Origin of the sequence: Candidatus Pelagibacter sp. RS39 (genome assembly GCF_002101315.1) — a bacterium.
Classification (GTDB): domain Bacteria; phylum Pseudomonadota; class Alphaproteobacteria; order Pelagibacterales; family Pelagibacteraceae; genus Pelagibacter.
The window spans coordinates 170,304-285,646 of the sequence record NZ_CP020777.1 but is presented as its reverse complement, the minus strand read 5'-3'; the positions used below and the strand labels follow the sequence as shown (position 1 = coordinate 285,646).

117 protein-coding genes, 5 tRNA genes and 2 rRNA genes (2 of these 124 cut by a window edge) are annotated in these 115,343 nt (G+C 27.9%); 43 read left to right on the top strand and 81 right to left on the bottom strand.

The annotated features are described in order from the left end of the window. Positions 1 to 1,044 carry the 5' portion of a hypothetical protein gene (locus tag B5L73_RS01540; RefSeq protein WP_085147103.1) on the bottom strand. 330 nt of this gene lie to the left of the window's left edge, so the window shows 1,044 of its 1,374 coding nt (coding positions 1-1,044); the start codon lies at positions 1,042 to 1,044; its stop codon lies off the left edge, out of view. Beyond that, complete coding sequence (locus tag B5L73_RS01535) at positions 1,041 to 1,757, bottom strand: class I SAM-dependent methyltransferase (protein WP_085147101.1); 717 nt, start codon at positions 1,755 to 1,757, stop codon at positions 1,041 to 1,043. Before B5L73_RS01535 ends, B5L73_RS01540 begins: the two co-directional genes overlap by 4 nt. Positions 1,758 to 1,785: 28 nt before the next feature. Between B5L73_RS01535 and B5L73_RS01530 the strand changes: the two genes are divergently transcribed. Genes B5L73_RS01530 through B5L73_RS01520 form a run of 3 tightly spaced genes read left to right on the top strand, consistent with a single transcriptional unit; the run spans position 1,786 to position 4,304 of the window. Further along, positions 1,786 to 2,946, top strand: a complete 1,161-nt coding sequence (locus B5L73_RS01530) for an N-acetyl sugar amidotransferase (RefSeq protein ID WP_085147099.1) — start codon at positions 1,786 to 1,788, stop codon at positions 2,944 to 2,946. Between the two features lie 3 nt (positions 2,947 to 2,949). Continuing rightward, positions 2,950 to 3,570: an imidazole glycerol phosphate synthase subunit HisH gene (gene hisH / locus B5L73_RS01525; protein WP_198150119.1), complete on the top strand. Its 621-nt coding sequence runs from the start codon at positions 2,950 to 2,952 to the stop codon at positions 3,568 to 3,570. After that, entirely contained in the window at positions 3,570 to 4,304 is a 735-nt protein-coding gene (locus B5L73_RS01520; RefSeq protein WP_085147095.1) for a HisA/HisF-related TIM barrel protein, read from the top strand. The genes hisH (B5L73_RS01525) and B5L73_RS01520 overlap by 1 nt, the downstream gene beginning before the upstream one ends. Position 4,305: 1 nt before the next feature. Here the strand turns inward: B5L73_RS01520 and pseB are convergent, their stop codons facing one another. From pseB to B5L73_RS01465, 11 genes are read right to left on the bottom strand one after another with little or no spacing between them, the layout of a single operon-like run. After that, complete coding sequence (gene pseB / locus B5L73_RS01515; protein WP_085147093.1) at positions 4,306 to 5,292, bottom strand: UDP-N-acetylglucosamine 4,6-dehydratase (inverting); 987 nt, start codon at positions 5,290 to 5,292, stop codon at positions 4,306 to 4,308. 60 nt (positions 5,293 to 5,352) lie between these two features. Further along, positions 5,353 to 6,222: an aldo/keto reductase gene (locus B5L73_RS01510; RefSeq protein ID WP_085147091.1), complete on the bottom strand. Its 870-nt coding sequence runs from the start codon at positions 6,220 to 6,222 to the stop codon at positions 5,353 to 5,355. Next, positions 6,200 to 6,892 (bottom strand): acylneuraminate cytidylyltransferase family protein, encoded by a 693-nt coding sequence (locus B5L73_RS01505; protein WP_085147089.1) that lies wholly within the window; start codon positions 6,890 to 6,892, stop codon positions 6,200 to 6,202. Before B5L73_RS01505 ends, B5L73_RS01510 begins: the two co-directional genes overlap by 23 nt. Continuing rightward, positions 6,889 to 7,596 carry a WbqC family protein gene (locus B5L73_RS01500; protein ID WP_085147087.1) on the bottom strand — a complete coding sequence of 236 codons (708 nt, stop codon included), beginning with the start codon at positions 7,594 to 7,596 and terminating at the stop codon, positions 6,889 to 6,891. Before B5L73_RS01500 ends, B5L73_RS01505 begins: the two co-directional genes overlap by 4 nt. Before the next feature lie 5 nt (positions 7,597 to 7,601). Then, positions 7,602 to 8,522 carry a glycoside hydrolase family 130 protein gene (locus tag B5L73_RS01495; protein WP_085147085.1) on the bottom strand — a complete coding sequence of 307 codons (921 nt, stop codon included), beginning with the start codon at positions 8,520 to 8,522 and terminating at the stop codon, positions 7,602 to 7,604. Then, positions 8,519 to 9,514: an N-acetylneuraminate synthase family protein gene (locus tag B5L73_RS01490; RefSeq protein WP_085147083.1), complete on the bottom strand. Its 996-nt coding sequence runs from the start codon at positions 9,512 to 9,514 to the stop codon at positions 8,519 to 8,521. Before B5L73_RS01490 ends, B5L73_RS01495 begins: the two co-directional genes overlap by 4 nt. Before the next feature lies 1 nt (position 9,515). Next, the gene (locus B5L73_RS01485; protein ID WP_085147081.1) at positions 9,516 to 10,808 is read right to left on the bottom strand and encodes an aminotransferase class III-fold pyridoxal phosphate-dependent enzyme; all 1,293 of its coding nucleotides are present in this window, start codon (positions 10,806 to 10,808) and stop codon (positions 9,516 to 9,518) included. An 11-nt stretch (positions 10,809 to 10,819) separates the two neighbouring features. Then, complete coding sequence (locus tag B5L73_RS01480; protein ID WP_085147079.1) at positions 10,820 to 11,803, bottom strand: hypothetical protein; 984 nt, start codon at positions 11,801 to 11,803, stop codon at positions 10,820 to 10,822. Continuing rightward, positions 11,803 to 12,966, bottom strand: coding sequence for an aminotransferase class I/II-fold pyridoxal phosphate-dependent enzyme (locus B5L73_RS01475; protein ID WP_085147077.1), 1,164 nt, complete (start codon positions 12,964 to 12,966; stop codon positions 11,803 to 11,805). The genes B5L73_RS01480 and B5L73_RS01475 overlap by 1 nt, the downstream gene beginning before the upstream one ends. A gap of 3 nt (positions 12,967 to 12,969) precedes the next feature. After that, the gene (locus B5L73_RS01470; RefSeq protein WP_085147075.1) at positions 12,970 to 13,641 is read right to left on the bottom strand and encodes an acetyltransferase; all 672 of its coding nucleotides are present in this window, start codon (positions 13,639 to 13,641) and stop codon (positions 12,970 to 12,972) included. Further along, complete coding sequence (locus B5L73_RS01465; RefSeq protein ID WP_085147073.1) at positions 13,628 to 15,412, bottom strand: ABC transporter ATP-binding protein; 1,785 nt, start codon at positions 15,410 to 15,412, stop codon at positions 13,628 to 13,630. The genes B5L73_RS01470 and B5L73_RS01465 overlap by 14 nt, the downstream gene beginning before the upstream one ends. A 92-nt stretch (positions 15,413 to 15,504) precedes the next feature. Here B5L73_RS01465 and B5L73_RS01460 point away from each other — a divergent pair, with 92 nt between their 5' ends. After that, positions 15,505 to 16,674, top strand: a complete 1,170-nt coding sequence (locus B5L73_RS01460) for a hypothetical protein (protein WP_085147071.1) — start codon at positions 15,505 to 15,507, stop codon at positions 16,672 to 16,674. A 3-nt stretch (positions 16,675 to 16,677) separates the two neighbouring features. Here the strand turns inward: B5L73_RS01460 and B5L73_RS01455 are convergent, their stop codons facing one another. From B5L73_RS01455 to B5L73_RS01415, 9 genes are read right to left on the bottom strand one after another with little or no spacing between them, the layout of a single operon-like run. Beyond that, positions 16,678 to 17,523 (bottom strand): N-acetylneuraminate synthase family protein, encoded by an 846-nt coding sequence (locus B5L73_RS01455; protein WP_085147069.1) that lies wholly within the window; start codon positions 17,521 to 17,523, stop codon positions 16,678 to 16,680. 12 nt (positions 17,524 to 17,535) lie between these two features. Further along, positions 17,536 to 18,303, bottom strand: a complete 768-nt coding sequence (gene hisF / locus B5L73_RS01450) for an imidazole glycerol phosphate synthase subunit HisF (RefSeq protein ID WP_085147067.1) — start codon at positions 18,301 to 18,303, stop codon at positions 17,536 to 17,538. Positions 18,304 to 18,306: 3 nt separating this feature from the next. After that, positions 18,307 to 18,921 carry an imidazole glycerol phosphate synthase subunit HisH gene (gene hisH / locus B5L73_RS01445; protein WP_085147065.1) on the bottom strand — a complete coding sequence of 205 codons (615 nt, stop codon included), beginning with the start codon at positions 18,919 to 18,921 and terminating at the stop codon, positions 18,307 to 18,309. Then, positions 18,918 to 20,099 (bottom strand): N-acetyl sugar amidotransferase, encoded by a 1,182-nt coding sequence (locus tag B5L73_RS01440; RefSeq protein WP_085147063.1) that lies wholly within the window; start codon positions 20,097 to 20,099, stop codon positions 18,918 to 18,920. Before B5L73_RS01440 ends, hisH (B5L73_RS01445) begins: the two co-directional genes overlap by 4 nt. A gap of 26 nt (positions 20,100 to 20,125) precedes the next feature. Further along, entirely contained in the window at positions 20,126 to 21,040 is a 915-nt protein-coding gene (locus tag B5L73_RS01435; RefSeq protein WP_085147061.1) for a Gfo/Idh/MocA family oxidoreductase, read from the bottom strand. Continuing rightward, positions 21,040 to 22,203, bottom strand: coding sequence for a radical SAM/SPASM domain-containing protein (locus tag B5L73_RS01430; RefSeq protein ID WP_085147059.1), 1,164 nt, complete (start codon positions 22,201 to 22,203; stop codon positions 21,040 to 21,042). The genes B5L73_RS01435 and B5L73_RS01430 overlap by 1 nt, the downstream gene beginning before the upstream one ends. Continuing rightward, positions 22,200 to 22,973: an SDR family oxidoreductase gene (locus tag B5L73_RS01425; RefSeq protein ID WP_085147057.1), complete on the bottom strand. Its 774-nt coding sequence runs from the start codon at positions 22,971 to 22,973 to the stop codon at positions 22,200 to 22,202. The genes B5L73_RS01430 and B5L73_RS01425 overlap by 4 nt, the downstream gene beginning before the upstream one ends. 3 nt (positions 22,974 to 22,976) lie before the next feature. Continuing rightward, positions 22,977 to 24,308, bottom strand: coding sequence for an aminotransferase class III-fold pyridoxal phosphate-dependent enzyme (locus B5L73_RS01420; RefSeq protein ID WP_085147055.1), 1,332 nt, complete (start codon positions 24,306 to 24,308; stop codon positions 22,977 to 22,979). Next, a complete protein-coding gene (locus B5L73_RS01415; RefSeq protein ID WP_085147054.1) occupies positions 24,301 to 25,107 on the bottom strand; it encodes a cytidylyltransferase domain-containing protein in 807 nt (268 codons plus the stop codon). Before B5L73_RS01415 ends, B5L73_RS01420 begins: the two co-directional genes overlap by 8 nt. A gap of 91 nt (positions 25,108 to 25,198) precedes the next feature. Here B5L73_RS01415 and B5L73_RS01410 point away from each other — a divergent pair, with 91 nt between their 5' ends. Continuing rightward, entirely contained in the window at positions 25,199 to 26,422 is a 1,224-nt protein-coding gene (locus tag B5L73_RS01410) for a hypothetical protein (RefSeq protein WP_085147052.1), read from the top strand. Here the strand turns inward: B5L73_RS01410 and B5L73_RS01405 are convergent. The 11 genes from B5L73_RS01405 to B5L73_RS01355 form a co-directional block, all read right to left on the bottom strand. Further along, positions 26,412 to 27,422, bottom strand: a complete 1,011-nt coding sequence (locus tag B5L73_RS01405; protein WP_085147050.1) for a hypothetical protein — start codon at positions 27,420 to 27,422, stop codon at positions 26,412 to 26,414. The two genes, B5L73_RS01410 and B5L73_RS01405, sit on opposite strands and share 11 nt — an antisense overlap. Further along, a complete protein-coding gene (locus B5L73_RS01400; protein ID WP_157101066.1) occupies positions 27,422 to 29,089 on the bottom strand; it encodes an HAD-IIIC family phosphatase in 1,668 nt (555 codons plus the stop codon). Before B5L73_RS01400 ends, B5L73_RS01405 begins: the two co-directional genes overlap by 1 nt. Beyond that, positions 29,082 to 29,366, bottom strand: a complete 285-nt coding sequence (locus B5L73_RS01395; RefSeq protein WP_085147046.1) for a hypothetical protein — start codon at positions 29,364 to 29,366, stop codon at positions 29,082 to 29,084. Before B5L73_RS01395 ends, B5L73_RS01400 begins: the two co-directional genes overlap by 8 nt. Beyond that, the gene (locus B5L73_RS01390) at positions 29,366 to 30,586 is read right to left on the bottom strand and encodes a MaoC/PaaZ C-terminal domain-containing protein (protein ID WP_085147044.1); all 1,221 of its coding nucleotides are present in this window, start codon (positions 30,584 to 30,586) and stop codon (positions 29,366 to 29,368) included. The genes B5L73_RS01395 and B5L73_RS01390 overlap by 1 nt, the downstream gene beginning before the upstream one ends. Beyond that, positions 30,583 to 31,518 carry a 3-oxoacyl-ACP synthase III family protein gene (locus B5L73_RS01385; protein WP_085147042.1) on the bottom strand — a complete coding sequence of 312 codons (936 nt, stop codon included), beginning with the start codon at positions 31,516 to 31,518 and terminating at the stop codon, positions 30,583 to 30,585. Before B5L73_RS01385 ends, B5L73_RS01390 begins: the two co-directional genes overlap by 4 nt. Beyond that, a complete protein-coding gene (locus B5L73_RS01380) occupies positions 31,511 to 31,744 on the bottom strand; it encodes a hypothetical protein (RefSeq protein ID WP_157101065.1) in 234 nt (77 codons plus the stop codon). Before B5L73_RS01380 ends, B5L73_RS01385 begins: the two co-directional genes overlap by 8 nt. Beyond that, the gene (locus tag B5L73_RS01375) at positions 31,741 to 33,459 is read right to left on the bottom strand and encodes a carbamoyltransferase family protein (protein WP_085147038.1); all 1,719 of its coding nucleotides are present in this window, start codon (positions 33,457 to 33,459) and stop codon (positions 31,741 to 31,743) included. The genes B5L73_RS01380 and B5L73_RS01375 overlap by 4 nt, the downstream gene beginning before the upstream one ends. A gap of 221 nt (positions 33,460 to 33,680) precedes the next feature. Further along, positions 33,681 to 36,433 (bottom strand): 23S ribosomal RNA (locus B5L73_RS01370). Between the two features lie 128 nt (positions 36,434 to 36,561). Next, a tRNA-Ala gene (locus B5L73_RS01365) sits at positions 36,562 to 36,637 on the bottom strand. A gap of 16 nt (positions 36,638 to 36,653) precedes the next feature. Further along, positions 36,654 to 36,730 (bottom strand) — tRNA-Ile (locus B5L73_RS01360). Between the two features lie 100 nt (positions 36,731 to 36,830). Further along, a 16S ribosomal RNA gene (locus tag B5L73_RS01355) occupies positions 36,831 to 38,305 on the bottom strand. Together the 16S and 23S rRNA genes with 2 tRNA genes alongside form the textbook arrangement of a ribosomal RNA operon. 335 nt (positions 38,306 to 38,640) lie before the next feature. On the opposite strand from B5L73_RS01355, the gene B5L73_RS01350 reads away from it, so the two are divergent. Beyond that, positions 38,641 to 39,933: a M23 family metallopeptidase gene (locus tag B5L73_RS01350; RefSeq protein WP_085147037.1), complete on the top strand. Its 1,293-nt coding sequence runs from the start codon at positions 38,641 to 38,643 to the stop codon at positions 39,931 to 39,933. Positions 39,934 to 39,949: 16 nt separating this feature from the next. On the opposite strand, the gene B5L73_RS01345 is transcribed toward B5L73_RS01350, so the two are convergent. The 5 genes from B5L73_RS01345 to B5L73_RS01325 are packed head-to-tail and all read right to left on the bottom strand — an operon-like array spanning position 39,950 to position 44,586. After that, entirely contained in the window at positions 39,950 to 40,351 is a 402-nt protein-coding gene (locus B5L73_RS01345; protein ID WP_085147036.1) for a DUF4167 domain-containing protein, read from the bottom strand. A gap of 5 nt (positions 40,352 to 40,356) precedes the next feature. Next, positions 40,357 to 41,199 (bottom strand): peptide chain release factor N(5)-glutamine methyltransferase, encoded by an 843-nt coding sequence (prmC, locus tag B5L73_RS01340; RefSeq protein ID WP_085147035.1) that lies wholly within the window; start codon positions 41,197 to 41,199, stop codon positions 40,357 to 40,359. Further along, positions 41,199 to 42,272 (bottom strand): peptide chain release factor 1, encoded by a 1,074-nt coding sequence (prfA, locus tag B5L73_RS01335; protein ID WP_085147034.1) that lies wholly within the window; start codon positions 42,270 to 42,272, stop codon positions 41,199 to 41,201. The genes prmC and prfA overlap by 1 nt, the downstream gene beginning before the upstream one ends. Beyond that, positions 42,269 to 43,369 carry a flavodoxin-dependent (E)-4-hydroxy-3-methylbut-2-enyl-diphosphate synthase gene (ispG, locus tag B5L73_RS01330; protein WP_085147033.1) on the bottom strand — a complete coding sequence of 367 codons (1,101 nt, stop codon included), beginning with the start codon at positions 43,367 to 43,369 and terminating at the stop codon, positions 42,269 to 42,271. The genes prfA and ispG overlap by 4 nt, the downstream gene beginning before the upstream one ends. Next, positions 43,366 to 44,586 (bottom strand): aspartate kinase, encoded by a 1,221-nt coding sequence (locus B5L73_RS01325; protein ID WP_085147032.1) that lies wholly within the window; start codon positions 44,584 to 44,586, stop codon positions 43,366 to 43,368. The genes ispG and B5L73_RS01325 overlap by 4 nt, the downstream gene beginning before the upstream one ends. 67 nt (positions 44,587 to 44,653) lie before the next feature. Between B5L73_RS01325 and ubiG the strand changes: the two genes are divergently transcribed. Next, the gene (gene ubiG, locus B5L73_RS01320) at positions 44,654 to 45,382 is read left to right on the top strand and encodes a bifunctional 2-polyprenyl-6-hydroxyphenol methylase/3-demethylubiquinol 3-O-methyltransferase UbiG (RefSeq protein ID WP_085147031.1); all 729 of its coding nucleotides are present in this window, start codon (positions 44,654 to 44,656) and stop codon (positions 45,380 to 45,382) included. Here the strand turns inward: ubiG and B5L73_RS01315 are convergent. Together B5L73_RS01315 and argJ are read right to left on the bottom strand one after the other, a co-directional pair. Next, complete coding sequence (locus B5L73_RS01315) at positions 45,379 to 45,810, bottom strand: DUF1178 family protein (protein ID WP_085147029.1); 432 nt, start codon at positions 45,808 to 45,810, stop codon at positions 45,379 to 45,381. The genes ubiG and B5L73_RS01315 overlap by 4 nt on opposite strands. A gap of 40 nt (positions 45,811 to 45,850) precedes the next feature. Further along, positions 45,851 to 47,152 (bottom strand): bifunctional glutamate N-acetyltransferase/amino-acid acetyltransferase ArgJ, encoded by a 1,302-nt coding sequence (argJ, locus tag B5L73_RS01310; RefSeq protein ID WP_085147027.1) that lies wholly within the window; start codon positions 47,150 to 47,152, stop codon positions 45,851 to 45,853. Between the two features lie 65 nt (positions 47,153 to 47,217). On the opposite strand from argJ, the gene secA reads away from it, so the two are divergent. Next, positions 47,218 to 49,761, top strand: a complete 2,544-nt coding sequence (secA, locus tag B5L73_RS01305; RefSeq protein WP_085147025.1) for a preprotein translocase subunit SecA — start codon at positions 47,218 to 47,220, stop codon at positions 49,759 to 49,761. Here the strand turns inward: secA and B5L73_RS01300 are convergent. Further along, on the bottom strand, positions 49,756 to 50,853 hold the full coding sequence (locus B5L73_RS01300; protein ID WP_085147023.1) for an acetyl-CoA carboxylase carboxyltransferase subunit alpha: 1,098 nt from the start codon (positions 50,851 to 50,853) through the stop codon (positions 49,756 to 49,758). The genes secA and B5L73_RS01300 overlap by 6 nt on opposite strands. A 98-nt stretch (positions 50,854 to 50,951) precedes the next feature. Between B5L73_RS01300 and B5L73_RS01295 the strand changes: the two genes are divergently transcribed. Beyond that, positions 50,952 to 53,108 (top strand): malate synthase G, encoded by a 2,157-nt coding sequence (locus tag B5L73_RS01295; protein ID WP_085147021.1) that lies wholly within the window; start codon positions 50,952 to 50,954, stop codon positions 53,106 to 53,108. Here the strand turns inward: B5L73_RS01295 and recR are convergent. From recR to kdsB, 5 genes are all read right to left on the bottom strand, one after another. Then, positions 53,100 to 53,711: a recombination mediator RecR gene (recR, locus tag B5L73_RS01290; protein WP_085147020.1), complete on the bottom strand. Its 612-nt coding sequence runs from the start codon at positions 53,709 to 53,711 to the stop codon at positions 53,100 to 53,102. The two genes, B5L73_RS01295 and recR, sit on opposite strands and share 9 nt — an antisense overlap. Before the next feature lie 3 nt (positions 53,712 to 53,714). Continuing rightward, entirely contained in the window at positions 53,715 to 54,032 is a 318-nt protein-coding gene (locus tag B5L73_RS01285; protein ID WP_085147017.1) for a YbaB/EbfC family nucleoid-associated protein, read from the bottom strand. Further along, on the bottom strand, positions 54,025 to 55,668 hold the full coding sequence (gene dnaX / locus B5L73_RS01280; protein ID WP_085147014.1) for a DNA polymerase III subunit gamma/tau: 1,644 nt from the start codon (positions 55,666 to 55,668) through the stop codon (positions 54,025 to 54,027). The genes B5L73_RS01285 and dnaX overlap by 8 nt, the downstream gene beginning before the upstream one ends. 134 nt (positions 55,669 to 55,802) lie before the next feature. Next, positions 55,803 to 56,639, bottom strand: a complete 837-nt coding sequence (locus tag B5L73_RS01275; RefSeq protein ID WP_085147012.1) for a prephenate dehydratase domain-containing protein — start codon at positions 56,637 to 56,639, stop codon at positions 55,803 to 55,805. Continuing rightward, complete coding sequence (gene kdsB / locus B5L73_RS01270) at positions 56,639 to 57,373, bottom strand: 3-deoxy-manno-octulosonate cytidylyltransferase (RefSeq protein WP_085147009.1); 735 nt, start codon at positions 57,371 to 57,373, stop codon at positions 56,639 to 56,641. The genes B5L73_RS01275 and kdsB overlap by 1 nt, the downstream gene beginning before the upstream one ends. A gap of 106 nt (positions 57,374 to 57,479) precedes the next feature. On the opposite strand from kdsB, the gene B5L73_RS01265 reads away from it, so the two are divergent. Next, a complete protein-coding gene (locus B5L73_RS01265; protein WP_085147008.1) occupies positions 57,480 to 58,022 on the top strand; it encodes a c-type cytochrome in 543 nt (180 codons plus the stop codon). Here B5L73_RS01265 and argF read toward each other — a convergent pair. Further along, positions 58,014 to 58,943, bottom strand: coding sequence for an ornithine carbamoyltransferase (gene argF / locus B5L73_RS01260; protein ID WP_085147007.1), 930 nt, complete (start codon positions 58,941 to 58,943; stop codon positions 58,014 to 58,016). The two genes, B5L73_RS01265 and argF, sit on opposite strands and share 9 nt — an antisense overlap. A 1-nt stretch (position 58,944) precedes the next feature. Beyond that, positions 58,945 to 60,111, bottom strand: a complete 1,167-nt coding sequence (locus B5L73_RS01255) for an aspartate aminotransferase family protein (protein ID WP_085147006.1) — start codon at positions 60,109 to 60,111, stop codon at positions 58,945 to 58,947. A gap of 166 nt (positions 60,112 to 60,277) precedes the next feature. Between B5L73_RS01255 and B5L73_RS01250 the strand changes: the two genes are divergently transcribed. Beyond that, on the top strand, positions 60,278 to 60,772 hold the full coding sequence (locus B5L73_RS01250; RefSeq protein ID WP_085147005.1) for a GcrA family cell cycle regulator: 495 nt from the start codon (positions 60,278 to 60,280) through the stop codon (positions 60,770 to 60,772). On the opposite strand, the gene B5L73_RS01245 is transcribed toward B5L73_RS01250, so the two are convergent. Then, the gene (locus B5L73_RS01245) at positions 60,773 to 61,756 is read right to left on the bottom strand and encodes a complex I NDUFA9 subunit family protein (RefSeq protein ID WP_085147004.1); all 984 of its coding nucleotides are present in this window, start codon (positions 61,754 to 61,756) and stop codon (positions 60,773 to 60,775) included. It lies immediately after the preceding gene. A 21-nt stretch (positions 61,757 to 61,777) separates the two neighbouring features. Here B5L73_RS01245 and B5L73_RS01240 point away from each other — a divergent pair, with 21 nt between their 5' ends. From B5L73_RS01240 to B5L73_RS01180, 13 genes are all read left to right on the top strand, one after another. Beyond that, the gene (locus B5L73_RS01240; protein ID WP_085147003.1) at positions 61,778 to 62,383 is read left to right on the top strand and encodes a ribonuclease D; all 606 of its coding nucleotides are present in this window, start codon (positions 61,778 to 61,780) and stop codon (positions 62,381 to 62,383) included. Further along, positions 62,371 to 63,354: a KpsF/GutQ family sugar-phosphate isomerase gene (locus B5L73_RS01235; RefSeq protein WP_085146992.1), complete on the top strand. Its 984-nt coding sequence runs from the start codon at positions 62,371 to 62,373 to the stop codon at positions 63,352 to 63,354. Before B5L73_RS01240 ends, B5L73_RS01235 begins: the two co-directional genes overlap by 13 nt. A 5-nt stretch (positions 63,355 to 63,359) precedes the next feature. Then, a complete protein-coding gene (gene lptC / locus B5L73_RS01230) occupies positions 63,360 to 63,962 on the top strand; it encodes an LPS export ABC transporter periplasmic protein LptC (RefSeq protein WP_085146991.1) in 603 nt (200 codons plus the stop codon). Positions 63,963 to 63,964: 2 nt separating this feature from the next. Then, a complete protein-coding gene (locus B5L73_RS01225; RefSeq protein WP_085146990.1) occupies positions 63,965 to 64,741 on the top strand; it encodes an ATP-binding cassette domain-containing protein in 777 nt (258 codons plus the stop codon). Positions 64,742 to 64,750: 9 nt separating this feature from the next. Further along, complete coding sequence (gene aroA, locus B5L73_RS01220) at positions 64,751 to 66,076, top strand: 3-phosphoshikimate 1-carboxyvinyltransferase (protein ID WP_085146989.1); 1,326 nt, start codon at positions 64,751 to 64,753, stop codon at positions 66,074 to 66,076. Between the two features lie 169 nt (positions 66,077 to 66,245). Then, positions 66,246 to 67,967, top strand: a complete 1,722-nt coding sequence (locus tag B5L73_RS01215) for a S1 RNA-binding domain-containing protein (protein ID WP_085146988.1) — start codon at positions 66,246 to 66,248, stop codon at positions 67,965 to 67,967. A gap of 2 nt (positions 67,968 to 67,969) precedes the next feature. Next, positions 67,970 to 68,263 (top strand): HU family DNA-binding protein, encoded by a 294-nt coding sequence (locus B5L73_RS01210; protein ID WP_085146987.1) that lies wholly within the window; start codon positions 67,970 to 67,972, stop codon positions 68,261 to 68,263. Continuing rightward, entirely contained in the window at positions 68,250 to 68,924 is a 675-nt protein-coding gene (gene pyrF, locus B5L73_RS01205; protein ID WP_232309671.1) for an orotidine-5'-phosphate decarboxylase, read from the top strand. Before B5L73_RS01210 ends, pyrF begins: the two co-directional genes overlap by 14 nt. Next, the gene (locus B5L73_RS01200) at positions 68,921 to 69,538 is read left to right on the top strand and encodes a phosphoribosylanthranilate isomerase (RefSeq protein ID WP_085146985.1); all 618 of its coding nucleotides are present in this window, start codon (positions 68,921 to 68,923) and stop codon (positions 69,536 to 69,538) included. Before pyrF ends, B5L73_RS01200 begins: the two co-directional genes overlap by 4 nt. Next, complete coding sequence (locus B5L73_RS01195; protein ID WP_085146983.1) at positions 69,535 to 70,770, top strand: tryptophan synthase subunit beta; 1,236 nt, start codon at positions 69,535 to 69,537, stop codon at positions 70,768 to 70,770. Before B5L73_RS01200 ends, B5L73_RS01195 begins: the two co-directional genes overlap by 4 nt. Then, complete coding sequence (gene trpA / locus B5L73_RS01190; RefSeq protein WP_085146982.1) at positions 70,763 to 71,563, top strand: tryptophan synthase subunit alpha; 801 nt, start codon at positions 70,763 to 70,765, stop codon at positions 71,561 to 71,563. Before B5L73_RS01195 ends, trpA begins: the two co-directional genes overlap by 8 nt. Further along, a complete protein-coding gene (locus B5L73_RS01185) occupies positions 71,560 to 72,492 on the top strand; it encodes an acetyl-CoA carboxylase carboxyltransferase subunit beta (RefSeq protein ID WP_085146981.1) in 933 nt (310 codons plus the stop codon). Before trpA ends, B5L73_RS01185 begins: the two co-directional genes overlap by 4 nt. After that, positions 72,446 to 73,711 (top strand): bifunctional folylpolyglutamate synthase/dihydrofolate synthase, encoded by a 1,266-nt coding sequence (locus tag B5L73_RS01180; RefSeq protein WP_085146980.1) that lies wholly within the window; start codon positions 72,446 to 72,448, stop codon positions 73,709 to 73,711. The genes B5L73_RS01185 and B5L73_RS01180 overlap by 47 nt, the downstream gene beginning before the upstream one ends. On the opposite strand, the gene B5L73_RS01175 is transcribed toward B5L73_RS01180, so the two are convergent. The 15 genes from B5L73_RS01175 to B5L73_RS01105 all read right to left on the bottom strand — a co-directional run bounded on the left by B5L73_RS01175 (position 73,708) and on the right by B5L73_RS01105 (position 85,236). Beyond that, positions 73,708 to 74,025 (bottom strand): thioredoxin family protein, encoded by a 318-nt coding sequence (locus B5L73_RS01175; protein WP_085146979.1) that lies wholly within the window; start codon positions 74,023 to 74,025, stop codon positions 73,708 to 73,710. The two genes, B5L73_RS01180 and B5L73_RS01175, sit on opposite strands and share 4 nt — an antisense overlap. A 34-nt stretch (positions 74,026 to 74,059) precedes the next feature. Continuing rightward, complete coding sequence (locus B5L73_RS01170; protein WP_085146978.1) at positions 74,060 to 75,496, bottom strand: hypothetical protein; 1,437 nt, start codon at positions 75,494 to 75,496, stop codon at positions 74,060 to 74,062. A gap of 6 nt (positions 75,497 to 75,502) precedes the next feature. Next, positions 75,503 to 76,255, bottom strand: coding sequence for a hypothetical protein (locus B5L73_RS01165; protein ID WP_232309670.1), 753 nt, complete (start codon positions 76,253 to 76,255; stop codon positions 75,503 to 75,505). Next, positions 76,227 to 77,324, bottom strand: coding sequence for a DNA recombination protein RmuC (locus B5L73_RS01160; protein ID WP_085146977.1), 1,098 nt, complete (start codon positions 77,322 to 77,324; stop codon positions 76,227 to 76,229). Before B5L73_RS01160 ends, B5L73_RS01165 begins: the two co-directional genes overlap by 29 nt. Positions 77,325 to 77,387: 63 nt before the next feature. Continuing rightward, positions 77,388 to 78,077 (bottom strand): ATP phosphoribosyltransferase, encoded by a 690-nt coding sequence (hisG, locus tag B5L73_RS01155; protein ID WP_085146975.1) that lies wholly within the window; start codon positions 78,075 to 78,077, stop codon positions 77,388 to 77,390. Then, positions 78,071 to 79,129, bottom strand: coding sequence for an ATP phosphoribosyltransferase regulatory subunit (locus B5L73_RS01150; protein ID WP_085146973.1), 1,059 nt, complete (start codon positions 79,127 to 79,129; stop codon positions 78,071 to 78,073). Before B5L73_RS01150 ends, hisG begins: the two co-directional genes overlap by 7 nt. Beyond that, on the bottom strand, positions 79,107 to 80,504 hold the full coding sequence (gene hisS / locus B5L73_RS01145; protein WP_085146971.1) for a histidine--tRNA ligase: 1,398 nt from the start codon (positions 80,502 to 80,504) through the stop codon (positions 79,107 to 79,109). The genes B5L73_RS01150 and hisS overlap by 23 nt, the downstream gene beginning before the upstream one ends. Before the next feature lie 345 nt (positions 80,505 to 80,849). After that, complete coding sequence (locus tag B5L73_RS01140) at positions 80,850 to 81,062, bottom strand: cold-shock protein (protein ID WP_085146969.1); 213 nt, start codon at positions 81,060 to 81,062, stop codon at positions 80,850 to 80,852. A gap of 75 nt (positions 81,063 to 81,137) precedes the next feature. After that, positions 81,138 to 81,212, bottom strand: a tRNA-Phe gene (locus B5L73_RS01135). A gap of 6 nt (positions 81,213 to 81,218) precedes the next feature. Further along, positions 81,219 to 81,434 carry a translation initiation factor IF-1 gene (gene infA, locus B5L73_RS01130; RefSeq protein ID WP_075535637.1) on the bottom strand — a complete coding sequence of 72 codons (216 nt, stop codon included), beginning with the start codon at positions 81,432 to 81,434 and terminating at the stop codon, positions 81,219 to 81,221. Between the two features lie 2 nt (positions 81,435 to 81,436). Next, positions 81,437 to 82,720 carry a histidinol dehydrogenase gene (gene hisD, locus B5L73_RS01125; RefSeq protein WP_085146961.1) on the bottom strand — a complete coding sequence of 428 codons (1,284 nt, stop codon included), beginning with the start codon at positions 82,718 to 82,720 and terminating at the stop codon, positions 81,437 to 81,439. A 2-nt stretch (positions 82,721 to 82,722) separates the two neighbouring features. Then, positions 82,723 to 83,115, bottom strand: a complete 393-nt coding sequence (locus B5L73_RS01120; RefSeq protein WP_085146959.1) for a DUF2948 family protein — start codon at positions 83,113 to 83,115, stop codon at positions 82,723 to 82,725. Continuing rightward, positions 83,112 to 84,374, bottom strand: a complete 1,263-nt coding sequence (gene murA, locus B5L73_RS01115; protein ID WP_085146958.1) for a UDP-N-acetylglucosamine 1-carboxyvinyltransferase — start codon at positions 84,372 to 84,374, stop codon at positions 83,112 to 83,114. Before murA ends, B5L73_RS01120 begins: the two co-directional genes overlap by 4 nt. 3 nt (positions 84,375 to 84,377) lie before the next feature. After that, complete coding sequence (dcd, locus tag B5L73_RS01110; RefSeq protein ID WP_085146956.1) at positions 84,378 to 84,938, bottom strand: dCTP deaminase; 561 nt, start codon at positions 84,936 to 84,938, stop codon at positions 84,378 to 84,380. Between the two features lie 97 nt (positions 84,939 to 85,035). Beyond that, a complete protein-coding gene (locus B5L73_RS01105; RefSeq protein WP_085146954.1) occupies positions 85,036 to 85,236 on the bottom strand; it encodes a hypothetical protein in 201 nt (66 codons plus the stop codon). A gap of 101 nt (positions 85,237 to 85,337) precedes the next feature. Between B5L73_RS01105 and B5L73_RS01100 the strand changes: the two genes are divergently transcribed. Continuing rightward, positions 85,338 to 85,411, top strand: a tRNA-Thr gene (locus tag B5L73_RS01100). Positions 85,412 to 85,422: 11 nt separating this feature from the next. Next, entirely contained in the window at positions 85,423 to 86,661 is a 1,239-nt protein-coding gene (locus B5L73_RS01095) for a hypothetical protein (protein WP_085146952.1), read from the top strand. Position 86,662: 1 nt separating this feature from the next. On the opposite strand, the gene B5L73_RS01090 is transcribed toward B5L73_RS01095, so the two are convergent. After that, complete coding sequence (locus B5L73_RS01090) at positions 86,663 to 87,385, bottom strand: TVP38/TMEM64 family protein (RefSeq protein WP_085146950.1); 723 nt, start codon at positions 87,383 to 87,385, stop codon at positions 86,663 to 86,665. 92 nt (positions 87,386 to 87,477) lie between these two features. On the opposite strand from B5L73_RS01090, the gene rpmH reads away from it, so the two are divergent. From rpmH to B5L73_RS01040, 10 genes are read left to right on the top strand one after another with little or no spacing between them, the layout of a single operon-like run. After that, positions 87,478 to 87,618: a 50S ribosomal protein L34 gene (gene rpmH, locus B5L73_RS01085; protein WP_085146949.1), complete on the top strand. Its 141-nt coding sequence runs from the start codon at positions 87,478 to 87,480 to the stop codon at positions 87,616 to 87,618. Between the two features lie 3 nt (positions 87,619 to 87,621). Continuing rightward, complete coding sequence (gene rnpA, locus B5L73_RS01080; protein ID WP_085146948.1) at positions 87,622 to 87,966, top strand: ribonuclease P protein component; 345 nt, start codon at positions 87,622 to 87,624, stop codon at positions 87,964 to 87,966. Next, entirely contained in the window at positions 87,963 to 88,202 is a 240-nt protein-coding gene (gene yidD, locus B5L73_RS01075; RefSeq protein ID WP_085146946.1) for a membrane protein insertion efficiency factor YidD, read from the top strand. Before rnpA ends, yidD begins: the two co-directional genes overlap by 4 nt. Next, positions 88,202 to 89,881, top strand: coding sequence for a membrane protein insertase YidC (yidC, locus tag B5L73_RS01070; protein WP_085146944.1), 1,680 nt, complete (start codon positions 88,202 to 88,204; stop codon positions 89,879 to 89,881). Before yidD ends, yidC begins: the two co-directional genes overlap by 1 nt. A gap of 29 nt (positions 89,882 to 89,910) precedes the next feature. After that, the gene (gene argB, locus B5L73_RS01065; protein ID WP_085146942.1) at positions 89,911 to 90,759 is read left to right on the top strand and encodes an acetylglutamate kinase; all 849 of its coding nucleotides are present in this window, start codon (positions 89,911 to 89,913) and stop codon (positions 90,757 to 90,759) included. Further along, positions 90,756 to 91,448 (top strand): pyrimidine 5'-nucleotidase, encoded by a 693-nt coding sequence (locus B5L73_RS01060; RefSeq protein ID WP_085146940.1) that lies wholly within the window; start codon positions 90,756 to 90,758, stop codon positions 91,446 to 91,448. Before argB ends, B5L73_RS01060 begins: the two co-directional genes overlap by 4 nt. Beyond that, the gene (locus B5L73_RS01055; RefSeq protein ID WP_157101064.1) at positions 91,449 to 92,279 is read left to right on the top strand and encodes a 2,3,4,5-tetrahydropyridine-2,6-dicarboxylate N-succinyltransferase; all 831 of its coding nucleotides are present in this window, start codon (positions 91,449 to 91,451) and stop codon (positions 92,277 to 92,279) included. 2 nt (positions 92,280 to 92,281) lie between these two features. Further along, positions 92,282 to 93,439: a succinyl-diaminopimelate desuccinylase gene (dapE, locus tag B5L73_RS01050; RefSeq protein WP_085146937.1), complete on the top strand. Its 1,158-nt coding sequence runs from the start codon at positions 92,282 to 92,284 to the stop codon at positions 93,437 to 93,439. After that, positions 93,436 to 94,359, top strand: a complete 924-nt coding sequence (locus B5L73_RS01045) for a histone deacetylase family protein (RefSeq protein ID WP_085146935.1) — start codon at positions 93,436 to 93,438, stop codon at positions 94,357 to 94,359. Before dapE ends, B5L73_RS01045 begins: the two co-directional genes overlap by 4 nt. A 30-nt stretch (positions 94,360 to 94,389) precedes the next feature. After that, on the top strand, positions 94,390 to 94,881 hold the full coding sequence (locus B5L73_RS01040) for an SET domain-containing protein (protein WP_085146933.1): 492 nt from the start codon (positions 94,390 to 94,392) through the stop codon (positions 94,879 to 94,881). On the opposite strand, the gene truA is transcribed toward B5L73_RS01040, so the two are convergent. Genes truA through B5L73_RS01015 form a run of 5 tightly spaced genes read right to left on the bottom strand, consistent with a single transcriptional unit; the run spans position 94,861 to position 99,003 of the window. Then, positions 94,861 to 95,601, bottom strand: a complete 741-nt coding sequence (gene truA / locus B5L73_RS01035) for a tRNA pseudouridine(38-40) synthase TruA (protein WP_085146931.1) — start codon at positions 95,599 to 95,601, stop codon at positions 94,861 to 94,863. The genes B5L73_RS01040 and truA overlap by 21 nt on opposite strands. Then, a complete protein-coding gene (gene fmt / locus B5L73_RS01030; protein WP_085146929.1) occupies positions 95,594 to 96,526 on the bottom strand; it encodes a methionyl-tRNA formyltransferase in 933 nt (310 codons plus the stop codon). Before fmt ends, truA begins: the two co-directional genes overlap by 8 nt. 2 nt (positions 96,527 to 96,528) lie before the next feature. After that, positions 96,529 to 97,053, bottom strand: a complete 525-nt coding sequence (def, locus tag B5L73_RS01025) for a peptide deformylase (protein WP_085146927.1) — start codon at positions 97,051 to 97,053, stop codon at positions 96,529 to 96,531. Positions 97,054 to 97,076: 23 nt separating this feature from the next. Continuing rightward, on the bottom strand, positions 97,077 to 98,849 hold the full coding sequence (locus tag B5L73_RS01020) for a hypothetical protein (protein WP_085146925.1): 1,773 nt from the start codon (positions 98,847 to 98,849) through the stop codon (positions 97,077 to 97,079). Further along, a complete protein-coding gene (locus B5L73_RS01015; RefSeq protein ID WP_085146923.1) occupies positions 98,824 to 99,003 on the bottom strand; it encodes a hypothetical protein in 180 nt (59 codons plus the stop codon). Before B5L73_RS01015 ends, B5L73_RS01020 begins: the two co-directional genes overlap by 26 nt. 57 nt (positions 99,004 to 99,060) lie before the next feature. Between B5L73_RS01015 and B5L73_RS01010 the strand changes: the two genes are divergently transcribed. Together B5L73_RS01010 and aroB are read left to right on the top strand one after the other, a co-directional pair. Continuing rightward, complete coding sequence (locus B5L73_RS01010) at positions 99,061 to 99,573, top strand: shikimate kinase (protein ID WP_085149564.1); 513 nt, start codon at positions 99,061 to 99,063, stop codon at positions 99,571 to 99,573. Continuing rightward, positions 99,560 to 100,666 carry a 3-dehydroquinate synthase gene (gene aroB, locus B5L73_RS01005; protein ID WP_085146921.1) on the top strand — a complete coding sequence of 369 codons (1,107 nt, stop codon included), beginning with the start codon at positions 99,560 to 99,562 and terminating at the stop codon, positions 100,664 to 100,666. The genes B5L73_RS01010 and aroB overlap by 14 nt, the downstream gene beginning before the upstream one ends. On the opposite strand, the gene B5L73_RS01000 is transcribed toward aroB, so the two are convergent. After that, positions 100,655 to 100,915, bottom strand: coding sequence for a BolA/IbaG family iron-sulfur metabolism protein (locus B5L73_RS01000; protein ID WP_085146919.1), 261 nt, complete (start codon positions 100,913 to 100,915; stop codon positions 100,655 to 100,657). The genes aroB and B5L73_RS01000 overlap by 12 nt on opposite strands. A 16-nt stretch (positions 100,916 to 100,931) precedes the next feature. Between B5L73_RS01000 and B5L73_RS00995 the strand changes: the two genes are divergently transcribed. Genes B5L73_RS00995 through B5L73_RS00985 form a run of 3 tightly spaced genes read left to right on the top strand, consistent with a single transcriptional unit; the run spans position 100,932 to position 104,223 of the window. Next, positions 100,932 to 101,453, top strand: coding sequence for a J domain-containing protein (locus B5L73_RS00995; protein ID WP_085146917.1), 522 nt, complete (start codon positions 100,932 to 100,934; stop codon positions 101,451 to 101,453). After that, positions 101,450 to 102,424: a cobaltochelatase subunit CobS gene (gene cobS / locus B5L73_RS00990; protein ID WP_085146915.1), complete on the top strand. Its 975-nt coding sequence runs from the start codon at positions 101,450 to 101,452 to the stop codon at positions 102,422 to 102,424. The genes B5L73_RS00995 and cobS overlap by 4 nt, the downstream gene beginning before the upstream one ends. Further along, positions 102,424 to 104,223 (top strand): cobaltochelatase CobT-related protein, encoded by a 1,800-nt coding sequence (locus B5L73_RS00985; RefSeq protein ID WP_085146913.1) that lies wholly within the window; start codon positions 102,424 to 102,426, stop codon positions 104,221 to 104,223. The genes cobS and B5L73_RS00985 overlap by 1 nt, the downstream gene beginning before the upstream one ends. Here B5L73_RS00985 and B5L73_RS00980 read toward each other — a convergent pair. The 8 genes from B5L73_RS00980 to B5L73_RS00945 form a co-directional block, all read right to left on the bottom strand. Continuing rightward, complete coding sequence (locus B5L73_RS00980) at positions 104,220 to 105,500, bottom strand: ActS/PrrB/RegB family redox-sensitive histidine kinase (protein WP_085146911.1); 1,281 nt, start codon at positions 105,498 to 105,500, stop codon at positions 104,220 to 104,222. The genes B5L73_RS00985 and B5L73_RS00980 overlap by 4 nt on opposite strands. Before the next feature lie 3 nt (positions 105,501 to 105,503). Then, positions 105,504 to 107,561 carry a DNA gyrase subunit B gene (locus B5L73_RS00975; RefSeq protein WP_085146909.1) on the bottom strand — a complete coding sequence of 686 codons (2,058 nt, stop codon included), beginning with the start codon at positions 107,559 to 107,561 and terminating at the stop codon, positions 105,504 to 105,506. A gap of 170 nt (positions 107,562 to 107,731) precedes the next feature. Further along, entirely contained in the window at positions 107,732 to 108,499 is a 768-nt protein-coding gene (locus B5L73_RS00970; RefSeq protein ID WP_085146907.1) for an SDR family NAD(P)-dependent oxidoreductase, read from the bottom strand. A gap of 124 nt (positions 108,500 to 108,623) precedes the next feature. Continuing rightward, positions 108,624 to 108,713: transfer RNA gene (locus B5L73_RS00965), tRNA-Ser, on the bottom strand. A 7-nt stretch (positions 108,714 to 108,720) separates the two neighbouring features. Then, positions 108,721 to 109,236 (bottom strand): dTDP-4-dehydrorhamnose 3,5-epimerase, encoded by a 516-nt coding sequence (gene rfbC / locus B5L73_RS00960; RefSeq protein ID WP_085146906.1) that lies wholly within the window; start codon positions 109,234 to 109,236, stop codon positions 108,721 to 108,723. Positions 109,237 to 109,241: 5 nt separating this feature from the next. After that, positions 109,242 to 110,051 carry a DUF4422 domain-containing protein gene (locus tag B5L73_RS00955; protein ID WP_085146904.1) on the bottom strand — a complete coding sequence of 270 codons (810 nt, stop codon included), beginning with the start codon at positions 110,049 to 110,051 and terminating at the stop codon, positions 109,242 to 109,244. Positions 110,052 to 110,058: 7 nt separating this feature from the next. Then, positions 110,059 to 110,778, bottom strand: coding sequence for a sugar nucleotide-binding protein (locus tag B5L73_RS00950; protein ID WP_085146902.1), 720 nt, complete (start codon positions 110,776 to 110,778; stop codon positions 110,059 to 110,061). Between the two features lie 11 nt (positions 110,779 to 110,789). Beyond that, a complete protein-coding gene (locus B5L73_RS00945) occupies positions 110,790 to 111,644 on the bottom strand; it encodes a hypothetical protein (protein ID WP_085146900.1) in 855 nt (284 codons plus the stop codon). A gap of 64 nt (positions 111,645 to 111,708) precedes the next feature. Here B5L73_RS00945 and B5L73_RS00940 point away from each other — a divergent pair, with 64 nt between their 5' ends. Continuing rightward, positions 111,709 to 112,806 (top strand): glycosyltransferase family 61 protein, encoded by a 1,098-nt coding sequence (locus tag B5L73_RS00940; RefSeq protein ID WP_085146898.1) that lies wholly within the window; start codon positions 111,709 to 111,711, stop codon positions 112,804 to 112,806. Here B5L73_RS00940 and B5L73_RS00935 read toward each other — a convergent pair. Continuing rightward, complete coding sequence (locus B5L73_RS00935; RefSeq protein WP_085146896.1) at positions 112,801 to 114,006, bottom strand: DegT/DnrJ/EryC1/StrS family aminotransferase; 1,206 nt, start codon at positions 114,004 to 114,006, stop codon at positions 112,801 to 112,803. The genes B5L73_RS00940 and B5L73_RS00935 overlap by 6 nt on opposite strands. 36 nt (positions 114,007 to 114,042) lie before the next feature. Here B5L73_RS00935 and B5L73_RS00930 point away from each other — a divergent pair, with 36 nt between their 5' ends. Then, a complete protein-coding gene (locus tag B5L73_RS00930) occupies positions 114,043 to 114,918 on the top strand; it encodes a glycosyltransferase family 2 protein (RefSeq protein ID WP_085146894.1) in 876 nt (291 codons plus the stop codon). Here the strand turns inward: B5L73_RS00930 and B5L73_RS00925 are convergent. Next, positions 114,915 to 115,343 carry the 3' portion of a hypothetical protein gene (locus B5L73_RS00925; RefSeq protein WP_085146892.1) on the bottom strand. The gene runs 363 nt beyond the window's last position, so only the last 429 of its 792 coding nucleotides appear in the window; its start codon lies off the right edge, out of view — the gene reads right to left on this strand; its stop codon occupies positions 114,915 to 114,917. The genes B5L73_RS00930 and B5L73_RS00925 overlap by 4 nt on opposite strands.

Below are 115,343 nucleotides of genomic sequence, written 5' to 3'. Positions count from 1 at the left end.
AATTACCTTATATCCAAAATATAAAGCCTCAATTATTGCGGTGCTACACCTACTTATAATTATAGTATTTTTATTCAAAATTTTAAGCAACTTTTTATTTTGTAATGGATAATCTATAAAAATTATATTTTTAAAATTACTGTATTTTTTTTTAAATTTATTAAAAGTATTAATATCATAATTACTTAAGCTATTTCCACCTTTTACATAAAAACTGGGATGTGCTTTTATAATCACGAAATTATTTTTATTATTTAAGATCTCAATAGAAAATTCTAGCCAGTCTTCAAAGGAAATAAATCCATCATGACCATACATGTATTGGGCCTCTAAAAAAGAATGTGCATAAATTAAATGAGTAGCTTTTTTCAAATTATCAATATCCATGAAATTTTTAAAAGTAGATTTTTTCATCCAAGGAAGTGTTGTTGTATTTTTTAATACTTTTTTAAGTTTTTTCTTGGCTTCTAATATATTTTTTTTTGATACATACCTATTATTTAATGCCATCAAATTTGAATATTGTATTATTTTATTCTTGTATTTCCTAAAATCAAAAACACAAAAACCTTTTGGATAATTATTAGTATATATAATTAACCTTTTTTTTTGGAAACCTTGAAAATATATTCCATTGAGATACATGCCATGATCAATATAAACTGCTTTTGTTTCTTTTGGTATTTTTTGGATATTTTGTAAAATTTTATCTACAACCAAAAGATATTTTAATTTTAAATAATTTAAATAAATTTTGTTATCGTAAAAACTTGAGTGTCTCATTGCGTGAGACAGAACATATCTACCGATCAGAAATTCTTTATATCTTAAATTAATAAATTTTTGGTTATTTATCAAACTTCCATTTAAAACAACCTTCAACAAAAAAAATAAAAAGTCAAAGCTCAAAAAATACTTTTTTGGATAAATTATTGAAGATTTTTTTTTTATCAATCTTTCAGCATGTTTTGATGCTACGGGAATTATGAAATTATATAATCTTTCTATTTTTCTAGTAGAAAAAAATAAAAATTTTCTTTTCACTTTTTTAATCTAATCTCTTTTTTTTTTAACAAAACAAAATACCAGGGCAAATGCACTGGTCCTGAAAAAGTAGTTTTTTGATTAATTTCTGTTTTCATTGTGTAGCTTCCACGTTTTCCTTTGGCCGGCTTAGCTATTTTTTTGTAAGGAAAAAATGGCTGAGATTTATAAATTTTATATTTCGATTTCTTTAAAATATTTCTCAAGTTTGATAATGAGAAAATATTAAAATCTGAATTAACATTATCATCTTTAATATTGCTTTCATGATCTCTAATATGTATTAGAACATCCAGAGGTCCATCATAAAATAAAGAATTTATAGCGATCCAATTTGGCTTTAATCTAAACATATATCTTAATGGAATATCAATTTTTTTAAAACAACATAATGTATGAACACAAGTTATAACATCAATATTTTTATTAATCTTATTTCTATTTTTTAATATATCGTCTACCAAAAATTCTACATTTGGATTTTTATTTATCTTTTTTGCATATTTAATTCTTTCTTTAAGATAGTCTATTCCAACGAACTTAGCTTTTGGAAGTTTTTTTGAATAATATAAAATATTTGCACCAATCCCACATCCAGCGTCAAGTAAATTTAATTGTGGATTAGTTAATACGTTATTTTTTTTTAAAAAATTGTAAAATGAAATTGTACTTTGATAAGTGTTATGGAGTTGCTTAATTTCACTCTTTGCCATATAAATTGATCGATTAATGTCACACTAAATGAAATATTGCAATAGTTGTTTAATTCCTGAAACTGCAGAGACAAACAAGTATGATGACAAAGGGGTTTGCTCTGTTTGTAATCAAGTAGGAACAAAAGAAAAAATCAATTGGACTGAAAGACATAAGCAATTAGATATCATTATTGATGAACATAAAAACAAATATCAATATGATTGTATTGTGCCCTTTTCAGGTGGAAAAGACTCAACTTTTACTCTTTGGTATTTAACTGTTAAAAAAAATCTTAAAACATTAGCTGTAAGATTTGATCATAATTTTTTAAGACCAAACTTAAACAAGAATGTTGAAAAAACATTATCAAAACTTGGAGTAGACTTCTTAAATTACAAATCAAATTTTAAATTAGTGCAAAAAATAATGTTAGAAAGTTTGAAAAGAAGAGGAGATTTTTGTTGGCACTGTCATGTGGGTATTAGTGCATTTCCAATAAATACTGCTATTGAAAAAAAAATACCTTTATTATTTTATGGTGAACCATCCTCAGAATATAGTTCATATTACTCATATGACACTATAGAAATGCTGGATGTTGAAAAATTTAATAGAATTTCAAACCTTGGAATAAATGCAGAAGATATGTTGGAAATGTTAAAAGAAAGCTACCCTAAAGAAAAATTCAATATTAAAGACTTTAAACCTTATATTTTTCCATCACAAAGAGAAATTGTAATGAATAATATTAAGCCTTTATATTTAGGGAATTACATACCGTGGGATGTAAAAGAGCAAGTAAAAATAATTAAACAAGAATTAGATTGGAAAGGTGATAGAGTTGAGGGAATTCCTGAGAATTATGATTATGAAAAAATAGAATGTATTATGCAAGGTTCAAGGGATTTTAGTAAATTTTTAAAAAGAGGATTTGGAAGAACTACACATCTAATGTCGATTGATTTAAGAAATAAAAGAATAGAACGAGATAAAGCAAAAAAATTAGTAAAAAAATATGATGGAAAAAAACCTAAAACTCTTTCTCTATTATTGAAAATTTTAGATATCAGCGAGGATGAATATTATAGAATTATCAAGGGTCATGTAGTTTACCCAAATAAATTCCCTGATAAAATTGAAAGCGACGATAGCAATTTTTTTTTAGAAGATATTGAATATTTTGAAAATAAATTTAAATTAAAGTAGATTTTGAAAATTGGCATTTTAGATTATAAAGCTTGCAATATAGCCTCGGTGTTCCACTCGGTATATAATTTAGGTCATGATCCTGTTATAATTAATAAAAAAAACGATTTTAAAAAAGTAGACAAACTAATTATTCCTGGAGTTGGTGCAGCAAATCATTGCATGAAGTATTTAAAAAATACTGAGATGATTTCTGAATTAACAAAATATAAAAATAAAGGTATGTCAATTTTAGGGATATGTTTAGGTATGCAGATTTTTTCAAAAACATTATTTGAACACGGTAAAACTGATGGACTTGGTTTCATAAATGGAGAAGTTATACCAATCAATAAAAGTAAAAATATATTCAATATTGGTTGGTGTAATATTGCAATGAATAACGAGAATGATAAGATTGATAAGATTGATATTAGAAATAATTCATCATTTTTTTTTTGTCATTCTTACTTTCTTAACTTAAATAAAAAGTTAAATAATGATTTAATATTAGGTGAAGTAAATATTGGTAAAACTATTCCTGCAATTATCATAAAAGATAATATCATTGGTGTACAATTCCACCCAGAAAAAAGTCAAGAAAATGGAGCCTCATTTCTAAATTTTTTTATGAATAAATTCTAATGAATTATCTAAGAATTATACCGTCATTATTGCTTCAAAATAAAAAGTTGGTCAAAGGAAGTAATTTCAAAAACTTTAAGAATGCGGGAAGTCCAAAAACAACAATTCAGGCATTTAACAGTCAAAAATCAGATGAAATTTTCTTGATGGATCTTGATGGATATAATGGAAATAATCAAGATTTTAAAACTTTGAGTCATGTATCAGAGGTATGTAATACACCAATTACATATGGTGGAGGTTTAAATAATTTAGAGAAAATTAAATTATCATTTCAAAATGGTGCAGATAAAGTTTATTTGTCTTCAAATATAATTAGAGATACCAGCTTAATAGAAAGGATTGCAAATATTTATGGAAATCAATCAATTGTTGGAGGAATAAATTTAATAGCAGATGAAAAAAATTGTTTAGTTCATAATTATAAAAATATTGATCCTTTTGAATTTGCTAAAAAGCTTGAGACAAGTGGTATCGGGGAATTAAAAATCACATTTGTAAACTTAGAAGGCTCAAGAAAAGGAATGAATATTAAATTATGTGAAAAATTTTTAAAAATTATGAATATTCCAATTATATTTGAGGGAGGGATTGGAAGTTTAGAAGACATAGAAAACTGTCTAAAAATTGGTGTAAAAAATATTGCTTTGGGAACAATTTTAATTTTTAATGATTATAATATATTCAAAATTAAACAACACCTGCAAAACAAAAACTTTAATGTTAGATCTTAGCTTATTTTTTTTCAAAATTTTCAATTAGTTTTTTTAATTGACTTAGATTAAGAAAATTTTGATTCAAATCACTTCTATAAATAAAATCTTTTCTAAGTGTGTTGTAAGTTTTGTATCTTTTATATAAATTTTTATTAGGTAAAATAAGGTAATATTTTCCTACATCAATAGTCAACTGACTATCTGAATTTGAAATAAGTTCCTCATGAATCTTTTCACCGGGTCTAACTCCAATAAATTTTAATTTTGCTTTATGATTTATAGCTTTTGCCAAATCAATTATTTTAAAACTTGGTATTTTAGGTACTAAAATTTCCTGACCTTTCATATTTTTAAGTGCCCACATTACAGCGTCAACACCCTCCTCTAATGAAATATTAAATCTTGTCATCTTTTTATCTGTGATGGTAATTGCTTTATTTTTTTTATTTAAATTAATAAAATAAGGTATGACTGAACCTCTACTTGCAAACACATTTCCATATCTGACAACAGAAAATATTGTGCCATTTTTTCCCGAAAGATTATTCGAAGATATAAATAATTTATCTGAGCATAATTTAGTTGCACCATAAAGATTTATTGGTGAACATGCTTTATCAGTTGATAACGCAATTACTTTCTTCACTCTCTGATTTATACATGCAGTGATCAGATTTTGGGCTCCTATAACATTTGTTTTTATATATTCAAAGGGATTATATTCAGCTGCAGGAACTTGCTTTAGAGCAGCTGTATGTATTACATAGTCTACACCCTTAAGTGCTTGTTCTAATCTTGATAGATCTCTAACATCGCCTAAAAAATATCTAATACAATTAAATCTTTTTTCGGGGAAAGATTTTTCCATATTATATTGCTTAAACTCATCACGACTAAAAATAATAATTTTTTTTATATTCTTATATTTTGAAAGAATTCTTTTTGTTAAAGCATTTCCTAGAGAGCCAGTGCCTCCTGTGATAAGTATAGTTTTATTATTTAACATGAATTGTACTACTTAATATTAATTTTTTTTAAATTCAAATAAATTTAATATAAAAAATATTTATATCCATTTTCTTGGATCTTTTATATATTTTTTATCAAATTCAGGAAAGTCCACTAATATTTTTTTTTTTGTTTTTATTATTTGTTTGAGTTGATTAAGATTTTCTAGTCCAAGAATATATTTATCAACAAAATTTAAGTCATTAAAAAAATTTAATGCACTCTCTAAACGATTGATCTTTTTTTGATGGTGCCAAGTGTTTAAATATTTTATAAATTTCTTAAATCTTTTATTATTGGTTTTTTTTTTTAATAACAAGCCTTGCAGAAAAAGTGACCTGGCGTGTACTTCTATATTATTTTTCTTGATATTTCTCAATATCTTTTTATCCAGAAAATTTTTATTAATATAATTTATTGGAATTTGTATTATGTCAATTTTAAAATTTGATAGAGTTTTTAATAATATGCTTGGGGTATAAAATGAAACTCCAATTTTATTTATTTTCCCTTTTCTTTTTAAATACTTAAGAAGTTTAAAAATTTTTTTACCATTCCGAGACAACAATTGCTTTTCATCATGTAAAAGAACTGCATATAAAGATCTGCTTTTTAGATTGCCTAAAGAAACATTAATTGTATTAAAAATAAAATTTTCTATTTCTTTTGAATTTTGTGTTTTGACTTTTGGTATTTTGGTAATTATTTTCCACTTATTTTTTTTTATACTCCCAATAATTTTTTCTGCATCTCCGTAACCATTGGCAGTATCTAAATAATTTATTTTATTTTTTTCGCAAAATTTTATGATTTTTTTAATTTCTTTAATATTTACTTTTTTAAAAGAATTCAATTGACTATAATTCAAGCCGAAATTTGCTGATCCAATAATTATTTTATGCTTACTAAATCTTTTTTGACCCAACATATAAAATTTCTGCTAATTGAAAATCTTCAAGAGTATCTATATCAACCGATCTTTTTTTCGGCAATTCATAAGCTATATAATTTTTATCAAAATTTATTTTTTTAGATTTAAAAAAAGAGACAGGTATTCCAACAAAGTTTCCTGTATCATGATACATATCTAAAATATCTTGTGATCTTTTTTTATATGAGTCTTTTATTAATGGTATCAAAAAATCTTTTTTCTTTTTAAAGGCCCAATCAATAGGCACTGAATACTTTGACACTGAAAGAATAATCTTTTTTTTATATCGATTTAATTTTTTTGCGGCTTTAATAAGGTCGGATTTATTTATTAAAGGAGAGCAAGGTGTAATTGACCATATTTCTTCAAAATAAAGATTCATTTTTTCATATTCCCTTACGACATACCTCAGAACTTTTTCGGTTGAAACTTTATCTCCTGCTAGCTTTTTTGGTCTTAAAAAATCCACTTTAAAATTTAAACTTTCCACTATTTTTTTTATTTTTTTTGAGTCAGTAGAAACGTGTATTTTTTCAAATAATTTACTTTTTCTTGCCTCCTCTAAAGGAAAATAAATAATAGGTTTTTTTTGAAATAATCTAATATTTTTATTTTTAATTCTTTTAGATCCTGATCTTGCTGGAATTATTAACAATCTTTTAGTCATAAATTTTTATTAATAAAAAAGTTTTCTCTCAAAATGTCTTTTGATTTCGGTCCCTCATTAAATAAAAGGTCTATTACAGATAGATTGCTTACAAATTTACCATAGAGCTGATTATGTTTTTTACCAGAATATTCAAAAAAACTTAATTCTATATTATTTTTCAAATTAAAATTTTTTTCATTTAAGTAATTTTTTGCTCCTATAGTTGATATGTATTTTTTAGCTTTCTTTAATTTGCATATATCCAATATTAACTGTTCTTTTGATGTCTTTAAATTTAAATTTGATGAAAAAGAAAATTGAAATTTTATTTTTAATACTTTACATAAATGGTCAATCAATTTTATGTTTAAATCCATAAGATTTCTATGATTACTTTCTAACAGTGAAAAGATCTCTTTTGAATAATCATCAAAATACTTTGCTTTTGAGTAATTTTGAAAAATTGACTTAGTCATTTTTTTTTGAAAGGATGAGCTATAATCAATTTTAACATCTTTTATATGTTGATTGAATAAATTTTTTGTTATCACTGGAACTGTTAAAGTTAAAGTCCCATTTGAAGTTTTGATTCTATTTCTCTGTTGCCATGATCTCTTATCAAATTGAACATTATCTAAAAATATAACTTCATCAACAAAATCTATTAATGACATGTAACCACACCATGGTAAAAAAGTTGGTTGGATGATTGCAATAACCATTTTAACTATTCTTTTGATATAGCAATACCAAAACCATATTTTCCATAATTATTTCCATTATAAAACATGAAATATTTTTTATTATGATATATTACATTTGGATATGTTATCATTTCTGAATCCCAACCGGTCTTTGATTTAAAAATACCGACTAAATTATCTTTTCTTTTCCAATTAATACCATTTTTACTTATTGCATATCCAAGCGTATAGGTGCCTACCTTATTTTCTTTACTATACCACATATGAAACATTTTGTTTTTTTTAATAACAGTTGGCCTAGCCACTGCTCGTTCCTTTTTTTTTAATTTAATTGAAACTTTTCCAGTTTGAGTCCATTTAAGTCCATTTTTCGAAGTTGCATATTTAATGTTATAAATAGGATAGTCACTGTTTTTCCATTTTTCACATGATACATACCATACTCTCCATTTTTTTTTTTCTTTTAAAACAAAGGGTGCAGTCATAATTTGAAACGGTTCTTTATTTGTAGACATAAACATTGATGATCTTGAGTATCTTTTAAAAGATTTTCCATTATCACTTGATATCGCTATTCCTCCCATTAAAGAATATCTAGTAGTAGATCTTGGTTTCCAGCCAACATAATATAAATAAATTTTTTTTTTTATCTTAATTACAGATGAGGGTGTTACACCATTATCATCAAAGCAACCAAGCTCTCCTGGTGCCAAGCATGGCTTCTTTGCATGATCAATAATCTTAATATTATTTTTCAATTCAATATCAGTATAAGTTATGAAAGATTTATTCTCTTTATTTCTGCTAGAATAAAATACTCTAAATAAGTCTGATTTAATTCTTATTGGAGTCGGAAGCATACAATATGTTTTTGTCCAAAAAGAATTATTTCTTGGTTTGCATACCCTACCCAATTTTTTCCAATCAAAATTTTTAGTTTTCATTTATTAAACTCTATATTTTGCCACTTAAGAGGAGAATTTTTTTTTACATTTTTTTTGAATTTAAAGCCTAGTAAATAATTAAAATATCTTACATCTATTCCACGCGCATTATTATTGTAAATACAAATGTTCTTTTTTGAAATAATTGAATTTTTTTTTGAATTTACTTTAATAAAAATGCTTTTTCTTCTCGCAGAAACTCTGACCTTTGTATTTATTTCTATACCCTCTTTTCCAATCAGTTTTTCACATTCTCTAATTTTTCTAACATAATCTCTAAACTCATCGGGCTCAGCTGCGTAAAAATGATCTGGTCCCTCATCTTTTTTATCCAAAGTAATATGTTTTTCGATTATTTTAGCTCCTAGTGATACCGCTGAAATAGCCGCTGTATTACCAATTGTATGATCAGATAGTCCAATTGGTAGGTCAAAAATTTTTGATAACTTTACAATGTTGGAAATATTTAAATCATTTGGCAAAGTTGGATAAAGTGAACATGTGTATAATAAACATATTTGATGGTTTCCAATTTTTTTACAAATATCTACTGCCTCTGAGATATCAGACAATTCAGCCATCCCTGTAGAGATAATCATTGGTATTTTGAAAGATGCCGCATAACACAAATCATGAAGTTTTGTAATTTCAGATGATGCTATTTTAAGTATCTTAACATTTGATTTAATCAAACATTTTGTTGAGTCTTTATCAAAAGAAGATGCAAAAAAAATTATCTTTTTCTTATCTGAGTATCTCTTTAATTTTTTTACCCATGTATATTTCAATTCTATAGACTTAAAAACCCTGTATTCTTTTGTATTTTTTCGATAAAGCTGATCTGCTTTAAAAAGTTGAAATTTTACTGCATCTGCACCACACGATTTTGCCATATCAATCAATTTATAAGCTTTGGACAAACTTTGGTTAAAATTAGATCCAATTTCGGCAATTATAAAAGTTTTTTTATTTATAATATCTTTTATTTTCATTTTAATTCAATCTATCAAATGGAGAAAAGCACACTTTATGTTTAAGATATTTTTTTAAACTTTCACCCTCCTCACATTTTTTTATTATTTTGAAAACTTTATCTAAATTAGAAATATACTTATCAATAAATTTTTTATTATGCAAAATCGATAAAAATATAACATTAGATACAAGATAGTTTTTTTTTAACATTTCTTGTATTATCAAAGTTTTATATTCTAAATTTTTATTATCAAAATTGAAAATTGGCAAAGCATCAAGGCCACCAATATTAATTTTCAGATTATTATTATTTGCTATTTGCTGCCAAAGTTTTTTAATATACGAGCCATTTTTTGTTATTATTTTCCAAGATTGAGTTTTTTTCATTTCAGACAAAGAAGCTAAACCAGCAACATAACCAATTCTTTCGGTCCAAAATGTGCTGCTAATAAAAGTTTTTTGTGCTTCTTTCATTATTTCTTTTTTTCCAATTAACGCTGTAATTGCATATCCATTTCCTAAAGCTTTACCAAATACAGCCATGTCAGGATTTACTTTATAAAATTTGTGTAATCCACCAAGTGTTTGTCTAAATCCAGATGTACATTCATCAAAAATTAATATAATATTTTTTTTATCACAAAGCTTTCTTACTTTATTAAGGAAATTATTTTTTGGTTCTTGGTCTCTTCTTACTTCCATCATAATAGTTCCAACTTTATATTTGTTAACTATTTTTTTTAATTGTTCAAAATCATTATATAAAAATGGATATATTGTATCTTTGAGTGATTTAGAGACACCATGCGGATTTAGACCCTTAAGAATATGTTTATCTAAATTTTGACGATTTTGTAAATTAGCAGCTAAGTACCAATCATGCCATCCGTGATATCCACATATTGCCACCCTATCATTTCCTGAGGCTGCTCGTGCAATTCTAATCGCTATAGAACTTATTTCTCCACCACTTCTAGCAAATTTGACCATATGTGCCCATGGATGAAGCTCTATAAGTTTTTCTGCAAGTTTAATTTCCTCCACACAATTTAGGCTGCTCATATTCCCTTGTTTACATGATTTTATAACTTTTTTATCGACTTCTTTGTTAGTGTAACCAAGAATGTTTTGACCCACTCCAAAATAAAAATCTGTGAGTTTTTTATTATTTAAATTCCAAACGTATAAATCTTTACATTTTGAAAAGTAAGTTGGCCAACCTCCAGGAAGATACAATTCGGGTTTTTTTGAAAAAAGCATTGAGCCATTAGGTATAATCTTTTGAGCTTTTTTATAAATTTTTTTGTGCATTAATAATAAGATTAAATAATTGTGTTATTTATATGTTTTACTACGTTATGAATACTATTCAAATTAATCCTTTTTTTATTAAATTTAGCATAAAAATTTAGTTTTTTTTCTTTCCTAGATAAATTACACAATAAATTTTTCAAATATTTTTTTCTAGGAAAATTAAAATCCTTATAATAAAAAAATTTAAAATAATTTTTAAAAATTCTGCAAAAAACTTTTGATTTTTTGTCATTTGCGAATAAAAAAAAGGGGACGCCCAATGAGGCAAATTCATATTTAATATTTCCACTATTAATTAATGCTAAATTTGATTGATTAAATATTTTATATAAATTTTTTGGATTTCTATAAATTTCAAAGTTTTTAAAATTATAAGTTAAATCTTTTAATTTTTTTTCACTTTCTTTATTATACAAGCTCCCAATTATAATTTTAAATTTAATATTTAAATTTAAATTTAATTTAATTATGTCATTGACAATTTTATATGTATAATTTTTTGGGTCACTGCCGCCAAAACATATGGTAATAATTGAATAGTTTAATTTTTTTTTAATAGACCTTTTTTTTTTTGCTAAACTAATTAACTTCTTGCTTAATATTAGTGCATCTAAGCCATTTATTACTTTTTGGCCTCTATCAGCTTTAATAATTTTCAGATAAGGAATAATTGTCAAGGATGATTTTAATTTTGAATTAATATGATCTGAAATTATTATTTTATTTTTAATTTTAAATTTTTTTATCTTATCAAAATTATTTTTATTTAAATTCTTTAAGTCTATAATTACAGTTTTAAAAGAAAAATTTTTATGATTATCAAAATTAATCATTTTTATAGATTTTGGTAAAAATCTCTGAATATTTTCTTCAGATATAAAAAAAATTTTGTACTTTGATTTTAAAAAATCAGACAAAGATAAACATCGACTTAAATGACCATATCCTATTTTAGTTGATGCCTCTGTAAAAAATAAAATATTTTTTTTCATTACTTTAAGGCATTAATCGTTTCATCGATGGCCTTACAAATATAAGTAATATTTTTTTTAGAAAGCTTTAAATGTAAAGGTATTGAAAAAGACTCATTATAATACTGTTCAGTTTTTTTAAATTTATTTTTAAGATTTTTGATATTTGAGTTATTTTTAAAAGCCTGTAGTCTATAAGTTGGAATATAATGAACTTGAAGCATTATTCCATATTTTTCTTTCAAAATTTTATGAAATACAGTTTTTTTTATATTTAGATTTTCAAAATTTATTCTCACACAATAAAGATGATAAGATGAAAAAATTTTTGGGTCTGATTTATTGATTGAAATATATTTGTGGTTTTTAAAATAAATATTATATAATTTCGCTATTTTTCTTCTCTCATTTACTATTTTATTTAATCTTTTTAATTGACTAAAACCTAAAGCACAATTTAGCTCTGATAATCTTGCATTAAGCCCAGGAGTCAAAACCTCTCTCTCCCAATAATTATGAGAATTATATGTTTCAAAACCATGTTCTCTTAAAATTTTTGATTTTAAAAAAATTTTTTTGTTATTTGTTAATATTGAACCACCTTCACCTGAAGTGATATTTTTAACAGGGTGATAGCTTTGAATAACGACATCTGCATACTTTACAGCATAACCGATATCATTAAAATATTTAGAACCCATTGCATGGCAGTTATCATTAATTAAAATAATTTTATATTTCTTTTTTATTTTATAGAACTTCCTCCAATTAGCAGGTGTTCCTCCATAATCTGTAACAATAATGGCATCAATTTTTTTTTTTTTCTTCTTAAATTTCTGGATAGTTTTTTCAACCAAATTTGGATCTAAATTTTGATCGTTGTCTTGAATGTCAACAAAAATTGGTCTAGCGCTTGCTGCAATTATACTATTAGCTGCAGCAACAAATGTTAGAGGAGAAACGATTATATTACTTTTTTTATCCCAATTAAGAACTTTTGATAAAATATAAAAGGAGGATGTTGCATTAGTTGTGACTAATGAATATTTAGACTTAAAAGTTTTACATAGTTGATACTCAAATTTTTTTAAAAATTGACCCTTGGTAATATTATTTGATTTAAGTGATTTTTTTACATATTCGATATCTAATTTATTTATATTGTGACGATTATAAAAAAACATTTGCTAGTCAATATTAAAAATTTGCTTAGATTTAATTAGAAATTTAGGATTAATTTTTTGATTAAAATATGTATTTTTTTTTAAATGTTTTGAAACGTATTGGTTTGCATCTATAAAACAATCACTTTGAATTTTAATTGAATCTTTAATACTTGAGTTAACTCCAAAAAAACAATTGTTCTTTATTTCACAATTTCCTGAAATTGTTGAGTTTCCACTAAAAAAATTATTATCTGCAATATTTGTATGATGACCAATCACACAATTAGACCAAAATATGTTATTATTACCAATTTTAGTAAAGGGATTTATAGATACATTGTCCATTATGAAGTTATTAACCCCTAAATCATTTTGATAACATGACGCGTTTGGGTGTATAAAATTTATAACTTCATAATTATATTCCTTTTTAAAAATTTTAAAAAACTTCTCTCTGATTTTATTAAGTTTGTTATAACCAATTGCTATAAAAATATTAGGTTTTTGATCTTTTTTTTTAAGAAATTTTTTTAGTGAAATTACTTCTACACCAAAAAGTTTTTTTTTATTAATGAATTTTTCTTCAGAGACAAAACAAATTATTTCATAATCACTATAATTTTTAAAATAATAATAAGCTATCTCAGCCATTAGTGAATTACCAAATATTGCTAGTTTATTACTTTTTATCATCTATAAATTTTGTAAAATCGTATTTTGTGAAGAGATCCTTATAATTTCCTTTGTCTAAAATTCTTCCCTCATCTATAATTATTAATTCATCGCAATTCTTTAAAGTTTCATGATTATGTGAAATCATAATTATAGTTTTGTTTTTACCAGCTAAAAATATATTGTTTATAATATTTTTTTCATTCTCAAAATCTAACGAATTTGTTCCCTCATCTATTACAATTATATTTTTAATATCATAAAGAGCTCTTGCTATTCCGATTCTCTGTTTTTGACCCCCAGAAAGCCTTGTTCCTCTATCCCCAACTAAAGTATCAAAACCTTGAGGTAATTTTTTAATAAAATCTTTTGATCTCGAGTCTTCTGCAGCTTTATCAATTTTTATTTCATCAATATTGCGATTATCAATACCAAATGCAATGTTACTTTTAATTGTATCATCAATTAAATATATATCTTGAGGGATGTAACTAATCATACTTTGCCATTTTTTTAAATTTTCATTTACGTCTATATTATCAATATAAATATTTCCACTAACTGGTTTTAACAGACCAATCAAAAGATTTACAAAAGTACTTTTTCCTGAGCCTGATTTACCAATAATACCAACTTTTTTTCCTCTAATTATTTCGACATTAATGTCTTTTAATATTAATCTTTTATCTGCATCATAAGAAAAATTTACATTTTTAAACAAAAGAGATTTATTGAATAACAAATTCTTTAATGGAGATAAATTTTTTTTAAGATTAGCTTTATTTAAATTCAACTTTTCAAATTCCTTTGTAACAAGTTTATAAGAAGGCCTATATGTTTTTATTGCAATCAGGCTTCCAGAAATAGCTGTAAATGAAGGAAATAATCTTATAGCAGCAACAACTATTAAAGATAAAATTGGCAAGGTTGCCAATAAAGATTTACCTAAAGCAACAAAAATTATCGCGAAAATTATTACACCTAAAACTATAAGAGTTTCAATAAATAATTTTGGTAACGAATTAATTACCTGAACTAAAAGAAAAGGTTTCTCAAATCCATCAATATTTTTTTTTGTCAGCTGACTTATATATTTTTCTTTATTCATTACTTTAATATCTTTAATCGCACTAAAACTTTGATTTATGTGTTGAATTTTTTGTGCTCTAACAAATTGCATCTCTTTTCCACTTCTCTCTAAAATTTTTTTAGTTAAAATAAAAAATATTGACAAAAAAGTAAATAATGCTCCAAATATTATTAATGTAATTTTAAAATTTACAATAATCAGTAATGAAAAAATTGTGATTAAAATCGTAATTTCCCTAAATAATTTTAAAAATCTTAAAATTACAGTTGTAGTTTGACTCACCTCTCCCTCTACGTTTCTTAATAAAATTGCTGGATTAGTTTTCAAATGAAAAGAGTAGTCATTCGATAAGTAAAATTTAAATAAATTTAAGCCTAAATGAGATCTAATTATTTGTATTACTTTATTCTCAAAGTAAACAACAAATCCAAAAAAAATATTCTTAAAGAGAAATAAAGCAGCTACAATTCCACAACCTAAGAATAGGTAATTACTCTTATCTAAATCTAAAAAATCAATTTCAATCTCATTTATAAAGCTTAATCTTTCAGGTAAGTCTCCTCCTATTAGGGCTGATGCAAAAATTGGAATAGATCCCAAACTTAGAAATTCTAAAATTGCCATTAACAAAGATGCAAATAAAAGAAGAATTAGAAAAATAATTTGTTTTGTAGTGCAAAGAGTTTTAATATTATTTATCATTAAGAATATTGCTATAATTAAACTATTTTATTATTCTTACAAATACTATTAAAAAAATTAATATACCATAGTAATTTTTATAATTTTAAATCATGAAGAATAAATTTTATTTTCTCTTATATTGCGATAGATCTTCAAGTAATATCTACAATTCTCACAAATTTTTAATTGAAGAGTTAAATAAAAAACTAAAAAATTTTTATCTTTTAAATTATTATTATCTTAATAATTCAAAAGAAAATTTTAAACCAGAAAAGAAAAATAAAAAATTTAAAATTTTTGAGCCAAAGGATTTTAATGAGTTAAAAAACTTTAGTTCCAATAAGAATGTTGTTTGTATTTTAATAAATAACTTTGGGAATAATTTACCAAGTATCTCTACAAATTTTATTTTTAAGAAACTAAAATTTAAAGTTTCGTTGTTAAAAGATATCCCAACAATTAATCAAGAAGACAAATTAATTTTTACAAAAATTTTCCAAAGTTTAAAATATAAAATAGTAAGATTATTAACCAATAAATTTGAATCTTTTTTAAGAGCAACAAATTTGCTTCCAAAATATGAAATATTTTTTTTAAGTAATTATGAAAAATTCAAAAAAATAGAAGAAAGTTTAATTTTTAAATTTGGCCTAAGTAGTTTCAAAAAAATAGAATTAATTAATAGTAGAAATTATGATAATTTAAAAAAAAAAAAACCTGAATTATCTAAAAAATTTATCGTTTTGTTAGATGATTTTTTCGATCACCCATCATCTTTAAAATTAAGAGGGAAGATTCCATATAAGATTGTAAAAAAACATTACAAATTATTAAATATTTTTTTAGTAAAGATGCAAAAAACTTTAAAAAAAAAAATAGTAGTTTGTATACATCCAAGAGACAATTTATTTAAAAAAAGAAAATTATTTAAAAATTTTAAAGTTTTCCAATTTGAAACATTGCATTATATTTACAATTCGTATGTAATTTTATTTTTTGATACTACTTCGATCTTAGATGGTTTTTATTTAAAAAAAAGAATGTTAGCAATTTATTCTCAATATAATGATGAAAATGTGAAATATCATATCAAGGGATTTAAAAAATACTTGGATATCCAAAATTTAAATATTGAAAATCTCAATTTTAATAAAAAAAATGTTTTAGCAAAATCTAGTAAACCAATAAGATCTTTTATTTCTTTCACAAAGAAACATATTAAAAGTAAAGGTAATTTCCTAGGATCTACAATTATATATAAAAAAATTATAAATATTTAAGATTTACCAATATTTAAATTTTTTTAACATTTCTTTTTCTTTTGCAGTAATTGTTTTTTTTCCATCACCGTAAAAATTTTTAGCTTTTTTAAGAATTGTAACAAGTGAACTCATCCCAGGTCCTTCTAAAGACGCAGATTGATCTGTACCCCAATTGGTTCTGTCATTTGTAATATGTCTCTCTATAAAATTTGCTCCTAATGTCCATGCAAATAATGTAGGCGATAATGAGGGTTCATGACCACTATACCCAACCTCACATTTAAACTTTTTTTTTAATGTTGGTATCATATTCAAATTTAACTTTTCTTCTGGACAAGGATATTCGGAAACACAATGCATCAAAATAAACGGACAATAATGTTTTTTAAAAATTTTTACTGCTTTTTGAACATCTTTCATACTGCACATTCCCGTGGAAATAAAAGTTTTTTTCTTTTGTTTTGCAACTTCCTCCAAAAAATTCAAATTTGTGATTAAAGCCGACGGAACCTTATTATATCTAAAATTTAATTTTTTTAAAAACTTTAAACTTTCAACATCAAATGCTGAACAAAAAAGCTCTATATTTATTTTTTTGCAAAATTCCTTAAGATTGCGAAATTGCTTTTCATTAAATTCAATTTTTTTTTTATAGTTTAAGTAAGTCATTTCTCCCCATGGAGTTTCTCTAATTTTATTTTTTTGCGAGTCTGGAATACATATATTTAAGTCTCTTTTTTGAAGTTTTACTGCATCAAAATTGCTTTTTTTTGCCAACAAAATTATTTCTTTTGCTAATTCTAAGGATCCATTATGATTTATTCCAACTTCACCAATAATAAATGGTTTTGAGAAATTTTTTTTCATAAAACAAATAATTTACTTTAATTTCCTCATTTTGACACCATTATTATTTAAATATGATCTTATCTGGATTGGATTATAATCATTAAAATGAAATAAACTGGAACAGGCAGCTGCCGAAGCTTGTGTTTTTTTAAATAATTCGATTAGATCTTTAAAATTGCCAGCTCCACCTGAAAAAATTGTGGGTGTATTAAATTTTTCAGAAACAATTTTTGATATTTCTATATCATACCCACTCATCATTCCATCACAATCAATTGAATTAATAAATATTTCACCAACTCCTAATCTTTCTATATTTTGAATGTGATCAAAAAAATTTAATTTTGTTAAAACTTTTCCACAATTTGACCAAACCTCTAATTCACCAGTTTTATTATTTCTTTTATAATCTATCGCAGCAACAATACATTGTGCTCCAAATTTTGAGGAAATGTCTTTAATTACACTTAAATCTGTTGTTAAAATTGTATTTAAAAGAACTTTGTCAGCTCCTAATTCAATTAATTCTTTAACATCTTCTGAGTTAGTTATTCCTCCTCCAGCACAAAGCGGCATTATGCATTCTTTTGATGATCTATTCAATATTTCTAAAAATTTTTTTTTAGAAATATCATCTTTAGATATGTTTATAAATATTAATTCATCTGCATCCTGAGAACTATAAATATCCACTGCCTTATTAGGATCACCAGTATCGATATAATTTTTAAAATTTTTTCCTTTTACCATTCTACCATTTTTTAAAAGCAAAACAGGAATAATTCTTTTTTTTAACATTGCTTATAAATTGTCAAAATTTTTTAAAATTCTCAGGCCGTTAGGAGGGCTTTTTTCTGGGTGAAACTGCGTTCCATAGATATTTTTTTCATTTGAGACTGAAGCAACAATTACATTTTCTAATCCATATTGAAAAGTAGCAGTAATATCTGATTTATTTTCTGGAACACACATATAAGAATGAGTAAAATAATAATCTACATCTTCATTTATATTTTTAAATAAATGACTTTTTTTTTTTAAACTTATATTATTCCAACCAACATGAGGAACTTTTTCTAAATTGCTAGCTTCTAGTTTAGAAACTTTACCTTTAAATAAGTTAAGACCTTCTGAGCCTCCATCTTCTTCACCCCATTCAAACATAAGCTGCATTCCTAAACATATTCCTAACAAATATTTTTCTTTATTTAAATATTCATCTATTTCATGTTTCCATCCCATTTTAACCAACTCTTGAAAACAAGTTTTAAAAGATCCGACTCCTGGTAAAATAATCTTGCTAAATTTCAATATGTCTTTAGGGTTTTTAATTACTTTCGAGCCTACTTCAATCTCATCTAAAGCATTAATAATAGATTGTATATTTCCGTAACCAAAGTTAATTATACCAATCATTTTGGTTTATGATTATTTTCTCTATACCAATTATCAAAATCCCATGTTTTTTTTGCTACATTATTATTGTGAAAATTTGGCTCATGAGGGGGAATTACCATTTTTTGAATAATTTCATTAAATTCTTTTTCCTCTAAGCCCATATATTCTAAAAATATCTCTAATGAATGAGGTTTTAAGCCATCATATTTCTCATTTAACTCCTTTGCTTTTGAAGCAGACATTTTTCCATTTCTAACCAATAAGCTATTAATTTGTGACATCCTTGAATAACCTCTTTTAAGCCATTTAACATAATCTCTTGTTCCTTGCATAAAACACTCAATTTTATCTCCGTTTTTATTTAATTCTTTGGGGACGTGTTCTAATTCATCATTTTCCCAACCTAGCTCTTTTTTTATAATATCAGTTTGCTTTGAGGCATCCCAATCAATAAAGCTTCCTAAAGCAACAGGAGTTAATTTAAGTTGTTTAATTTGTTCTTTATCTGGGAAAGTGTAAGGTAATAAATCTCTTAAATCTACAGGATCATCTTTTTTGTTAATCATGCCGTGCATATCTTGTGCCGTGATACCAAGTGTATATTTAATATTGAATTTTTTTTCATCATAATAATCTATTTTATCATCTCTAAAATCATAGTAATTCTCAAATTCAGCTGTTGACTCTCCGTAAAATACCAGGGGAACTCTATACATCAAAGCTAATCTGAGTGGATATGAAAAGATTCCTGTATGGCAATGCCAGCAAAAATCTGTTTTTCTTTTAAATGCTTCCATCATTAATTTTTTTACTATTTTCCAGTTAGGTGTAAATTCCAAAAAATCTGCCCCAAGTTTTTTTAACACTTTTGATGAATTGTTTAAAACAGTCTCTCTAAAGAAACCGTGATTAAATCTTACGACTAGTGGTTTTATTTTATACTCTTTCATTAAGTAATATAGTTGAAAAGTACTGTCTTTAGCACCTGAAAATGGAATTATGCAATCATAATCAGATTTACCTCTAAATTTATTAATAAGTTCATCTAAAAGTTTTTTTCTTTTTTTCCAATCAATGTCTTTTTTTTTATATTCAAAACTATTACATAAATTACAAGTTCCATTTTTATCATAATCAATTGTTTCATGTGTCTCAGGAAGGTCACATCTTGTACATCTATTTAGCTTAGAATTCATGTTTGGTATATATAATATTAAATTATTTAAAACAATAACTGATTTGAGCTTAAAGATGTTTCAATTTCCTTTTTACTGAATGTATCTTTATTTCTTATAGTTTTGAAGAAATAACTTAAACTTTTTTCTAAAGACATGTGATAATCTTTTTCATTCTTTAATAAGAACTTCTTTACAAGTTTGGGTTTGATGAATTGATTTTTTGCATTTAAATTAAATGTTGGTCCTCTTATCTCAATTTTATCTTCGTTTTGATACACTGTACCATTAGTAAACAAAAAAATTTTCTCATCAATAAAAGGTGAGCTATAACTCGTGTATATATTGACAATTTTATCATTTTTTAATGTTATTTTTGTATAACTATTGTCATAAGCTGTTCCATTTTTTGAAATTTTTGTTAAATAAGGTTTGTCTATTTTTTTTATAACAAATAAAAAGTTTATCAAGTCAATCCAATGAATTGATAATACCTCAAAAACACCTTTTGGAGATAATTTCTTTTTTGATCTCCATGTATATTTATATTCATCCTTGAACGCCAAACCATGACCTGTAATAATATTACCATATAGAAAATTTCCTAATTTATATTTTTTTGGATTTGATAATATCTCTGAAATTTTTGAAAATCTAAAATTATAATTAAAAAAAATTTTATTGTTACTTAATTTTTTTAAGTTTTTAATTTCTTTTTTTGAACTTACTGGAGGTTTTTCACAAAATATATATCTTTTTTTATAAAATTTTTTTATATAATGAAAGTGTGACTTGTTGGGCGAAAGAATAAATATTATATTACAATTCAGTAACTTTTTGAATTTATCTTTATCAAAATAATCTTTATTATTAGGTTTATATAATAAAAATTTAATTTTTTTTTTTATAAAAAATTTTTTTACTCTTTTAAATTGACTTCCTTTTCCAATAACGCCGATCATCAATTTGTAAAACAAGCTCCACATTTATTACATGGATCAATTTTTATTCTATTGTTTTGCAAATGACTCTCTCTTAAATCATTTATCATTTTGTTATTCCAAATATTTTCAATAGAATTTTCTTTTACATTACCAAAACTTAGATAACTTTTATAGTCGGCATCACATGGGTTAACTTTTCCATCAAACCAAATATACATCCTGTCCCACAATTGTTCACATGGATCATTAATATCTTCATGAATTTTGTTATTATATGTATCCCATCTTTCCATAGGGTACCCAGCGCTTACCTGATCTGCTCTTTTTATCCAAAAATTGTAAAATTTTTCCCTATCTAACTTTTTTGAGGAGTCTATACCTGAGACTCTTATTTCAGTTATGCTATTAGGGTAATCTTTTTCTCTTATACTGTACATCCTGTCCACATTGCTAACTACTTGTTCAAAATTAGCATTTTTTCTCAACTTTTCGAATTCATCTTTTTCGTAATGATCAGCTGAAACTACTAGCTGATTAAACTCATTTTTAAAAATACTGTGACACAAATTTTCAGTTAAAAAAGTTGCGTTAGTATTAAGTTTTTTTTCAAAAATATTTTCTTTCTTTCCAACATACTCAATCATGTCTGGTAATTTTTTGTGTAAAGTTGGCTCCCCTCTGCTTGCCAGAGTAATTGCTCCAACATTTAGTTTATCGGCCTCATCAATTATTTTTTTATAGAATTCAAAATCAATTATTCCCATAAACGGCTTTCTAGTAAAAGTTAAGTCTGTTTGGAAACAAAATGGACACCTTAAATTACAACTAGAAACTGGCTCAATAAGTAGATATGGCGGATAGCCTAAATTTATTTTCTTTTTACCTGCTAGATAAAATTTATACCTAAAAATCAAATATTTAAAAATTTTAACCAAATTTTTCTTATTCCTCAAAATATATATCTCTATATGTTTATTTATCGGAAATTTAATATTTCCATTTTTAAGTTCATCAAATAATTCAACTGCAAACTTATCATTTGAAATGTTATGTTTATTTAAAAAAAAATCTAGGTTCTTTTTATATATTGAAACTATTCTATCTATATCTACCTCAGAGTTGATAGACATCTGTTCAATTTTATTACTTCCAAGACTCTCTGTTATTTTTTTTTCTGTCATATAGAAGTCCACCCTCCATCTACTACAATATTTGCACCTGTAATATAATTTGAGTCATCACTAGCTAAAAAATTAACTGTATTTGAAATATCATCAACATTTGCCATTCGTTTTAAAATCGTTTTTTCAGAATATTTTTTAATAAATAACTTATCTTGATTATTCTTTACGCCACCAGGAGATATACAATTAACTCTTAAACCTTTATTGCCCCAATAAGCCGCCAAATATTTTGTAAAACTGATTACAGCACCTTTTGATGCTGGATAAGCGGGATTTTTATAAAAGATTTGCTTATTAAATTTATTTTTATAAATGGAATTGTCAGGAGCTACCATTCCATAAGTTGAGGAAAAGTTAATTATAAAACTATTTTTTTTTTTTATTAGATACTTTCCAAAAACTTGAGAGCAAATAAATAAGGAGTTTAAATTACCTTTTATCATATGATCCCATGACTCTATTGAAAGATTTTCAAATTTTGAATTTAGGAAATTCTTTTTATCTTCAATTTTATCTTGGACTGAAGCACAATTTATTAATCCGTTTATATATTTTGCTTTTTTTATTATTTTTTTACTAAGCTGTGAAACTAAATCTTTATTTGTTAAATCACAATAATAATAATTTTTTATTTTATCATTATTAGTTTTTTTTATATCTATCAAAAAAACTTTTGCTTTATTTCTAATCAAATTTTTTACAATACTTTTTCCAATTAATCCCTCTGATCCAGTAACAATTATATTTTTATTTTTAAGACTGTACATTTTTTAGTTTAATCTGCCAAAATCCATGGTTTTAATAGGACCCTTTAAATGTTTCTTAATTTCATTTTTTGCATCAAGATATGAGATTTTTCGAAAAACTTCAAAACAAGCTTTTTCATACTTTCTTAATTTATCGTCGGAATGTCTATAATTAGCATAGCATCTATCAGATGCTAAGATATTTTTCTTCAACATTTCTTGTATAAAGTAAGTAATTGTAATGGGCCAATCAGTTTTTGTATTTAATCTAAAAGTTGCCAAAGGGTCAATTCCCTTAATTTCGATATCCAAATTTGAATTTTTAGCAGCATTTTTCCAAATACTTTTTATTTGTTTTCCTCTCTTGATCAATAAGTTATGTAATTTAAGCTTTTTATATTTTTTAATAAATTTTACAGCACACGCAGGTCCTGTTTTTTCAGTCCAAAAAGCACTACTTAAAAAAGTTTTTTCCGCAAATTGCATAATTTTTTTTTTACCTATTATTGCACCCATTGGTATTCCATTTGCTATTGTTTTTCCAAATATAGCTAGATCAGGGTAAACTCCTAATTTCATATGAACTCCACCTAAGTTTATTCTCCAACCTGATGTAATTTCATCAAAAATTAATACACACTTATACTTAGTTGAGATTTTTCTTAATTTTTTTAAATATTTAATATCAGGCAATGTCTCTCTGCAGGGTTCAAGCACTATGGCTGCGCACCTCTTAGCATTTTTTTTCACAATTGTTTCCAGCTCATCAAATGAATTAAACTTAAATGGAATAACAGTTCCTCTCAAACCTTTTGGAACTCCTAATGGTGCCAACCCTTTTAGCAGATGTTGGTTTAATGCTTTTGACGATTTGAGATTTGCTGAAAGATACCAGTCATGCCATCCATGGTATCCACAGAATAATATTTTATCTCTTCTTGTATATGCTCTAGCCAACCTAATAGCTACTGACATTGTTTCACCGCCAGTTCTAGCATATCTAACATTATTGGCCCATGGATGTAATTTAATTAATAATTCAGCAAGCTCAACGTCCTCTGGCGGATTAAGTGTGTTCATTGTACTTGAGTTTATTGATTTGATCGCAGCTTTATTTATATCTGGATCTGAATAACCCAAAGTTGAAGTACCAATTCCAACCATTGTAAAATCAAGATATTTTTTATTATCAATTCCCCAAACTTCAATTCCTTTTGCTCTATTGTAATAAGTTGGCCATTCACCTCCTGGTAAGTAAAGATCAGGTCTTTTTCCAAATAATTGCGACAAACCAGGAATAAGTTTTTTGGCGTATACTTGTAATTTTTTTGGTTTTTTTTTTAATCTACTAAACATAAAGAAATCTTTTTTCTCTTTTGGTATATTTTTTATTAATAGTTTTTAAATTTTTGAAATAATAACCCATCCAATTGACTTTTATATAATTTTTATTTACGACATATTTAGGATTTTTTTTTAAAAAATTAATTATTTCCTCAAAACTAAAAAATTTATTTTTCTTGTATAAATTTTTAAAAATATTCCAAATCAAATAGTAATCTTCCTTATAATCCAGTGTGAGTCTATATTTGTCGTAATAATTAGTTTTTTTCAAACTATAATTAGATAATTTAAATAAATTTGGATTATCCCAAATATAGGGAGTAACGTGTTCTTTTTCATATTTTTTTTTTGCATTAAGATAAGCTTTTTTTAAAATTTCTAACCTGAATATTTCAACATCAAAGCCATCAGGAAATGTAGGTGGATGTACGTTACTATAATAATCTAGGTTTTTTTTTTTTAAAAATGAGAAAATCATCTTATCAATTAATCTATAATCCATTAAAGGGCAGTCTGAAGTTATACGGATGATATTATCTGCTTTGAATTCTTTTGCGCACTCATAATACCTTTTTAATAAATTACTTGGATGACCTCTAAAGACTGGAATTTTTCTAGATAAACAGAATTCATTTATAATATCATCTTCTTTATTGGTTGAAGTTGCAATCACAACTTTATTAATTTTTTTTGATTTTTTCAATCTCTCAACTAAATGTTCAAGAAGTGGTTTATTGTAGCCTGGTAACAATATTTTACCAAGTAGTCTTGAGCTGGCTATCCTAGCTTGTATGATACAAATAAAATTCATTATTAGATTTTATAATTTGAATACATTTAAATTTTTAATAAAATATAATTGTGATTGGTTATATTAATAATTAAATAAAATCAAAAAAATAATGAAAAAAACATATTTGGCATGGATTTTTACTGGAACTGATTTTTATAAATCAATAATTCCTAGTTATTTTTTAATTAAGAAATTGTCTGAAAATTTTAAAAAAATATATCTGATAAATTTAGAAAATCTTAAACCTTTTAAAGATTTTCATAGTAACGAAACAAAATTAGAAATAACCGAGAAAGATAAAAGAAATTACTCTTTCAATAAAAATGTGGAATATTTTTATCCAAAAAATAAATCTGAATTTAGAAATTTTATGGCCACTAAAGAAATCATAGCAATAAGTAATCTTGGAAAATATTTTTCAGATATTTATTTACACATTCTTTTAGCAAAATATAAAATTAAACAAATCCAGGTTTCATTTGTTGGTAATTTACAACACTCTCAATTAGAATTTAAAAAAGTTTTTAGAGGATTAAAATATTTTTTAAATAAAAATTTTTCATATAAATTAATTACTATTTTAAGTAATTTTGGAATTGTTCCCAAAATTGATATTAGATTTACAAGTAACAACGCTTTAGTAAATAAAAAAAATTTACTTAGAAAAATATTAGATTATTTTAAGTTTGCATATGTAAAAGAATATATTCTAGTGAATAGCAAATCATATGATATGACACTTGAAGAGATTGGAAGATCATCAGAGGAAAATATCACTTTTTTAGATTTTATTATTAACAATGTTGAAAATAAAGCTCTTAGAGGAAATCTACCAATTCAAGATTATAAAAACCATTATATTGAATTAATAAAATTTTTAAAAAAAATAGAAAATATGTTCAAAAAAAAGGTAAAGATATGTTTGCACCCAAGAGATGACTTATTTGAGAAAAAAGAAATATTTAAAGACTTTGAAATTATACAACATAAAACAAGAGAAAATATATTAAAATCTGCTTTAGTAATTTTTTTTGAATCAAGTGCAATTATAGATGCTGTAATTCTGAAAAAAAAAATTATAACTATTTATTCAAATTTTTTAGATAAATCCATTAAAGAAGGAAGTGATAGATACAAAAATGAATTAGGTATTTTGCAGTTTAATATAAGTGATAATTTAAGCATTGATGATATTAAATCTATAGACACTATTTTAAATAACAATTTAGATAATTATAAATCTTATATTAAAAGAAATGTTAAACCAGATACAGATGAACCTGGGTATTTAAAGGTAATTAGAGTCTTAAAAGAAAGATATTTTATTTCTTAATAAATGATTTTTTTGATATTGAGTTATAAAAAACTCTTTTACTTCTTGATGAAACTAACTGGCTTACTGGGGTGAAAAATCTGTCGCCTTCTCGTAAAGTTTTAATAATATTCTGATTCTTTGAATTAAGAACTTTTTCAATAATCAGGCAATTATTATCCGTTGTTGATACAATTATCCAGTCTTTATTTTTTCTTATTATAATACCAGTTGAAAATGAATGACCATTTATCTCCCCTCCATGTAAATGAACTTGTTTTAATCGCACTTTATTTTTTCCAACAAAAGTAGAAGCGCCAGGATAAGGCTCATCAAAAGCATTTATAAAATTAAAAATTTCATTTGAAGAGTTAAACCAATCAATCCAACCATTTATTTTTGTATCTAATCTTGGATTGTATCTTCGAAGATTTTGGCTTTGATATTTTATTTGGATTTTTTTCTTTAATTTAAGATCCATTATAAAACTTTTGTAAAAGGCGTGAAAATATTTTGTATTTTGTTTTTCAAAATCCATTGGAGTCTTACAATCATTTGAAAATATAAACTCATTGTTCTTTAATATTGGACCAGTATCAATACCCTCGTCTACTAAATGTACTAAACAATTACCTAATCTGTCATTTCTCATTATTCTCCAAGAAAAACCACCTCCACCCGCATCAATTGGTAGCCTACTACTATGAAAATTCACTAAATTCTTTTTAAAAAGTTTGTTTATTATATTTTTTTTGAATATCCATCTTGGACCAAAACTTACAAACAAAGTTTTTTCAATATTAAAATTTGATTTTATGTAATTTAAGAATGAATTATTTAATTTTTTGAAAATTTTAATTTTAATATTTTTTGAGTTGTTTTTAAAAGATGGTGAGGTTATTAAAAAAGTATTTAATTTTAAACTATCATTAATTTTTTTTATAACTTCTAAAGACTCTAAATTTCCAAGTATTACAACGTTTCTAAGTTCATTAAAATAAAATTTATTATTCTTAATCATCAATTTATTCTTACTTTTGTGCCATTTAATTCTGTAAACTTATATTCTTTCAAAATTTTATAAGTTTTTTTGTTTATTTTTTTTAAATAATTTGATTTATCAAATAGGTCTTGAACATACATATTTTTTTTATTTCTGTTTATATAAATTAAACCGTCTTTGTTTTTAAAACGTTTATTGTTTAAAATATATTTAATTAAATAATCCTCGACGTTTCTTTTAAATACCCTACAACTTTCAAGAAAATCGGTAACCTCAAAAGAATTAATATTGTTTCTAATACCAATTAGAGCAATGACTCCATAATTTCCAAACCTATCTGACATTGATACCTCATAGAAAATTTTTTCTTTACTTTTTATTAAAGCTTTTATCATTTCTGAAGATATTGGCTTGTGAGAAATGTTAAATTGATTTGTTCTTAAATACATTTCTTCTGCCCTTTTAAAATTTTTCAACTCTTCTATCTTTATATTAATCTTTAAACTAGATAACCAATCTTTATGATTAAAATATTTTCTTTTAAGCTTATCTCTTTTTTGCTCATCTAAATAAAGTTTTGTTCTTTTTTTATCAGTTTCTGAAACAGTATTTTTTGATATATTTTTTAAATTGTTAAAGTTTTTATTCAACAGCAATATATTCTTTGGGAAATCAAAAATATTTATTTCTTTAAGATCAGATTTCACAATATTTCGCTCATACTCATTGTCATCAACAAATAAAGTGTTTTCTGCTCTTAAGTTTAATTCAGACAAAATTTCTCTAATATTTTCATTTTTATTTTTCCAATTAACTTTAATTGAAGAAAAATCTTTAACACTTAAAATCATGTTTTTGTTTTCTTTAAAGACTTTTTTAACATTTTTAAAATCATTTTTTGAGCAAATAGCCAAAACATAACCAAGATTTTTTAAAATTTTAAGACGTTTTTGAAAATTATGAAATACTGTACCTTTTATCGAATTTGGTCCTAAGTCTAGTTCATTAATATTTCTCTCACCAGCTTCTCCACCCCACAGAGTATTATCAAGATCTAAAATTATTAATTTAATTTTTTTAATTTCCTTTGAATGAATTGAATTTGCTATTTCCTCAGCACAAAACTCTAAATAATCTAAACTATAATGATTTCCTACTAAATACTTTGTTTTTTCATCATAAATATTAATTTTATGATTATTTTTTAATAATTTAAAATTTGGATCTATTAAAGAAACATTTTGAAATTTACTTAATTTTTTTGACGTTTCTAAATTAATTAAATTCACTAGCCAATTTTTCCCAGGTTTTTTAAAATTTAGGTCATTTAGATAATTGTCATTTATATCACTTGGCCATAAAAAAAATGAAATTTTTTTTATTTTAGAACTTAAATTCAAAACTATATTCTCAATTTCCGAAGTAACCTTATTTATCTCTTTTTTTGTAAATAATTCATTATTTTTTAAAAGAATTTTTTCTATATCGAAAACTTTGCTTATTTGTGTAATTATAAAAATATCACCACATTTCTTCACTTGATTTAATTCATTAATACTTGAAAGAAAATTTTCAAAATTCAATGAACCAAAAGAATTTTTTTTTAATTCTTTATTTGAGCGTAAATAATTAATCAGATAATCATTATTAAAGTCGGATACAATTAAAGACTGATTTTTAGTCATTATTTTTTTTAATTTTATTAACAATAGTCTCTAGATTTATATCATCTAATTTAAAAAAAAAATTCTCATTCATAAAATCCGGATTTTTTAACTTATTTTTTTCAATTTCATTATCTAAAATAGAAAAAAAACTCACTACATCAACTGAATCAAAATTTGATTTATTCCCTTTAATTTTTAATTTTAAGGAAAATTTTTTTAATTTTGGATTAGTGCCTCTTAATTTTTCATAACTTTTTTTAACAATTGATAATATTTTGACCTTGTTGTTTTTCATTAAAATTCTATAGCAGATTTGATAAATTTGTCATAATCAGAATTATTATTAATTAGTCCTTTAGTTGACTCTGTAAAATAAGAATCCAGTCTTGGGTTTGAGATCTTAATATTCTTGAATAATTTTTTTATTCTTTTTAAAATTTTTTCTTGTAAATTTTTACTTAAACCATATTCTGAACTCATAACATTTTCTCCGGCCAGTTTAGATGATGGAACATAAAAAAATTTTTTTTCTTCAGAATTGCCTATAAATTTAAATATTTTTAATAAGAAATCTATATTAATTAGATTAAAATTATCAAATTTTTTATAATCAAAAAATTTTTCATTAAAACTAAATATCTTAGATGTCGGGAAAAAATAAAAAATATCGTATTTGCTGAGCTTTTTTTTGTATAAATTGAGATTTAAATTGTTTAATTTGAATATTCTTTTATTAGGCACTTTATATTTTTTTTTTATAAAATCTAATTTTCTCGAATTTTTATTGTAAGTAAAGTCTATTAGAATTTTATTTGATAAAAAATAATTTATTAAAACTCTACCTAATCCTGAGCTTCCTCCAATTATTAAGATTTTTTTATTTTCAAAAAAATTTTTGTTAATTTTTATTTTAGATTTTTTATCAAATTTCTCCTCAATTTTTTTTTTAAAACTCACGAAATAAGACTTTAAAGAAATGTCATTTAAGCCATGTTCAAATTTATAAAAATTTTTTGAGAGTTTTATTACTTTTTTATAATTTTTCTTGTCATTTTTTTTTATATCCAGTGTAGAGATTATATTTAAATTATTTCTAAAGTTACCTACATATTTTGTCAAAGTAAGTAAGTTTTTAATTATAGTATTTGTATTGAAAATTTCTTTTTCAGACTCACTTAAAATTTCAAAAGTTATAATGATCTTTTCTTGAAATAAATTTTTCGCAATTACAATTATATTCTTTTTTTCCTTCCTTATTTTGAAAATAATTTTTTCATCAATAAATATTGGATTTTTAAAAACAACTGAAATAGAATTGCTATTCTTAGTAATTTTTTTAATTAGTGATTTTTCAAATATATACATTAATACTTGAATTCCTTGAACTATAGGTTTTTGAAATTGGGAATAGTTAGACAACTTTTTGTCTAAATGTAGTGGATTTTTGTCACCACTTAATTTTGAAAAATTCTTACATTTATTTAGGGAGAATTTTTTTTCAAGAAAATTACTCATATTTTATATATTTTAGAAATAAAAGTTTTTTTAAAAGTGGTAATAACTGTTGACCAATTAAGACCTGCTCCAAAACCACAAAATAAAAAAACTTTATTATTAACATTTTTGTTTGAGAAAGAGTGGCTTAATGAGATAGGAATAGATGGTGCACTCGTGTTTCCATGTGCAAAACAACTGATTACTTTTTCATAGTTTATTCTTAGTTTCTTAATCAATTGATCATGAATTGTTTTATTAGGTTGATGAAAACAATAATAGTCAATTCTATTATTGTATCTTTTGATTATCCTCTGATAAGTTTCAGGTACCCTATTTAAAGCAAATTCAAAAACTTTTAAACCATTCATAATTAATTTATTTTTTTTCTTATCTATTTTGAGAATATCATTATTTCTTCCATCTACACCAAAATCAAATAAACTGGTTGTTTTAGATTTAGTGATCACAATACAACTTATTCCATCACCAATAACTGGTATTAAGTTTTTTTCTGCTTTTTTGCTGTGTGCATCTGCACAAATTAAAAGGACGTTTTTGGCAATTCCAGAAGTTAAAAATGCACTTGCATGTATAAGTCCATTAGTAAAGCCAGCACAACTTCCTGGCAAATCATAACAAATAATATTATTTTTTATTTCAAATTTCTCTTGGATTTTGGCTGAAAAAATAGGCATTTCATTTTTTCGTGTATGCGATGAAAAAATTATCATATCTATTTTTTTATTTATTCTTTCCATTTTAAAAAATTTTTCCAGGGCATTTAAGAAAAAATTTTCCTCTGTAAAGTTATCTCTCAATACATTCAAATTTGTAAAACCTGTATAGTTTTTTATTTTCTTAAAGTTTGAGTCACCAAACTTTTTTTTAATAAACTTTTGAGAAATTTTATTTTTAGGAATGAACGAATATATTTTTTCTATATTAATCATTTATGATTTTGATTACATGTTTAATTTTTTTAATCTTAGAAATATTATCAATTTTTATTTTTTTTTTGGTTTTTTCATCAATAAACCCTATTAATTTTAATTTATTTAATGAGTCAAAATCAACTAATTTGGTAATATCAGAATTAATGTCTAATTTTTTACTATCACTAATTTCAAATAAATCTTTTATTTGTTTTATGATTTGGTCTTCATCTTTTATTTTCATTTTCTTTTTTGAAGAATATAATCTCCAATAAATAGATAATCTATCTTGTATTTTAAAAAACACATAATTGCATCCTCAGGGGAATTAACTATTGGTTGACCTTTAATATTAAACGAAGTGTTCAGCAGTACTGGAATTTGAGTTTTTTGATGCATTTTATTAAGTAAATTGTAAAATTTAATATTTGAATTTTTAGTTACAGTTTGGACTCTACATGTATTATCAACATGAACTGTTGCAGAAATATGTCTTTTCATTTTTGATTTAACATCAAATGCAATTAACATATATTCGCTCTTTTGTTCTATATTAAAGTATTCATTTGCAAATTCTTGAAGTATTGCTGGAGCAAATGGTCGGAAATCTTCTCTAAATTTTACATTTTTGTTTATATGATCTTTAATTTGTACCGGATTAGGAGATGCCAAAATACTTCTATTTCCAAGAGCTCTAGGACCAAATTCAGCAGCACCCTGAAACCATCCAATTATTTTTTTTCTTACCAAAACACTTGATGCAAAATCATATATATCTTTTTTATTTTTTATTATTCTAATCTTATTTCTAAATCTCTTTATCGTGTTTTTTATTTCAAGATTTGAATATCTTGATCCAAGATAACAATTAGTTTCAAAAGATAGCTTTTTTTTAGGTTGATGTTCCAATGAACAATTAATCGCAGCACCTATAGCTAGGCCAGCGTCACCACTTGCTGGTTGGACAAATACCTCATCAAAAATTTTTGATTTTACTATCTGGCCATTCATTGAACAATTTAATGCAACACCACCAGCTAAACATAATTTTTTTGTTTTATACTTTTTTTTTAGAAACTTTAATTGATGTAAAACAATTTCCTCTAAGCGTAATTGCAGAGCTGAAGCTATATCTTTGTGATGTTGAGTAAGTTTATTCTCATATTTCCTCTTTTTACCAAAGACTTTAATAAATTTTTCGCTTAACCATGTATTTCTCTCTTTATGAAAAGTAATCCAATCAGTATTAATATGAATATCTAGATTTTTTCTGTAACCAATTATCTCTCTAAATACTTGAATGTAAGTTTTTTTAATTTTTGGAATTTTGTTATTTGGATTACCATAAGATGCCAAACCCATAATAATTCCTTCATCACAATTATATCTCCAGCCCAAATACGATGTGACTGCAGCGTATAATAAACCTAGAGAATTGGGGAACAGGTTTTTTGTATGTATAAGTTTAATTTTTTTGTTTGAGCCAACAGAAAAATAACCTGTTTCACCCTCTCCAACACCGTCATAGGACACTACAAGAGCTTTTTTAAAATTGCTTGGATAAAAACAACTTGCTAGATGGTTTAGATGATGTCTGTAATATTTAATTTTATTTTTATATTTTAAATTTTTTCTAATCGAATTTTCAATGCTATAGAAATTTTGAATGGAATCTTTTTCTTCTACCATCATTTTTAATCTATAGTCATATTTTAACGCACCCTCTAACCAAAATTTTCTTATTTGTCTCATTGGATCAGTAGATACCGCAATACAATCAATTGAATTAATTTTATTTTTTGAGACTTTTAAACACTCGTTAATTGCATTGATTGGAAATGCTTTCGTATGTTTTTCTTTATTAAAACGCTCTTCCTCAAAGGCACAAATTAATTTACCATCTTCAATTAAGGCAGCTGATGTATCGTGGCTAGCAATATTTATACCTAAAATTTTCATAATTTGATGTTTCTATATAAATTATTAAATCAATCTTTCATATGGCTTTTTAAATAAGAGATAAATAGAATTTTTTAATATTAATATAAAGGAGATTAAATGATAATTTTGAAAAAATTGGAGTTGATATCCAAAAACTTGACCGAAAGTATAACAAGATAAATTCGATCTGAAATAGTTTTAATTAATAACAATATTTTTTTGAAATTTTTTTCAGTGCATAAATCAAGCCAATTGAGCTATTAGTACTGGTCAGCTGCACGCATTACTGCGCTTCCACATCCAGCCTATCAACGTGGTGGTCTACCACGGCTCTATAGGAAGAACTAGTTTTGAGGTGAGTTTCCCGCTTAGATGCTTTCAGCAGTTATCTCGTCCATACTTAGCTACCCGGCACTGCAGCTGGCGCTACAACCGGTCCACCAGTGGTATGTTCAACCCGGTCCTCTCGTACTAGGGTCAACTCCTCTCAATTCTTCTACACGCATAGCAGATAGGGACCGAACTGTCTCACGACGTTCTGAACCCAGCTCACGTACCACTTTAATTGGCGAACAGCCAAACCCTTGGGACCTGCTCCAGCCCCAGGATGTGATGAGCCGACATCGAGGTGCCAAACACTGCCGTCGATATGAGCTCTTGGGCAGTATCAGCCTGTTATCCCCGGCGTACCTTTTATCCGTTGAGCGATGGCCCTTCCACTCAGAACCACCGGATCACTATGACCGACTTTCGTCTCTGCTCGACTTGTCAGTCTCACAGTCAGGCAAGCTTATGCCATTGCACTCTACGAACGATTTCTGACCGTTCTGAGCTTACCTTCGCACGCCTCCGTTACTATTTGGGAGGCGACCGCCCCAGTCAAACTACCCACCATACAATGTCTTGATGCCGGATAACGGCTATCAGTTAGATATCAAGAAAAACAAAAGAGGTATTTCACTGGTGACTCCACAAAAGCTGACGCCCTTGCTTCAATGTCTCCCTCCTATGCTAAATATGTTTTTCCTAACACCAATGTAAAGTTGCAGTAAAGGTGCACGGGGTCTTTCCGTCTAACTACGCGAACTCCGCATCTTCACGGAGAATTCAATTTCACTGAGTTGATGTTGGAGACAGCGGAGAAATCGTTACGCCATTCATGCAGGTCGGAACTTACCCGACAAGGAATTTCGCTACCTTAGGACCGTTATAGTTACGGCCGCCGTTTACTGGGGCTTCAGAAATGAGCTTGCACCCATCGCATTAACCTTCCAGCACCGGGCAGGCGTCAGACCCTATACATCCACTTACGTGTTAGCAGAGCCCTGTGTTTTTGATAAACAGTCGCTTCTCCCTGGCTTGTGCCACCCTTAAATAGTTGCCTAAATAAAGGTCTTCCTTATTCCGAAGTTACGGAAGCATTTTGCCGAGTTCCTTCAACATCATTCTCTCAAGCGCCTAAATATACTCTATTAATCCACCTGTGTCGGTTTAGGGTACGGTCTAATGATGGAGCTATTTCTTGGAACCTTTTCGCAGCAAATTCAATCCATTAAGAATTCACAACTTACAAGATCCGTCACTACCATCTGGTCAAGGAATATTAACCTTGTTTCCATCGACTACGGCTTTCGCCCTCGCCTTAGGTGCCGACTAACTCTGCGCGGATTAACCTTGCGCAGAAACCCTTGGATTTTCGGCGAAGAAGTTTTTCACTTCTTTTATCGTTACTTATGTCAGCATTCGCACTTCTGATACCTCCAGGATCTCTCACGAGTATCCCTTCACAGGCTTACAGAACGTTCCGCTACCAGTTATAATTTTCGAAAAAATTATAAATCCACAGATTCGGTATATGATTTTAGCCCCGTTACATCTTCGGCGCAGAAACTCTATTAGACCGGTGAGCTGTTACGCTATCTTTAAAGGATGGCTGCTTCTAAGCCAACCTCCCGGCTGTTAAGGAATTTCCACATCCTTTCACACTTAATCATAATTTTGGGACCTTATCTGGTGGTCTGGGCTCTTTCCCTCTCGACCATGGACCTTAGCACCCACAGTCTGTCTGCTGAGGAACAATGTTTAGCATTCGGAGTTTTATTAGGTTTGGTAAGAATCTCTTCCCCCTAGCCCATTTAGTGCTCTACCTCTAAACATCTATTTACTCAACGCACTACCTAAATAGTTTTCGCGGAAAACCAGCTATCTACGAATTTGGTTGGCCTTTCACCCCTTACCACAAGTCATCCAAAGACTTTTCAACGTCAACTGGTTCGGTCCTCCGGCAAGTGTTACCTTGCTTTCAACCTGCTCATGGTAAGCTCATTCGTTTTCGGGTCTAATTCATTAAACTGATCGCCCTATTAAGACTTGCTTTCGCTGCGCCTACACCTAGATGGCTTAAGCTTGCTTAATAAATTAAGTCACTGACCCATTATACAAAAGGTACGCCGTCACTCTAAAAAGAGCTTCGACTGATTGTAGGCATGCGGTTTCAGGTTCTATTTCACTCCCCTAATAGGGGTTCTTTTCACCTTTCCCTCACGGTACTAGTTCACTATCGGTCACTGAAGAGTATTTAGGCTTAGAGGGTGGTCCCCCTATGTTCGAGCAGGATTTCACGTGTCCCGCTTTACTCAAGAATTTTGTCAAACATTACTCATACGGGACTATCACCCTCTATGGTTAGCATTTCCAAACTATTCAAATTTTTTTAACAAAACTACTGGCCTGTTCCGTTTTCGCTCGCCACTACTAACGGAATCTCAATTGATTTCTTTTCCTCTGGTTACTTAGATGTTTCAGTTCTCCAGGTTATCTCTTTAAACCTATGTATTTAGTTTAAAGTTCCACATAAAGTGGTGGGTTTCCCCATTCGGAAATTTTCGGATCAAAACTTACATACAGCTCCCCGAAACTTATCGCAGTATATCACGTCCTTCATCGGCTTTCAGTGCCAAGGCATCCGCCACACGCCCTTAAACGCTTGATTTATGCACAGAAAAAAATTCTGTGTTGAATCAAATTTTTATTTGAACATTAGCTAATAACATTTCTAATGTTCGGATATAGATATTGATATTAATTATTTTATTTACAATTTTAGATAACTAAGTGTTTTGGTGGAGGATAGCGGGATCGAACCGCTGACCTCCTGAATGCAAATCAGGCGCTCTCCCAGCTGAGCTAATCCCCCATTATATTTTATAGATTGGTGGGCCGAGAAAGACTCGAACTTTCGACCCCACCCTTATCAAGGGTGTGCTCTAACCAACTGAGCTACCGGCCCCCATTCAAGAGAAACACTAAATCTTAAGAAGAGAAATGAGGACGGTCAACATTAACCTGTTTATTTTTTAGAATAAAATTTTACTTTTATTCATCCTTAGAAAGGAGGTAATCCAGCCGCAGGTTCCCCTACGGCTACCTTGTTACGACTTCACCCCAGTCGCTGACTATACCGTGGTCAAGGGTTTGAAACCTTGCCTTAAGGTAGAACCAACTCCCATGGTGTGACGGGCGGTGTGTACAAGACCCGGGAACGCATTCACCGTGGCACGCTGATCCACGATTACTAGTAATTCCAGCTTCATGCACTCGAGTTGCAGAGTGCAATCCGAACTGAGGTATCTTTTGAGGATTTGCTTAACGTCGCCGTTTTGCTTCCTGTTGTATATACCATTGTAGCACGTGTGTAGCCCAACACGTAAGGGCCATGAGGACTTGACGTCATCCCCACCTTCCTCCAGCTTATCACTGGCAGTTCTTTCAGAGTGCCCAACTTAATGATGGCAACTAAAAGTGAGGGTTGCGCTCGTTGCGGGACTTAACCCAACATCTCACGACACGAGCTGACGACAGCCATGCAGCACCTGTGTTTCGTCCGGCCGAACCGAAAACTTTAATCTCTTAAAGTCGCGACGAACATGTCAAGTGTTGGTAAGGTTCTGCGCGTATCTTCGAATTAAACCACATGCTCCACTACTTGTGCGGGTCCCCGTCAATTCATTTGAGTTTTAACCTTGCGGTCGTACTCCCCAGGCGGTGTGTTTATCGCTTTCACTGCGACACTGAAAATAAATTTCCAACGTCTAACACACATCGTTTACGGCATGGACTACGAGGGTATCTAATCCTCTTCGCTACCCATGCTTTCGTTCCTCAGTGTCAGTAATGATCCAGAAAGCTGCCTTCGCAATTGGTATTCTTTCTAATATCTACGAATTTCACCTCTACACTAGAAATTCTGCTTTCCTCTATCATACTCTAGCTGAAAAGTTTTGATGGCAGTTCCAGAGTTAAGCTCTGGGATTTCACCACCAACTTTTTCAACCACCTACGAACTCTTTAAGCCCAGTAATTCCGAACTACGCTAGGTCCCTTCGTATTACCGCGGCTGCTGGCACGAAGTTAGCCGGACCTTCTTATTCGGGTACAGTCATTTTCTTCCCCGACGAAAGAGCTTTACAACCCAAAGGCCTTCTTCACTCACGCGGCATCGCTGCATCAGAGTTTCCTCCATTGTGCAAGATTCCCCACTGCTGCCTCCCGTAGGAGTTTGGGCCGTGTCTCAGTCCCAATGTGGCTGATCATCCTCTCAAATCAGCTATTGATCAAAGTCTTGGTAGGCCATTACCCCACCAACAAACTAATCAAGTGCAGGCTCATCCAATGGTGCATAAAGCTTTCTCCGTAAAGACTTATCCAGTATTAGCACAAGTTTCCTCGTGTTATTCCAGGCCATAGGGTAGATACCTACATGTTACTCACCCGTCTGCCACTAAGTATTGCTACTTCGTTCGACTTGCATGTGTTAGGCGTGCCGCCAGCGTACGTTCTGAGCCATGATCAAACTCTCAAGTTTAAAAACGGCGCACACTAGCTTCCATATAAATTCTAAGAATAAAATTTATATGATGTTGAAGTGTGTACGACAAATTTTTGGTAACCTTAACCGTCCACACTTCTCTTCTTAAATTTTCACTTTTAAAATAGCTAATTGAGCAAAAAGGCTCAATGATCCATAATAATTTATTGTATTAACAATAATTTATTTGAGGAAGTTCAGTGCTTATAGGCTAAAATGATAGGAAAGCAAGCAATTATGATTAAAAATTGGATAAAAAAGCCTTAATTTTAGGGGTTTTTTTTGATTTTCTTTCATGGTTAAACTAATAATTGATAATTCAAAAACTTTCAATGATCAAAAAGTTCAATATAAAATTAAAAGTAAAAAACGAAATTCTAGCCTTAATAATATTAATTATTTTAACAAGTATTTTTACAATCTACCATAATCAAACAAAAAACAGAATTAACAATAGTTATAAAAAAATTATTGAAAACTTTTACTTTAAGAAAACAGTAAATCATTTTTTTGAAAAATTTGAACCAAGATTTAAAAAAATCTCCCATAAGGTTAGAGAAGGAGAAACTTTTATGGAGATTCTTGAATATTATTCTTTAAATAAAGATGAAATTTCTATTATCAAAGAAAAAATCAATAACAAGTTTAATGTGAACAGATTGAATACTAATCAAAAGATACATTTTATTATTGATCAAACTGATAACTCAATACAGGAATTTATATTCCAAATATCTAATAAAGAGAGAATTATTCTGACCCAAGACACAAGTAAAAAAAATTTTAAACAAGAAATTGTTTTGACGAAATTAGAAAAAAAAGTAATTTATAATGAAAGCTCAATTCTTAACAGCCTTTATAGATCAGCGAGGAGTCAGAAAGTACCACCAAATATAATAATTGAGTTTGCTAGAATTTATGGTTTTCAAGTTGATTTTCAAAGGGATATTAGAAAAAGAGATAAATTTCAGATTATGTATGAGGCTTATGTTGATGAAAACAAAAAATTAATTGAAACAGGAAACATTTTATTTGCAAATTTGATTTTAAGCGGTGAAGATAATTCACTTTTTTATTTTGATGAGGAAAAAAATGCTGGGCATTATGATAGGAATGGTAAGAGTGTTGAAAAAGCTCTAATGAAAACCCCGATTAACGGGGCAAGACTTTCCTCTCCCTTTGGAATGAGAAAACATCCAATTGATGGATTTAATAAAATGCATAAAGGTACTGACTTTGCTGCTCCAACAGGAACACCAATAATGGCATCTGGATCAGGAGTTGTTAAAAAGGCAGGTTGGTGCGGTGGAGGCGGAAATTGTGTAGTTATAAAACATAATTCAACCTATCAAACAATATATGCTCATATGTCAAAATTCGCTAAAGGAATTAGGAGTGGTGTTAGAGTTAAACAAGGGCAAACAATTGGATATGTTGGATCGACAGGAAAATCTACAGGACCACATTTGCACTATGAAGTTCTAATTAATGGCAAAAGAGTTAATTCTCAAACCTTAAAGCTTCCTTCTGGAAAAATTCTTAAAGGAGAACAAAGAAAAATATTTGAAACTCAAAAGATTAAGTTAAATGTATTAAAGTCTGAAAAAATTGTTGGTCTTAATTGATTTTTTAGATAAATTTTTATTTAATTGGAGTTAAGGTTTTTTTTTCGTCAGTATCTTTTTGTTCTTTATTCACTTCAACTATATTTTGTTTAGATTCAGATTGATCATTACTTATTGAATTTAGTTTTCTTTGAGCATCTTGATCATTTAAAATTCTAGTAAAATGATCAGCATGTTGAAAATAGTTCTCTGATAAAATCTTATCTCCACTAGATAGAGCTTCTCTTGCAAGATTACTATATTTTTCAATTAATTTTGATGCATTATGATTGTTTCTGCCTGGGGATTTTCTCTGAAAATTTTCATTTTTTGAAAAATTAGAACCATATTTAGGTCTATCTGTATTAGATTTAAAACCTCTATCGTTTCTTCTAAAATTGTTTCTTCTGATATTATTATTATTTCTGAATGTAACCATAAAATTTATTTTTTTGTACTAATTATACATCGATCATTTTTGGCTAGATCTTTTAAAGTTCTATTGACGTAAAAATTATTATCCTTTAACATTTTTTTTACTAATTCTTTTTGATCATGTCCAATTTCCAAAACTAGTCTGCCATGTGTTTTAATTAACTCAGATGATTTTTTTATTACCATTCTGATAACTGATAAGCCTTCTAAACCACCATCTAAAGCCATTTTTGGCTCATAATCAATCACTTCCCTATCTAATTTATTCAAATCAAACTTTTTAATGTAAGGAGGATTAGAAATAATTAAATCATATTTGCGAAAAATTAAATTGTCAACATCTGATTTAAGTAATTTTATTCTATTATTAACACCAAGTTTTTTTGCATTATATTTACAAATTTCAATACAATCTTGACTTAAATCTATACCAGTTCCAAAAAAAGACTTTTTTTCTTTTAAGATTGAAAGAGCTATACATCCTGAACCAACTCCAACCTCCAAAAAATTAATATAGTCCTTATTTTTGTAAATTTTTAAAACTTGTTCTATTATTATTTCTGTATCTGGTCTAGGAATTAAAACTTTTTCATTTACTTTAAAATTATCCTTCCAAAAGGACTTGGTACCAGTTAAGTATGCTAGTGGTTTTCCTCTAGATCGTTTTAAAATTAAATCTTTAAAGTTATCGTGATCATTTTGATCAAGTTCTTTATCAAGATTTAATAAAATAAACTTTCTGTCTTTTTTAATTACAGAAGAAAGTAATAGTTCACTGTCTAATAAAGCTGATTCTATTCGATTATTTTTCAATTCTTTGCTAGCTTCTTTAATTGCAACTTCAATATTCATTAGTTTAGAGTATTTAAACTTTCTTCTTGTGCTTGAAGGGTTAATGCCTCAATCATTTCATCGAATACTTCACCTTCTAAAAATTCTTCAAGCTTATGAAGTGTTAAATTTATTCTATGATCAGTAACCCTTCCTTGGGGAAAATTGTAAGTTCTTATTCTTTCTGACCTATCACCTGAGCCTATTTTACTTTTCCTGTCTTTGGATCTTTCATTTTCAATTCTAGACCTTTCAAGTTCATACAATCTAGATCTTAAAATTTTCATCCCTTTAGCTTTGTTCTTATGTTGAGATTTTTCATCTTGTTGAGAAACAGATATTCCTGTTGGAATATGAGTAATTCTAACAGCGCTATCAGTAGTGTTTACTGATTGCCCTCCTGGACCTCCAGCTCTAAAGACATCAATTCTAAGATCACTTTCATTAATCTTTAAATCAACCTCTTCAGCCTCTGGTAAAACTGCAACTGTCGCAGCAGATGTATGAACTCTACCCTGTGTTTCAGTATCTGGTACTCTTTGTACTCTATGAACTCCACTCTCATATTTCAAAGTAGAATAAATATTATTTCCTTTTATAGATGCAATTACTTCTTTTAAACCACCGGCCTCGCTTCTAGAAATTGAAATTAATTCAAGGCTCCATTTTTTTTTGTTACTTACTTTTTCATACATCTTAAAAAGATCTGAAGCAAACAAGCTAGCTTCTAAGCCACCTGTTCCTGCCCTAATTTCAATAATTGCATTTTTTTTATCTGCTTCATCCTTAGGCAATAGAAATAATTTTAATCTTTTTTCATTTTTTTCTTTTTGAGTTTCTAGATCAATCAATTCTGTTTCAGCCATTTTGATCATTTCTGTATCTGAATTTTTGTCCTCTAAAATTGCTTGAATTTCTTTTTTATTTTTTTCAAAAGAGATATAAAATTTAGCAATTTTAATAATTTCATTTAGCTCCGCGTATTCTTTAGATTTTTCAGCAAATGAGTTTTTGTCAATTTCTGCAGAGGATAATTCTTTTTCTAATAATGTATGTTTATTAATTAAATCGTTAACTGTTTTTAATGGTATCATTTCGAATTCTTTATTTCAGATGCTTTTTTTTCAACCTCGCTCACTACCTTATCTATCATATCGCTTGTAGAAATTTTTTTGGACTGCACTCCAGATAAATAGAGCATATTATTTCCTTTTTTACCTCCAGTTATTCCTACATCTGTTAAAGCTGCTTCTCCAGGACCATTAACTACACAACCAATTACAGATAAAGTAATTGGAGTTTTTATATGAGAAAGTTTTTTTTCCAAAATTTTCACAGTTTCAATAACTTCAAAGCCTTGTCTTGCACATGAAGGGCAGGAAATTATTTTAACTCCCCTCTCCCTTAAATTCAGGGATTTTAGTATTTCATTTCCAATTTTGACTTCCTCGACGGGATTATCTGACAAAGAAATTCTAATAGTGTCACCAATACCTTCTAGAAGCAATGTTCCTAGGCCAATCGAGGATTTTACACTTCCTGGTATAAAGCCTCCTGCCTCTGTAATCCCTAAATGTAGCGGATAATCTGTTGTTTTTGATAATTGTCTGTACGCTTCAATTGATAAAAAAACATCTGATGACTTTACACTTATCTTTAAATTTTGAAAATTTTCGTCCTCGAGTATTTTAATATTTCTTATAGCACTCTCAACTAATGCTTCTGGACAAGGTTCTCTATATTTTTCTAATATATCTTTTTCTAAAGATCCAGCATTAACACCAACTCTTATCGAGCAATTATGATCAACTGCAGCTTTAACAACTTCTTTAATTTTATCTTTACTTCCAATATTTCCAGGATTTATTCTTAAACAGCTAGCACCGCCTTCAGCAGCTTCGATTGCTCTTTTATAATGGAAATGAATATCAGCAACTATAGGTACATCAACATGCTTGATTATTTCTTTTAATGCTTTTGATGACGGTTCATCAGGACAAGAAACTCTTACTATATCAGCTCCCTCTGAGCTTATTTCATTAATTTGCTTAATTGTAGCTTTTATATCTGTTGTAAGAGTATTGGTCATTGATTGAACTGATATAGGACTCTCTCCTCCAACTTTTACTTTCCCAACATTAATCTCTCTAGTTTTTCTTCTTTTTATGTCTCTAAAGGGTCTAATACTCATTTTTTTTTGTCTAATTTAAATTCTTTATGAAGCGCAATCAAAGCTTTTTGTGTATTCTTTTTATCAATTAAAACTGAAATTTTAATTTCGGATGTTGAGATTACTTTGATGTTTATTTTTTCATTTGCCAATGATTGAAACATTCTAAATGTAACACCAGGTGTTGTTATCATACCAACCCCAATTACTGAAATTTTAGAAACACCTTTTTCAAAAAGTAATTTTCTATAATTAATAGTTTTGTTTTGTTGAATAATCTTTTTTGTTTTATTTAAGTCATCTGTTTTAATTGTAAATGTTAAATCTGTTTCTTTTCCATTAGCAGAAATATTTTGCACAACCATATCAACATTTATCAAATTTTTAGATAGTGGTTTAAAAATAGCCGCAGCAACTCCAGGTTTATCCCTCACACCTATAAGGGAGACTTTTGAGTCATTTTGAGTTGAAGATATTCCAGTAACAATTTTATTATTTATAATATTAGACCTTTTAGTAATTAATGTACCTGATTTTTTGGAAAAAGATGATCTTACCTCGATATCAATTCTATTTAATCTGGCATCTTGTATAGAAACTGGCTGCATAACTTTCGCGCCAAGTGATGCCATCTCCAACATTTCTTCATATGAGATTGTTTTAATTTTTTTTGCATTTTTCAATTTATTAGGATCAGTTGTATATACTCCTTCTACATCTGTATAGATTATACACCTCTCTGCTTTAAAAAACTTAGCAAGCATAATTGCACTTGCGTCAGATCCACCTCTTCCTATAGTCGTAATTCTATTTTCATCATTTAGTCCCTGAAAGCCAGTGACCACCGGTATACCACCTTTTTTTAAATATTTTATAATATTTCCTTTATTGATTTGATTAATCCTTGAGTTTTTATATTTTCCTTTAGTCAAAATTGGAATTTGCCAAGATAGCCAAGATCTGGACTCATACCCATCATGGATTAATCGTCCGGCTATTAAAGAACAGGCTACTTGTTCACCCGAAGAAACCAAAACATCATGTTCTGACTCGGAAAAACCATTACTTATCTCAAATGATTTTTTTATTAACTCATTTGTCACACCACTCATAGCTGAGGAAACCACAATAACCTTGTAGTTTTTCTTTTTGTAATCAATAATTATTTTAGCAACTCTTTTTATTTTTTTTATAGTGCCAACTGATGTACCTCCAAATTTTAATACGACAATTTTCATGATAAAATAATCTTTTAAGTTTAAAAAATATTGAATAAATACATGTTGAATATAAAGTCAACTTTAAATGAAAAATAACACAATAAATAAAAAAGAAATAGAAAAATTTTCTAAAATTGCTGAAGAATGGTGGGATCCTGAAGGTAAATTTAAACCATTGCATAAATTTAACCCAATTAGAATTTCATACATAAAAGAAAATGTTATTAAGACATTTAAGCTTGATTATAATAAGACACCCCTTAAAAATATCAAAATTTTAGATGTAGGATGTGGTGGGGGTTTATTATCAGAACCAATGTGCAGGTTGGGTGCTAAGGTGACCGGCATTGATGCATCTGATAAGAATATCAAAGTTGCAAAACTCCATTCAGAAAAAAATAATCTTCAAATAGATTATTTTTGCTCATCCCCAGAAAAATTTAATACAAAAGATAAATTCGATGTAATCTTAAATATGGAAATTGTAGAACATGTTGAGGATGTGAATTTTTTTTTAAAATCCTGCTGTAAACTTTTAAAAAAAAATGGACTTATGTTTGTTGCAACTTTAAACAAAACATTAAAATCTTATATTTTTGCAATAGTAGGAGCTGAATATGTATTGCGTTGGCTTCCAATAGGGACACATGAATGGGAAAAGTTTATAAAACCTGAGGAATTAATTTCAATACTTAAAAAAAATGATCTAACATTAGACAAGATAGATGGAATGAATTTTAATTTATTAAAGAATAAGTGGAGTGTAGGTAATGATAAATCTGTAAATTACATTGCTAAATTTATTAAAAATTAATTGTTTTCTTTCTCAAACCATGGAACCATCTGGGCATCAATGCCCTCCTCTTTAAGTTCTTTTAAGTCTTGTTTTGAAGCAGTGCCGTAGATGCCTTTATCTTTTTTCTTATTGTTATAATGTATTGATCTTGCCTCATAAGCAAAGTTTTCACCAACATAATCAAAGTTTTTCTTAATAAATTTTTGATATTCATTTATAGTTTTCTTTATTTTTTGATATTTAATTAGATCTTTTTTTTCATTTTTATGTTTAAAACTCTCACTAATTAATTTTGGTGCCATCAAATTTTTTTCTACTTTTAGAGATCCACAACTATGACAATTGATCAACTTTTGCTTTTTAAGCTTATCGTATTCTTTTGAAGATGCAAACCAGCTGTCGAAGGTTAGTTCGCACTTTTTGCATATTAAATTATATTTAATCATAATGCTTATTTAATTACTATTATACAAAATTTCAATGTAGCTAACTTCTGTAATCTGAATTAATTTTGATATATTCGTTGGTTAAATCCATAGTGTAAACTGTAAAACTTTTTTTTCCATTTCCAATATCAACACTAAGATTAATATCTAGGCCCTTCATATATTTTGCGGCTTCAATCTCATCGTACTGATTATGAATTTTACCTTTACTTACGATTACCAAATCACCAAATTTTATTGATAATTTATTTAAATTTATATCAACATCGGATTTTCCAATTGCCATAATTATTCTACCCCAATTTGGGTCCTCGCCTGCAATTGCAGTTTTTACTAATGGAGAATTAGCAATCGAAAAACCAATCTTTTTTGCATCATGCTCAGATTTAGAGTTTAACACATTTATTGTTATAAATTTTGAGGCTCCTTCTCCATCGGCCACCACTCTTTTCGCAAGATTTAACAATAGACTGTTCAGGGCCTCATCAAATGACTTAATCTTTTTATCATTAATTGTTTTTATTGGAGTGTTCTTTGCTTTTCCTGTAGAGAAAATTGAAATCATATCATTAGTACTGGTATCGCTATCACACGAAATAGCATTAAAAGTATTCTCAATATTTTTTTTTAGAAGCTTTTTTAGTACATCATTAGAAATATCAGCATCAGTGAAAACATACGCTAGTGTGGTTGCCATATTTGGTTGTATCATGCCGGAACCTTTTGCTACTCCATAAATCTTAATAGCTGTACTTCCAATTTTACATTCCTCCATTGCTATTTTTGGCTGTGTGTCAGTTGTCATTATTGATAGAGCAACTTTCATCCAAATATATTTGTTTTGAGTATATTTAATATTTTTTATGAGTTCTGGAATTTTTGACCTAATTTTTTCTTCAGGAAATTTTTCCCCAATTGTTCCGGTACACCCAAAAATAAGATTCTTTGGTTTAATTATTTTAGGATCGTTTTCATCTTCTTTTTGTTTTTCTGTTAATTGTTTTGAAATTAAGTCTGCTAGATGCTGCATACTTTTATAACCTTGCTCTCCTGTAAATGAGTTTGCATTTCTAGTATTGACTATAAGTGAAAAAATTTTTTGAGTTTTTTGACTTAAATTCCATTTAATATTTTCTGACAAAATTTTAGACTGTGTATAAAGTGATGCAAAATTTGCACCATCACGAAAGTAGAACATTGCTAAATCATCTCTTTTAGAATTGTATAAATTAGCACTAACTGAAGATATTGCTAAACCATCTAGGTGATCAAGGTCTTGGTATTGCCCCATTTTTCGATCATGAGATTTTGAGGTTAAAAAATTTGATAAATTAATACGCATGATATTTAAAATTTCAGTTAAATAACTATATTAAAAGTTGTAATTAAAATGTATATCAAAAACTAATGTTTAATCCTCTAAACTTTATTTCAAAATTTATTAAATCTGGCAATAAAAAAGAGCTAGATAGGATTGGTAAAATAGTAGACCAAATCAATCTTTTAGAGGAAAATATAAAAAGACTTAATGATAAAGAGTTTCCTGAGAAAACGATTAAATTAAAAGAGAAAATTCAAAAAGGAGCCTCCCTAAACGAAATTTTACCTGAAGCTTTTGCTTTAGTAAGAGAAGCCTCTTTAAGATCGAGAAATGAGAGACATTTCGATGTTCAAATAATTGGTGGAGTTGTTCTACATGAAAATAAGATAGCAGAAATGAGAACTGGAGAAGGTAAAACTCTTACGATTGCTCTAGCTGCATATTTAAATGCTTTGGAAGGAAAAGGAGTTCATATTGTTACAGTAAATGACTATCTGGCGAAAAGAGACTCTTTGGAGATGGGAAAAATTTTTAGTTTTTTGGGCTTAACATCGGGCTATATAAATAATGATCAAAACGATGAGGAAAGAAAGAAAAATTATGATTGCGATATTACTTACGCAACGAACAGTGAATTAGGATTTGATTATCTTCGAGATAATATGAAATATTCAAAAGATGAAATGGTTCAAAGAGGACACCATTTTGCAATAGTTGATGAAATAGACTCTTGTCTAATTGATGAAGCAAGAACTCCTTTGGTAATTTCAGGGGCTGCAGAAGATAAAACTAATCAATATATTGCAGTAGACAAAGTAATAAAACTACTTAATAAAAATGATTTTGAGGTTGATGAAAAAGACAGGAATATTTTATTAACTAATGAAGGTATTAACCATATTGAAAGTTTATTTTCTAATGCAGGAGTTTTAAAAAACAATAATTTTTATGATCCAGAAAATCTTGATTTAGTTCATTTTGTGAATCAGTCCTTAAAAGCAAATCATCTATTTAAAAAAGATAAAGATTACCTCGTTAAAGATAACAGCATCAAAATTGTGGATGAATTGACAGGTCGAATATTAGAGGGCAGAAGATTTGGTGATGGTCTCCACCAAGCTATTGAGGCTAAGGAAAAAATTGAGATACAGGCGGAAAATCAAACGTTAGCTTCTATCACTTATCAGAATTATTTTAAACTTTATAAAAAGATATCGGGATGTACAGGTACAGCCGCTACAGAGTCTGAGGAGTTTTTTGAAATCTATAATCTGAATGTAATTGTAATTCCAACTAATAAAGAGATGATAAGAAAAGATTTCAATGATCAAATTTTTCGAACAGAAGCAGAAAAAAATGATGCGATCATTAAAAAAATTAAAGATTGCCACGAAAACAGCCAACCTCTTTTAGTCTTCACGTCTAGCGTAAGTAAATCTGAGATATATTCCAAATTACTTACACAAGAAAAGATTAAGCACACCGTATTGAATGCTAAGAATCATGAAAATGAGGCAGAGATTATAGCTAATGCAGGAAAAGCCAAATCAGTGATAATTACAACAAGCATTTCTGGTAGAGGTGTAGATATCCAGTTAGGTGGAAAAAAAGGATCAATTGAGGACAATCAACTCAAAAAAAATAAAGATTATATTAAATCTATAGGAGGTTTATTTGTTATTGGAACTGAAAGAATGGAGTCTAGGAGAGTAGACAATCAGGCAAGAGGAAGATCGGGTAGACAAGGAGATGAAGGAAGCTCTATTTTTTATGTAAGTTTAGAGGATGATCTTATGAGAATTTTTGGATCCGAGTCTATGAACAATATTCTTCAAAAACTTGGCTTGAAAGATGGTGAAAGTATAGATCACCCATGGATAAATAAGGCGCTAGAGAGAGCACAACAAAAAGTTGAGGCACGAAATTTTGATATTAGAAAAACCCTTATAAAATTTGACAATGTTTTAAATGATCAAAGACATGTGATATTTTCACAAAGAAAAGATGCTATGGATAGTGAAAAAATTTTTGATTATTCAGATAATTTTTTATCAGAAATAGTGGACAACATAATAAGCCTAAAAATTCAAAAATTATCGAATCCTAAAAATAATGAGTTTAGTAATAGATTAAAAACTATTTTCGGAAAAAGTCTAAACGATAATGAATATGATGAATTAATATCTTTAAGCGACGCAAAACTAAGAGAGAAAATTTTTGAAAAATTCAAATTTGCTAGAGAAGAGAGGTCTAAAATTCTTGGGGTAAATCAATCAAAAGAATTAGAAAAAAGAATTCTCTTACAATCCATTGATTTTAATTGGAAATCTCACATTCAATATTTAGAACAATTAAGACAAGTTGTTGGTCTTAGATCATATGGACAAAGAGATCCTCTTATAGAATATAAAAAAGAAGCTTTTGATTTATTCTCTAATTTATTAGACAAATTAAAATTAGATTATGTAAAAATATTGATGAATCTTAAAGTTTATAATGAACCAACTGAAGAAATAAACCAGAGACAATTAAAAGAAAAATTTAAAAACCTTAACAAAAAAACGAGTAGAAATGATCCTTGTCCATGTGGATCTGGTAAAAAATTCAAGAAATGTTGTGGAGCTCTATAAAATAAATAAAGTCAGAGCAGCTATGATAACTATCGTTGCTACAGCTATTGCAATATTTTTTTTGGATTTAATTATTTCTTTAAAATCTAATCCAGAAGTTTGAATTGCACTTAGGCTTTCTGGACTAGATACAAATCCTTTACTTCTTCCAATTTTTAAGAATTTATCTTTTCTATGATTAAGAATTTCTTCAGAAGTTAAGGTTTTAAAAAAATCTAAATTTTGAGAAATAGAATTCCTTATATTTTCAAGAATTATATCTCTGTCTCTATGAGCGCCACCTAAGGGTTCTGGAATTATTTCATCAATAATATTTAGCTCCAATAAATCTTTAGCAGATAACTTCATTGCTTTTGCAGCATCCAGCATTTTTTTTGGATCTCTCCACAATATAGTTGCACATCCCTCAGGTGATATTACTGAATAAATTGCATTCTCAAGCATTAAAACTTTATTTGATGATGCAAGAGCTATTGCTCCACCTGAACCACCTTCACCTATCACTATAGCTAAAGTTGGGACTTTGAGTTTCATACAACACTCGATTGACTTGGCGATTGCTTCTGCTTGTCCTCTTTCCTCTGCCCCCACTCCTGGATATGCACCAGGAGTATCAATAAAAGATATAATTGGAATATTAAACCTATCTGCTAGTTCCATTAGTCTAATAGTTTTTCTATAACCCTCTGGTCTCATCATGCCAAAGTTTCTCTCAATTCTAGCTTCTAAATTTTCACCCTTTTCTTGACCAATTACTAATACTGATTGACCTTTAAATTTTGCAAAGCCTGAAATAACCGATTTGTCTTCTCCATAATATCTATCACCCTCTAATGGGATAAAATCTTCAAACAAGTTATCAATAAAAAACTTAGATTTAGGTCTATCCTCGTGCCTTGCAACTAATGTAATTTGCCAGGGATCTAAATTCTCATAAATATTTCTTAGCTTCTCATCTATTTCTTCCTGAGTTTTAGAAATTTTTTTTGTATCGACTTCTGTCAACCCTTCTTGATTAAAAGGATCTTTTAATTTTTCTAATTCATTTTCAAGATTTTTTATATCTGTTTCAAAATTTAAATAATTTTTCATATTAATATGATTATACTTATATAAGAAAAATGACAATAAAATGTCTATGATACTATTATGTATTTGACTTAAACAAACTAGGGTTTAAATATTTCCAGATGACATCAAAATATCATTCTATTGGCAATCTTAAGGTATCAGAAGAATTATTACATTTCGTAAATAATGAGTTATTTAATGGCACTGATATTTCCCCAGAAAAATTCTGGAAAGATTTTGACAAAGCAGTTCATGAACTAGCTCCTAAAAATAAAGAACTGATTGTTTTTAGAGAAACACTTCAAAAAAAAATTGATAAATGGCACATTGATAACAAAGGAAAAGACATTCAAATTAAAGAATACAAAAATTTTTTAAAAGAAATAGGCTATTTAAAAGATGAAGGTCCTGATTTTAAAATTGAAACAAGTGATATTGACGAAGAGATCGCTACAATAGCTGGACCTCAATTAGTTGTTCCAATTATGAATGCTCGTTACGCTTTGAATGCTGCTAATGCAAGATGGATGAGTTTGTACGATAGTTTGTATGGTACTGATGCAATCGAAGCATCTGAAGATAGCACGTCAGAAAGATATGATCCGGAACGAGGAGAGATTGTAATTAAGTATGGTAGGGAATTTTTAGATAAATATTTTGCTTTAAAGGATTTTAGCTGGAAAAAAATAACTGGAATTGCAATTCAAGATAAAAATTTAAAAATTTTAAAAGGTATTGATGTGACAACTTTGAAAGATGCAAGTAAATTTATTGGTCATCGAGGTGAAGCAGATAACCCATCCGCAATAATATTAAAAAATAATAACCTTCATATTGAAATACTTAAAAATCCAAGAGCTTTTAGTGCTCAGCAGGATCATGCAGGAATAAGTGACATAATACTAGAATCTGCAGTTTCAACAATATGTGATAATGAAGACAGCGTTGCAGCAGTGGACGCTCAAGATAAAGTGAGCTGTTATAGAAATTGGCTTGGATTAATGAAGGGTGATCTAGTCACACGGTTTGAAAAAGAGGGAAAAACATTAGAGAGAAAACTGAATCCAAACAGAAGTTACATTTCAAAAGAAGGAAAAGGATTAAAATTACATGGTAGAAGTCTTTTATTAATTAGAAATGTTGGTCATTTGATGACTAATCCCTCTATAATATTGAAAGATGGAAGTGAAATTCCAGAGGGATTGATGGATGCTTTTATAACAACTGCAGCAGCTCTTCAGGATATTAAAAAAAAAGGAAATTCAAGAACTGGTTCGATATATATTGTAAAACCAAAGATGCATGGTCCAGACGAAACAGCATTTACAAATGAAATCTTTACTAAAGTTGAAGAGATACTTAAATTAAAAAAATACACCTGTAAAATTGGAATTATGGACGAAGAAAGAAGAACGTCATCAAATCTTAAGGAGTGTATCAGAACCTTAAAACATAGAGTTTTCTTTATTAATACTGGTTTCCTTGATCGTACAGGTGATGAAATGCACACATCAATGGAAGCAGGACCAATGATTAAAAAGGGTGATATGAAATCCTCAAAATGGATTGGGGCTTATGAAAATAACAATGTTGATATAGGTTTAGCCTGTGGCTTTTCAGGTAAAGCTCAAATAGGTAAAGGAATGTGGGCTATGCCTGATAAGATGAAAGATATGTTAGATCAAAAAACTGGTCATCTTAAAGCGGGAGCAAATTGTGCGTGGGTTCCGTCTCCAACTGCGGCAGCTCTTCATGCTTTACATTATCATGAAATTAATATTTTTGATGTTCAAAAAAAATTAGCCAAAAGAGAAAAGGCAAATATTGATGATCTACTTACTATTCCTATTGCAGACAGACCGAATTGGTCAGTTGATGAAATTAATAGAGAAATCTCAAATTCTGCTCAGACATTACTTGGTTACGTTGTAAGATGGATTGATCAAGGTATAGGTTGTTCTAAAGTACCAGACATAAACAATGTTGGGTTGATGGAAGACAGGGCAACCTTAAGGATTTCTTCTCAACATATTGCAAACTGGGTACATCACGGTGTTACAACAAAGATACAAGTCATAGAAATAATGAAAGAAATGGCAAAGATTGTGGACAAACAAAATGAGAATGATCGAAATTATATTAAAATGAGCACTGATTATGATAGGTCCATAGCATTTCAAACTGCATGTGAACTTATTTTTAAAGGAAAAGATCAACCTTCAGGATACACGGAGCCACTATTACATTTAAATCGATTAAAAAAAAAATTAACTTGAATTAGAGTTTAATTTAGATCTATTTTTAAAAGCAGAAAGCAAAGTACCATCATCAAGACTCTCTATTTCGCCACCAACTGGCAGACCTTGCGCTAATTTTGTAATCTTAGCATTTGTATCTTTTAAACTATCTTGTATATAAAATGCCGTTGTTTGACCTTCTACTGTTGCACTAGTTGCTAAAATAACTTCATCAATTTTCTCTTTCTTTACTCTTTCAATCAAAGAATTGATTAATAAATCTTCTTTTTTATTACCAGCAGATGATATCGTTCCACCTAAAATATGAAAATAACCCTGAAAAATATTTGAATTTTCTATCGACCACTGATCAGCAATATCTTCAACTACACAAATTTTTGTAAATTTATTTTTTGTATTCTCACAATTTGAACATCCGGCTAAATTAGACTTTAAGGTGCCACATAAATTACATCTCACAACATTTTTATAAACTTGAGCCAAAGTATTCGCCAACGGCTTTACAAGCTCATTTCTATTATTTACTAATTTTAAAACAATTCTTTTTGCAGATTTAGGTCCCAGACCTGGTAATTTTGATATCAACTTAATAAGTTCTTCTATCTCTGAGATATTTTGCATTTACTATAGTGGCCACTTAAATCCAGGTATCCCAAGCCCACCTGTTGCTTTTGAAATTTCTTCAGCTGTTTTTGTTTTAAGTTGTGACTTAGCGCTATTATGAGCAGCAACTATTAAATCTTCTATTATAGTTTTATCTTCTTTCATGATTTCCTCTGATAATTTGATTGATTGCATCTCTCCCTCTCCATCAAGAATTACTTTTACTGAATTTGAACCTGAAACTCCCTCAACTCTGATTTCCTTAATTTTTTTTTGACTTTCTTTCATTTTAGACTCAAGTTCTTTTGCTTTATCTAAAATTTTTGTAAAATCAGTCATGAGGCTCATCCTCTTTATTTAAATTAACATCAATTAATTCTGCGTCAGGAAAATTTTTTATTACATCTTTATAAGTTTTTGAACTTTTTATTTCTTCTATTAAAGATTTCTTTATTTCTTGTCTTTTTTCTTTCATTGAAACGTCACCTTTTAATTGACTAAATGAAATCATCCATCTCTCACCTGTCCATTCAAAAAGTTTTGAGGAAAGTTCTTTAACAAAATTTTTATCTAAATTTTCATTAAAAGATATCTCAATTATATTTTTTTCAAATTTTACAAGATTAACGTTTTTTTCCAATTCATACTTAAGTTTAATTTCTTTTTTATCAACACAAGTCTGTATTAACTTTTCCAAGTTATTAATAAATATTTTTTTTTCAGATTTAATTTCTTTATGAATTTCTGGTTTACTTTTTTCTTCTTGATAAATATTCTTAATTTGATTTATTGGTTTTGATTGATCATAAATTTCTTTATCTATAACTGGATTTTCGCTTAAAGAATTTATATCTGTATTTTTCTCCAATTTTATCGAACTTAAATATATCAGCCTTAACAAAAACATCTCCATTGATAAATGTTGATTTGAAACTATAACGAGTTCATCAAGAGTCGATATTGTAAATTGCCAAAATAAAATCAATACGCTCGGATCAAGATTTTTATTTAAATCTTTGATCCTTTGAAATTCTTGGTCATTTAATGAGAAATTTGTGCTTTCTAATGTTAATGACTTAATATTTTTAAAGTAATAAAGTAATTCTAAGAAATCATTGATAAAGATTTTTGGCTCAACACCTTGGTCATAAATTTTTCTATAAATCTCTATAACTTTAATCTCATCTCCGTTAAGAATAAATTCAAATAAATCGATTAATTGTGATTTATCAAAAAAACCAAAAATTTTTTGTGCTGTTTTTAAATCTAATTCAGTTTTAGAATCTAAAGTTAACAATGCTCTATCTAATAAGGATAGTGCATCTCTTACTGAACCTTCCGAAATTTTTACTATTAATTTTAATGCATCATCAGTGATTTTGCCTCCCTCTTTATCTTTAATATTTTTGATATAATTGAATAATTCAGACGATTTAATTCTTGATAAATCAAATCTTTGACATCTTGATATAACTGTAACTGGAATCTTTTTTATTTCAGTTGTTGCAAAAATAAACTTTAGATATTCTGGTGGTTCTTCTAAAGTTTTTAAAAGGGCATTAAATGCTTGTTTGCTCAACATATGAACCTCATCAATTATAAAAATTTTATACTTTGATGAAGTTGGTCCATATCTAGAAAACTCAATTAATTCTCTAACATCGTCTACACCGGTTCTGCTCGCAGCATCCATTTCTAAAACATCAATATGATTAGAATTAGTTATCGCCTGACAATTATCACATTTATTTTGACAATTTTTTTGAATTCCATTTTTACAATTAAGTGCCTTAGCAACTATTCTTGCTATAGTGGTTTTTCCAACTCCTCTAATTCCAGTGAATAAATATGCATTAGGAACTTTATTAGCCACTATTGAATTTGTTATAGTTTCTGCAACTACATCTTGACCAATAAGATCATCAAAATTTTGTGGTCTATATTTAAGTGCTAATACTTTTGTATCATTGCTCATATTTACGAGGAGACTAGAACCTGAAAAACTGTCTTTACGACTGCTTCCGTTAAGATCTGGTCGGGTTCAAGCAGCATCCACCTCTAGCCTCCAAAACTATTATAACAGTAATAATTTCTTATCTACAAGAAAAGTTATTTATTTATTTCTCTCTGTTTGTCAGCTTCAAAAACACCTAGGACGTGAAAATCTTGGCAATGTAATCCTAAATCTTCAAGTGATTTTTGTACTCTTGGCTCTTCAATATGACCATCTAAATCACATAAAAAGAAAAAAGAGTCGAAAGAATTTTTTTCAGGATAACTCTGCAACTTTGTTAGATTTACTCCATTAATAGCAAACCCACCTAAAGATTGATACAGGGCTGCAGGTTTACTTTTTAATTTAAATAAAAAAGAAGTAATATATTTTTTTCCACTAAATTCAGGTTGTAATATTTTTTTACCCATAACAAGAAATCTTGTTAAATTTCCTTTCTCATTCTCAATATTGTTTTTTATAATTTCTAAATTATATGTTTTAGCACTTAATGAAGAGGCTATTGCAGCTTTAGATTTATCTTTGCTTATTGAAACCATCTCTGCAGATCCAGCCGTGTCAGCTCTTACATGTTCAGTGAGATTATTAGATTTTATAAATTTTGAACATTGTGAAAGTGCTTGGGCATGAGAATAAACATCTTTGATCTCTGAAACTTTAGTTCCAGGTATCCCCAATAAATTATGTTCTATTTTTTGAAAATACTCTGCATAAATGTTTAGTCTGTATTCAAATATTAAATATTCAATTCCAATGTTACCAGTAATTCTATTAGACTCTGGAATTATAATTTTTGAATTTGTATCTTTTGATGCTTGGACAAAACAATCATCAAAAGTTTTACAAGGCACAACTTCAGCTTTAGGATCAATGGATAAAGCAGCTAAGTGTGAATAAGCTCCAAAAGTTCCTTGAAAATAAATTTTACTCATTAAGACTTATATTCCATAATTTTTTTTATAGCCATAAAATCCTCTTCAGTATCTACTCCAATTGGTGATGATTTTGCAAGAGCTACGTTAATATTTATATTATTATCTAATGCTCTTAACTGCTCTAATCTATTTTTAATTTCGTTTTGAGACTGTTTAAAAGAAATAAATTTTTTCAAGATTTCTACATTATAACAGTAAATTCCTAAATGATGATAAGTCTGACTATTTTCATTGTCTAATTTTCTCATAAAATTTAATGCTCGAGGAAATTTTGTATGATCTAAACTTTCTTCTGTAATTACTTTAACAATATTATGATTTTCAAAAATTTTTTTATCATTGATTTTTGCTGCCAAGGTTCCCAAATCACGCTTGGTCTTAATCATGTTGCTATTTAAATTTTGAATATCCTCAACATTCATCAATGGTTCGTCGCCCTGTAGATTCATCACTAATTCTGCATCTTTTCTACCTAGCTTAACCAATGCTTCGTAAATTCTATCAGTTCCTGATTTATGATTATTACTTGTTAGAATTGCTTCTCCACCATTCTTTCTTACATCTTCTACAATTTCTTGATCTTCTGCAGCAACAAATACCTCTCCAATATCAGCCTGTAGAGCAGTTTTGTAAACATGAGAAATAATAGATAATCCATTAATTTTCAGCAAAGGTTTGCCAGGTAATCTTGATGCTGATAACCTAGAAGGAATTATAACTAATGTCTTCATTTTTCTTTCAATTTTTCATTACAATATAAATAGAGGCAAAAATGTACATTAAAAATATAAGCAATTTTATATTTATAGTGCTATATGTTCAAAATAATTTTAAGAAATGGATTCTTTCGAGCTAAATAAAATAATAGCTGCAATATTAATGGTAGCACTTCTAATAATAGGTATTGGAAAGCTTTCAAATGTTATCTTTCATGTTGAAAAGCCTGAAACACCTGGTTACTCAGTTGAGGTAGAGCAGACTACTGTTGCAAGTTCGGAAACAAGTTCACAAGCAACCGAAGATAAAATTGATATCGCTGCACTAATCGCTATGGGAGATATTGCCACTGGAGAAAAGGTTTTTAAAAAATGTGCTGCATGTCACTCTATTGTAAAAGGTGGAAAAAATAATATTGGTCCAGCATTGTATAATGTCGTTGGTAGAGATGTGGGTGCTGTAAGTGATTATAAATATTCTAAAGCTCTTGCAGCCTACGGAAAAGCCTGGACTTTTGAAGAACTTAACGGATACCTAGTTAAACCAGCTAAATGGATTAAAGGAACAAAAATGGCTTTCGCTGGGTTAAGAAAAGAAAAAGATAGAGCCTCTGTTATTTTGTACTTAAATCAAAATTCAGATAATCCATTGCCATTACCTTAATTTTCCAAAACAATAAAGTAATATAGATTTTTGAACATGGACCCTGTTAAGAGCTTGTTGCCATACTTTTGATTGTTTGCTCAAGAAAACATTATCATCTACCTCTTTACCTCTAGGCAAGCAATGAAGAAAAATGCAATCTTTTTTTGCAAAGCTCATTAATTTTTTATTTATCTTAAATTTTTTAAATTGATTCAATTTTTTTGATTTATTCACTTTATCATTCATAGAAATTACTTTATCCGAAAAAATAACATCTGCTCCTTTTGCTGCTTTATTTGCATCATTAAAAAAGTGGATTTTATTTTTATTATCTTCAATATATCTAATTATTTTTTTACTTGGTTTATATTTTTTTGGACATCCAATACTCAGTTTGAATGAAAACTTTATTGAGGCAGCAATTAAGGAATTTAAAACATTATTAGAGTCACCTATCCAAGTAATATTCAAGGTTGATATTGTTTTTTTTTTAATTTCCTCCACAGTAAAAATATCTGATAAAATTTGGGTAGGATGGGAACTAGGGCTTAAGCCATTTATAATAGGTATAGATAAATATTTTTTAAATTCCTCTAGTTTTTCATCACTATCGGTTCTAAGCATAAAAGCGTTTCCAAAATTAGATAAAATTTTAGCTGTGTCTTGAATGCTTTCTCCACCCTTTGACAAATGAAGTTCATCTGGTCTAAGTGTTAAGGTGCTACCACCCAGTTGCTTAATTGCTAAATAAAAACTCAATCTAGTTCTCAGGCTAGATTTTTCAAACATTTGTATTAATAACTTTCCTTTTAAGGGTGCCCCTTTGTCAATCTGAAGATTATCTAATTTTTTTCTCCATTTTTTTCGTCTTTTTGCATCAATAAGAATTTTTTTTAAGTCACTTACGGGAATATCTTTTAAGTTTATAAAATTTTTCATTCTAATTAAGTTCTTTACAAACTTTATTTATAATTTTTAAAGAAAGATCCAGATCACTTTTTTTCACATTTAACGGAGGAAGTATACGAATAACATTTTCTGAAGCTCTTATTGTGAGCAATCTATTTTCCATGAGTTTTTTTATAAAAGTTGTTTGATCTTTATGTAATTGAATTCCTATTAGGAAACCTTTTCCTCTTATACTCTTAATTATATGTGGATATATCTCTTGAATATTTTTTAATTCAATAAGAAAATATTTTGATAGATTTTCAACATTTTTCAAAAATTTTTTACTTGAAACTATATCCATTACTGTATTCCCAACAGCCATAGCCAGAGGGTTACCACCAAAAGTGGAACCATGGGTTCCGGGTACCATTCCAGAGGCAACTTTTTTATTCATTAAAACAGCGCCTAGTGGAAATCCACCACCTATTCCCTTTGCGATTGGAACAATATCAGGTTTAATCTTTGACTTTTCAAATGAAAAAAAGCTTCCTGTTCTTGAGATTCCACACTGCACTTCATCTAAAATCAATAATATTTTTTTCTTATTACATAATTTTCTTAATTCTTTTAAACACCAGTCTGGAATTACTTTAATCCCTCCTTCACCCATGATTGGTTCAATCATTATGGCTGCAGTTTTTTTTGTAATCTTTTTTTTGAGCGATTTGTGGTCTCCAAATCTAAAATGATCAAATCCTGATATTTTTGGGCCAAATCCCTCTGTCATTTTTTTAGATCCACTGGCATAAATTGCAGCTAAAGTTCTTCCATGAAATGAGTTTTTTACACATAAAATTCTATTTTTATCTGGTTTTCCAATAGAATAAAAATATCTTCTAGCCACTTTAATTGCTGCCTCTGTAGCTTCTGCTCCACTATTTTGAAACATTACAAAATCTGCAAATGTTTTTTGGCATATTTTTTTAGCCAATTTTTCTCCCTCAGGGATTTGAAAAGCATTTGAAACATGCCAAAGTTTTTTTGATTGACTATTTATTGTTTTTATTAGTTTTGGATGTGCGTGTCCTAGAGAATTAACTGCTATACCTTGAACAAAATCTAAATACTTTTTATTATCTTTTGTGTATAGGTAGCTTCCCTTTCCATACTTAAAAGAGATTTTTTTTCTATTATAATTTTTTGCTAAATAGGTCATAAAATTTATTAATATACTTCTATATTTAAAGATTTCATTGATACAAGTCAGGATTGAAATTTTTTTTCATTTTTTTGTTAATAACTGTAAATATCAGCTTGTTATTATCTTATTAAAACCCCTATATAGTATTACATATTTTAATTAACACATTATGTAGTTTTAAATGAGTTGGACTGAAGAAAAAGTTGAAAAATTGAGAGAGCTTTGGGGTAAAGGCAATACTGCAAGTCAAATTGCAGAGATAATAGGTGGAATAAGTCGTAATGCAGTTATTGGGAAAGCTCATAGATTAAATCTTTCTGCTAAAATTAAGACCAGATCTTCAAGTATTAATCAGAACTCAAAACAATATCAGGGAAGTAACAAAATTAAAACGGGCAAAGGTAGAAAAAATAGATTTAAATCTTTAATAATTGAGAAAGATTTTGAGCCAGAAAATCCAAAACAACTGGAGGAGCTAAATGATAATTCATGCAAATGGCCTATTGGTCATCCTGATGAAAAATCTTTTTATTTTTGTGGAAGAACATCTTTAAAAGATTTTTCTTATTGTAAACTTCATTTGCTTTATGCTTATCAACCAAAAGGTAAAAAAGAAGATAGCAATGATAAAGAAGTTATCCATGAATATGTTGAAAAGAAAATTCAAACTGGCTAATTAGATATTATTTTTTTTTACATTTTCAGATTCATATTTTTTAGTCGAAAATTGTCCACCATCCCTCCACATAAAAGCATATTTCTCTACTTCCTCTTTAAATTTTAGCTTACTAGGTAAACCTAAATCAAAATTAGTTTTGTATTTACCTGAGGGGACATTATCATATTTTAATAATCTAAGTTGATCTTCAGTGAGAAGTGGCTTAGGAAGTAATTGAAATAATTTGGCAGACAATTTAGCTAATGTTAATGGAAAGGGTATTAATAATCTTTTTTTATTAATCAAATTTAAGAGTATTTCTAAAATCTCTTTAAAAGTTAATTTTTCAGGACCAACGCATTCAATTATTTGCGACTCTGAGCCTTCGGAGATTATATGATAAATTATATCAGTTAAATCTGAACAATGTATCGGCATGAAACTTGTTTTTCCCGAGTAATATAATGGAAAAACTGGAAGTCTGCTCAATAAGGTCATGAATTGAGTGCTAAAATTGTCAGAATTTGAGAAAATTATAGATGGTCTCAAAATTGTACTTTTTGAAAAATTGTCTAAAATATTTTTTTCACCTTCAAGTTTTGAGATTGCATATTTAGAATCTACCGCTTCATTTACTCCCAATGCAGAAACATGAATAAAATTATCTAAATTATGTTTTTTACAAAGTTTGGCTATTAACTTTGGAAAAATTGTATGAATATTTTTGAAAGTATTTCCTCTTTTTTTTTCAAACAAAATACCTATTAAATTTATACAGCAATCTGCTTCAATAAATAATTTTTCTATCTTTTTTTCTTCAAAAACGTTTGCTTCTACAATATCTATATACCCCGCATTTGCTTGTGTTTTTATTTTTAGACCTTTTTGATGAATATTTCTCGTTACTACTGTAACCTTAATGTTATTTTTTGTCAGTTTTCTAATTAGAGAACTTCCAATTTGACCACTTCCACCAAATATTAGACAATTTTTTGCATTCATATATATATGTTATAGTAAAATATGGATATTAAACTTCACAAAAATGACTTACCAGATGATATAGATTTAGGCAATTTAATAGCTGTAGATGGTGAATTTATGGGGTTAAATATAAGACGTGATCCATTATGTCTTATTCAAATCTCAAGTGGTAATTCAGATGCACACATCATTCAACTTGATAGAATTAATTATAAAGCCCCAAATCTAATCAGGGTCTTACAAAATGATAAGATTAAGAAAATTTTTCATTATGGGAGAGCAGATTTGGCTTTTATTAAATTTTATTTAAAAACTGAAACTAATAATATATTGGATACAAAAATTGCCTCAAAACTATCTAGGTCCTATTCTGATAATCATTCATTAAAGACACTAATTAAAGAATTTATAAACGTTGATATTAACAAACAATTTCAAAGCTCTGATTTTGGTGGAGAACTAACACCTGCGCAATTAAAATATTGTGCAAACGATGTAATTTATTTACATAAGATTCACGAGGAGCTTGAAAAAATTCTCGTACGAGAAAATAGATTTGAATTATATAAAGAATGTCTTAAATTTTTAAAAACAAGAGTCGATTTAGACCTTGCTTTATTCAAAGATGATATATGGGCTCATTAAATAAAAATACAAATTATAGAAAAATTGCAAAGGAAGTTATCGATTTAGAAATCAAAGCTTTGCGGAAACTAAAAAAAGCTCTTAATAAAAACTTTGATAAAGCTGTAAATGCAATTGTAAATTGTCAATCAAAAGTAATCTTATGTGGAGTTGGAAAAAGTGGGATTATCGCTGGCAAGATTTCTGCAACTCTTTCATCAATTGGGACACCTTCATTTTCTCTTTCAGCAAATGACTGTTCTCATGGGAACATGGGTAGCATCTCAAGAAAAGATGTTTTAATTTTAATAAGTTATTCTGGAAACTCCATTGAATTAAAAAATATAATTAATTATGCAAACAGAAATAAAGTTTTGTTAATTGGTATTACATCAAAAAAAAATTCAGATTTGTATAAAAACAGTGACATTGGTTTAATTACACCAGAGGTTAAAGAAGCTGGTCTAGAAATGATACCAACCTCTAGTACAATAAATCAACTAAGTATTGGAGATGCTCTGGCTATTTCAACTTTAAAAAAGAAAAAAATAAATAACTTGGATTTCAAAAAATTCCATCCCGCTGGAAGCCTCGGGGAAAAATTAAAGACTGCGCAAGATTTGATGCTGACAAAAGAAAAAATACCTTTTATCGATGAAAATAAATCGATGACTAAAGCATTAAAGATCATGACAGAAAAAAAATTAGGTACGCTAATTGTTAGAAATAAAAAAAATTATACAACTGGGATCATTACTGATGGTCAAGTAAGGAGATTTAATTTAAAAAATTTAAACCTTAAATTTCTAAAAGTTAAAGACGTAATGACAAAAAATCCGATAAAAGTAGATAAGGATATATTAGCTACAAAAGCTCTTGCTATAATGAATGAAAAAAAAATTACCAGTCTGTGTGTTTATGAAAATAAAAAAAAATTTATTACTGTAGGAATTTTGCACATTCATAATATTTTGAATAGAAAAATTTATTAATATAAATGGATATTAAAAAAATTTTCCAGTACAGTTTATTAATTTTACTTTTTTTAGTTAGTTTTTTATTTTATTTTAAATATTTTACTCAAGACGTAACAAAAGTTGAAAATAATATATCCGAAAAAACAATAGAAACAAAAAATTCTGAGGTAAATCAAAAAAATAATGATAAAAATATTATTGAAAATTTAAAATACATTTCTGAAGATTTATTGGGCAACAAATATACAGTTAATGCTCAATCAGCTACTTTAAAAGAAGATAAATTAAATGAAGTTCAGCTTTTTGAGGTAAATGCTGAGGTAACCAGGGAAAATCAAGAAGTTATTTATATTTACTCTAAAACAGCCAATTATAATAAAATAAATAATAATACTGTTTTTAAGGAAAAAGTTAATGTTAAATATGGAAATCAAACTATAAATTCTGAAATTTTAAATCTAAACTTTGAATCTAATTTAATAGAAATTTTACAAAATGTTTACTATGTCAATGAAAATACAAAAATTAAAGCAGATAAAGTCGAGATTGACTTATTAGATAAAAAATTAAAAATATCTATGATAAACAAAAAAGATAAAGTAAATATTACAAGCAAATACTGATTATGGCGATTATTAAAAAATTTCGTATTAAAAACTTTAAGCAAGAAAAGGAGTTGTTAAGATTAGATAAAATTTCTTTATATTTTGGTAAGCGTAAGATTTTAGAAGATTTAAGTCTAAGTTTAAACCAGGGTGAAATTCTTGGATTATTAGGACCTAATGGAGTTGGTAAATCTACAATTTTCAACCTAATTATAGGGTTGTTAAAGCCAAATTATGGATCTGTATTTATAGAAAAAAAAAATGTAACACAAGATCCTATATTTTATCGAACAAAAAACTACAAAATTGGATATGTGCCTCAACATGGAGGTTATTTTCATGATCTTACTTTAAGAGAAAATTTAAAAGCAATAAGCGAAATAGTAATAGAAGATAAAAAATTAAGAGATGAAAAAATAAACCTTTTAATTTCAAAGTTTGAACTTGAGCCATTACAAAATATAAAGGCTGAATTTCTATCTGGGGGACAAAAAAAACGATTAGTAATTTCTTTAGCATTATTAAGCAATCCTAAAATTTTATTACTAGACGAACCTTTCGCAGCTTTAGATATTATGACAATTAAGAACCTCCAGCAAATAATTGTTGATTTACAAACTCAAAATAATATTTCAATAATTTTATGTGACCATCAAGCGAGAGATCTGTTAACTTGCGTGGATCTAGCAATTGTATTATCTAATGGGAGAGTGATTGCAAAGGATACTCCTAATAATCTCATTAAAAATATCGATGCACAAAACGCCTACTTCGGTGAATCTTTTAAAATAAGTTAATTTATTTCAATGTCTAATTTTGTAAAAATAAAGAATAAAATTAATGGATTTAGCAAAAAATTATTAATAGATGGCGATAAAAGTTTATCAATAAGGTGGGCTTTATTATCTTCACAATCTTCTAAAAAAAGTAGAGCATCAAATTTGTTGCTATCAGAAGATGTTATAAGCACTTTAAATTGTTTAAAAAAACTTGGAGTAAAAATAAAGATTTCAAAAAATTTTTGTGAAATAAAAGGTTTAGGTCTAAATGGATTCAAATATAAAGATAATTTAATTTTAGATGCTGGAAATTCAGGTACCCTAGCTAGACTTATATTGGGTTTATTAGCTCACTCAAAAAAAAAAATAAGACTAAAAGGAGATAGAAGTTTGTCAAAAAGAGATTTTCTTAGAGTTATAAACCCATTGGAAAAATTTGGAGCAAAATTTAATAGTAACGACGGTAAGCTTCCAATTAAAATCCAAGGAACAGACCACTCAAAACCAATAAAATACTTTGAAAATAAAGGATCTGCTCAATGTAAAAGCGCTGTGATGTTTGCTGCTTTAAATACTTTTGGTGAGACTATAATCAAAGCTAAAAAATCAAGGGATCATAGTGAATTGTTATTTAAACACTTAAAGTTACCAATAAAAATTAGAAAAAGAGATAACTTTGATATTATAAAAATTACTGGCAAGCATAATATACCTGCATTAAACTATAATATACCTTCAGACATTAGCTCGGCAGCTTTTTTTATTGTATTAACTGTGCTAGCAAAAAATTCTAGACTTAAAATAAAGAACGTAAATATAAATCCATCTAGAATAGGACTGCTCTCTATTCTCAAACTTATGGGTATCAAAATTTTAAGATCTAATATAAAAAACTATAAAGGTGAAAAAATTGCTGACTTGAGTATCAAAAGCACAAACAAAATTAAATCAATCAATTGTCCTATAAAATTAAATAGTTCAGCAATTGATGAATTTTTATTGATCTTTTTGGTTGCTGCTAAAGCAAAAGGAGTTTCCTATTTTAAAGATTTATCTGAGTTAAACCAAAAGGAAAGTCCTAGACTCAAATGGGGCTCCATAATCCTTAACAAAATTGGTATTAAAAATGTGGTTAACAGAAATAGTATTAAGATTTTTGGTAATCCAAACTTAAAGATTAATAAAAAAATTATCATTAAAAATTTTCTAAAAGATCATAGAGTTTTTATGACAAGCGTTATTGCTGCACTTTCATTTGGGGGAGAATGGCAAATATTTGATAAAGATTCTATAAATACGTCGTTCCCCTCATTTTTAGAAAAAATTCATCATTTAGGTGCAAAAATAGACTAATTTTTTCTTTAAAGTTGAAATAATCAGAAAAATTAAAAATATTTTTGTAAAATATAATATTTTTCAATGATTTTGCTAAATTTCATTCTTGATTAAAACCATTATTTTATCTAAATATTCGGAGTTTTTTAAAAAATTAACATTAAGGATACAATAAACAAATTTATAAATGGAAATATACAAAGACCTTTCAAACCCAGCTTCTAAAGAATTTGAAAAATTACTTAACAATCAATTTACAAAAAATACTATTGAGGAAGGAAAAATCATCGAAGGTAAAATAAATAAAATAACTGAGAAATTTGTTTTTTTATTTATAGAAGGGTTAAAGAGCGAACCAGTTCTTGATATTAATGAACTTAAGAGCATGGGCCTTGCAAAAAATATTGCAATAGGTCAAACAATTTCAGTACTTTTAGAAAAAATAGAAGATAAGAATGGTGATGTTGTAGTATCAGCAAGTAAAGCTCAAAAAATCAAAGGTTGGGACAAACTTGTTGAGGCATATGAGAAAAAAGAGCCCATCATGGGTAAAATTACATCAAAGTGTAAAGGTGGATGTATTGTAGAACATTTGGACACAGGTTCCCTCATGTTTTTACCAGGGTCGCAAATTAGTGATAAACCTCTTAAGAATATAGATCATCTTATGAACGAACCACAAAAATTTGCATTAATAAAATTAGATAAAATTAGAGGAAATGCATGTGTTTCAAGAAGAGAAATAATATCAACATTTAAAAAAGAAGATAAAGCAAAAATTATTGAAAAGTATAAAGTAGGTGACATTATAAAAGATGCAGAAGTAAAAGGTTATAGTTCTTTTGGATGTTTTTTTAATGTAAACAATGAACTAGATGTTCTAGTCCATCTTCAAGAAATTTCATATAGTCGAGTTAGTCATCCTGATGAAATATTTAATATTGGTGAAAAACATAATTTGAAAGTTATTAGTGTTGATAAAGAGAAATTACAGGTTGGTTGTTCCATCAAACAGTTATCACCCGACCCATTCGAACATATTGAAAACTATGAGTTAAATAAAATCTATAAGGCAAAAGTAGTTAAGATTATGGACTTTGGAGCGTTTTGTGAATTAGAGCCGGGATTAACAACGCTATTACACTCTAGTGAAATTAGTTGGATCAAAAAAAACATTTCTGTGAAAAAAATGTTTAATGTTGGTGATGAAATTGACTGTGTAATAACTGAAATTGATAAAACAAAAAGACGTGTTGCAATTTCTCACAAGCTGACCAAGGAAAACCCTTTTGAAGCTTTTGAGAAAAAGTATCCTGTTGGAACTGAAGTAGATGGAGAAGTTGTGAATAAAAACGAATACTCTTTATTTGTTAATGTAGAAAATTCAGATATTGATGCTTTTTTACACTGTAATGATTTGACTTATCTAGAAAATGGTGAGGAGGAATTAAAAAAATTTAATAAAGGTGATAAAATTAAAGTAAAAGTTTTAGAGATAAAGACTAGTGATCAAAAAATAAGAGTTGGTTTAAAACAAACTCAACCAGACCCATTTGACTGGTTTAAAGACATTAAGGTAAATGATATAATAACTGTTAAAATTGTTTCCACAGATAATAAAGGACTAATTGTAAGACCAGAGGAGTGTGAGATGGATTTTATAATTAAAAAAAATCAGATTGCAATAAACCCTGCGGATGCTAGGACCTCTAGATTTACCGGTGGAGAAAGAATCGACTGTGCAGTTTCTGAAATAGATTTTAATAAAAGAAAAGTAACTTTAAGTATAAAGTTATTAGAGGAATTACAAAAAAAAGAGGCTTTGGAAAAATATGGATCAGAAGGGTCTGGAAAGAACCTTCCATTTTCAACTCTATCTGAGGATCTAAACAAAAAAAATAAAAAATAAAATTGGCGATTGTAAAATCAAAGCTTTTAAAACAATTATCAAAAAACTATCCTAATTTTTTAAAAAAAGATTTAGAGAAATTCTTAAATATCATTCTAAAAGAAATAAAAAATTCACTTAAACGTACAGAAAGAGTTGAATTGAGAGGATTTGGAGTTTTTTCAACTAAAATTCAAAAAGCTAGAATATCAAGAAACCCCAAAACAAATAAAAAAATTCATACGCCTGAAAAAAAAACAATTCACTTCAAAATGTCAAAAGATTTGTTTAAAATTTTAAATGATGAAAAAAAATAAAATATTTGTTGCTTGTGATAGTACTAATATTTTAAAAATTAAAAAAATTATAAAAGAAACACAAAGTAGAAAATTAAATATTGGATATAAATTTGGTTTAGAATTTTTAAACTCAAAATATGGAAGAGTTTTCTTATCTAAAATTAAAAAAAAGATAATATTTGCTGATATTAAAATTCATGATATTCCAAATACTTGTGTATCGACTATTAAAGCAATAAAAGATTTGAATGTTAATTACCTGACTATACATATAAGTTCTGGCTTAGAGGCTTTAAAAGCTAGTAAAAAAGTATCTGGAAAAATAAAATTAATAGGTGTCACAACACTTACTTCTTTAAATAATAAATCTTTAAAAGAGATTGGTTACAGTAAAAATATCAATCAACTAGTAGCACATCAAGCTAAATTAGCAAAAAAAGCTAACTTAGATGCTATTGTGTGTAGTGCACGAGAAGTTAAAATTGTTAAAAAATTCTTCAAAAAAGAAATAATTACCCCAGGAATAAGATTTAATACTAAAACAAATGATCAAAAAAGAGTTGTTACTCCAAGACAAGCTTATGAGAATGGTAGTGATTGGCTTGTGATAGGAAGGCCAATAACAAAAGGCAACATAAGAAAAAATATCCAAACATTAATTGATCATTTAAGTCAATGATCAAAGGTTTAAAAATTTGTGGGATCTCAGATCCCGAAACTTTGAATTATATTTTAAATCATCCATATCCGCCAAAATTTATCGGTTTCATCACAAATTATGAAAACAGCAAAAGGTATGTTACATATGAAAATCTAAAAAATTTGGTTAATGTTAACAGAAAACAAACTAATTTTGTTTCAGTGCTTGTGAGTCCAACAAACCAATTATTAGAAAAAATTAAAGATCTTAATTTTGATTATTACCAGCTTTATGATGTTGACCCTTTGAGAACTTTTGAAATTAAGGAAAAGTACAAAATTAAGATAATTTCAGCCCTTACAATTTCAAATAAGGAGGACGTGGAAAGATATAAAGATTATTTAAAAATCTCAGATATAATTCTTTTTGACTCGAAGGGTTACCATAAGTCTGAGAGCTTTGATCATAAGCTATTAGAACAGGTACCTAGTACGATAAATAAAATGATTGCAGGAAATATTCAAATAGATGATATTCCTAATTTTAAAAATAAAGACTTCATAATTGATTTATCTGGATCGATTGAAAATAATGAGGGAAAAAAAGATATAAATAAAATTGATAGATTGTTAAAATTATTTGCAAATACATGAAACTTAAAAAACGAATTCCAGTAATAGATCAAGGTGATAAACAGGGATTTTGGGGAGGTAAATTTGGGGGGAACTTTGTCCCCGAAACATTAAAAAAACCGATCGAAGATTTAGAAATTCTTTTTAATAAACTCAAGAAAGATAAAAAGTTTATAAATGAAAGAGATAAGTATTTTAAAAATTGGGTTGGCAGTCCTACTCGTTTTATCAAATTAGAAAATTTAACAAAACATGTGGGGGGGGCTCAAATTTGGTCTAAAGTTGTATCTGATGCAAATGGGGGTGCACATAAAATTTATAATGCAACTGTCCATTGTTTACTTGCAAAGCGTTCTGGAAAAAAAGTTATTTGTGGAGACACTGGTGCTGGGTATGCAGGTAAAATGTTAAGTATGGCAGCCAAAAAATTTGGTTTAAAATGCAAGATTTTCATGGGTGCGAAAGATATTCGAAGACAACAACCCAATGTAAGAGCAATGAAAAAAAATGGAGCGGAAGTTATTCCTGTATATTCTGGAAGTCAAACTCTCGTAGATGCTGTATCTGAGTGCATGCGTTACTGGGTTGCAAATTGTGATAAAGTTGCAATGTGTGTTGGCAGCACTGTTGGCCCAGCTGTTTTCGTTCGTATCTGTGGATGGAGCACAAGTCAAATATCAAGAGAATTAAAAACTCAATTAGTTGATGAGTTTGGATCAGTTCCAAAGAAACTCAAACTTTATAATTGTGTTGGAGGAGGAAGTTCTAGTTTTGGTTTTTGGAATGAGTTTATGGATTACGACAAAAAACAGTGTGAATTTATTGGTGTAGAAGCTGGTGGACCAACAAAAAGTAAAAAACATGCAGCACCACTAACATATGGATCTAAAATAGGAATTCTTCATGGTGCAGCTCAATATGTAAATCAAAATACTGATGGTCAAATAGAAGAAACAGAGTCAATTTCTGCTGGACTAGATTACCCGGGTATCTCCCCACTTCATTGTTTTCTTAAAGACACAAAAAGAGCAAGATACACTGCAGCAAGTGATGAAGAAGCATTAAACGCTTACAAACTGGTAACAAAATTTGAAAAATTAAGACCTTCATTGGAACCAAGTCATGCTTTCTCAGTTGCAATAGCTGAGTCAAAAAGATTTAGTAAAGATACAATTGTTGTAGTCAATAGTTGTGGAGATGCTTACAAAGATCGAGGAATTATAGAGAAGAGATTAGGAAAAAAATATGTCTAATCCAATCAGTCATGCATTTAAAAAAGCTAAAAGTGAAAATAGACCTGCTTTGTTGACTTATACTGTAGCTGGAGATAGTACAAAAAAACAATCCTTGGAAATATTAAAATCAATCTCTAAAAAAGTTGATATATTGGAGATTGGCGTGCCTCACAACACTCCAGTTGCTGATGGAAGTCAAATTCAAACAAGCTCATATAGAGCAATCAAAAATGGAGTTAAAATTAATGATATTTTTAAAATTGTGAAAGATTTTAAAAAATTTGATAAAAATAAACCAGTTATATTGATGGGGTACTATAATATGATCTTTCAATATGGTGAAAACGAATTTTTAAGAAAATGTAAAATTTCAGGAGTTAATGGATTAATAGTTGTAGATTTGCCTTGGCCTGAAAATAAGAAATTTGCAAGTAAATGCAAAAACAGATCAATATTTTTTATTCAACTACTATCACCAACTACAACTAAAAATAGGTTAAAAAAAATAATTAAAGACTCGCATGAAATGATTTATTTCATATCGATGCTTTCTACTACTGGAGGAAAGCTTAAAGTTTCCTCTAAAGAAATATTGTCTAACTATGATAAAATAAAAAAAGTCAACTCGAAAAAAAATGTTGTGATTGGTTTTGGTATCACTGAAAAAACTATAAAATCACTCAAAAAAGCCGATGGTTTAGTTGTTGGAAGTGCTATTTGTAGAGAAATAACTAATTCTATAAAAAAAAGACAAAATCCGGTCACAAATGTTTATAATGTCGTAAATAGATTAAAAAAAAAAATTAAATGAATTGGATAACAAAAATAATTAAAGCTGGTGAAAAAATAAAAACAGCTATTCATAAAAGAGCAACTAAAGAAGAAATTGCAAATAGCGATTGGACTAGCTGCTGTAAAGGACCAATTTTAAAAAAAGATTTAGAGGAAAATCTTTGGGTGTGTCCTGATTGCAATAAACACCACAGAATAAATCCAAAACAACGATTTGACATTTTTTTTGGAAAAAATAATTATGAAATTTTTAAAACACCAATTCCAAAAGATGATCCACTAGATTGGACAGACTCTAAATCTTATAAAGATAGATTAAAAAGTGCCAGAAAAAAAACAGGACTGGATTGTGGCATGATGGTTGTTTCTGGTTCTATTAATAATATTAAAGTTACTGCTGTTGCATCTGATTTTGAATTTTTGGGTGCCTCAATGGCAGCTGCAGAGGGTGAGGCATTTCTATATGGTATTCAGCATGCCATCGAAAACAAAACTCCTTTTATTTGTTTTAGTTCTGGAGGAGGAATGAGAATGATGGAAAGTTTGATTTCATTATCTCAAATGACAAGAACAACAATGGCTATTAACGAACTAAAAAAAAATAATCTTCCTTATCTGGTTTGTTTAACTGATCCGACTGCTGGTGGAATTACCGCCTCTTATGCGATGTTGGGAGATTTACACATTGCAGAGTCAGATCACGCTTTAATTGCTTTTGCTGGGGCTCGAGTTATAGAAGGAACTGTAAAAGAAAGTTTGCCGGAAAATTTTCAAAAGAGCTCTTATGTTCAGAAAACTGGATTTGTGGACTTAATTCTCGATAGAAAAGATCTTCAAGAAAAAATTGGAATTTTAATTTCAATTCTATTAAATAAGAAACCTGTTATAAGCACTGAAGAAAATGAAACTTCAGAAGATAGTCAGTCACTTACAAAAGCTGCATCCTAAAGAAATAGATTTAAGTTTAGATCGTATAAAGATTCTTTGTGAAAAATTAGGTAATCCTCAAGAAAAAATAAAAGCAATATCAGTAGTAGGGACAAATGGTAAGCAATCTACCATTAATGCAATTTTTTCGATTCTCAAAGAAGCAAAAGTAAAATGCAATGTTTATACGAGTCCTCACATTCAAAAAATTAATGAGAGATTTGTTTTTAATAACAATATGCTTAGTGATGATGAATTAATTGATCTTTTTGAAGAAGTTGAAAAAATAAATGATCAAAATCCTTTAACTTTTTTTGAGGCTTTATCTGCTTGTTATTTCTATAAAGCTGCTCAATATCCCAATAATATTAATTTAATAGAGGCAGGTTTGTTTCATAGGTTTGACGCCACCAATATACTAAAAAATAATTTAGCAAGTATTGTATGCTCTATTAGTAAAGATCACCTCGATTGGTTACCAAAGGGTCAACAAACTATAGAAAAAATTGTATTTGAAAAAACATCCTCTCTTTTAAATTCTAATATAATTGTATCTAAACAAAACTCAGTTGAAACAACTGAAAGTATCAAAAAATCAATTTCTAAAAACTTATCTAACAAATTGTTTTTTAATGAAGATTATAGTTATTCTAATGGAGAGAATGGTTTTTTTTATTATGAAGATAAATTTGGTGGCTTAAAACTCCCATTACCAAATATTCTTGGACAGTTTCAGTTAGAAAATATTTCAACAGCAATAGCAACGATTAGACAACTAAATTTAGAAATTAAAGATGATGATATAAAAAAAGGAATTACCAAAATAGAAAATATTGGCAGATTACAAGAAATAAAGTCTGGAAAAATCAAAGATTTAATCAAAAATAACAAATTGCTATTAGATGGAAGTCATAATGAGGATGGTGCTAGAGTTTTAAATGAATATCTCCAAACCTTAGATTGTAATAAGCATTTTATTATAGGAATGATGTCTAATAAAAATCATGAAGAATATATTAGCCACTTTAAAGATATATCGTCTCTAACCACTGTTGATATCCCTAATCAGCAAAACGCTATCAGTGGTAAAAAATTAAAAGAAAAATTTCAAAATGTTTTTAATGCTAGATACGAGGACAATGTTGAGAAAGCAATTAAGTCCTTAACACTTAAAGAAAATGATATGATAATAATTACAGGATCTTTGTATTTAGCTGGCGAAATATTAAACTTAAATTAGATATTTTTTTCTAAAAACTCTTTCATATGACTTTCTGGTACGCCACCAACTTTTCTATCAACCTCAACACCTTTTTTATAGATTATCACTGTTGGAACACCTCTTATTCCTGCAGCACTTCCAGTATTAATACCACCATCTTCTATATCAGCGTAATAAAAACCAGCCTTGTCTTTATATTCAATAGCAAGCTTGTCCATAATTGGTTTTAAAGACTTACAAGGCCCACACCAAGCTGCACTAAACTGGATTACCGAAACGTCTTCACTTTTAATTTTGTTTTCAAAATCTTCATCTTTAAAATCTATTAGCATAAATCCTTTCTATAAACTTGTATCTTAAAGTCAACTAGGCAATTTCATATTTCTTTTCAATAGACATAATAAAATCGTTAATTTCATCTAATTTATTTAATTCAATTTTATCATCTCTTTTATCTGCTTGATCTCTCAAATAGTCAATCTCATTATATGCCATATTTACCGTTTGCCACTTCTCCTTATTTTTGCTTAGTATACGTCTAGCAATTTCACTTTTAATATTTTTATATAAATCAGGTGGTAAAATTTGCGGTGCCTCTTGATAAATAATTTTTTGACCAAACCAACTACATCTTTTATCTTGAAATTTATCTAGCAATCTCAACTTATCTTCCCAAGATGAGCTGTGCCAGGTTTTAAAAAGAGCAGTATCTTTATTAGGAATAAATTTTTCATACAAAGTTTCTTCAGGTAATAGATCTTCTTGTGTTTTAGTTTGCTCTTTTTCCTCTGCAGCCTCTCTATTTATAATTTGTATATTTTTACAAAAATTTTCACTATTTCTCACCATTTGTGCACGTTTTTTAATTGTTTCTAAATCTAAATCTAAATAAGGTTTTTGTTTTAAGGCAAACTCTTTGTCTAAAATTACTGGAGCTTTATTTGTTTTTAAAACTCTTAAAGCCTTAGGACTATATTTTTTTAAAATATCTCTCAATTGATTAACCGGTAATTTTAATAGTGGTTCTGGATCTCTTCTTAAATCCCAAACATATCCCCACGATGCATAAGATGGATGAAAACAGTGATTAGGATGTAGTGTGCTAGTAAGATACATCATATTTCTACCTTTCACATTTTCAAAAATAGAATATATGCCTTCATTTTTTAAAAACGTTTCTACGCTTGTTTTAGTTGATGTTTTTAAAAATGTTTCCCAATTTTCTTTATGTTTATCTTTAATAATTCGAAGGACCTTTAATGAATTTTGAGCATCTACATAGGCAGTGTGACTTGCTGAGGTGTCGAAACCTTGCATTCTTGATAAAGATTCTAATGCTAGACTTGGGTTTCCTGCTTCAGTTAATTCTGTTTTTAAAGTTTCAGAATTTAATGTTTGTGCTGCCCTAGCTATATGTAAACCATCATGTTCACTGTTAGGTGATGAGTGAGTAGCGTAAGGATAACGATTACCCTTAAAAAAATTGAAATGAAACATCCTTCGATCAAAATTTAAATTTGACCACCCCATAAACATTGCTGGGGCACATTTAGAGAAAAAATTTTCAACAGCACCTAAGAAATCATAATGTGAATAGTTACCTTTAGTTAATAAATCAATACTGGTTGAATTTACAAGTAAAGCCTTTGCACTTGGCACCTCACCTTCTGGCATTCGCCCCCTTATATTTAACTTCCCAATTTCTTTTAAATTTTTATCAACTACAACAGCCCCAACTTCAATAATGGATCCCCATATTGTTGAATTCGTAGTTTCGGTATCGTAAATTACAATTTTATCCATTTTAAATTAAACTAAATTATTCATTTCATTAAACTTTTTTAATCTACCTAGAAACAAATTTTGATACGTTATTAGTTCGGGCCCTTGAATCTTAAACTCTTGAAACAAATTATCAACTGTGCAAACTAGAATAACACATGCATTAATGTTTGAATTGTAAACAACATTATGCGCTAAAGAGTAAGCCGCAGTTTGTAAAAACCAAGAATCTATATACTCAGCTTTTTTTGGTTTGTTGGACTGCTTGAAATCAATTATTGTTTCTTTTCCTTCATAAACGCCCACACAGTCTGCTGTGCCTGCATATCTCTCAGGATAATGCATAGTGCACTCCACCCCATATATTTCCTCTAATCTATTTGTTAAGCCCTTATCAATAATTTCTTTTGCCATTTTTTTATATTGTTCATTGTCTTCAAAGAAACTCAAATTTTCTCTACCTAAAAGAAAAGACTCTAAATAGCTGTGCATTTGAGAGCCTCTGCTACTTGCTGCCTTTGTTATAGCTTCAGCTTCTTTGTGACCGGTTCTCTCTCTCCAGTTTGCTAAAGCTGCTTTATCTTCCTCGGATTTAGTTGCATCAAGTATTGAAGTTACACTCGGTAACTTTGCTTCTCCTAATACGTATCTTCTTATTCCATCTTCTGTTGCTCTTGAACTTTTAGGATAGTCGTATTTTTTGTTCCAACGCATGTGATTTCTTATAGTCGGTATTTTCTGAAAAAAGAAATTATTTTTTGATTTGTTTATTTCTTTCAACGAAACTCTCAACGTTCTCTGTTAGAACAGCTTTTTCAACTTGCTCGGGATCTTTTATATTTTCTAAAGTTCTAGTAATTGACCTTGCATCTTTTCCAAAACTATCAACAACTGTCATAGCCTCTTCAAGTTTTTTTCTTAATTTATAAATATTATCAAAATGACTAGAAAATCTCGTACTTATAGTTTTTAAATGATCATAAATCTCTGTTGCGTGTTTTGAAATTTTAAGAGACTGGAAGCCCATGTGTAAAGACTGTAAATAAGCTGAAAGAGTATTCGGGCCACAAATTACTATTTTATATTTTTTCATTAACTCTTGAGTTAATAGCTCTTTAGTGCTTGGGTCTTGATACTCAGTTAATTCTTTATAAAGACTTTCTGTAGGAGCGTACACTATTGCAAAATTTGAAGTTTTTGGTGGAACAATATATTTTTCCATAACACTTTTTGCTTTAGCCTTAAATGCGCTTGCTAATTTTGTTCTAGCATCAGCAACTGCCTTCTTATCATCTGCCTCGTGCGCATCTGTAATTGTCTTAAATTTTTCTATTGGAAAATGAGAGTCTACTGGAACCAAAACATCTCCTTGAAGCTTGATTGCAAATTCTACGTTTTCACTTGTATCTTCTTTCATTTTGACATTGGTCATATATTGAGACGCAGGTAATAAATCTTTAATTAAAGCATCCAAAGAATATTCAGCTAGAGTTCCATACTTTTTAACCCCTGCTAAAATTTTAGTAATCCCCTCTTGGCTTTGATTTAATAATTTTACTTGTTCATTAAAGTTTCCAACCTTCTCATCTACTTTGGTTAAGGCCTCAGTCATATCTTTTGTAACCCCAGTTGATAAAGAGTTAAATGAATTAGACATCGAACTTAGGGATGTATTGATTGTAGAATTAAGGCTGTCTTTTAACCTCACTATTTCAGCATTTAAATTTGCTAATTCTTCAGCTTCTTTATTATCGTTTTCATTTTTAGGCTTTGATTTTAAATTTAAGTATAAAATACCTAAAGTTGCAACAAGCAGTATAATTAAAATAATTAGTAGAATCGTATCCATGTGTTCTAAGATATACGTGATTATTTAAATATCAAATATAATTCAAAATTGATTATAAATAAATTACTTAGAAAGTAATTTAACAAAGTTTTTTAAACCTTTTTTTTTACTATTTTTTTTTGAAGTAAAAATACAAGCTTGAGATTTTAAGATTTCTCCATCTTTCAATATACGTAGGTTATTTGCTCTAAGAGTCTCACCTGTAGATGTTATGTCTGTAATTAATTCAGCTGAACCAGTGAAAGGGTATGCTTCGGTTGCTCCTAAACTATCAACCAATTTAAATTGGGTAACACCTTTAGAAAATAAAAAATCCCTAGTCAAATTTGGATACTTGGTTGCAACTCTTAATCTTTTTTTCTTTTTATCTCTAAATTCAAATGCGATTTCCTCAAGGTCAGCTATTGTTTGAACATCAATCCAAGGATCCGGTATAGCTACAACTAAATTAGCATTTCCAAAATCAAGTTTTTTAATAACATTTATTTTGTTTTGAGTATTTATCTCACTTTCTTTTAATAAATCAAAGCCAGAGAAGCCAATATCTAAAGAGCCATCTCCTAATCTTTCAATAATTTCTCTAGCGTGCAAATATAAAATTTTTATGTTTGATTTATTTTTTATTGAACCTATCAAATCTCTTTCCCCTCGCTCAGAAATAAGCTTTAATTTCTTTTTAGAAAAAGTTTTTAAAACATCTTTTCTCAACCGCCCCTTACTAGGTATTCCTATATTTATTAAATTTTTCATAATTGAGAGTTTAAGTTAAGAGCTGCTCCAACTGCTGGCACATGTTTTTTTGAACCAAGATCAGAAATTAATCTGTCATAACGACCACCATTACAACAATTAATAATTTTCGACTTTGATTTGATGTCTATTTTAAAAACTATACCAGTATAATATTCTAATTGTCTACCAAAGGCGGTTGAGAAAACTACATTCAATTTAGATATTTTATTTTTTGATATAGGAAAATATTTCTGATCGACAAAAAGGTTTATTTTATATTTTTTAAAAAATTTATTTAACTCCTTTGCAGCTTTATTTATTGGGCATTTAATTTTCAAAAACTCTTTAATGATTTTTGATGTATTGCTTCCTTTACTTGCTCTCCTTGGATCCTTAATTTTTTTATCAAATCTCTCTAGAATTTCTTTTAATGTTCTGCTTGCAACAACTGATGATTGATCATCCTTTAACATTTTTAAATATCTTCTTCTATCAACCTCAACAATAGTTGGGTCTACATCAGAATTTGTCTCTAATCTTTTTAATAAATCACTGAAATATTCCTCTCGCCAAAAATGTCTCGTAAGTCTTAATTTCCATCTTTTTGGTATATCTAATTTAGACATTAGAAGATTAAAAATCTCCACATTGCCAATAGTGAGCGTACCTGTAGAAAATTTCAAATTTTTAAGCGATTTAAGTGATGTATTTATTATTTCTTTATCGTCATTTTTTTCATCTTTTGATCCTATAATCTCAAAACCAACTTGATTTCGAATTATAGAGTTTTTTTTATTTTGAGATTTTCTATAAGCCTGTCCACTATAAAATATTTTTTCTTTACCTTTTAGATTGTTTTCTAAATATCTAAGACAAGACGCAATGGTAAGATCAGGTCTTAAACATAATTCATTACCTGTCTGATCTGTAAATGAAAAAATAAATTTTCTAAAACTCTCCCCAGACCTTTGAACTATATGACTAGTCTCGATAACTGAAGGTAATTCAATATATTTAAATCCTTTAGACTGAACTGATCTAAGGATTTTTTCAGATAAATTTTTTAATTTCATTTATTAAATTCTCTTTTGGAAATGTGATTTGGTTATTTTCCCCTTTAGTCCCCAGTAGATATTTTAATGTTATTTTATTATTCTTAAACTCATTTTCACCACAGATAACTGCGACTGGACATTCTCTTTTGTTAGCATAAGTAAGTTGCTTACCTAGATTTTTTTTACTATCCAAAAATATTTCAGAATTGATATTATTTTTTCTTAAATTATCCAAAATTTCGTAATAATTTTTTAAATATTTTTCATCCATTACACAAACAATAACTGGATTTTGTGTATCAACTTCTATTTGATTTAATTGCATCATTGCAAATAACAATCTATCAACACCAATACTCACACCTGTCCCTGGAATATCTACACCCTTAAATCTTGAAATTAATTTATTATACTGTCCACCTGAGCAAATACTTCCAATATCCACTTCCTTACCCTTAATATTTTTTGCTTTAAAATTTAGATTTGTTTCAACACAAAACCCATCGTAATAATCTAGACCTCTAACTATTGTAAAATTAGTTTTTACTTGATCAGAGCAATTTCCAAAGTTTAAAACTTTAAATAATTCTTCTAATTCTTTAATACCCTCTTGGGTAATAGGATTTTTAAAATTTTCTTTAAGTTCCTCTAAATCTTTAATTTTTAAAAAATTTAAGATTTTTGAAGCTTGCTCATCACTTAAGTTTGCTCCTTTTGTTATAGCTCCACTTTTATCTTTTCTCTCTTTTTTTAGTAATTCTTCAACACCCTTTAAACCAAACCCAGGTTTATCAAGTTTATCTATGGCTCTCATTACTTTAATTTGTTTTTCATTTTCAATTTTCAAATCCTCAATCAAACCTTGAACAATTTTTCTATTACTAACATTGATGGTAAATTGATCTTTTTTTAAACCACAATCTACCAAAGTATTTGAGATCAAATTACATAACTCGGCATTGGCTTGTGCTGGATTAACGTTTCCAACTATATCACAATCTGCTTGAGTAAATTCCCTATACCTGGCATTTCCAGATTTTTCATTTCTGAATACATTTTGAATTGCATATCTTTTATATATTGAGGGAAGCTCTTGATTATTCTGTGCAACAAATCTAGCAAGTGGACTTGATAAATCATATCTTAAAGTAATATTCTTTTCACCGTCATCGAATGTAAACACATCAGACATAGGATTATTCTCATCCTCTGCAAGAAAGGAGCCTATATTTGAACTTATTTCGAATGATGGTGTTTCTAATGGATCAAATCCATATTTAATAAAATTTTTCTCAATGACCCTTAATAGTCTTTTTTTGAGAAGTAATTTTTTATTCCATCTATCTTCAAAACCTGAGGGTAATCCAGGAATTAATTTATTTTCTTTATTCATTTTTTGGTACCTTGAGTAGGTTACGCTCCTACGACTTCGGATCCACAAACCGACGTGATACTATTTCACCATCAAGGCATATCCTTTTTTGTTTTATCTTATTTTGTTGTTATTTAAAATTATAATATAAATGATTATTCGCTAGCTTTAGCCAGCATGGAAATGAGAGTGCACACCTCTATTAGTTCCTCTTAGAGCAAGTCTAAAAGTACCTGAATTTAATCTGTAATTTATTTCACTAATATTCATGAGCAGCGTTTTAGACAAAAATTAAAATTATTCAACCCTAAAAAGAAAAGGACGTTTTCCTAATTTCTAAGAAAACGTCCTTATAAAATATTTAAATTAATCTAATTTTTTTAAATTTACTGCTGAAGGGCCTTTTGGACCGTCCTCTAATGTAAATTCTAACTTATCTCCTTCATTTAGAAATCTCATTCCAGCAGCTTTTACTGCGCTGGCATGAACAAAGGCATCTTTTTCTTTGTCGTCTCTCTCAATAAATCCATACCCTTTTTTACCATTAAACCACTTTACTTTTCCTTGAATTGTACTCATCTTTTTACTCTTCCTTTTGTTATTTATTATAGATAGAAGTTAATTTCTTTGTATATTAATTTCAAGATGTTTTGATGGTGCCTCGGGAAGGATTCGCACCTCCGACACAAGCCTTTTCAGGGCTCTGCTCTACTCCTGAGCTACCGAGGCAAAAAGTTATCCTCTAAAGATAATTCTGCCTTTAGTAAGGTCATAAGGTGTCATTTCCACAGTCACATTATCACCTTGTAATACTCGAATTCTATTTTTTCTCAATTTGCCTGCGGTATGTGCTGTTACTACATGGCCATTCTCTAATTGAACTCTAAACATTGCATTAGGTAACAAGTCAGTTACTTTACCTTTGAATTCAAGTAAATCTTGTTTTGACAAATTTATTTTCTCCTAATTCTTTTTTTCACAGATTGAGCGTGTCCAGCTAACCCTTCATAATTTGCAAGAGTTATAACTGATGGTCCAAGCTTTTCAATACCCTTTTTTGATAAATTTATATATGAAATTCTTTTGTAAAATTCGTTAACACTTATGCCGCTTGAAAATTTAGCTGAACCATTGGTTGGTAATATATGGTTTGAACCAGCATTATAGTCAGTCATTGCCATCACAGCATATTTTCCTAAACAAATAGAACCAGCATTTTTAATTCTTGAAATTAAAGATTTGTAATTTTTTACATTCAATTCTAAGTGCTCAGGAGCAATTTTATTTACAATATCAATTATTTGATTGTCTGAACTTACTTGAATTAAAATTCCATTATTTAATAAACTTTTTCTTGCAATAGCCGTTCTTGGAATTTTTTTTAATTGTTTTGAAATTTCGGCTTTAGTTTGAATTATCAAATCTCTACTTTTTGAAATTAATATACATTGAGCGAGTTCATCGTGTTCTGCTTGACCAATAAGATCACTTGCTATCCAGTCTGGATTAGAAAATCTATCGCCAACAACTGTTACTTCTGATGGTCCAGCTATCATTCCTTCAACTCCAACGTCTCCAAAAACTTCCTTTTTAGCTGCTGCTACATACATATTGCCAGGACCCACAATTTTATTCACCCTATTAATTTTTTTTGTTCCATAAGCAACTGCTGCAATTGCTGATGGGCCACCAATAGAATATATTTCTTTAATTTTACATTTTTTAGCTGCATATAATACAGCGGCATTTTGTTTTCCCTTATATCCTGGATTAATCATAATTATTCTTTTTACTCCTGCAACTATCGCAGGGACAGCATTCATTAAAACACTTGAAGGATAAGACGCGGATGAACCTGGTACATAAATTGCGACTGACTCAATTGGTAAATACTTATATTCTAATTTATTTTTAAATTTATCTGTGTAAGAAATATCTTTAAATTTTTGTAGTGAATGAAACTTATAAATTCTTGAATAAGCTAGATCGATGGCATTTTTTACTTTAGGATCTAAAGATTTTATAGATCGTCTAATTTGTCTCAGACTCGGTTTAATTATTCTGTTTTGATTAAATTTTTTTTCATACTTTAACAATGCTTTGTCTCCATTTTTTTTAACTTCTTCAATAATTTTTATAACAGACACAGAGCTCGTTTGAACTTTGGTTTTCCTTTTTAATAATAAATCATCTAACTTTTTATTAAAATTTCTTAATTTAGTATTTAATATTTTCATATTTATCTAATCTCATTTTGATCCTCTAACCTTACTTCAATTGTTTCTGTAGTCAAAACAATGTGACTATTATTATCAAAAATTAAATTTATTTCATAATCATCTTTATTTTTCAAATAATCGATACCAATTAAATTTAATATTTCTTCTTTATTTGTTTGATCAATATTTTTGGATTTAACCTTATCAACAAAATCAAATCTGCAAATGCTGTTTATTTTCTTATTCTTTTGATCGGACTCAATTTTAATTCTTTCGATCGATACTAAAAAAACTTTGCTTGATGCTAAATACTTAATATTATCAACTTTTGTTTTTGAACCTGATACACATGCTGAAATCACTTGCAATCCCTCATGATCATTAGCAATAATTTTAGCTAAGTATTTGCTCACTGTTTTATTCTTTTTATTTTAACTCCAATTTTTTTTAATTTATGCTCAATATTTTCATAACCACGGTCTAAATGATAAATCCTATTAATTATTGATTTGCCTTTAGAAACCATCGCTGCCAAAACCAATGAAACCGATGCTCTTAAATCACTAGACATTAATTCAGCACCTATAAATTTTGTGTTTCCATATATATGTGCTTGATTATTCTTTACATCAATTTTTGCACCAAGTCTGCGAAGTTCTGCTACATGCATAAATCTATTTTCAAATATATTTTCAGTTATAGAACCTTTTCCATTTGCTTTACACATCAAAACCATAATTTGCGATTGTAGATCAGTTGCTACACCTGGATATTCTTTAGTTTTTATTTTTTTAATAAATCTAATTTTTTCGGGACCTTTAATAAAAATTTTTTCTTTATGTACTTTTATTTTCGCACCAAATTTTTTTAATAATCCCATTTCTGTGTTTATAATTTTTGGATCAAAATTTGATATTTTAAGGTTCCCTTTTGCCAGTGTTGCAGCAACACAAAAAGTACCAGCCTCTATTCTGTCAGCCATTACCGAGTACTCTGTTGGATTTAAAGTGTTTATTCCAACAATCTTACACGTTCTCCCAATCCAGGAAATCTTTGCTCCTGCAGAATTTAAAAAATTAGTTAAATCTTTTATTTCAGGTTCAATAGCGCAATTTTTTAAGATAGTAGTCCCTTTTGCTAAACAAGCAGCTATAATAGAATTCTCTGTAGCTCCTACAGTCAATTTAGGAAACTTAATAGTTGTTCCTTTTAATTTGCCTTTGGATTTGGCTATAATATATCCATCTTTTAAAACATAGCTCATCCCAAGTTTTTTCAAAGAGTCTAAATGATAATTTATTGGTCTTGCTCCAATTAAACATCCACCAGGTAAGGAAATTTTTGATTTATAATATTTTGAAATTAGAGGACCTAATACCAAAATTGAACCTCTCATTGTTTTAACAAGTGAATAACTTGCAAACGTTTTTAGTTTTGTTTTATTATGTATTTTAGCAATTCTTCTATCTTTAGATAAAATAATTTTTGAGCCTAAAGATCTTAACAAATTTATCATCGTATTAATATCCTTTACTCTTGGTAAATTTTTTATCACAACTGGTTTATTGAAAAGTAAAGTTGCCGCTAAAATTGGAAGTGAGGAATTTTTGGATCCTGAAATTTCAACTTCTCCCCTTATCCTACTTGGGCCTTCAATAGAAAACTTATCCATAAATTATTTTTTTATTTTTGCTACCTGAATTGTAGTTTGCCCCTGATATTTGCCATTCTTAGACTTATATGTCGTCTCCGGTTGGGTATCCGATTTAAAAAATAAGAATTGAGCTATACCCTCGTTAGAATATATTTTTGCGGGATTTGGCGTAGTATTGCTTAGTTCTATAACTATATTTCCTTCAAATTCATTCTCTATTGGTGTTACATTACAAATAATACCTGTACGAGCATAAGTACTTTTTCCAACACAAATACATAAAACATCTTTTGGTATTCTAAAATACTCAACTGTTTTAGCTAAAACAAAAGAATTTGGTGGAATTATACAATGAGGTCCTTTCCTCTCAATAAAATTATCCTCTGAAAAATTTTTAGGATCCACTAAAGAACTGTTTACATTAGTAAATATTCTGTACTCATCTGAGATCCTCACGTCATAACCCATACTGCTAAGGCCATAAGATATTTTCCCCTCAGAAACTTGATGATCTAAAAATGGTTCGATCATATTGTTTTCTTTACACATTTTTTTAATCCAAGAATCGGGCTGGATAGACATTATCTATTTTTCTTTTTATTTTTTTTTTGAAAAAGTTTTCTTTTTTTTAAATTTTTTTTAAGGGCCGAACTCAATCGCTCATTTTTACCTTTTGTCTTCATTTTTTATTTGGATTAGTTAAAAAATCTAGAGTAATTGGTTTTGATGCATCTAGGACCTTATCTTTATCGCTCTCTTTTTTAATACCCTCTTTAGCTAAACGTTTTGCTTTTCTCTCAGCAAGCTTTTTCTCTCTTTTAGCTTGCTTTTCCATAAGTTTAGCACTTTTTGTAGACTTATAATCGTAATGAATACCCATAAAATTCCTTCATGTTATATAAATCAAATTGGCCAAAAAATTAAGGCAATAATTTGAAATAATTACAATATAATCAATTATAAATTGATTTTAAATAGTCTGCCCTGATAGTTAAGTGGTATAACGTATCCATGGTAAGGATAAATCCTAAGTTCGATTCTTAGTCAGGGCACCATTAACATAAAAATGAACAATACAATTAATTCGATTAAATATTTCAAATTATATATTTCTATATTATTTATTTTTAGTGTTTTTTACTTACATGGAAAATATAATGTTGGAAACGACTCTACAGTTTCTGAGTGGTTAATAAATTATGAAGGTGGATTCACTAAAAGAGGCTTGATTGGCCAAATTGCTATAAATATTGGTGAATTTTTTAATATAAATTTACGGCAATCAATTCTTTTTTTTCAAATTTTTTCTATTGGGTTATATTATCTATTATTAGTAAATTTTTTTAAATCGGTTAAATTTAACAAAATCATCTTATTAAGTATATTTACTCCTATATTTCTTTTATATCCAGTGGCGGAAATTGAAGTCTTAGGAAGAAAAGAAATTATTATCTTTTCTTTTTATTTACTCTATTTAACACTTCAAAATTTCAATCAAAGAAATTATTTTAGAATTTTTTTGCTGCCTTTGTTAATGCTGATATGGGAACCGGTAATCTTTTTTTTTATTTTTTGGCTAATAGTAGATTACATAGAGGGTGTTTTTGAGAAAAATTATAAATCATTAATTAAATATCTATTCACTTTTATGCCAGCAATTTTAATAGGTATTTACATTGCTCTCAATCCAATTTCTGAAATTGATCATAAAAATATGGCTTTTTTTTTAAAAGAAAATTTTAATGAAAATTGTTATATGTCTTGTGCACTATTATTGAGCAAATCTACTATATATGATCAATTCCAAGCAAACTTGAGTCTTTTTAATTTCAAAATATTTTTAAGATACTTTTTAATTATTCTAATTGGTTTTGGACCACTATTTATACTAATTAAATTTTCACAATTTAAAAGATTAAATGATAAATTTTTTTTGTTCTCAGTTGTACCACCGATATTTATTTTATTCATGATGATGTCTGATTGGGGCAGGATAGTAAATATATTCTATACTTTTTCTGTTATTTCATTTTTGAATCTTTATAAAAAGAAACTTGTATCTGTTAATGATAAAATATTGGAAAATTTTTTTGTAAAAGTTTTAAACAAAAAATATATATATATAATTTTTTTTATAGTATTTTGTTTTGGATGGAATCCAAAAACTAGTCTAACCGGAGATATTGGAACAAACCCTTTATGGAAGGTACCGTATAACGCAAGTAAAAGAATTATAGGGTTTGATAGCTTTAGATTATTTCAAGAAAGTCCTATAATGAAATGGCATAAAAAATATATAGAGTAAATCAATTTTTATAAAATATTTTCCTACCAATAATACTTAATATCACCAAAATAAAAAATCCTATCACAGGTATGTAAATCTCAGAAGACAATATTAGTTCTAAAAATCTTGGTGCCTCCAAATTCTTATCAATTATTTTTTCTATGCCACTTCCAATCGATACAGCTAAAAATATTTGCGGAATAATACCAATTAAAGTTGCAAAGAAAAAATTTACAGCTCTTACATTAAATATTGTTGGCAATAGACAACTAATCTGCCAAGGAATACCTCCTATAAATCGATAGACTAAAAGATAAATAAATTCTGATTTTTTAAATTTTGTTTCAAGGTTTTGATATTTGTTTAAAAATTTATCTCTAATTAAATCTTTAAGAAAATAATTTCCAAAAATATATAAAAAAGTAGCACCTATACTTAAACCTAAAACTACAATAAGAGTGCCAATCCATTTACCCAAAATAAAACCACCCATCAAAGCAACTGGAGAACCAAATCCCAAAAAAGGAAATACCCATAATATTGTTAATGACAAAAAAACTAAGGAAACAAGAAATAAATTTGAATTTTTAAGTTCAACCAAATACGATCTGTTATTTTTTATGAAATCATAGGATGTTATTTCTTGAAGACTAAATTTTGAAAAAAATAATAGTAAAAATATTATCAATAATACTAGGTAAGATAACCCTATAAATAATTTAATTTTTTTAGTTTTTTCCATGATTAGATACAGTATTTATAAAATCTTATATTTGCTATTTATATATTTAATTACTATAAAGATCGAAATTTTTAATAAATTTAATTCATTTTATGAAAAGAACTTATCAACCTTCTAAAATCAAAAGAGCTAGAAAACACGGTTTTAGATCAAAAATGAAAACTAAAGGTGGAAAAAAACTTCTGGCCAGAAGAAGGGCAAGGGGCAGAAAATCGTTAACTGTATCTGGTTAATCAATGAAAAGCAAAATACTTGCTCTTTCAAAAAACGAGGAATTTAGAAAGTTACTTCAGCAAAAAAAGGTGTCAAATAAATATGTCACAATTTTTTTTGGTTATTTAAATGATAAAAATAAAAATAAGTTGAACATTTCATTTGTAACAAAGAAAAAAATCGGAAATGCAGTGAAGAGGAATAAAATAAAAAGACGTCTAAGAAATATAATGAATGAAGCATTTAAAAAAATATCAATAAATTTGCATTATTCATATCTTGTTATTGCTAAGCCAACTATGCTAAATAATGAATTTAAATTAATAAAAGAAACCTTGTTTCAAGAATTTAATAAAATAAAAAAATGAGTATTTTTACGCAGATATTGATCAAATTTATCAAAATCTATAAATATTTAATCAGTCCTTTAATTGGCCCCTCGTGCAGATATCTACCAACCTGCTCCGAATATAGTATTGAAGCTCTTAAAACCTATGGTTTCTCTAAAGGGCTTATGCTTAGTTTTAAAAGAATTTTGTCTTGCCATCCTTGGGGAAATAGTGGATTCGATCCAATTAAAAAAGAAATGAAAGTAAAAAAATAATGGACTCAAAAAATACAATAGCAGCTATTGCATTATCTTCGGCAGTAATAGTTTTATATTCATTATTTTTTGTTCCTGAAAAATCATCAACAGATCAAAGTCTAGTTGAGAAAGAAAAAATTGAACAAAGTACTGATACACCAAGCTTAGAACAAAAAGATACTTTTATTGAGATTTCGAGAAAAGATGCCTTAACTGAAAGTGAGAGAGTTGATTTTGAAAATCCTAATGTAATTGGTTCAATATCTTTAAAAGGTGCAGCAATAGATGATCTAACCTTTAAAAATTATAATGTTGAACTTGAGGGTAATGAAAAAATAACTCTTTTAGGGCCAAGAAATATTAAAGAAGGCTATTTAATTGAAAGTGGATTTGTAACATCAGATAAAAATATAGATATACCAACATCAGAGACTATCTGGTCTATTAAAGGAAATAGAAAATTAACTGAAAATTCTCCGATTAAATTATCTTGGACTAATGATCAAGGAATTACCTTTGAAAAAGAAATTTCTTTAGATGATAAATATTTATTTTCAATAAAACAAAGAGTTATTAATAAAACAAACGGGAAATATGACTTTTATTCTTATGGTCAAATTATAAGAAATGAGATCCCAGACATAATTGACTTTTTAATTCTTCATGAAGGGTTAATTGCAACTTTAGATGATGAATTAATTGAGGAAGATTATGATGATATTCAAGAAAAGAAATTTGCTAAAACTGCTCAAAAAGGTTGGTTAGGTATAAGTGACAAATATTGGATTACATCATTAATACCTCAAAAAAATAAAGAATTTAAAACAACCTTTGATTATAAAGATAAATTTAGGGCTAATTTTATTGCAACTGAACCTCTTGAATTAGGTCCAAATAGTTCTATTGAAGAAAATTTACAAATAATAGTTGCTGCTAAAAGAGTGGATGTTATTGACGGTTATGCAAAAAGTTTAGCTATTGATAAGTTTGACTTAGTTATTGATTGGGGCTTTTTATATTTCATAACAAAACCTCTATTTTTTGGTATTGATTATTTCTTTAAATTACTCGGAAATTATGGGTTAGCAATTATCGCAATAACAATTTGTATACGTTTAGTTTTCTTTCCTTTGGCGAATTTTTCTTTTAGGAGCATGGCAAAAATGAAAGCGCTAACACCAGAAATGGCAAGATTAAAAGAACTTCATAAGAATGATAAAATGAAGTTACAACAAGAGATGATGGCTCTATATAAAAAAGAAAAAGTAAATCCAATGTCAGGATGTCTTCCTATTCTTGTTCAAATCCCTGTTTTTTTTGCTTTGTATAAAGTTTTATTCGTGACAATAGAAATGAGACATATGCCTTTTTATGGATGGATTCATGACTTAAGTGAACGTGATCCTACAAGTATATTTAATCTATTTGGGTTACTACCTTATGATGTGCCATCATTTTTAATGATTGGTGCTTGGCCGGTTGCAATGGGAGTTTCTATGTGGGTGCAACAGAAATTAAATCCTGCTCCTACTGATCCTATGCAGGCTAAAATATTTATGTTCTTTCCACTTTTTTTAACTGTAATACTAGCGCCTTTCCCTAGCGGTTTGGTAATTTATTGGACTGTGAATAATATACTAACTATGGCCCAACAAGTGTTCATTATGAAAAGAACAACTGTTAAGACTGTCACTTAAATAATTGATTGTCATAAGACAATAAATAAATGGATTTAGAAAAAATACTTCCGAAAGATGGACCACCAATAGATGAGGTTTCAAAATACATAGAAAAATATAAAAATGATCTCATCGTAATAAAATATGGAGGAAATGTTTTTATAGATAGAAAAATATTTGATAATTTTATAACAGATATAAACATACTAAATAAATTAGGTGTTTCTTTTACAGTTGTTCATGGAGGAGGTCCTAGAATAAAAAGGGAACTAGACAAATCAAATATCCAATCAAAATTTATCAGAGGCTTAAGGGTGACTGATGAAAAAATTATAAACATCGTTGAGTCAGTTTTAATTGATTTTAATAATGATATTGTTAACTCTTTGAAAAAATTTGGAACTGATGCTGTCTCTATTCATACAAAAAAAAATAATATCATCAAAGTAACTCCAGAGGCTAAAGAGCTTGGATTTGTAGGAATACCTAATCAAATTGATAATAATCTGATTAAAAAAATTCTTAATAAAAAACAAGTCCCAATAATTTCACCATTAGGTTTAGGAAATGACAATCGTCCATATAATATCAATGGAGATACAGCTGCAGGTGCAATTGCGAAGTCATTAAAATCTCGAAGATTGCTATTAATGACTAACGTCGAAGGAGTTTTAGATAAAGACAAAAAACTGATTGATGAAATCTCTTCATCAGAAATTTTGAAAATGATTGAGGATAATACAATCACCGAGGGTATGATACCTAAAATTAATACTTGTTTGGATGCTGTGAACAATGGAGTAACAGCAGTTGGAATAATTGATGGTAGAAAACAACACTCTATATTATTTGAAATTTTTTCCGACAAGGGCTCTGGGACTTTGATTAGAAGATGAAAAATTTTAAAGAAATGAAATATCTTCTATTAGATCTAGATGGAGTTTGTTACGGTAAACACAATAACTACTCTTTAGAAAAAGTTTTTGGCCAAGTATCACAAAGAATGACAATGTTCATATCTGAGAGACTGAAAATAGATATGGAAGAAGCAAAAAAATTACAGACTGATTATTTTTACAAATACAATACTAGTTTAAATGGTTTAATGATACATCATGATATACCCCCAGAAGAATTCCTAAAATATGTACACACAATAGATCTTTCATTTATGAAAGAGGACAAGATTATGAGAAATGAACTTGAAAAATTAGATATGGAAAAATTTATTTTTACAAATGGGAGCGCCGAACATGCTAAAAATATTTTAACCCATTTAGGAGTATATGATCTTTTTGGGAGAGATAAAGTTTTTGATATTAAAGATGCTGGGTATGTGCCAAAACCTGAGGCTAAAACTTTTGATTTAATGGTCAAAAAATTTGGATTGAATCCAAAAGAAACAATTTATATAGAAGATATCGCAAAAAACCTCAGTATTGGTTATGAAAGGGGATGTGCAACTGTTTGGTTAATTAATGATGAACATTTTGGTAAGATGGATTCTGATAAAGATTATATTTCTCATAAAATTGAAAATCTGTCTTTATTTCTTAAGGAAATAAGGTTATTAAAAAGTCAATAAATTATGTCTATAGAAAAAATTATTAATGATGCTTGGGAAAACAAAGATCAAGTGAATCCAAATTCGGATCAATCTTTAAAGGATGCAATCAATCAAGTAATAAGTGACTTGGATAGTGGTAAATCAAGAGTTGCTGAAAAAATAAATGGAGAATGGGTAACTCATCAACACCTAAAGAAAGCAATTATGCTGAGTTTTAGAATCTATCCAATGGAAAATTTAAATGGACCTTATTCCAGTTGGTATGATAAGGCACATTTGTTAAAAGGGAAAACAGCTGGCTGGACGAAAGAAGACCATGAGAGAGCAGGTTTTAGGATGGTTCCAAACTCACCTGTAAGAAAAGGATCATTTGTAGGTAAAGATGCTGTTCTTATGCCATGTTATGTAAACATTGGTGCTTACATCGGAGCTAAAACAATGATGGATACATTCAGTCGTGCTGGTAGTTGTTGTCAGATTGGGGAGAATTGTCACATATCTGCTGGGTCAGGAGTTGGGGGGGTGCTAGAACCTGCTCAAGCATTGCCCACAATAATAGAAGATAATGTATTTTTGGGAGCAATGTCTGAGGTGGTTGAAGGAGTGATTGTTGGAGAAGGATCTGTGTTAAGCATGGGAATGCTGATTACACAATCTACAAAAATTGTAAATAGATCAACTGGTGAGATCACGTATGGAAAAATTCCTCCATACTCAGTTGTAGTACCAGGTTCTCTTCCTGATAAAAAAAATCCATCTGCTCCATCACTAAGCTGTGCAGTAATAATCAAGCAAGTAGACGAAAAGACTAGATCAAAGACATCAATTAATGATCTTTTAAGAGACTAAACATGCAAAAAATTAATGAATTAAAATTAGCTAAAGAGCTAATTAGGTTTCCAACTGTTACTCCAGTAGACGCTGGGGTTATGAAATTTTTAGAAAAAAAATTGAAAAAACTTGGTTTCAAAACAAAATTACTTGAATTTAAAGAGAAAGATTTCAAACCAGTTAAAAATTTATATGCAAGGTTGGGAAGAAAAGGACCTAATTTTTGTTATGCGGGTCACCTAGATGTTGTTCCCCCGGGTAATATAAAAGATTGGACGATAAATCCATTTAAACCATCTGTAAAAAATAATCATTTAATTGGAAGAGGTGCAAATGATATGAAAAGTTCTGTTGCAGCTTTTGTTTCTGCTGTAAGCAATTTTTTATCAAAAAATGAAAAATTTAATGGATCAATTAGTCTATTAATTACTGGAGATGAAGAGGGTGATGCAATAAATGGTACCAAAAAAGTTGTAGAATATTTAAAAAAAAGAAAAGAGAAGATAAATTTTTGTCTTGTTGGTGAACCAACTAATCCAAATAAATTAGGTGAGATGATTAAAATTGGGCGTAGGGGAAGTTTGACTGGTAAATTAACTATAATTGGCCAACAAGGTCATGTTGCATATCCTGCTAGAGCAAATAATCCTTCAACAATAATTGTTAATATTTTAAAAGAATTAAAAGAAATTAAGTTTGATAAAGGAAGTAAAGATTTTCAGCCTACAAACTTAGAAGTTACTCGGATAAATATAAATAATACTGCAGATAACGTTGTTCCAGCAATAGCTGAAGCAACATTTAATATAAGATTTAACAATAAACATTCATCAACTTCTCTTAAAAAAAAACTTAATAAAATTTTCAGAAAAATAACTAAAAAACATAAATCAAAATTTAAAATAGAGTATAGAGTTTCCGGTGAAGCTTTTTTAACAAAACCTAATAAAACAACATTTATGATACAAAATGTCATTAAAAAAATAACAAAAATGAAGCCAAAATTATCTACAACAGGTGGAACCTCAGACTTAAGATTTATAAGAACTATATGTCCTGGTCTTGAATTTGGTTTAGTTGGAAAAACTATGCATAAAGTTGATGAGGCAGTATCTTTAAAAGATTTAAAAAATCTAACTAAAATTTATGAAAGCATTTTAAAAAATTATTTCAAATGAATACAGCGATTATAAATTCTGATTCTTATGAAAAACATGACACTGGTAACGGCCATCCTGAACAACCTAAAAGAGTAATTGCAATAAAAGAAAAATTAAAAAAAAGAAGTGATCTGATTTGGGAAAAACCAAGTAGTGTGCCTGATGATGTATTGGCAATGACACACTCAAAAGAATATATTCGTAACTTAAATAATTCCTTTCCTCAACAAGGTCTAAAGTTTTTAGATGGGGATACTGTCGTATCACCAGACAGTAAAAAAGCAGTATTTGATGCTGCTGGCTCAACAATCAGGGCGATAGATGGAATTGAAAATAAAGAGTTTAAAAACGCATTTTGTTTAGCAAGACCTCCTGGACATCATGCGGAAAAGGATAAGGCAATGGGATTTTGTTGTATATCAAATGCTGGAGTAGCCACTAATTATTTGATTAAAAATTATAAATATAAAAGAGTAGCATGTGTAGATTTTGATGTGCATTGGGGAAATGGAAATTATGATGTCATGCGTAATAACAAAAATTCGTTATATATATCAACACATCAGTATCCTTTTTATCCCGGAGGAGGTACGGACAAAGATAAGGGTGACTTTGATAATTCTTTGAATATACCTTTGCCAGCAGGCACAAACTCTGATGAATACTTTAATGCATTCAATAGAGTTTTAGATAGATTAATCAATTATAAACCTGACTTTCTTATATTCTCAGCAGGTTTTGATGCACATAAAGATGATCCTTTAGCTCAGTTTAAATTAAAATCAAAAGATTTCTACGAAATCACCAGAAGAACTTTAGCTGCAACCAACGAGTTTACTAAAGGGAAAGCTATTTCTATTCTTGAGGGTGGTTATGATTTAAATGCGTTATCTGAAAGTGCCAATGAACATGTTAACGCACTTGTAGAATTCAATTGATTTAAACAAAGTAAATAATAAATCTCTCACATGAAACTTTATAGAATTAAAAGATCTAAAATTGATAAGAAAGGACGAGGCCTTTATGCTGTGCGCGATATTAAAGAGGGAACAAAAATAATAAATTACGTTGGTAAGATTATTACAAATAAAGAGGTAGACGAGTCAGCCAAGTTTGATAATAAAAAACCTATTTACTTATTCACATTAAATAAAAAATATACCCTCGATGGAGATTTTTCATGGAATATCGCAGGTCTTGTAAACCATAGTTGCGATAATAATTGTGATTATAATGGCAAAGGTCTTAAAGTATGGATTACTGCAATTCGCGATATTAAAAAAGGAGAGGAGTTTACATGTGATTATGGATTTGGTTATGATAAAGACTATAAACAATTTCCTTGCAAATGTGGTTCAAAAAATTGCTGTGGCTATATTGTAAGAGCAGAGTCTAGATGGAGAATAAATAAAAAGTTTGCAATGAGTAACAAGAAAAAATTAATAAATAACTCTTGCTAGATAAAGTCCTTCAGGTGGTGCTGGCGGTGCACACAATATCCTTTTTTTTGAGTTCATAACAAAGCTAAATTTTTTTAAAGTCCATTTTTTTTCGCCTACATATTTTAAACAACCAACCATTGATCTAACTTGCTGTTGAAGAAAAGATTGAGATTGAAATTCTATTTCTATTTTATCATTTCTAGATTTTACTTTAACAGATTTCATAGTTTTAATTGGACTTTTGGCTCTACAACTAGAAGCTCTGAATGTAGAAAAATCCTTTGTGCCAACTAACTTTTTTGCAGCTTTTTTCATTGTTATTAAATCGAGTTTATTAATAATGTGCCATCCTCTATTTTTATCTAATACAGGTCTACTTAAACGATTAATTATTATATATTTATATATTCTCATTCTCGCAGAAAATCTTGCGTGAAAATCTTTACTTCTTTTTTTAATTTTAATAATTGTAATCATTTCCTTGTTTAAAAAAAAATTTAAAGATTTGACAAATTTATTCAAATTTTCAATTTTTTTTTTACACTCAAAATGTGCAGATTGTTCAAGCGCATGTACTCCTTTATCTAGTCTTCCAGCACCAAACAAAATAGTTTTTTCTTTTAATAATTTTGAAATTCTCTCTTGAATAAGACCTTGTATAGTTTTGCCTTTTGTTTGAATTTGCCAACCTCTAAAATCGGTACCCACATATTCAATCAATATTTGATATCTAAACATTAGATATGATTGAGCCTTTTCTGATTTGGGATCCGAGCATAAACTCTCCTGTTTTTTGAACCTTTTTTCCCTCTCTCTGTATTTCAAAAACTTTAATAGATTTTTCACCTCCACACGCTATTTCAAGATCGTCTGAAATAACCTCACCATTTTTACCAGTTCCGTTTCCGATTTCTGCTTTTAAAATTTTATATCTTTGGCCATTAAAATTGAAAAAAGCTCCTGGGGAGGGGTATAAACCATTAATTTTTCCAATTATTTTTAAAGCATCACTTTTCCAGTCTATTTGTCCTTCATTTTTAGTAATTTTTTTCGCATAAGTTGCTTTAGAATTATCTTGATCAACAAAATTTGATTTACCCTCAAAAATTTCATCTACAACATCTAAAATTTTATCCGCTGCTATTAGAGCAAGTTTTTCTGAGACCTCTTTTGCATTGAGACTTTGGTCAAGTTTTATTTTATAAGTATTACTTACAGGTCCACTATCTAATTCTTCATTGATCTTCATTATACTGATCCCTGTTTCTGTGTCTAAATTCATTATAGCTCTCTGAATGGGTGCGGCACCCCTCCATTTTGGAAGTAAAGATGCATGAATATTTATAAAACCTTTTTTTGTTAAACTTAAAAATTCTTTAGGAATTATTTGTCCGTAGGCTACAACAATTGCAAGATCAGCATCCAATTTTTTTAAAAAATCATATTCCTCTGTGTTGTTTTTTAAGTTTTGTGGAGATCTGAATTCTATATTTAAAGTTTCCGATATACCTTGAACCGGTGATTTATTTATCCTCTGACCTCGGTGAGACTTTTGAGGTGGTTGCGTGTAAACCAAGTTTATTGGAAAACCATTTTGATAGAGAGATTTCAATATTGGGACTGCAAACATGGGTGTACCCATAAAGATGATTTTCTTAGGCATTTTTAAACTAATATTCTGTCAGGATTTTTTTTTGTTTTTGAAATTTTTTTAATGATAATATCTCTTTTTAATTTTGATAAATGGTCAATTATCAATTTTCCATCTAAATGATTTATTTCATGTTGTAAACAAGTTGATAAAAGACCATCACATTTTAAATTTTTTTTTTCTCCACTTATATCAATATACTCCACTTCACAAATTTTTGGCCTTTCAATTTCTATAAATGTATCTGGAATTGATAAACAACCCTCTTCATAAATTGAGGTTTCATTACTAACTTTTTTAATAACAGGATTTATGAAACTTAGAGGCTCCCTCTTTTCGTCTTTAGTAGATACGTCAATTACTAAAATTCTTTTCAGGATACCTATTTGTACTGCAGCTAATCCGATGCCTTTCGAGGCGTACATTGTATCAAATAAATCATTAATAAGTTTTTTTTCGTTAGTGCTAACTTTTTCTAATGGTTCTGAGATTTTTTTTAAGGTTTCATCAGGAACTGTAATTATATCTTTAATGCTCATTAGATAAATAAATAAACTAATTTTTAAACTTTTAAAGGAAGAACTTTTAATAGAATTTTATTTCGTAAAGAGTCTATGTCTAATTGATTAAGTGCACTAATTATAAAAAATAGTGTATCCTGATCTAAAGTGCTTAGCTCATCTTGACCAATAACCTCTATAATTCTAAGAATTGTTGAAGCTGAATCATTATTATTGATCATGACTTGAATATCTGTTGGCATTTCAGAGTCTTGAATTTTGTATAAATTGTCATACTTCTTATCAATTTTTATTCCATCTGATTTTAATGACTCGATTAAAATGATATCCTTTTTTGAAATTGAATATTTTTTATCCTTTTTTATTTTTTTAAGAAAATTGTTGAGATCTTTTTCTATTTTTGTCTGATTATAATCTCCTATAAAATATTTTATAAGTTTTGATTGATGTAAAAGATCATCATTATACTTTATTTTAGTTTGTTTTTTTTCATCAGTATTAATATTCTCTAAATAAAAACTAGTATGCTTTGATGAAATTTGATCTAATTCAATATCTTGTAACAGATCTTTAAGTTTTTTTTCAAAAGCATTACCAATTTTATCCTTGATGAATACTTCTTTTAAAAGTTTCATTAACTCTATTTTTCTATTTATGTCAGATTCTAGTAATACACTTTGGTATAAAAGTGCCCTACTTTCAATATTGGTTAAAGATTTGAATACTGTTTTAACGTTCAAAAATTGATCAATCGTAAACTGAAATCTTTTATAAATTTGAAATAAATCATCTTCAAGATAATTCTTGTTATGTGTAGCAAATTCAATTAATTCAATTTTTTCTAATTCATTCAAGTCAATTTCATTGGTCTCGTATAATAAATTTGAAGCAGCTAAATATTTCCATACTAATGGATTAGTATTTTCTTTTGGATCAAATGAAAATTCTGGATTTGTTTTATGAGCCAAATGAAACTCTAGAATACTTTTTTCAGAAATAGTTTTATCAATTTCATTTGTATACCCAAAAAGATAATTCAATTTATTTTCAAAATACTGATCGTTAAAACCTAATTCTTTTTTTAAATCAAAAATTAATTGTGCTTCATCTTTTTTTCCATTATTTATCAAACAATAAATATTAAATTTGGATAAATAATTATCTGTTATTGGCTCAGAGTTATTTAAAAAGATTTTACAAGCTTTATCAAACTGAGTCTCGGATAAATACCTATCAACTAGATATTTACTTAGTTTAGGGTGTAAATTTAAAATATCATTCTTGATTAAATACTCCTCTATCAGCTCTAAGTCATTATGTTTTATCAACCAATCTGATTTGATTTTTAAAAAATCTTTTTCACTAATATTTTTTTTGGGATAATAAGCATTGGTTAATAAAATAATATTCATAAGTTCCGAAGCATCTTGTGATAAGTCTATTTTAGCCAAATTAGAGAAAAGGTATTTTAATTGATCACCATTAGAATTCGACCACATATCAATTTTTAATCCAAAATCTTCAGGATCGTAGAGACCTATTATTTTAATTTCTTTCGAATTTAGAGTTTCATCAACTTTAATTGAATCAGATCTATCTTTAGTTTGCATATTAAAAACGTCGATTTTTTCATTTTCAAGTTCACTTTCTGAAATTGAAATTAATTCCTTGTTTTCAGAATTTTCTTGTATTTGCTCTTTATCAATATTCCATATATCTACAGGTTCATCTTGTGAAAAAGAATTGGCTATTGAAAAGAAAAAGATAATCAGAATTGATAAATAAATTTTATTTAACAATTTTAAAATTTTCATTAGGGATTATTTTTTCAATTGATTTTTTTGGTGCTGGAAAGTCTAATTTATTTAAAAGAAAAACTATTCCAATAAATACAGTTGCGATTATTAATAACTTTATCAATAATCCAATTATACTTTTGCTATAACTTGTTTTTCTAGTAAATTGCATATAGGTTTAATTAATTTCAAATTAAGACATATTTGTGTTTTTTCAATAAAGAAACTTATGAAATCTAGGAAAAATTTAGTTTTTATCGGAATGATGGGTTCTGGAAAGAGCTCTATTGGCTCTATAGTTTCAAAAAAACTAAATCTTAATTTTTTTGATATTGATCAATTAATTGAAAATGATCAAAAAATGAAAATATCAAAAATCTTTGAAATAAAAGGAGAAGACGCTTTTCGAGATATTGAAAAAAAGATAACTCTTAATATTTTAAAAAATAAAATAGGTGTAATTGCACTTGGTGGAGGAGCGTTTATAACTAGAGCAATTAAAAATGAGATTCTAGAAAGTCACTTATCATTTTGGCTTAATTGGAATATCGATACATTGGTAAAAAGGATTAAAAACAGCAAAAAAAGACCATTAGCAGTTAATTCCACTAAGAATGAACTAATAAAAATCATAAAAAAACGTTCAGTTATTTATTCTAAAGCACTATATAAAATAGATTGTGAGAATTTTACAAAACAACAAATCGCAAAAAAAATCATAGATATTTATGAGGCCAATTAAACTGATAGTTAAAACTAATTCTGAGAAATATCCAATTATAATTGGTAGAAATTTAATTTCTAATTTATCACATATATTAAAAAAAAATTCTATAAGCTTTAAAAAATGTTTTTTAGTTTTAGATCAAAATATTCCAAATAAATATATCAAACAAATTGTAAACTCCCTTAGAAAATATGAGCTTTACAAATTTATTTATAATGCCAATGAGAAAAATAAAAATCAGAAAAATGTTAGTAAAATTTTAGATGTTTTACTTAAGAAAAATTTTTCAAGAGATGACTGCTTAATATCTATTGGAGGTGGAATTACTGGTGATGTGGCAGGTTTTGCCGCAAGTTTATTCAAAAGAGGTTTAAAGTTTGTAAATATCCCAACAACATTGCTATCACAAGTTGACTCATCTGTTGGTGGTAAAACAGGTATTAATACATCTCAAGGTAAGAATTTAATTGGAAGTTTTTATCAACCTAAAATTGTTATCAGTGATGTAGACTTTTTGAAAAGTCTTCCTTTTAGAGAAATAGTTTGTGGTTACGCTGAAATAGTAAAGCATGCATTAATTGCAAATAAAAAATTTTATAATTTTTTGGATAAAAATGTTAATGAAATACTTAAACTTAAGTCTCCAACAATTGAAAAATCTATTTATGAAAGTTGTAAAGTCAAAAAATCAATAGTTGAAAAGGATGAGAATGAAAAAAATCTTAGAAAAATTTTAAATTTTGGTCATACTTTTGCTCATGCATACGAGGCAAGTTTAAATTTTTCTAAAAAATTAAATCATGGAGAAGCCGTAATTCTAGGTATGAAATCAGCATTTGAATTTAGTCATAATAAAAAGTTGATTACCAATAAAGAATTTAATTCTGCGATTAAACATCTCAATAATTCTCATTTTCCAGATTCTATTCAAAATTATTTTACATTAAAAAAAATTAATCAGATCATATCCTTTATGATGAGGGACAAAAAAAATAATTCAAAAAATATCAAGCTTATGCTTATTAGAAAAATTGGTGGGCCAATAATTGAAAAAGAATTTTCTCATGCCACTATAAGACTTTTTTTAAAAAAAAGACTAATTAATTAAAATTTGCAGAGAGTGAATATGGTTTTTTAATTCCACTTCTAATACTTTATAAATTTTTTTGTTACTTTCAATTTTATTTAATTTCTTTAGCTCATCAGACTTGATAGTTATTTTTAAATGAAATTTATTATTTTCATGTCCTGGATGATTTTTATGTAAAAATGTTTTGTCTTCAATTAAAATATTTTCGATATTAATATTTTTTTTTATTTTTTTTTTTACGTTTGTGATTAATTCATCTATATTCATTTGATATAATTATATCATGAAAAATATCTGTGACTGGGATAATTGCAATGAAATTGGTGAATATAAAGCACCAGTTGAAAAGGATAATAGTAAAAAATTTAGATTGTTATGTTTAAATCATGTCAAAGAATTCAATAAGAATTGGAATTATTTTTCAGACATGAATGATGATCAGGTAATTGACTTTTTAAAATCAGATATGGTTTGGCATAAACCTACGCAAAGTTTTAGTTCCTCAGATAACTTTTTTAAAGTCTTGTGGAATAATACTTTGAGAGATGACCTTGATAAAGAGAAGTTAAAAAGTGATTTTAATCACATGGGACAATTTAGATATAATAACAAAGACATCAAAGCATTTGAAATATTAGGTATTTCAGTAGGCTCAAAATGGGAAAAAATTTATGATAAGTTTAAAATACTTGTTAAAAAATTTCACCCTGATATGAATTCCGGTAACAAAAAATTTGAAGAAAAACTTAAATCAATAACTTTGGCTTATACCCAGTTAAAAAATACTTATAGAGAAAAAAATTGACACCAAATATAAACAACCAACCTGACATAAAACTCTCAATAAAACAGACCTTTGGTATAGACTCTAATATGGAAGTGGATGCATTTTCTAAAAAAAGTGAATATGTGCCAGAAATAGATAAAAATTATAAATTTGATCGAGATACTACTTTGGCAATTATTTCGGGTTTTGCTTTTAACAAAAGAGTTCTGGTTCAAGGTTATCATGGAACAGGAAAATCTACTCACATAGAACAAATTGCTGCAAGGTTAAATTGGCCTTGCATCAGAGTAAATTTAGATAGTCATATAAGTCGTATAGATTTGATAGGAAAGGATGCGATTGTTTTAGAGGATGGTAAACAAGTTACACAATTTAATGAGGGGATTTTGCCTTGGTCCATACAAAACCCTGTGGCTTTAGTGTTTGATGAGTATGATGCGGGAAGACCTGATGTGATGTTTGTTATCCAGAGAGTGCTTGAAGCAGAAGGTAATTTTACTCTTTTAGATAAGAATAAAGTAATTAAACAAAATAAATTTTTTAGATTATTTGCAACCTCTAACACTGTTGGTTTAGGAGATACAACGGGACTTTACCATGGAACGCAACAAATAAATCAAGGACAAATGGATAGATGGAATATTGTTACAACTTTAAATTATCTTAGCCTTGATAAAGAAATGGAGATAATCTTAGCAAAAAATAAAAGTTTAGATAATGCAAAAGGGAAAGAAAAAGTTTCAAATATGATTAAAGTTGCATCATTAACCAGAAAAGGATTTATAGCTGGAGATATATCTACAGTGATGAGTCCACGAACAGTTTTGCACTGGGCTGAAAATTCAGAAATTTTTAAAGATACAGGTTATGCTTTTAGAGTGACGTTTTTAAATAAGTGTGATGAGGTTGAAAAAAATATAATTGCAGAGTATTACCAAAGATGTTTTGGTGAGGAATTACCAGAATCCTTGTTAAATATTCAAATTTAATGAATAACAAAACTGAGAGTTTAAAGGAAAAGTTAAGACAAGCTCTATCCTCTACAGCACGTGTAATATCAGATGATTTAATTATCCACCCTAAAAAAAATATCAAAAATTCTGAAAAACAAGATTTAATTGAACTAGAAAATTTAAATTCAAAAAATGATTTTATAAAGGCTAGAGCGGAAACAGATTCGAAAGCTCTTAAAAAAAAATTTTCTAATGAGTCAATATTTAAGAAAAATTTACCGACCAGCTCGTCATGTAAATCACTTTATACAATTACAGAGAAAATAAGATACGAAAAATTGGGATCAAAAATGTTAAAAGGAATAGATAAAAATTTAAGAGATAACTATACTCAATTAATTAATTACAAAAGAAAAGATCAAATTAAATCTAAAGATGACGTGCCTGTAGTTGAGGCTTTTGAATTATATATGCTGAAAAATTTCCACAATATCAAACTCAATGCTTTAACATCAAAAATGTTAAACTTCTGGGAAAAAGATTTTGATAAATCAATCTTCGAGCATATAGAATTTTTTAAACAAAATTTAGAAGATCAAAATGTTTATAGTTCTAAGTTTTCTCAGATATTGCAAGAAATGGACATTTTTCAATCAGAGGAAAATGAGGAAAAAAAAGATGAAAACCCTGAGGATAATCAAGAAAATCAGTCAAGTGAAAATGATGATAGTGAAGATGAGGACAAAAAGGATCCTGATAAGCAAGATGAAGCAGAAGCAAGTTTAGATTCAGATTATAACATTGATGAATACAAATTAGATGAACAACTTGTAGATAAAGAATCAGAAGAGCAAAACTCTGAGCAAGTTATTCAAAAGAAAAATTTAAAAGACTCTAACGTAGATTATAAAATTTTTACAACACAGTTTGACGAAATTACGAAAGCTGAAAATCTTGAAAACGCAGATGAAGCAAATAAACTTCGAAAAACTTTAGATCAACAATTAATTGGTTTTCAAGATGTTATAACTAAACTTGCTAATAAACTTCAAAGACAATTATTGGCAAAACAGAATAGAGCTTGGGAGTTTGATTTGGAAGAAGGATTGCTTGATAGTTCAAAGTTACCAAGAATTATAATGGATCCATATAATTCATTATCTTTTAAGAAGGAAAAAGATTTAGACTTCAAGGATACTGTAGTAACACTTCTAATTGATAACTCGGGTTCAATGAGAGGAAGACCAATTACAATTGCAGCTATTTGTGCTGATATTCTATCTAGAACTTTAGAACGTTGTTCGGTGAAAGTAGAAATATTAGGGTTCACAACAAAAAATTGGAAAGGTGGCCAAAGTAGAGAGTTATGGAATAAAAATAATAAACCAAAAACACCTGGAAGATTAAATGATTTAAGACATATTATTTATAAAGGAGCTGATACTCATTGGAGACAGGCAAAAGATAATCTTGGGCTAATGTTAAAAGAAGGTTTACTAAAAGAAAATATAGACGGGGAGGCTATAACATGGGCTTTCAATAGAATTAAGAAAAGAAAAGAGGAAAGAAAAATTTTAATGGTAATTTCAGATGGTGCACCAGTTGATGATTCAACTTTATCTGTAAATTCAGGAGATTTTTTGGAAAAACATTTGAAAAAAATGGTTAAATTTATAGAGGATAAATCTGAAATAGAAATTTTAGCTATAGGAATTGGTCATGATGTTTCAAGATATTATAAAAAAGCAATTAAAATTACTGATGTAAACGAACTTGGTGATGTAATGATTTCTCAATTGAGTTCATTATTTGATAATAAAACAAAATTACATTAAATTTTTTTTAAATCTTGATTTTTCCATCTTATATTTACTTCCGCTCCAGTTCTTGTTTTAGAATTTTGACAAATTAAAGAAGCAAAATTCTTTTCAAGCAAGTTCTTGCCTATGAATATTCCTAGACCTAAACCAGATTGATTCTTATCTTTATTTTTAAGTGATCTTAAATAAGGTTCACCTATTTTTGATAATATTTCATTAGGATATCCTTCACCATCATCTTCAATAATAATTTCTGTGAAATCATTATTACTTTTCAAAGTTATAAATATTTTTTCTTTAGCAAATTTATTTGCATTTCCAATAAAATTTCTTAAACCATAAATAATTTCTACTGATTTTGGAATTTTTCTAGGACTTGAATCTTGATCAAAATTTAAAACAAAGCTTTTATTACTTGTTTCTTGAAATGAATTAACAATTTGAATTATGTATTTTTTAAAATTTAAGTCTTCATCTATAAAATCATCTTCTTCAATTGGATTTAAAGACAACCTTTTTAAAATTTGATTACACCTCTCCACTTGACTTGATAATAGCTCTATATCAGAAGTCAGTTCAAAGCGGTCTTTTAACTGATCTTTAAGTTCTTGGGAGATTATTTTTATCGTAGACAATGGTGTTCCAAGAGAATGTGCTGCTGCTGCAGCTTGTCCCCCTAGAGATAACATTTCATGTTCTTGAGCCATTATTTCTTCCATTTTACTTAGAGCTTCCTTTCTTTTTCTAGACTCTGAGCCAAATACTATCGCAAAATAATTCAAAAAAATTAGTGCTATTATGAAAGAAATTGGAATTGAATAATAGTAATATGGATCAACATGAAAATGATTATTTAATGGCGCAGGTAAATCCTCTGAATAAAATGTCAAAAAAATAATCATTAATATTGTTGTAATAACAAGAAATAAATTCGTTCTAATACCCAGATTTGATGACGCAAAAACACTGGGAATTAATAAAAAAATTACAAAAGGATTTACGATACCGCCTGTAAGATATATTAGTGAACTTAATTGAAATATATCAATCATTAAAAAAATTAGTGCAGATCTATCAGAAAGTTGAGTTTTATTATAAATAAAAATCAAATAAAAATTACTCAAAATTCCAATAAAGATTATTAGATTTGATAAAATAAAATTAAAATCAAAATTGAAAAAAAAATAAACTATATAAACTGATATTAATTGACCTATAATTCCGATCCATCTTAAAGAAATATAAGTTGATTTTTTTAGGGTATGAAATTTAGAAGTTTCAAAAAACTTCATGATCTAAATATCTAAATTTTGAACATTTATTGCGTTAGAAATAATAAAATCTTTTCTTAATGTTACATCGTTGCCCATTAAAGTATGTATTAATTCCTGGTCTTTTTTTGAGTTTTTTGAATATTGAACCTGAAGTAAATTTCTAGTTTCTGGATTAAGAGTTGTACTCCAAAGCTCATCCGGGTTCATTTCTCCCAAACCCTTAAACCTTTGTATGCTCATTTTAGACTTTTCCATTTCTATCAATTTCGAAAACTCTTTTGAACCTCTCTTAGATTTTTTAATTTCCTTGCTATTAGACATTATATAATTTTCTAATTCATCCTCGTCTTTAATATATATTCCTTTAGAGCCTTTATTAATCTTAAATAGCGGTGGTTGAGCTAGGTACACGTGACCATTTTCAATCAATTTATTAAAAGGTTTATTGTTGAAGAAAGTTAATAATAATGCTCTGATATGAGATCCATCAACATCAGCATCCGTCATTATAATTATTTTCCCATACCTTAAATCTTTTAAATCAATTTCATGAGCTTTTGGATCAAGTCCAAGTGCGTTAATCAAAGTTAATATTTCATTTGAAGATATCATTTTAGACAATGCCTTTGTTCTTTGATCAGAGCCATTTCCGTTCCCATTTTTTTTTATATTTAAATCTTCAACATAAGTATTAAGTATTTTTCCTCTCAAGGGTAAAACTGCTTGATTTGATCTATTCCTCCCTTGTTTTGCAGAACCACCTGCTGAATCTCCCTCAACAATAAATAGTTCTGTTCCCTCTTGTTTCCCTATTTGACAATCTGCTAATTTTCCTGGGAGGCCGCTTAATTCAATTGCTCCTTTCCTTCTAACATTTTCTCTTGCTTTTCTAGCCACATCTCTAGCCATTGCGGCCTGTATAATTTTAGCTAAAACTATTTTAGCTACAGATGGATTTTGATCAAACCAGATAGATAATTTTTCATTCACTAGTGTTTCAACTATCATTCTTACTTCTGAAGACACTAGCTTGTCTTTTGTTTGAGAAGAAAATTTAGGATCAGGGATTTTGGCTGATAAAACGCATGTTAAACCTTCTTTAATGTCATCTCCAGAAATTGTTAGTTTATTCTTTTTAAGAAGATTATTTTCGTTTGCATATTTATTTATAATTCTTGTTAAAGCACTTCTGAAACCTAATAAATGTGTTCCTCCATCTTTTTGGTAAATATTATTAGTATAAGGAAAAATATCCTCTGAATAACCTGCATTCCATTTTAATGAACACTCTAGTTCTACATTATTTCTTTTGCCTTCAATATATATAGGTTTTCTAAATAAATCATTTCCATTTTTGTTTTGTAACTTTTCTCTCTTTTCATCTAAATAGTCTACAAATTCAATCAATCCTCCATCATATTTGAATTCTAAGATTTTTTCTTTTTTTTGACTATTGTCAGTGAAAGTTATTTTTATACCTTTATTTAAGAATGCTAATTCTCTCATTCTCTTGATTAGAATATTTGCACTAAATTTGATTGATGAGAAAACTTCTTTTGAAGGCAAGAAAGTTATTTGAGTACCTGTCTGTTTTGATTTACCAGCAATCTTTAGAGGTGCTTTTGCTTCACCATTACGAAATTCAATAGAATGTTTTTTTCCATCTCTGTTTATTTCTAAAAAAAGCTTTTCTGAAAGAGCATTAACAACAGATACTCCCACACCATGCAAACCTCCAGAAACTTTGTAAGAGTCATGGTCAAATTTTCCACCAGCATGAAGTTGGGTCATGATTACTTCGGCAGCAGATTTTTTTTCACCTTTATGTATATCTGTAGGAATTCCACGACCATCATCATTAACAGTCACAGTTCCATCAGAATTTAATTTTACATTAATATTTTTACAATATCCTGCTAGGGCTTCATCAATTGAATTATCTACAACTTCATAAACCATGTGGTGCAAACCAGTTCCATCATCGGTATCACCAATATACATACCTGGTCTTTTTCTTACTGCCTCTAAACCTTTAAGTACTTTGATCGAATCTGCTTGATATGTATTTTTATTTGTCATTTTTTGTTATTAAGGAAAAAAAAATTATAACATTTTTTAATAAAAATTGCTCAATTATAATTTCAAATTTCTGATATAAATGTGAAATAAGTAAGATATTTCAAGGGTTATTTAATCTTATATAAAATGAGATCCTAAAGAATGTTTTTCAAGTAATTATATTAAAAAAATCACCAGGGTATTTCTTCACCCAATAAATTAATAAATTTTCCGTTTAATGATTGAACATTAGATGAAATCAAATCAATTATTAAATTAGCACAAACTTCGCTTTTAATTTGTCCTCCAGGATTCATTCCTGATTGAACATTGCCTGGATCTATAGCAAATACTATTGTTTTAAATCTATCATTTAAATCTACAGACATATTCTTTGTTATAGAATTCAAAGCTGTTTTTGAGGCTCTATATATATATGCGTTACCTTGATTATTTAACTTAATGCTGCCAGCATCGCTACTAATATTTATTAAAATCTCAAGATTTTTTGTAGATGATTTATCATCTAAAATTATTTGCATAATTTTTAAGATAGAAAATGAATTAACCATTAGAACTTCTTGAAATTTTTTAAAATCAAGTTTTTCTATTTGTTGGTCCTCGAAAGAACCTCCAAATACACCAGCACAATTAAATACCAAATCAATAGAGGTTTCCTTAATCTTTTCTTCAAGATCTTTGAATTCATGTATATTTCTTTGGTCATACTTTACTATTGTTAAATTTTTATTCTTTATACATTCTAGATTTTGAGAATTTTCTCGATAAGTTGCTAAAACTTTATTATCTAAAGCTAAAGTTTTTTTTGTTAAAGCGAGACCAATGCCAGAATTAGCTCCAGTTATTAAAATATTTTTATTATTTATATTTGCCAAATAATTTTTTTTTGAAAATTTTCTAGTATAAAAAAATTTTTTTATTTTTTTTCTTAATCCCATTAACTATTTTTTAGCATCAAACTGATCTACAAACTAGACTAAGTAAAAATATTTAATCCTAAAAAACTTTTAAAATGGTGGTTTTAATGAATAAAAAACACTCTTAATTATATAGTTAAATTGGTGGCGGAGAGAGTGGGATTCGAACCCACGGTACCTGTGAGGGTACACACACTTTCCAAGCGTGCGCCTTAAACCACTCGGCCATCTCTCCAAAAAAATTATCTGAAAAATTCTAAATTTTTACCAATTTTATCCTTCTTAGACAGAATTGGTTTTTTAATTGGCCATTTAATTTTAACTTCTTGATCTCTCCAATCTAAAGTTGTTTCACTTTCTTTATGTCTATACTCAGAACATTTATAATGAACTATACATTTATTCGATAAACATAAGAATCCATGAGCAAAACCCTCTGGAATGTAAAAAGAATACTCAGACTTATCTGATATTATTAAAGAATAATATTTTCCAAACGTTTTTGAATTTTTTCTTAAATCTACTGCAACATCCATAATTTTTCCTAAAACAACTGTAATGACTTTTGCCTGAGGTTTTTTAGTTTGTATATGTAAACCCCGGATTACATTTTTTTTTGATGATGACATTACATCAAATTTGAAATTTTTTTTAATCAAATTGTTTTTAAATACCTCTTTAAAAAAACCTCTATTATCAAAAAACATTTTTGTTTTAATTATCTTTAAACCAGCAATGTTAACATTTTTAATTTTCATTCAATTTATGAGTTAGATTTTTTTTCAAAAAAAGTCCAATACCATTCTAAATATTTTGTATTTTTTTTAAACCAAAAAGACAAATACCGTTCTGCTAGATACGCATATAAACGTTGTTGATCATAACCATTTAAATTTTTGAGCCCAAACTCTTTTTCGCAGCTGAAGAGCCATGAAAATAAACTTTTAAACCATTTATCAATTATTTTTTTTTTTGAAATAAACATTATATGTGGATTAAAACTACTATTTTCGTTCACAAATTTTCTAAATAAAGTTCTCTCATTTTTTTTTTTAAGATGATTTATGGCCTTGTCTAAAATTCCAAAACCATGGTGCATATCAAAATGAAGTTTAATATTTTGTTTTTTCTTATCATAGATTATAGAGGGATCTTTTAATAAGTTTTTGTATCCTCTTTTCAGGAGTTTCATTCTTTTAGGGTTATCAATTTTAATTGGTTTACATATAATGCTCTCATAATCTGACCATTTTTTGGGGGGTTTTTTAAGAATGTATTTTTGAAGTTGCTTAAAACTTGCTATTTTTTTTTTTGATTGAAGCCAAAATCTTCTTTTTTGGCAAAAACCAACCCACAAACTTTTATCTAGTTTTTTTAATTCATTTTTCCAAAACCAATAATGAAATGTTAATTCTGAATAATTTCTCTCTTTAGATTGTATGTTTTTTCCTGATAAACTTGAAATATATTTTTTTTTAAACTTTTTATTTCCTACACCAGCCAAATTTAAATTTAATTGTTCTAAGTGTTTTAACTCAACATTTGTCACACAATAAATTTTCATTTTAGCCATTAATTTTCTAAAATTTTACTTTTACTATTTTCTGAAGTTTTTTTATATTAATTGTGGAGTCAAAAGGCACCTTTATTTTCATGTTTTTATTTTGATAAATTTTTTTTACTTTTTTATTTTCTTTTTTCGCAAAATTATAAATATATTGTGCTTTTCCACCAATATTGATAATCCCTTGTTTATTTAAAAGCTTAAAAAGAATTTTTGCAACTTCATCATGGTACATGAAGCTAGTCTTTACATTTGCAAAAGCTTTTTTGTGTATGAACGGTTTTTCTGTCATACAAACCCTTAAAATTAAAGAATTTTTATATAATTTAACTGAACACTCACCACCTAGTTTTGACCAAGCATAATTATTAAAAGGTTTTAAGGGATCATCTTCATTATAGTTTCCATTTATTCCTGGGTATACATAATTAGTTGAAAAATAAATTAATTTAATATTTTTTTGAGAACAAGCCATTGTGACGTTTGCAGTCCCTATTATATTGAGATTAATACTTTTATTAATATCTTTTTCATGTAACTCCATTGGTCTTGAGAATCCAGCTAAATGAATAACGATGTCAGGTTTTGTTTTATTAAAATATTTTAACATGGAATTAAAATTTAGAATATTGAATTGATTTTTAGTTGGGAAAAAAAGCTTATGTTTAGTGGAAATACTTTTTAAGTGATTTCCAAATCTCCCTGTACCACCTGTTACTACTATATTTTTTTTCATAAAATAAGTTATTATTTTTTTTTTAAAATTGCTATTTCGTTAAAATTACCTTTATAAATTTCTATACTATCAATATTATATAAAAAATTATCTCTGTCATTTTTTTTGATATAATTTGAATTTAGTAATATTTTTTCTTCCTTAAATTTAAACAAGATTTCTCTGAGTGTTGGTTTTTCATTCTTAAGGTTCATATCTTTTCTTGTGTCAGGAAAATCAAGTTCTTCTATAATAAACAGACCTCCGCTATTCAATTTTTTAAAAAGCATAAACAAGCTTATAATTTGATCTTTCAAGGAATGTCCTGCATCCTCGATAATAATATCAAAATTATCAGAAAATTTATCAATTATATTTTTTTGTATAGAGTCTTCATTAGACGAATTTACATAGAAATTTTGAATTCTATTTGATCTATATCTAAATAAATCAGGGTAAATATCTGCAGCAAAAAATTTTGAATTTTTAAAATAAAAAAATAATGCAGCCGAGGCATTTCCGTGAAATGATCCTATTTCTAATATATTAAGATTTTTAGATTTCAGATTTTCGAAATATTTTTGATAAAAATTGCTATAGCCATGTCCTTTAATCTTTAGCGAAGTCCTCTTGGAAGGGTGCGCGTATTGGTTCTCAAATAGATTACCTTTATCACTATTAAAAAAATCAAATAATTTCCCTAAATCAGAAGTTTCAAACAAGCCGAATCCATCTATAAATTCATCTAAATTAATAATTTTTGGCAGATAGATTAAGTTAATAAAATATTTTATTGGAATAACAATTAGAATATATAATTTTAAAATATAATTTGCTTTTTTAAATCTATGTTCATAGTAAATCTTATAAAATGTTCGTAATTTCATATTATTTGACTTATATTCGAAAAGTTTAGCAAAGTAATTATTTAAATAATTTTAATGCTAATAAATGAATAAGATTAAAAAAAAACTTAGTTTTTTATACAAAAGTTTAATTAGATTATTGTTCATATTTATATATGGTAAAATAATTTTTTGTAAGAATCCTGAAAATGAAAAAGATATTTCAATTGAGGAAGTAAAAGATGAAAATCTTAAAGGTCCAGATAATCTTAAATATTTAATTTATAAAGTTAAAAATGGGAGAATATTTAATGATTTTGTAGAGAATGTTGCAATTATATCTGGTAATAAAATTATTGATAAAGTTTCTTACCAACAAGTTAAAGGTGAATTCAAAGATGCAAATCATAACTCGGTTCTTTATAAAGGGTCACCTTATTTAAAGAAAAAATTTAAAGGAAGAGTTTTATCATTAACTCAGGGAGCTAGTGGTCACAGAAATTATTTTCATTGGCTTTATGATATTTTACCCAAAATAAATATTTGCTCTAAAAATTATAATTTAAAAGAAATAGATTATTTGTATTTATCAAAGCTTGAAAAATATCAAAAATCAACCTTGGAAATTTTGGGTTATGATAATTTTAAAATAATTGAAGCAAATAAGAATAGACATATTCAAGCTGACGAGATCATTTGTTCTGAACACCCTTGGTATAAAAGAGGGTTTATATTGGAAGAGGCCAAGAGATTACCTGAATGGATTGTAAATTGGATATATGACTCATTTATTAATTATGGAAAACAATTCAATTGTAACGAAAGAATATTTATTGATAGAAGTGAGTCAACTTTTTCTCATTGTCAATTTATTAATAATAAAGAAATTATAAACTTCTTAGAAAATGAAGGTTTTACAAGTTATAAAGTTGGACAGCTAACATTTCAGGAGCAAATATATCTTTTTAATAATGCAAAAATAATTATAGGTGCTCATGGAGCAGCATTCGCAAATTTAGTATTTTGCAAAAAAAATACTAAAATCATTGAAATAAAACCAAAAAATCATCCAAACTATGTTGATCAACACATTTCAAAAATAAAGGAATTAAATTTTAATTTGATAGAAACTAACCATTTTGAAGATAAAGAAAAAAAAGGTGATATTTTTTTTAATCCAATGGACTTTAAGGAATTTTTATAAATTTTTAAATTTGACAAATTTTTTAAAAATTTTTGTCATATTAACCAAATCTTGATTTTTAAGACCTTGGTGGCACCCTATTAATATTCCATTTTCCATAACATCATCTGAGATTAAATGACTTTTATAATGTTTTTTATATTTCAAATTTTTCATAATAGGTTGTCTTAATATGTTGCCAGTGAAAATTGTTCTTGTTTGTATTTTATTTTTTTCAAAAAAAATTTGAAGTTGTCGTCTATTAAATTTATTATTTTTCTTAATTACCAAAGGGAAAGCTAACCAAGCTGTTTTCACATTTGAATAAAATTCAGGTAACTTGAAATAATCAGAAAACTTTTTAAAAAAATTTTTTAGAAATTCAAAATTTTTATTTCTGATTAAAATATTTTTATTTAATTTTTTTAATTGTTCCAATGCAAATGCTGCTGAAATTTCTGATGGAAGAAAATTATAACCTAGCTCAGAAAAAATATATTTTTTATCATACTGAATGCCTGAAACTTTTACGTTAAATCTTTTGGCAATATCTTCAGACTCATTAAAAACAGCTGATGATCTTCCCCAACCTCTTAATAACTTAGCTTTTTTATATAAATTATAATCGTTAAAACACACAATTCCACCGAATCCAGCTCCATTTATAATATGTGAGGCATAAAAACTATTTGTTGCAACGTCTGAATATTTACCATTAATGCTATTATTTATTTTATAGCCAATTGTGTCTGCTGAGTCCTCAATGACTCTCAAATTGTATTTTTTTGCTATTTGTGAAATTTTTTTCCAGTCAGGAATATTTCCCAATAAGTTTGGTATCATAATCGCAACTGTTTTTTTGTTAATACACTTTTCAATTTGATAAATATCGGCAACAAATTTATTCTCTAAAGCCCCAATAAAGTAAGGTACTAAACCTAATTGATAGATTGGTGCTATAGTTGTTGAAAATGTCAAAGATGGAGTGATTATTTCACTACCTTTCTTAAAATTCATTGAGCTCAGTGCTAACAAATTTGCAGAAGATCCAGAGTTAACCATAAGCCCATATTTTTTTCCAAAAATTTTTGATATTTTTTTTTCTAAATTTTTTACATTTTGTCCATCGATAAGAGATAAACTGTTATTTTTTAAAACTTTATTAACTGCATTTATTTCATTATGGTCATAGACAGCTTTACCGTAATAAATTTTTTTCATAATTTTAATTCATATATTAAATGATATAAAAGATCTATGAAGCAATATGACTTAACAAATAAAATTACGATAATAATTGTTTTATATAGGGAAGAATATAACCTTCTTTATAAAACTTTAGACAAAATAAGAGAATTTAAAAAGATAATAATTGATAATTCTAATAATGTAGATTTAAAAAATAAAGTAGAGGCAAACTTTAAAGTCGAAAAATACATATTAAATAAAAAAAATGTTGGTTTTTCTGCTGGATATAATCAGGGTGTCAAACTATGTGAAACAGATTTTTCTTTTATTCTTGGACCGGATTGTATTATTGAAACCAGAAGCATAATAAAATTATACGAAAATCTTACTCTTAATGAAAATTGTTTTTTGACGGCATCTACATCTTACAATGAAAATAACCAACTAACATATGCAGGAGGTTTATTGCCTGAAAATGGAGAAAAAGATTTTCCAATCAAATTAGAGGGAGATATATGTGTTGAAAATACTTTAGGGGCTTGCATGTTTTTTAGAAAGAAAGACTTTATTGATATAGGTTTATTTGATGAAAATTTTTTCATTTTTTTTTCTGATGATGATTTATGTAGAAAAATTAAAAAAAAAAATAAACATATAATTCAAGTATTTGATTCAAAATGTATTCATTCACATGGTATCAGTAAAGTAAAAAATGTTTTTGAAAAAATCTATTTAAGGGAACATTATTATCTTCTAGATAAATTTCATTATTTTCATAAATCAGATAATCATAAAGATATGATGAAAAATATCATTGATAAAAAAAATAATTATTTAATAAAGATAATTTTTTCTTTAATCACTGTAAGGTTCAAAAAAGTTGTGTATTATTTTGCTCGATACACCGCAATTTTAAAATTCAATAATTTTCTTAAAAAAAACTAAGCTAAAAAATCAGAAAATTTTTCTCTATTTTCTAATATATAACTGGGTAATTCCTCATCTTTTATAATTGTAAAATTAAAATCTCTATCAAATAAATCTTTATGAGAATTTATTTTTTCACTAATTTGATTAATATCTGTAAATTTCTTTTTATTAAACTCCGAGTGAGCAAATGATTTTATTTTTTTACTGACATCCTCGAGAGGCATTACAAAAGAAAAATGCCAGCCACCTTTATCTACAATGTTCCATTTGATTTTGTCCAATCTATAAAACGGATAATTTTTTACTTTTTGATTCCTTAACCATTGGGGATTTTTCAAATATTTTAATTTACACATTTTCGACCCATACCAATTTGGCTCAGAGGCGTTGAGTAAGTTAAATTTATAGTAAATCATTTTCTGTTTGAAAGCAGTATATTT

Excerpts from the sequence above, each read along its gene's own strand:
- B5L73_RS01505 (WP_085147089.1), bottom strand. The coding sequence starts at position 6,892 with ATGACTAAAAGATTGTTAATAATTCCAGCAAGATCAGGATCTAAAAGA.
- B5L73_RS01095 (WP_085146952.1), top strand. The coding sequence starts at position 85,423 with ATGAACAATACAATTAATTCGATTAAATATTTCAAATTATATATTTCT.
- B5L73_RS01390 (WP_085147044.1), bottom strand. The coding sequence starts at position 30,586 with ATGAGTAATTTTCTTGAAAAAAAATTCTCCCTAAATAAATGTAAGAAT.
- B5L73_RS01060 (WP_085146940.1), top strand. The coding sequence starts at position 90,756 with ATGAAAAATTTTAAAGAAATGAAATATCTTCTATTAGATCTAGATGGA.
- dapE (WP_085146937.1), top strand. The coding sequence starts at position 92,282 with ATGCAAAAAATTAATGAATTAAAATTAGCTAAAGAGCTAATTAGGTTT.
- B5L73_RS01350 (WP_085147037.1), top strand. The coding sequence starts at position 38,641 with ATGATCAAAAAGTTCAATATAAAATTAAAAGTAAAAAACGAAATTCTA.
- B5L73_RS01455 (WP_085147069.1), bottom strand. The coding sequence starts at position 17,523 with ATGAAAAAAAATTTCTCAAAACCATTTATTATTGGTGAAGTTGGAATA.
- B5L73_RS00950 (WP_085146902.1), bottom strand. The coding sequence starts at position 110,778 with ATGAAAAAAAATATAGTAGTAACAGGTGGTACAGGGAGATTTGGAAAT.
- B5L73_RS01215 (WP_085146988.1), top strand. The coding sequence starts at position 66,246 with ATGGAAATATACAAAGACCTTTCAAACCCAGCTTCTAAAGAATTTGAA.
- B5L73_RS01510 (WP_085147091.1), bottom strand. The coding sequence starts at position 6,222 with ATGTTGGGTCAAAAAAGATTTAGTAAGCATAAAATAATTATTGGATCA.
- B5L73_RS01245 (WP_085147004.1), bottom strand. The coding sequence starts at position 61,756 with ATGAATGCAAAAAATTGTCTAATATTTGGTGGAAGTGGTCAAATTGGA.
- B5L73_RS01295 (WP_085147021.1), top strand. The coding sequence starts at position 50,952 with ATGACATCAAAATATCATTCTATTGGCAATCTTAAGGTATCAGAAGAA.
- fmt (WP_085146929.1), bottom strand. The coding sequence starts at position 96,526 with ATGCCTAAGAAAATCATCTTTATGGGTACACCCATGTTTGCAGTCCCA.
- yidD (WP_085146946.1), top strand. The coding sequence starts at position 87,963 with ATGAGTATTTTTACGCAGATATTGATCAAATTTATCAAAATCTATAAA.
- B5L73_RS01480 (WP_085147079.1), bottom strand. The coding sequence starts at position 11,803 with ATGAAAAAAAATATTTTATTTTTTACAGAGGCATCAACTAAAATAGGA.
- dnaX (WP_085147014.1), bottom strand. The coding sequence starts at position 55,668 with ATGAGCAATGATACAAAAGTATTAGCACTTAAATATAGACCACAAAAT.
- aroB (WP_085146921.1), top strand. The coding sequence starts at position 99,560 with ATGAGGCCAATTAAACTGATAGTTAAAACTAATTCTGAGAAATATCCA.
- B5L73_RS01015 (WP_085146923.1), bottom strand. The coding sequence starts at position 99,003 with ATGCAATTTACTAGAAAAACAAGTTATAGCAAAAGTATAATTGGATTA.
- B5L73_RS01185 (WP_085146981.1), top strand. The coding sequence starts at position 71,560 with ATGAATTGGATAACAAAAATAATTAAAGCTGGTGAAAAAATAAAAACA.
- B5L73_RS01415 (WP_085147054.1), bottom strand. The coding sequence starts at position 25,107 with ATGAATTTTATTTGTATCATACAAGCTAGGATAGCCAGCTCAAGACTA.
- B5L73_RS01375 (WP_085147038.1), bottom strand. The coding sequence starts at position 33,459 with ATGAAAATTTTAGGTATAAATATTGCTAGCCACGATACATCAGCTGCC.
- B5L73_RS01150 (WP_085146973.1), bottom strand. The coding sequence starts at position 79,129 with ATGAAATTAAAAAATTTATCTGAAAAAATCCTTAGATCAGTTCAGTCT.
- B5L73_RS01170 (WP_085146978.1), bottom strand. The coding sequence starts at position 75,496 with ATGGATAAAATTGTAATTTACGATACCGAAACTACGAATTCAACAATA.
- B5L73_RS01530 (WP_085147099.1), top strand. The coding sequence starts at position 1,786 with ATGAAATATTGCAATAGTTGTTTAATTCCTGAAACTGCAGAGACAAAC.
- B5L73_RS01180 (WP_085146980.1), top strand. The coding sequence starts at position 72,446 with ATGAAACTTCAGAAGATAGTCAGTCACTTACAAAAGCTGCATCCTAAA.
- argJ (WP_085147027.1), bottom strand. The coding sequence starts at position 47,152 with ATGCGTATTAATTTATCAAATTTTTTAACCTCAAAATCTCATGATCGA.
- B5L73_RS01240 (WP_085147003.1), top strand. The coding sequence starts at position 61,778 with ATGGATATTAAACTTCACAAAAATGACTTACCAGATGATATAGATTTA.
- B5L73_RS01535 (WP_085147101.1), bottom strand. The coding sequence starts at position 1,757 with ATGGCAAAGAGTGAAATTAAGCAACTCCATAACACTTATCAAAGTACA.
- B5L73_RS01255 (WP_085147006.1), bottom strand. The coding sequence starts at position 60,111 with ATGACCTATTTAGCAAAAAATTATAATAGAAAAAAAATCTCTTTTAAG.
- B5L73_RS00940 (WP_085146898.1), top strand. The coding sequence starts at position 111,709 with ATGAATAAGATTAAAAAAAAACTTAGTTTTTTATACAAAAGTTTAATT.
- B5L73_RS01020 (WP_085146925.1), bottom strand. The coding sequence starts at position 98,849 with ATGAAAATTTTAAAATTGTTAAATAAAATTTATTTATCAATTCTGATT.
- B5L73_RS01520 (WP_085147095.1), top strand. The coding sequence starts at position 3,570 with ATGAATTATCTAAGAATTATACCGTCATTATTGCTTCAAAATAAAAAG.
- B5L73_RS00955 (WP_085146904.1), bottom strand. The coding sequence starts at position 110,051 with ATGGCTAAAATGAAAATTTATTGTGTGACAAATGTTGAGTTAAAACAC.
- B5L73_RS01040 (WP_085146933.1), top strand. The coding sequence starts at position 94,390 with ATGAAACTTTATAGAATTAAAAGATCTAAAATTGATAAGAAAGGACGA.
- B5L73_RS01400 (WP_157101066.1), bottom strand. The coding sequence starts at position 29,089 with ATGACTAAAAATCAGTCTTTAATTGTATCCGACTTTAATAATGATTAT.
- argF (WP_085147007.1), bottom strand. The coding sequence starts at position 58,943 with ATGAAAAATTTTATAAACTTAAAAGATATTCCCGTAAGTGACTTAAAA.
- B5L73_RS00975 (WP_085146909.1), bottom strand. The coding sequence starts at position 107,561 with ATGACAAATAAAAATACATATCAAGCAGATTCGATCAAAGTACTTAAA.
- dcd (WP_085146956.1), bottom strand. The coding sequence starts at position 84,938 with ATGTCTATCCAGCCCGATTCTTGGATTAAAAAAATGTGTAAAGAAAAC.
- ispG (WP_085147033.1), bottom strand. The coding sequence starts at position 43,369 with ATGAGTATTAGACCCTTTAGAGACATAAAAAGAAGAAAAACTAGAGAG.
- lptC (WP_085146991.1), top strand. The coding sequence starts at position 63,360 with ATGGATATTAAAAAAATTTTCCAGTACAGTTTATTAATTTTACTTTTT.
- rpmH (WP_085146949.1), top strand. The coding sequence starts at position 87,478 with ATGAAAAGAACTTATCAACCTTCTAAAATCAAAAGAGCTAGAAAACAC.
- truA (WP_085146931.1), bottom strand. The coding sequence starts at position 95,601 with ATGTTTAGATATCAAATATTGATTGAATATGTGGGTACCGATTTTAGA.
- B5L73_RS01175 (WP_085146979.1), bottom strand. The coding sequence starts at position 74,025 with ATGCTAATAGATTTTAAAGATGAAGATTTTGAAAACAAAATTAAAAGT.
- B5L73_RS01475 (WP_085147077.1), bottom strand. The coding sequence starts at position 12,966 with ATGTTTTTTTATAATCGTCACAATATAAATAAATTAGATATCGAATAT.
- hisF (WP_085147067.1), bottom strand. The coding sequence starts at position 18,303 with ATGTTAAAAAAAAGAATTATTCCTGTTTTGCTTTTAAAAAATGGTAGA.
- prfA (WP_085147034.1), bottom strand. The coding sequence starts at position 42,272 with ATGATACCATTAAAAACAGTTAACGATTTAATTAATAAACATACATTA.
- B5L73_RS01160 (WP_085146977.1), bottom strand. The coding sequence starts at position 77,324 with ATGGATACGATTCTACTAATTATTTTAATTATACTGCTTGTTGCAACT.
- B5L73_RS01325 (WP_085147032.1), bottom strand. The coding sequence starts at position 44,586 with ATGAAAATTGTCGTATTAAAATTTGGAGGTACATCAGTTGGCACTATA.
- B5L73_RS01045 (WP_085146935.1), top strand. The coding sequence starts at position 93,436 with ATGAATACAGCGATTATAAATTCTGATTCTTATGAAAAACATGACACT.
- B5L73_RS01195 (WP_085146983.1), top strand. The coding sequence starts at position 69,535 with ATGAAACTTAAAAAACGAATTCCAGTAATAGATCAAGGTGATAAACAG.
- B5L73_RS01470 (WP_085147075.1), bottom strand. The coding sequence starts at position 13,641 with ATGATAAAAAGTAATAAACTAGCAATATTTGGTAATTCACTAATGGCT.
- B5L73_RS01410 (WP_085147052.1), top strand. The coding sequence starts at position 25,199 with ATGAAAAAAACATATTTGGCATGGATTTTTACTGGAACTGATTTTTAT.
- B5L73_RS01425 (WP_085147057.1), bottom strand. The coding sequence starts at position 22,973 with ATGTACAGTCTTAAAAATAAAAATATAATTGTTACTGGATCAGAGGGA.
- hisD (WP_085146961.1), bottom strand. The coding sequence starts at position 82,720 with ATGAAAATATTAAATACTAAATTAAGAAATTTTAATAAAAAGTTAGAT.
- B5L73_RS01285 (WP_085147017.1), bottom strand. The coding sequence starts at position 54,032 with ATGACTGATTTTACAAAAATTTTAGATAAAGCAAAAGAACTTGAGTCT.
- B5L73_RS01500 (WP_085147087.1), bottom strand. The coding sequence starts at position 7,596 with ATGGTTATTGCAATCATCCAACCAACTTTTTTACCATGGTGTGGTTAC.
- B5L73_RS01200 (WP_085146985.1), top strand. The coding sequence starts at position 68,921 with ATGATCAAAGGTTTAAAAATTTGTGGGATCTCAGATCCCGAAACTTTG.
- def (WP_085146927.1), bottom strand. The coding sequence starts at position 97,053 with ATGAGCATTAAAGATATAATTACAGTTCCTGATGAAACCTTAAAAAAA.
- murA (WP_085146958.1), bottom strand. The coding sequence starts at position 84,374 with ATGGATAAGTTTTCTATTGAAGGCCCAAGTAGGATAAGGGGAGAAGTT.
- secA (WP_085147025.1), top strand. The coding sequence starts at position 47,218 with ATGTTTAATCCTCTAAACTTTATTTCAAAATTTATTAAATCTGGCAAT.
- B5L73_RS01140 (WP_085146969.1), bottom strand. The coding sequence starts at position 81,062 with ATGAGTACAATTCAAGGAAAAGTAAAGTGGTTTAATGGTAAAAAAGGG.
- B5L73_RS01495 (WP_085147085.1), bottom strand. The coding sequence starts at position 8,522 with ATGAAAACTAAAAATTTTGATTGGAAAAAATTGGGTAGGGTATGCAAA.
- kdsB (WP_085147009.1), bottom strand. The coding sequence starts at position 57,373 with ATGAAGACATTAGTTATAATTCCTTCTAGGTTATCAGCATCAAGATTA.
- B5L73_RS00985 (WP_085146913.1), top strand. The coding sequence starts at position 102,424 with ATGAATAACAAAACTGAGAGTTTAAAGGAAAAGTTAAGACAAGCTCTA.
- B5L73_RS01420 (WP_085147055.1), bottom strand. The coding sequence starts at position 24,308 with ATGTTTAGTAGATTAAAAAAAAAACCAAAAAAATTACAAGTATACGCC.
- B5L73_RS01010 (WP_085149564.1), top strand. The coding sequence starts at position 99,061 with ATGAAATCTAGGAAAAATTTAGTTTTTATCGGAATGATGGGTTCTGGA.
- B5L73_RS01265 (WP_085147008.1), top strand. The coding sequence starts at position 57,480 with ATGGATTCTTTCGAGCTAAATAAAATAATAGCTGCAATATTAATGGTA.
- hisS (WP_085146971.1), bottom strand. The coding sequence starts at position 80,504 with ATGAATAAAGAAAATAAATTAATTCCTGGATTACCCTCAGGTTTTGAA.
- B5L73_RS00970 (WP_085146907.1), bottom strand. The coding sequence starts at position 108,499 with ATGGGATTAAGAAAAAAAATAAAAAAATTTTTTTATACTAGAAAATTT.
- B5L73_RS01440 (WP_085147063.1), bottom strand. The coding sequence starts at position 20,099 with ATGAATTCTAAGCTAAATAGATGTACAAGATGTGACCTTCCTGAGACA.
- yidC (WP_085146944.1), top strand. The coding sequence starts at position 88,202 with ATGGACTCAAAAAATACAATAGCAGCTATTGCATTATCTTCGGCAGTA.
- B5L73_RS01315 (WP_085147029.1), bottom strand. The coding sequence starts at position 45,810 with ATGATTAAATATAATTTAATATGCAAAAAGTGCGAACTAACCTTCGAC.
- B5L73_RS01460 (WP_085147071.1), top strand. The coding sequence starts at position 15,505 with ATGAAGAATAAATTTTATTTTCTCTTATATTGCGATAGATCTTCAAGT.
- B5L73_RS00930 (WP_085146894.1), top strand. The coding sequence starts at position 114,043 with ATGAAGCAATATGACTTAACAAATAAAATTACGATAATAATTGTTTTA.
- B5L73_RS00935 (WP_085146896.1), bottom strand. The coding sequence starts at position 114,006 with ATGAAAAAAATTTATTACGGTAAAGCTGTCTATGACCATAATGAAATA.
- B5L73_RS01225 (WP_085146990.1), top strand. The coding sequence starts at position 63,965 with ATGGCGATTATTAAAAAATTTCGTATTAAAAACTTTAAGCAAGAAAAG.
- B5L73_RS01465 (WP_085147073.1), bottom strand. The coding sequence starts at position 15,412 with ATGATAAATAATATTAAAACTCTTTGCACTACAAAACAAATTATTTTT.
- trpA (WP_085146982.1), top strand. The coding sequence starts at position 70,763 with ATGTCTAATCCAATCAGTCATGCATTTAAAAAAGCTAAAAGTGAAAAT.
- B5L73_RS01300 (WP_085147023.1), bottom strand. The coding sequence starts at position 50,853 with ATGAAAAATTATTTAAATTTTGAAACAGATATAAAAAATCTTGAAAAT.
- hisH (WP_085147065.1), bottom strand. The coding sequence starts at position 18,921 with ATGATTGGTATAATTAACTTTGGTTACGGAAATATACAATCTATTATT.
- B5L73_RS01435 (WP_085147061.1), bottom strand. The coding sequence starts at position 21,040 with ATGATCGGCGTTATTGGAAAAGGAAGTCAATTTAAAAGAGTAAAAAAA.
- B5L73_RS01090 (WP_085146950.1), bottom strand. The coding sequence starts at position 87,385 with ATGGAAAAAACTAAAAAAATTAAATTATTTATAGGGTTATCTTACCTA.
- B5L73_RS01000 (WP_085146919.1), bottom strand. The coding sequence starts at position 100,915 with ATGAATATAGATGAATTAATCACAAACGTAAAAAAAAAAATAAAAAAA.
- B5L73_RS01380 (WP_157101065.1), bottom strand. The coding sequence starts at position 31,744 with ATGAAAATAAAAGATGAAGACCAAATCATAAAACAAATAAAAGATTTA.
- aroA (WP_085146989.1), top strand. The coding sequence starts at position 64,751 with ATGTCTAATTTTGTAAAAATAAAGAATAAAATTAATGGATTTAGCAAA.
- rnpA (WP_085146948.1), top strand. The coding sequence starts at position 87,622 with ATGAAAAGCAAAATACTTGCTCTTTCAAAAAACGAGGAATTTAGAAAG.
- B5L73_RS01250 (WP_085147005.1), top strand. The coding sequence starts at position 60,278 with ATGAGTTGGACTGAAGAAAAAGTTGAAAAATTGAGAGAGCTTTGGGGT.
- B5L73_RS00995 (WP_085146917.1), top strand. The coding sequence starts at position 100,932 with ATGAAAAATATCTGTGACTGGGATAATTGCAATGAAATTGGTGAATAT.
- B5L73_RS00945 (WP_085146900.1), bottom strand. The coding sequence starts at position 111,644 with ATGAAATTACGAACATTTTATAAGATTTACTATGAACATAGATTTAAA.
- B5L73_RS01385 (WP_085147042.1), bottom strand. The coding sequence starts at position 31,518 with ATGATTAATATAGAAAAAATATATTCGTTCATTCCTAAAAATAAAATT.
- argB (WP_085146942.1), top strand. The coding sequence starts at position 89,911 with ATGGATTTAGAAAAAATACTTCCGAAAGATGGACCACCAATAGATGAG.
- B5L73_RS01275 (WP_085147012.1), bottom strand. The coding sequence starts at position 56,639 with ATGAGTAAAATTTATTTTCAAGGAACTTTTGGAGCTTATTCACACTTA.
- B5L73_RS01405 (WP_085147050.1), bottom strand. The coding sequence starts at position 27,422 with ATGATTAAGAATAATAAATTTTATTTTAATGAACTTAGAAACGTTGTA.
- prmC (WP_085147035.1), bottom strand. The coding sequence starts at position 41,199 with ATGAATATTGAAGTTGCAATTAAAGAAGCTAGCAAAGAATTGAAAAAT.
- B5L73_RS01235 (WP_085146992.1), top strand. The coding sequence starts at position 62,371 with ATGGGCTCATTAAATAAAAATACAAATTATAGAAAAATTGCAAAGGAA.
- B5L73_RS01105 (WP_085146954.1), bottom strand. The coding sequence starts at position 85,236 with ATGGGTATTCATTACGATTATAAGTCTACAAAAAGTGCTAAACTTATG.
- B5L73_RS01395 (WP_085147046.1), bottom strand. The coding sequence starts at position 29,366 with ATGAAAAACAACAAGGTCAAAATATTATCAATTGTTAAAAAAAGTTAT.
- B5L73_RS01490 (WP_085147083.1), bottom strand. The coding sequence starts at position 9,514 with ATGAAAATAAAAGATATTATAAATAAAAAAACTTTTATAATTGCCGAA.
- recR (WP_085147020.1), bottom strand. The coding sequence starts at position 53,711 with ATGCAAAATATCTCAGAGATAGAAGAACTTATTAAGTTGATATCAAAA.
- B5L73_RS00980 (WP_085146911.1), bottom strand. The coding sequence starts at position 105,500 with ATGAAGTTTTTTGAAACTTCTAAATTTCATACCCTAAAAAAATCAACT.
- pseB (WP_085147093.1), bottom strand. The coding sequence starts at position 5,292 with ATGTTAAATAATAAAACTATACTTATCACAGGAGGCACTGGCTCTCTA.
- B5L73_RS01345 (WP_085147036.1), bottom strand. The coding sequence starts at position 40,351 with ATGGTTACATTCAGAAATAATAATAATATCAGAAGAAACAATTTTAGA.
- rfbC (WP_085146906.1), bottom strand. The coding sequence starts at position 109,236 with ATGAAAATTAAAAATGTTAACATTGCTGGTTTAAAGATAATTAAAACA.
- B5L73_RS01430 (WP_085147059.1), bottom strand. The coding sequence starts at position 22,203 with ATGACAGAAAAAAAAATAACAGAGAGTCTTGGAAGTAATAAAATTGAA.
- ubiG (WP_085147031.1), top strand. The coding sequence starts at position 44,654 with ATGAAAAATAACACAATAAATAAAAAAGAAATAGAAAAATTTTCTAAA.
- B5L73_RS01485 (WP_085147081.1), bottom strand. The coding sequence starts at position 10,808 with ATGCACAAAAAAATTTATAAAAAAGCTCAAAAGATTATACCTAATGGC.
- pyrF (WP_232309671.1), top strand. The coding sequence starts at position 68,250 with ATGAAAAAAAATAAAATATTTGTTGCTTGTGATAGTACTAATATTTTA.